Consider the following 111,244-nt stretch of genomic DNA (forward strand, 5'->3'; position numbering starts at 1 on the left):
GCAGGCCGGAGACGATGTCGGCAGCCCGGGCGGTGAGCCGGCCGGTCGACTCCCGGTACGCGGCCTGCTGCCGGTGCAGCGGGCGGATCAGCAACGCGACGAGCCCCATCAGCAGCGGCACCCCGAACACCACCACGAGGCCGAGCGGCTGGGAGGCGCCGAGCAGGATCACCGCGACGGTGACGATGCCGACCACCGAGCCGACGCCCCGGGCGGTGATGTCGATGGAGCTGCCGATGTGCTCGATGTCGGCGGTGCCGATGCTCACCACCTCGCCGGCCGCGACGCGCCGGGGCAGCGCGGCACCGAGCCGGTTGGTGGCGTCCACGGTGACCTGCACGGTGCGGTAGGCGGCGCCGAGCCAGTTGTGCACCGCGCAGCGGTGACGCAGGATCCCGGCGACGGCCTGCACCAGACCCAGCCCGAGCAGGGCCAGACTCCAGCGCACCAGCGCGTCCGGGTCGCGTTGCGCCAGGCCGGCTTCCACGGCGCGGCCGAGCACAGCCGGCACCAGCGCCTGGGCCAGCATCCAGATCACGCCGAGCGCGAGACCGGCGCCGAAGATGAAGGGGTGCCGCCCGGCGAGCCACACCAGGTACCGGGTGGCCGACCGCGCGTCGGGGGTGCCGGGGTCGCCGGCCGGTGAGAAGCGCATGACCCACCGACGCTAGGTGCCGGGACGACTTGGACGCCAGCCAATTCCGGCCGTCGTGACGGGCCTCGCGTCAGCGGTCGACCTGGGCGAAGTCCCAGCTGTGCGGCGGGCGGGCGATCAGGCGCGCCGGCGGCTCGGGCAGCTCCCGGGGGTTGTTCCGCCACTTGGAGATGACCACCAGCCGGTGGTCGGTGGAGGAGAACACCTCGCTGGAGACGTGCATCGGGTCGTGCTCGAACTCGGGCAGCGCGGTCTCGCAGACCCAGGTGATCAGGTCGGCGAAGCCGTAGGACTCGGCCTTGGCCTCCCACATCCGGACGATCATGTCGGTTCCCTCCCCGCTCACACACTGACCACTGTCAGCGGCATCGCCGAGTCGGCCGGCAGGTCCAGCCGGCTCGGCGCGACGCCCGCGGCGACCAGGTGCGAGCCGAGCGCGGCCACCATCGCGCCGTTGTCCGTGCAGAGCTTCGGCCGCGGCGTACGCACCCGGATGCCGTGCTTGCCGGCCCGCTGCTCGGCCATCGCCCGCAGCCGGGAGTTGGCGGCCACTCCGCCGCCGATCACCAGCGCGTCGATGCCGCTGGTGCGGCAGGCGTCGATCGCCTTGCCGACCAGCACGTCGCAGACCGCCTCCTGGAAGGACGCGGCCACGTCGGCGACCGGGACCGGCTCACCGGCCCGCTGCCGCGCCTCCACCCAACGGGCCACCGCCGTCTTCAGGCCCGAGAACGAGAAGTCGTAGCGGTGCCCGACCAGGTCCTTCGCGGCGGTCAGCCCGCGCGGGAAGGCGATCGCCGCCGGGTCACCGGCACGCGCCTCGCGGTCGATGTACGGTCCGCCGGGGAACGGCAGCCCGAGCAGCCGCGCCACCTTGTCGAACGCCTCCCCGGCCGCGTCGTCGATGGTGGCGCCGAGCGGTACGACGTCGCGGGCCAGGTCGTCGACGCGCAGCAGTGAGGAGTGGCCGCCGGAGACCAGCAGCGCGATAGCGGGCTCGGGCAGCGGGCCGTGTTCGAGCGTGTCCACGGCCACGTGCGCGGCGAGGTGGTTCACCCCGTACACCGGTTTCTCCGCCGCCACCGCGTACCCCTTGGCGGCGGCGACCCCGACGAGCAGCGCGCCCGCGAGCCCCGGCCCGGCGGTCACCGCGATCGCGTCGATGTCGGCGATGGTGACGCCCGCCTCGCGCAGCGCCCGGTCCATGGTCGGCACGATCGCCTCCAGGTGGGCGCGGCTGGCCACCTCGGGCACCACGCCGCCGAACCGGGCGTGCTCCTCGACGCTGGAGGCCAGCGCGTCGGCGAGCAGCGTGTGCCCGCGCACGATGCCCACACCGGTCTCGTCGCAGGAGGTCTCGATGCCGAGGACCAGGGGTTCGTCAGCCATGCTCGTCAGTCCTCGTTGCGCTGCATGACCAGCGCGTCGGTGTTGCTCGGTTGGTAGTAGCCGCGTCGTACGCCGATCGGCTCGAAGCCGTAGCCGGCGTAGAGCCGCTGCGCCGGGGCGTTGTCCGCGGCGACCTCCAGCAGCGTGCTGCGGACGCCGCGCCGGGCCGCCTCGGCGAGCAGCGCCTCCAGCAGCAGCCGGCCGACGCCCCGGCGCTGGGCGTCGCGGCGGACCGCGACGTTCTGCACCCACGCCTCGTCGGGCGGGTAGACGGCCAGTCCGGCGTAGCCGAGCACGGCGCCGTCGTCGTCGGTGGCGGCCAGGTAGAAGTGGCCGTTGGCGAGTTCGTTCCAGAACATCCCCGCCGACCACTGCTCGGCGCCGAACAGGTCCGCCTCGATGGGCAGCACCTCCTCGACGTGCCACCAGCGGAACCGGCCCAGCCTCATGGCAGGACCGGCTTGTGGCCGGTGGCCGCGACCGCGTCGGGGCGACGCAGGTAGAGCGGGGTGAGCGTCTCGCCGGGCGCGCCCGCGCGGATCCGGGGCGCGGCGAGACGCGCCAGCGCCAGCGGGTCCGGGTAGCGCGGCTCGTCCCGCACCGGCAGGCCGAGCACGTCGGCGTACCGGTGCGCGCCGTCGCCGACCGCGACGGTGACCGCCAGGTCGCGTGCCCGCTGCGCGACCACCGCCGGGGCGGCGACCTCCGGCCCGGCCAGACGCTGGCCGGCGCCGTCGTAGACGGCCCAGTAGATTTCCCGCCGCCGCGCGTCGCTCGCGGCCAGCACCGGCTCGCCGGTGGCCGCCGGGTGGCCGAGCCCGTCCAGCGAGCAGACACCGTACGTGGGGACGCCCAGCACCTGACCCATGGTGGCGGCGGTGACCAGCCCGACCCGCAGCCCGGTGAACGGGCCCGGGCCGAGGCCGGCGACGATCGCGGCCAGGTCGGCGGGCCGCGCGCCGACGTCCGCGAGCACGGCGTCGACCTGCGGCGCGAGCAGCTCGCCGTGGGCGCGGGCGTCGACTGTGCATCGGGACGCACGAATCGCGACGCCGTCCGCCGAGACCTCGGCCAGCGCCGCGGTCACCGCGGGCGTCGAGGAGTCCACCACGAGTACGAGCACGGTAAGCCAGCCTAGCCGTCCGCTCCGCCCATCCCTGGCACGCCCTCGCCGCTCGCACGGTCACGTTGGGTAGCGTCCCCGACGGAAGAGATGACCTGAGAGCGATATACCTCTCGGTCATAAATATGACTCACAGGTATATCGCTCGACGGCGGGTTGTCATCCTCCGGAGATGACGGAGAGTCGCCTGGTCCAGGAGATCGCCCGCACCCTGCGCCACGAACGGGAAATGGCCGGGCTCACCCAGCAGGCGCTGGCCGTCCGGGCCGGGCTCAGCCAGGCCGCCGTCGCCCGGATCGAGCGCGGCGACCGGCTGCCCAGCCTGACGACTGCGGAACGCCTGCTCGCCGCGCTCGGTCGGCAACTGCGGATCGAGGTCGAGCCGCTGGACAGTCACCTGGACGCAGGGCTTGACGAAATGGCCGGGACCGCGCTGGCCGAGCGGATCGATCATCTCCGGCTGGATCCGATCATGGACGCCCTCGGCGACCTGCCGTACGTGCTGGCGGGCGGCACGGCGGCCCTGTTGCAGGGCGCGCCGCTGCCGGTGGACGCGGTCGAGATCGCGGTGCGGTGGCGGGACTCCCCGCGGTTCACCGCGTTCCTGGAGCGGGGCCGCGCGCAGCGCTGGGATGCCCGATGGCAGGAGTGGGGCGGGGGCCACCCGGAGCCCGAGGAACCGGGCGAGCACCGCTGGCGGACCCGCTTCGGCGAGCTGCGGGCCCGGGTGTGCGATGAACTGCCCGAGCCGATCGAGATCAGACTCGGCGAGCGCACGTACCCGGTCGAGCCGCTGGTCGAGGTGGAGGTGACCGACCGGCGCACCGCCGAGCTGCTGCGCCGGCACCGTCGGCGCCTCGCCGCGGCGGGCGAGGCGCCGGACGGGTCAACCGGCTGAGCGCTCCCAGTCGACGGGGGGCAGCCCTGCGTCGGCCAGGGCCTTGTTCGCCGCGCTGAAAGGGCGGCTGCCGAGGAAGCCGCGCGGGTTCATCGGGCTCGGGTGGCCGGCCTCCAGCACCACGTGCTGCGGATTGGTCACGAGCGCCGCCTTCTTGCGCGCGTAGCCGCCCCAGAGCAGGAAGACCACACGCTGGTCGAGCGCGTCGAGCGCCCGGATGGTGGCGTCGGTGAACTCCTCCCAACCCCGGTTGGCGTGCGAGCCGGGGGTGGCCTGCCGGACGGTCAGCACCGAGTTGAGCAGCAGGACGCCCTGCGCGGCCCAGCCGTCGAGGTTGCCGCTGCGCGGCTTCGGCACGCCCAGGTCCTCGCTCATCTCCTTGAAGACGTTGCGCAGCGACGGCGGGACCGCCACCCCCTCGCGCACGCTGAAGCTCAGCCCGTGCGCCTGGCCCGCCTTGTGGTACGGGTCCTGCCCGAGGATGAGCACCCTCGTGTCGGCGGGACCGCACTGCCGGTAGGCGGAGAACAGGTCCTCCAGCGGCGGGAAGACAGTGGCGGTCGCGTACTCCCCGGTGACGAACTCGGCCAGCGCGGCGGTGCGGGCCGGGTCGAGGTGGGGGGTGAGGGCGGCACGCCAGGCTTCCGGCAGCAGCGCCGGCAGGTCCAGGGTGGGGGCGTCGGGCATCGGCAACCTCTCCTCGTCGGGTCGCCACCTTCATACCAGCCGCAACCGACACTCCCGTGCTGCGGCAGCGCTGAGCACTGGACGGGAAAAGTTACCGGAGCGTAACCTACTGGCAAGTTACTTACGCCACACCGCCGCTGCTAGCTTGCATCCACCACCATCGATGCTCGCTAGGAGTGCACGTGAGCAGGAGAAACACCCGTCCCCGCACGCCCTCCACCGCCCTCTTCCCCCGCCGCACGTCAGGCCTCCGGATGCTGGCCGTCGCCGCGGCGGCAGCCGTCTACCTGGCCGGATCCGGCACAGCCGCGTCCGCCGACGGCGCCGCGCCCGTGGTCTCCCGCGGCGTGACCATTCCCGCCTTCTACCACCCGCCCGCCGACCTGCCCGCCGCCAACGGCACGCTGATCCGCACCGAGCCCCTGCCGCTCGGCCTGAGCATTCCCGGGCTCGACGGCCGCCCGATGCCCGGCACCGCCACCCGGCTCATGTACCGGTCCACCGACTCCAACGGCGGGCCCGTCGCGGTGACCGGCGCCTACATCGAACCGTGGACGACGTGGCGGGGCGCCGGTCCGCGCCCCCTGGTGGCCGTCGCCTCGGGGACCATGGGGCAGGGCGACCAGTGCGCGCCGTCGTTCGCCCTGCAACATCCGCTGACGCTCACCGGCGACACGGTGTCGGTCGGCTACGAGGCCCTCGCCGTCTACCGCCTCCTCGCCACCGGCGCGGCGGTCGTCGTCACCGACTACGTCGGCCTGGGCGCGACCGACCGGCTGCACACCTACGTCAACCGCCTCGACGGGGGACGCGCCCTGCTGGACGCGGCCCGCGCCGCCCGCGCCGTACCCGGAGCGTCGGTCACGGCGGCGTCCCGCGTCGGCCTGTACGGATACAGCCAGGGTGGGGGCGCCAGCGCTGCTGCCGCCGAACTCCAGTCCACCTACGCGCCCGACGTGCCGGTCGCCGGAACCTACGTCGGCGCGCCGCCCGCCGACCTGACCGCGGTCATCGGCGGCATCGACGGCAGCGCGCTGGTGGGGGCGCTCGGGTGGTCGCTGAACGGCTTCGCCCAGTCCGACCCGGCCCTGCGGGACGTCATCGAGGCCGCCCTCAACGACACCGGCCGGGCCGCGCTGAAGGACACCTCGACCATGTGCGTCGGCGACGCGATCTTCCGGTACGGGTTCACGAAGAGCACCAGGTGGTTCACCGGCGGCCGGTCCCTCACCGCCGTCATCGCCGCCTCGCCCGAGGCCCGGGCCGTCCTCGACCGGCAGCGCATCGGCACGCTCAAGCCCACCGGCCCGGTACGTGTGGCGACCGGCATCCAGGACGACATCGTGCCCCACCGGCAGGCCCGCCAACTGGCTGTCGACTGGTGCCGCACGGGCGGCAACGTGACCTACCAGGCGATCAGCCTGCCCAACCTCGGGGACAAGATCCTCACCAACCATCTGGTGCCGCTCATCACCGACCAGGGCGACGCGGTGGCCTGGCTGACCGACCGGCTCGCCGGGCGGACGGCCTACTCCAACTGCTGGACGATGCCCCTTCAGCCCTGACTCAGGACAGTTCGGCGACCCGGGCGGCCCAGTCCCCGCCCACCGGCTCCAGCGTGACCGCCCGGGTGTCGTCGTCGCGGCGGTCGATGCGTACCCGCAGGTGCGCGTCGACCAGTTGCTCGACCATTCCCTCGCCCCACTCCACCACGGTGACCGCATCGTCCACCGAGGCGTCCAGGTCGAGGTCGTCGATCTCCGCCCGCGGGTCGGCGGCCTCACCCAGGCGGTACGCGTCGGCGTGCACGAGCGTCACCCGGCCGCCCCGATCCGGGTCGGGCCGGTGCACCCGGGCGATGACGAAGGTGGGTGAGGTGATGTCGCCGCGTACGCCCAGGCCGGCGCCGATGCCCTGGGTCAGCGCGGTCTTGCCGGCCCCGAGCGGGCCGCTGAGCAGCAGCAGGTCACCGGCGCGCAGCACCCCGGCCAGCCGCCGCCCGAACTCGTGGGTGTCGTCGACGGTCTTCAGCTCCACGATCACCGTCACAGCGACTCCAGGAACCTCTCCAGCGCCGCGTTCACGTCGTCGGCGTGCTCCAGCATCACCACGTGCCCGCTGTCGTGGATCTTCACGAACTCCGCGTGCGGCAGCCGCCGGACGATCTCCTCGGAGTGCGTCACCGGCGTGATCATGTCCTTGTCCCCCACGATCACCAGCACCGGCGAGCCGGCCAGCGCGGCCAGCGCCGGGAAGCGGGAGTGGGTGGCGATCGTGCGCAGGTAGCGGGTGACCGTGTCGGCCGAGGTGCGCGAGTTCATCATCTCGACGTACGACACCAGGGCCGGGCTCGGCGTCGAGGTGCCGAAGCCGTACCGCCGGGTGAGCAGCCAGGCCACGTTCGAGGTCGACCGGCGTGCCCTGTCGATCACGGTGCCGCCGTACCGGGTGGCGTTGCTCATCATGTAGAGCACCGGCGCGCCGACCCGGCCGAGCAGCGCGGGCGCCACCAGCTTCGTCTCCGCCGCGAGGCCCCCGGAGGTGGCCATCAGCACGGTGCCGACCACGCGGTCACCGAACATCTCCGGGTACAGCTCGGCCAGCGCCATGATCGTCATGCCGCCCATCGAGTGCCCGACCAGCACCAGCGGACCGTCCGGGGCCACCTCGTCCAGCACCCGGCGCAGCGTGTGGCCCAGCGCGGTCAGGTCGTACTCGCCGCTCTCCAGCCGGCCGGACCGGCCGTGCCCCGGCTGGTCGTACGCGACCACCCGGTAGTCGCCGCGCTCGACGAGCCGCTTGCGCTGGAAGTGGAACGTGCCCATGTCCAGGCAGAAGCCGTGCACAAGCACCACCGTCGGGTGCCCGGCGACCGGCCGCGTCGGCTCGACCACCTCCACGTGGATGTCGGTGCCGTCCGGCATCTCCAGCTGGTACGCCTGGTCGTAGCGCTGGTCGCCGAAGACCTCGTCGGCGTAGCGGTCGGTGGGGTCGTTCTTGAGCCGGCGGACCAGCACCCGCTCGCTGACCACGCCCGCCGCGAGCCCGGCGGCGGCCACCCCGACGGCCGCGCCGACCAGGCCGGCGACCTTTCCGGCGGCGGTACGCGGTCGCGGCAACCGGACGCTCATGCGCGCTCGCCGTCGTAGACGCGGGGCACCCGCACGCCGCCGAAACGGGTCACGATCTCGTAGTTGATGGTGCCGACCGCCTCGGCCCAGTCGTCGGCCGTGGGCCCGCCGTCCGCGCCGTCGCCGAACAGCGTCACCACGTCACCGGCGGCCACCTCGTCGTCGCCGCAGTCGACCACGAACTGGTCCATGCAGACCCGGCCGGAGATGTTCCGGCGCTTGCCGGCGAGATGCACCGGGCCGGTGTTGGAGGCGTGCCGGGGCACCCCGTCGGCGTAGCCGAGCGGCACCACCGCGAGGTTGGCCTCCTGCTCGGTGAGGTAGGTGTGCCCGTAGGAGACGCCCGTCCCGGCCGCGACCCGCTTGGTCAGCATCACCCGGGCGCGGGCGGTCATCGCCGGGCGCAGGCCGAACCGTTCGCCCGCGACCGGCGACAGACCGTAGACGGCGATGCCGGGCCGGACCAGATCGAAATGAGTGTCCGGCCGGGTGAGCGTGGCGGCGGAGTTGGCCAGGTGGCGGTAGCGGGGGCGCAGACCGGCGCGCGTCACCATCTCCAGCCCTTCGTGGAAGACGGCGAGCTGCCGATCTGTGGTGGGGTGGCCGGGCGAGTCCGCGTACACGAAGTGGCTCCACACGCCGACCACCTCGACCAGACCGTCGGCCTGGGCCTTCGCGGCGGCCTCCAGCAGCGCCGGCCAGTCGGCGACGGTGGCGCCACCCCGGGCCAGCCCGGTGTCGATCTTGAGGTGCAGCCGGGCCGGGCGGTCCGCCCGGCGGCTCGCCTCGATCATCTCGTCGAGCTGGGTGAGACCGGCGCAGCCGAGGTCGACCCCGACGGTGATCCCGTCGTGCAACGGCAGGCCAGGGCTGAGCAGCCAGGCCAGCACCGGCGCGGTGATGCCCTCCTCGCGCAGCCGCAGCGCCTCGTCCAGCGTGCAGACGCCGAGCTGGTCCGCACCGGCGTCGAGCGCCGCGCGGGCCGCCGGCACCATGCCGTGCCCGTACCCGTCGCCCTTGACCACCGCCATCAGCTCGGCGCTGGTGCCGGCCTTGAGCCGGGCCACGTTCTCCCGGATCGCGTCCAGGTCGACGCGCACCTCCGACTGCCACATGCTCCCCAGCCTACTTCCGTCAGTGATCATCAGCGCCGTGAGTCGTGCGGGCGGTGCCCGTCGCCACCGGTCGTCGCGGCCCGGATCAGCCCAGCCGGGCCAGCACCGGACGCAACGCCGTGGCCACGTCGGGCGCGGTCACCGGACCGCCGCGCGCCGCCTCCCGGCCGGCCAGCCCATGCAGGTACGCCGCGGCGCCGGCCGCCCGCTCCGGGGCCAGCCCGGCGGCGAGCAGCGAGCCGAGCAACCCGGCCAGCACGTCGCCGGTGCCGCCGGTGGCCAACGCCGGAGTGCCGGTCGGATTCGAGTACGCGCGGCCGTCGGGCGTGCCGATGACCGTCCGGGCGCCCTTGAGCAGCACCACCGCGTTCATCCAGGCGGCCAGCCGCAGCGCGGCGGCGACCCGGTCCTCCCCCGGCATCTCGCCGCAGAGCCGGGCGTACTCACGGTCGTGCGGCGTCACCACGATCGGGGCGTCCCGGCCACGCAGCCGGCCGGCCAGCTTGCCGTCCACGAGCAGCGTCAGCGCGTCCGCGTCGAGCACCACCGGCACCGGCGCGGCGAGCACCGCGCGCAGCTCGGCGGCGGAGTCCTCGCCGGTGCCGAGCCCGGAGCCGCAGACCCACGCCTGCACCCGGCCCGCGTCGGCGACCCGGCCGGTGGCGATCACCGACGGGTGCTGGTGCAGCACCTCGCCCTTGGCGCTCCCGGCGTAGCGGACCAGGCCGGTGGGGCCGGCGAGCGCCCCGGCGACAGAGAGCACCGCGGCGCCGGGGTAGGTGGCCGAGCCGGTGGCCACGCCGACCACACCCCGGCTGTACTTCTCCGACGACGCGCCCAGCACCGGCCACCAGTCGACCACGTCCGTCAGCTCGATCACCTGGAGCGCCGGCGTGCCGCGCAGCCACGGCGTCAGCCCGATGTCGACCAGCTCGACCTCTCCGGCCAGCTCGGCGGCCGGCCCGACGGCCAGCGCCGGCTTGAGCGCGCCGAAGGCCACTGTCACGTCGGCGCGGACCGCGCGGGGCCGCCCGGCGTCGGTCAGCGGGACGTGGCCGGTGTCGACCTCGACACCGCTGGGCACGTCGACAGCCACCACGGTGGCGCGCCTGCCGTCCCTGCCGAGGTGCCCGGTCAGGCTCGCGGCGAGCTGCTCGGCCGTGTCCCGCAACCCGCCCGTGCCGCCGATGCCCACGATGCCGTCGACCACCAGGTCGGCTCCGGCGGGTGGCCGGTCGACGACGCTCCCGCCGGCGGCACGCAGAGCGGCCAGACCCTCCGCGTGCGCCCGCCCGGGGCTCAACAGCAGCGCGGCCACCGCCACGCCCCGGCGGGCCAGGTGCGCGCCCGCGAAGAGCGCGTCGCCTCCGTTGTCGCCGGAGCCGACCAGCAGCAGCACCCGGGCGCCGTAGACCCCGCCCCGGTCACCGAGCAGCAGCGCGCAGCGGCGGGCCAGCCCTGCCGCGGCCCGGTGCATCAACGCCCCAGGCGGGAGGGTGGCCATCAGGCCCGCTTCCGCCGCGCGAACGTCCGCGACGCGCCATACCGGTCTCATGCCACCCCGTCCCGTTCGTCGCGCCGGCCCAGCCGGCTTCAGCTTCCGCCCGCGGCTGTCCCGATCACGGCCTCACCCTACCGACGGTACGAGCCCGGGACCGGCTGGCGGAAGCGCCCTGTGGAAAACCCCGGCCGTTGTCCACAGGGGTCCGCGGTGGGACCGCCGGGCGGCCTAGCGTCCCGGTGTCCGGGCCGGTGGGTGGCGTCGGGCGACCTGGGGAGGTCACGTGGTGGAGAAACCGTTCGACGTCGACCCGGAGCTGCTGCGCGCGGTCGCGCGGGAGTTGGCCGACGACGCGTACCGGCTGGCCCGGGGCCCGGGGGCGGCGGCGGAGTCGCTGCTGGTGGCGGCGGCGGCGGACGGCTGGCGGGCCGGGGCGGCGCTAGCCGACCTGGAGTCGGCGGTGCGGCGCTGGTCCGGCACGCTCGGCGCCCGGGTGGCCGACACCGCCGGAGCGTTGCGCCGCGGGGCGGACGGCTACGAGGCGGTGGACGAGCGCGCCGCGCGCCGCCTCACCGGGGTGCTCCGGTGAGCGGCGGCGCTCCCGGGCGGTCCGCGCCGGGCTCCGGAGGGCCCGCCGGGCGGTCCGGCGGCCTTGCAGACGTCCCGGTCGGTTACGCGCAGCTCTGGCGGGCCGATCCGGGCGCCTGGTCCGCCGCCGGGGTGGCCTGGCGAGGGCTCGCCGGGCCGGTGCGCCGTCGCGCCGACGCGCTGACCGCCCGGATCGGCGCGCTCCGGCCCGGCTGGTCGGGCGCGGCCTCGGCCGCGGCACAGCGGCGGATCGGCGACCTGCGCACCGACCTCACCGACGTGCTGCCCGCCCTGTTCGAGGCCGACCAGGTGCTGGCCGAGTTCGGCGCCCGGCTGGGCGCGGCAAAGGCCCGGCTCGGCGCCGAGGTGGCCCGCGCCGAGTCCGGCGGCCTGCTCGTGGACCGCTCCGGCGCGGTGCGGCCCGATCCGGCCCGGCCGGTGTCCCAGGCCGGTCCGGCGGTGGTCGACGCGCGGGCCGGGATCCGGGGCGCGCTGACGCTCGCCGGCGCCGCCGACCGGGAGGCGGTTCGCCGCCTGGCGGAGCTGACCACCGCCACGGTGACCGGCTGGGTCAGCGTCCCGCCCGCGTGGCGGCCGGGCCCCGGCGCCGGGCCGGCCGAGGTGAGCCGCTGGTGGGCCGGGCTGAGCGCGGCCGAGCGGCGCTGGCTGGTCGGGCGGGAACCGGATCGGATCGGCCGCCTCGACGGCGTGCCGGCCGCCGCCCGGGACCAGGCCAACCGGCTGCTGCTCGGCGACCGGCGGACGGAACTGCTCGCGCGCCGCAACGCGCTGCTGCACCCGCTGCCGGCCGGACCGCTGGAGGCGTCCCGGCGGATCCGGCTGGCCGGCGTCGAAGCGGCGCTGCGCGGGCTGGACCGGCTCAGCGAGCGGCTCGCCGCGCCGGGGCTGCCGCGGGCGTACCTGCTGGGGCTGGACCCGGGCGGCGACGGGCGCGCGGTGGTGGCGCTCGGCAACCCGGACCGGTCCGCCGCGGTGCTGACCTACGTCCCGGGCATGACCTCGGACCTTGCCGACGCGCCGGACGAGCTGGGCCGGGCCGCCCGGGTGCTGCGGCGGTGCGCGGCGCTGGGGCCGGGCGAGGAGGCGGCGGCGGTGCTCTGGCTGGACTACGACGCGCCCGACTTCCTCACCGAGGCGGCCGGCACCAGGCAGGCCGAGGACGCCGGGCCGGCCCTGCACCGCTTCCAGGAAGGGCTGCGCGCCGCGCACGAGGGTTCGCCGGCCCGGCAGACGGTGCTCGGGCACAGCTACGGCTCACTGGTGGTCGGCGCCGCCGCCCGGGACCACGGGCTGAGCGCGGACGCGCTGGTCTTCGTCGGCTCGCCCGGCGTCGGCGTCGACCACGCCACCGAGCTGCGGATGCCCGCCGGTGAGGTCTGGTCGTCGACCGCGCCGGACGACGTGATCCGGCTGGCGCGTCCGCCGGACGAACTGGCCCGCCGCGCACTGCTCGCCGGCACGCCCCTCGGCCCGGCGCTCGCCGTGCTCGACCCGCACGGCGAGCGGCTCTGGTTCGGCGCCGATCCGAGCGCGCCGGGTTTCGGCGGGCGGCGGTTCCCGAGCGCCCCGCACGGCCACACCGGCTACTGGGACCCGGACAACCCGGCGCTGGACGGCATGGCCCGGATCGTGCTGGGCCGATGACCCGCCCGAGGTCGTCCGGCGGCCGTCCGGGACGATCCGGCACGACCGTCCGAGGCCGTACCGCAGCCGCCCGCGAGGCGGGCCGGAGACGGCGCGGTCCCTCCGCCCGGGCTACGGGCGGAGGGACCGTGGACGGAAGCGGACTACTCGACAGTGACCGACTTGGCCAGGTTCCGGGGCTGGTCGACGTCGTGCCCCCGGGCGGCGGCGATCTCGGCGGCCAGCACCTGCAACGGCACGGTGGTCACCAGCGGCGCCAGCAGCGTCGGCGTACGCGGCACGTAGATCAGGTGATCGGCGTAGCGGACCACCGCCTGGTCGCCCTCCTCCGCGATCACGATGGTGCGGGCGCCCCGGGCGCGTACCTCCTGGATGTTGGAGACGACCTTGTCGTGCAGCATGCCCCGGCCGACCGGCGACGGCACGATGCAGATCACCGGGGTGCCCTGGTCGATCAGCGAGATCGGGCCGTGCTTCAGCTCACCGGCGGCGAAGCCCTCGGCGTGCATGTACGCCAGCTCCTTGAGCTTCAGCGCGCCCTCCAGCGCCACCGGGTAGCCCACGTGCCGGCCGATGAACAGCACCGTCGGCTCGGACTTCAACTCGCGGCCCAGCGCGCGGACCGGCTCGATCCGGTCCAGCAGCTCCCGCAGCTTGCCCGGCATCTCCTGGAGCTGGGCGACGACCGCGCCCACCTCGTCGGCGAACTTGATGCCGCGCACCTGGGCCAGGTGCAGGCCGATCAGGTAGCAGGCGACGACCTGGGTGAGGAACGCCTTGGTGGAGGCGACGGCGATCTCCGGGCCGCCGTGGGTGTAGAGCACGGCGTCGGACTCGCGCGGGATGGTGGAGCCGTTCGTGTTGCAGATCGCCAGCACGCGGGCCTTCTGCTCCTTGGCGTGCCGCAGCGCCATCAGCGTGTCCATCGTCTCGCCGGACTGCGAGATCACCACGATCAGCGTGGACCGGTCCAGCACCGGGTCGCGGTAGCGGAACTCGCTGGCCAGCTCCACCTCGCAGGGGATGCGGGTCCAGTGCTCGATGGCGTACTTGGCGACCAGGCCGGCGTGGTAGGAGGTGCCGCAGGCGACGATGAAGATCTTGTCGACGTCGCGCAGGTCCTGCTCGCTGAGGCGGACCTCGTCGAGGGCGATCTCGCCGGTCTCGGTGAGCCTGCCCAGCAGCGTGTCGGCGATGGCCTGCGGCTGCTCCTCGATCTCCTTGAGCATGAACCAGTCGTAGCCGCCCTTCTCGGCAGCCGACGAGTCCCAGTCGATGTGGAAGTCCGTGCCGCTGGCCGGCTGACCGTGGAAGTCGGTGATGTCGATGCTGTCCGGCGTGATCAGGACAATCTGGTCCTGCCCCAGCTCGACCGCGTCCCGGGTGTGCTCGATGAACGCGGCGACGTCGCTGGCCAGGTAGTTCTCGCCGTCGCCCCGGCCGACGACCAGCGGCGAGTTGCGCCGGGCGCCGACCACCGCGCCGGGGATGCCGGCGTCGACGGCGAGCAGCGTGAACGCGCCCTCCAGGCGACCGCAGACCACGCGCATGGCGGCGGCGAGGAGCTGCGGGCTGTCGGTCTCGCCGGCCGAGCGCAGGTCGGCCAGCGCGCGGGCGATCAGGTGCGCAGCGCACTCGGTGTCGGTGTCGCTGGCGAACTCGACGCCCTCGTCCTCCAGCTCGGCGCGGAGCTTCGCGAAGTTCTCGATGATGCCGTTGTGGATCACGGCCACCCGGCCGTCCGGGGAGAGGTGCGGATGGGCGTTGCGGTCGGTCGGGCCGCCGTGCGTGGCCCACCGGGTGTGGCCGATGCCGGTGGTGCCGTCGCCGATGCCGATCGGGCTGGCCGCGCAGTCCTCGGGGTTGTCCGCCGCCCGCTCGGAGAGGACCTTCTCCAGGTTCGCGAGCTTGCCGGCCTTCTTCTCGGTCAGCAGCTCGTCCTCGCAGACCACGGCGACACCGGCCGAGTCGTAGCCGCGGTATTCGAGCCGCCGCAGTCCGTCAAGCACGATGCCGAGCGCCGGACGCGCACCGGCGTAACCCACGATTCCACACATGGTCCGCAGCCTAACCGAGTTTCGCTCATCGCGCGTGCTCGGAAAGCCGGTTAACGATCATTGAATTTGAGCGAACCGAACGCCAGGGCTGCTATGTCGGACAACACACGAGCCGGGCTCATCTGCCGCGTGCGTACCGGTTCGGGACGCGGCGCGCCCGGACGGACCGGGTCCACGCGGCTGGCCGGCACGGCCTACATTGGGGCCGGGCTCCGCCCCCCGGGCCCATCGTTCCGCGGGCGTCCGCGCCGTACCCCCTGTGAGCTGAGCCGATGTCCGAGACGACCCCCGCCCCCGAGCCGGCCCCCGGACCGGTCGACCCGACCGCCGCGCCGGTGACCCCCCAGCCGTCCACCTGGACGCCGCCGGACCCGTTGGCCGCTCCGCAGCCGTGGACGCCACCCGAGCCCTGGTCGCCGTCGTCGTCGGCCCCCTTGAGCGCCCCCGGCGGCGAGGGCCGTCACCCCGATCCTGCGGGCGGCGCCGAGGGGCGACCCGCGGGTGACCCGGGCCGGGCCGCTCCGGCCGACACGCCGGGCGCCGGCAATCAGGGACAGCCCGGGGCGCCGGGCGGGTGGCCGTCCCAGCCCGCGGGTCCGGGGACACCGCAGTGGCCGGGCCAGCCGGGAGCACCGGGCTGGCCGGCGCAGCCGGGCAACCCCGGCTCGTCGCCACAGCCGGGTGCCTACCCGCCCGGCGCTTACCCGCCCGGGCCGTACCCGCCCGGCGCCTACCCGCCCGGCGCCTACCCGCCCGGGCCCTACCCGCCGCCGTACGCGTACCCGGGGATGCCGCCACGCCGCAGCGGCGGCGGCTGGGTGGTCGGTGTGGTGGTCGGCATCGTCACCGTCCTGGCGCTGATCGTCTGCGGTTGCGTCGGGCTGGCCTTCCTCGGCAGCACCATGGACGACGGGACGGCAGTCGGCGAACGGTACGAGGAGCCGATCTACGGCGAACCCGGCGACTGGACCGACGAGCCGACAGCGCCCCCGGTGAGGCCGGCGACCACCCCGTCCGGCGGGCCCGGCAAGTTCACCGTCCTGTACGAGGTGACCGCCTCCAACGGCGAGGCGGAGGTGCAGTTCTACGACGCGGACGCGAACTTCCACCAGCCCGGCGCCGTGGACGCGCCCTGGCGGCTGAGCTTCACCGCGAACGACCGCGAGCGGGTGCAGGTCATCGCCACCTCGGTCGCCGGCGGTGAGGTGACCTGCCGGATCACCGTCAACGGCAAGGTCGTCTCCCGGAACTCGGGGAGGTTCAACATCGCCTGCTTCGGCTGGTGAGTGCGCCGCGGCGGGCCGTAGGCTGGCCGCCGTGACGACGACCGATCCCCTGGTGGCCCGGATGCGGCCGTTCGGCACCACCGTCTTCGCCGAGATGTCCGCGCTCGCCGTGCGTACCGGCGCGGTCAACCTCGGGCAGGGCTTCCCGGACACCGACGGCCCGCCGGAGATGCTCGCCGCCGCCGCCGAGGCGCTGCGGACCGGCCACAACCAGTACCCGCCGGGGCCGGGGATCCCCGCGCTGCGCGCTGCCGTCGCCGAGCACCAGCGCCGGTTCTGGGGCCTGGAGTACGACCCGGACGGCGAGATCGTGGTGACCGCCGGAGCGACCGAGGCGATCGCGGCGAGCATCCTCGCGCTCTGCGAGCCGGGTGACGAGGTGATCTGTTTCGAGCCGTACTACGACTCGTACGCCGCCTCGATCGCGCTGGCCGGAGCGGTGCGCCGCCCGGTGACGCTGCGGCCCGGCCCGGACGGCAGGTACGGGTTCGACCCGGACGAGCTGCGCGCCGCGTTCGGGCCGCGTACCCGGCTGGTGCTGCTGAACTCGCCGCACAACCCGACCGGCAAGGTCTTCACCGCCGACGAGCTGACGACGGTCGCCGAGCTGTGCCGGGAACACGACGTGTACGCGGTCACCGACGAGGTGTACGAGCACCTGGTCTTCACCGACGCCGCCGCGCCGCACGTGCCGCTGGCCACGCTGCCGGGCATGCGGGAGCGGACGCTGCGCATCTCGTCAGCCGGCAAGACGTTCTCCTGCACCGGCTGGAAGGTCGGCTGGGTGAGCGGCCCCGCGCCGCTGGTGGCGGCGGTGCTGCGGGTGAAGCAGTTCCTGACGTTCGTCAACGCCGGGCCGCTGCAACCAGCGGTGGCGGTGGCTCTCGGGCTGCCGGACGCCTACTTCACCGGGTTCCGGGACGACATGCAACGCCGCCGGGACCAGCTCGTCGCCGGGCTCGCCGACGCCGGGTTCGGCGTGCTCGCGCCGGAGGGGACCTACTTCGTCACCGCCGACGTCACGCCGCTCGGCGGCCGGGACGGGGTGGAGTTCTGCCGGGCGCTGCCGGAGCGCTGCGGCGTGGTGGCGGTGCCCACGCAGGTCTTCTACGACGACGTGGAGGCCGGCCGCCGGCTGGTCCGGTTCGCGTTCTGCAAGCGACCGGAGGTGCTGGCCGAGGCGGTGACCCGGCTGCGCCGCCTGCGCGCGGACGTCTGAGAGGCGACGCGTCCCACGCGGGAGCGGCTGAGGGCGAGCCCGCTACCGCTCCGCGCCGCCGTGCGAACCGGCGGTGGACGCCGCCGGCCACTCAGCTCGCGGCCCGCGCCGCGCCGTCGTCCGGCCGGTCCGCGGCCGACCGCCCCGGTCTGCCCTCGCCCGCCGCGGCGGCGAGACCGGCGAGCGTGACGCCGCCGTCGGCGAGCAGTGCGGCCTCCGCGTCGTCCACGAAGGCCAGGTCGGCCTCGACGTGCCGGATGGCGGCCGAGAGCAGCAGCCGGACCACCGGATCGTCGGCGTGCCGGCGCGAGCCGTCGAGGTTGCGCAGCTCCCGCATGAGATGACCGCGTTGGTTGGCCAGCACGAGGCGGACGGTCTCCGGCGAGCCGGAGCGGGCGGCGGAGGTAACCTTGAGGAAGAAGTCGTCCCGGAAGCCGCCGCTGCGCGGGCTCGGCTCGGACAGCCAGCGGTCGAGTTCGGCCCGACCGCCCTCGGTGATCTCGTAGACCACCCGGTCGGGCTTGACCGGCTGGGGCTGCCGCTCGGCCAGCACGAGTCCGTCCCGGGAGAGACGGTCGAGGATCTGGTAGAGGTGCCCGATGTTGAGCGGCCCCCACTGCGGTCCGACCGCCGCCTCGAAGGCGCCCTTCAGCTCGTAACCGTGGCTGCGCCCCCGGGCGAGCAGGGCCAAGACGGCGTGCTGGATCGCCACAGTCGTCTCCGATCCGGTTCAGGTAGGCACCACGGGCGGGGCCTTGCATTGTCACAATGTATCGCGCACAGTGGGCTCAGCACACGGGAGGCGCGATGATCAGGTTCATCTGGGGTCAGCTTCGCGGCCGGGCCGGACGGTCGGTCGCGCTGTTGGTCGGCGTGCTGGTGGCCACCACCGGTTTCGTGGTCCTCACCGGCGCCACGACCACCTCCCGCCTCGCCGTCACCGGCGCGGTGGAACGCCAGACCCGCGCCGCCTACGACATCCTGGTCCGGCCGAAGGGCACCCGCACCCCGTTGGAGTCCGAACGCGGGCTGGTCCGGCCCAACTACCTGTCCGGCGCCTACGGCGGAATCACCACCGCACAGTACGACCAGGTCAGAGCCATCGAGGGAGTGGACGTCGCGGCCCCGATCGCCATGCTCGGCTACTCCACCACCTCCATCGCGATGCCACTGGACGTGACCGCGGCAGTGGATCCGTCACTCGACCGGCAACTCATCAGGATCGACCGCGAGTTCCTCGCCGAACGCGGCCTCAGCCACGCCGCCGCCGAACCGACCTACGTGTACGTCACCACCCACCCGCTGGCCTACCCGGTCATCGGCGACCAGTACTACCTGGACGCGGTCCGGTACACCGACGGGCGGACGTACGACACGAACGACTGCGGGCTGCTGCCCCGCGAGGTCCTGCCGGGTGGGCGTACCGCACCCGTCTGTGACCCGCGGGTCGAGCAGGGCGACCTGCTGCACGACCTCAGCGAGCGGCGGATCTGGCAGGTCGAGGCGTTCCGGATGCTGCCCGGCGGCCGTTTCGAACGGCCGGACGTGCGATCGCCCGCCACCGCCGGTGAGGCGCTCGCGCCGCTGTCCCGCCTGACCGTGACCGTGCGCCTCACCGTGCCATTCCTGCTCGCCGCCGTCGACCCCGCCGCCGAACAGGAACTGGTGGGCCTGGACGACGCGGTGGTCGACGGCCGGCCGCTCACCGCCGCCGAGACAACTGTGGTGGCCAGGTCGGGCGGTGGGCTGTCCAGCCGGACCGTGCCGGTGCTCGCCACCAGCCGGCCGTTCCTCGACGGCGCGGTCCGGGCCACGTTCACCCGCACCCGGCTCGACGCGAGCATCGCCGGCGTCCCCCCTCGGGAACTGGCACAACGGCTGCGCGGTCTGCCGTCCACCGCGGCCGGTGGCGCGGAACGCGACGCGGTGAGCGCGTACCGGTCGCAGCTCGCCGCCGGGCTCGGACCGGACGCCTGCTGCCACGGCCAACTCCAGGTCGTCGTGCAGCCGGGGCAGGCGACGTACGACCGGATGCCCGACGGCAGCCTGCGGGTCCGCCCGGTCGCCGCCGACCCCGCCGTGTACGGCACCTCAGGGGACCTGGTCACCATGCCCCGCCCCTGGCTCAGCGAGGACACCGGCCACCGCCCGTTGAACTCGTTGCGGCTCGGCAGTGGCAGACAGGACGCCCGGCAGTGGCAGGCCGTCGGGCTGTTCGACCCGGAAAAGCTCACCGGCTTCAGCGACGTGGGCCGGGTGCCGCTGGAGACGTACGAGCCGCCGCGTGCAAAGGGGGCGGACGCGCGCAGCCGGGCGGCGCTCGGCGGACGGCCACTGGAACCCAGCGGCAACCCGTCCGGTTACCTGTCCGCGCCCCCACTGCTGCTCACCAACCTGGCCAGCCTGCCCGGGCTGCTCGCGGCCGGCAACAGCCCGCAACGCGCCGCCCCGATCAGCGCGATCCGGGTCCGGGTGGACGACGTGGACGGCTACAGCGAGCGTGCCGCCGAACGGGTTCGGCTGACCGCCGAGCGGATCGCCGTGGCCACCGGTCTCGACGTGGACATCACCCTCGGCTCCTCACTCGCCCCGCAGACAGTCGACCTGCCCGCCGGCGACTTCGGCCGCCCCGGCCTGCGACTGGCCGAGAACTGGTCGGCCCTCGGCGTCGCCTCGGTCATCACCAGGGCGGTCGACCGCAAGAGCGCCGTGCTGTTCGCCCTGGTGCTGGTGGTCTGCGCGCTGTTCCTCGGCAACGCGGTCACCGCGGCGGTCCGGGACCGCCGTTCCGAGCTCGCCGTCCTCGCCTGTCTCGGCTGGTCGGCCCGTCGCATCGGGGCGCTCGTCCTCGGTGAGGTCGCCGCGCTCGGCCTGGTCGCCGGGCTGCTCGCCGTCGGTCTCGCGGCACCCCTCGGCCGCGCCCTCGGCATCGACGTCGACTGGCGGCACGCGCTGCTCGCCGTACCGGTGGCCCTGCTGCTGGCGCTGACGGCGGGCCTGCCGCCGGCGCTGCGGGCCGCGCGCACCCACCCCGTCGCGGCCCTGCGGCCACAGGTGGCCGGCGTCTTCCGAGCCCGGCGGACCCGGACCGTGGCCGGGATGGCCCTTGTCAACCTGGCCCGCACTCCGGGGCGCACCCTGCTGGGCGCCGCCGCGCTGGCAATCGGCGTGGCCGCCCTCACCGTGGTCGCAGCAGTCAACTACGCCTTCCGCGGCGCGGTCGTCGGCAGCCTGCTCGGCGACACCGTGTCGCTGAGCGTCCGCGGCGCCGACACGCTCGCCGCGTCGGCCACCGTCCTGCTCGGCGCCGCCGCCGTCACCGACGTCCTCTACCTGCACATCCGGGATCGCGCCGCCGAGCTGGCCACGCTGCGCGCCACCGGCTGGACCGACGGCGCCCTCGCCCGCCTCATCGGCTTCCAGGCCCTGTTCCTCGGTGGGCTCGGCGCGCTCACCGGGGCCGGCCTCGGGCTCGGCGGAGCGGCCTGGCTGGTGGGTGAGGTGCCCTCCGCCCTGGTCACCGTCGCGGTGGTGGTGGCCGGGGCCGGGGTGGCGGTCACCTGCCTCGCGGCGCTCGTTCCCGCCGCGCTGCTGCACCGCCTGCCCACCGCACGCCTACTGGCAGAGGAGTGACAATGGACCCGACCCCCGGAAGCACGGTGCGCACGGACCGGCTGGTCCGCGAGTTCCGCACCGGCGCCGAGCGACTCACCGCCGTCGACGAGGTGTCGCTGGAGATCGCCGGCGGCTCGGTGGTGGCGCTGACCGGGCCGAGCGGCTCGGGCAAGTCGACGCTTCTGCACCTGATCGGCGCGATCGAGCGGGCCGACCGGGGCAGCCTGACTGTCGACGACGTGGAGGTCACCGCGCTGCGCCGGGGCGCTCTGGCTCGCTACCGGCAGCGGGTCGGGTTCGTGTTCCAGCGATACCACCTGCTGCCGGCGCTGACCGTGCTCGACAACGTGATCGCACCGGTGCTGCCGCTGCCGGGCCGGGCCGACCACGCCGCCCGGGCCCGGGAGCTGCTCGCGGCCGTCGGCCTGGAGGGACGGGAACGGGCACTGCCGGCGCAGCTCTCCGGCGGTCAGCAGCAGCGGGTCGCCATCGCCCGGGCGCTGATGGGCAGACCACGGCTGCTGCTGGCCGACGAACCCACCGGCAATCTCGACTCCGCCACCGGTGCGCAGATCCTGGACCTCCTCCTCGACCTGCGCGAGCGGCACGGCATGACGATCCTGCTGGCCACGCACGAGCGGGCCATCGCCGCCCGGTGCGACCGCCTGATCCGGCTCGGCGACGGCCGACTGGTCGAGGACATCGACCTCACCGACGGTGAAGACCCGGCCGAGACGTTCGACCGGGCCTCCCGCCTGCGGCTCTGAAGCGGCGCCCCGCGCCCGGTCAGGCGACCGGGCTGGCGGTGCGTACCTGCTCGGCGATGCGCTCGGCGACCTCGCGCGCGGTGTCCTCGGTGGCCGCCTCGACCATGACCCGCACCAGCGGCTCGGTGCCGGAGGGTCGCAGCAGCACCCGGCCGGTCTCACCCAGCTCGACCTCGGCGCGCTCCACCTCGGCGCGGACGGCGGGCGCGGCGGCGCCGACGGTACGGTCGCCGACCGGCACGTTGATCAGCACCTGGGGCAGCTTGGTGACCACGGCGGCCAGCTCGGCCAGCGAGGTGCCGGTGGCGGCCATCCGCGCCATCAGGTGCAGGCCGGTCAGGACGCCGTCGCCGGTGGTGGCGTACGCGGGCAGCACGATGTGCCCGCTCTGCTCGCCGCCGAGCGCCAGGCCGGAGGCGCGCAGCTCCTCCAGCACGTACCGGTCGCCGACCTTGGTCTCGACCAGCCGGATGCCGTGCTCGGACATGGCCAGCCGGAGACCGAGGTTGCTCATCACGGTGGCGACCAGGGTGTCCTGGGTCAGCTCGCCGGCATCCCGCATGGCCAGCGCGAGGATCGCCATGACCTGGTCGCCGTCGACCTCGTCGCCGTCGGCGGTGACCGCGACGCAGCGGTCGGCGTCGCCGTCGTGGGCGATGCCGAGGTGGGCGCCGTGCTCGACCACTGCGGCGCGCAGCGCGTCGATGTGGTTGGAGCCGCACTCGTCGTTGATGTTGAGCCCGTCCGGCTCGGCGTGGATGGCGATCACCTCGGCGCCGGCCTCCCGGTAGGCGACCGGGGCGACGTCGGCCGCCGCGCCGTTGGCGCAGTCGACGACGACCTTGATCCCGTCGAGGCGGTGCGGCACGGTGCCGACCAGGTGCTGTACGTAGTGGTCGGCGCCGTCGAGCAGGTCGTTGACCCGGCCCACGCCGGCGCCGATCGGGCGCTTCCAGGCGGTGGTGGCGTTGGCCTTCACCGCCTCCTCGATCCGCATCTCGATCTCGTCGGGCAGCTTGTGCCCACCGGCGGCGAAGAGCTTGATGCCGTTGTCCGGCATCGGGTTGTGCGAGGCGGAGAGCATCACGCCCAGGTCGGCCTTGATCTCGGCGGTGAGGAACGCCACCGCCGGGGTGGGCAGCACGCCGACCCGGACCACGTTGGCGCCGGCGCTGGTGAGCCCGGCGACCACCGCCGCCTCCAGCATCTCGCCGCTGGCCCGGGTGTCCCGGCCGACCACCGCGAGCGGCGGATGGCTCTTGTCGGTCTCGGCCAGCGTGTGGGCCGCGGCCACCGCGACCGCCAACGCCAACTCCGGGGTGAGATCCACGTTCGCCCGCCCGCGTACGCCGTCCGTGCCGAACAACCGGCCCATACCCGCCAACCTCCGTGGAACTGCCGATGAGAGGAGAAACGCGAAACGGCCGGTCCGCCTCCCGGGAAGGGGAAGCGGACCGGCCGTCCGTCAGAAGTACAAGGCGCTTGTGGTGATCAGCGCTTCGAGTACTGAGGAGCCTTGCGGGCCTTCTTGAGGCCGTACTTCTTGCTCTCCTTGACCCGGGCGTCACGGGTCAGGAAGCCGGCCTTCTTCAGGGCCGGGCGGTCGTCGGGCTCGCTGACGATCAGCGCCCGGGCGATGGCGAGCCGCAGCGCGCCGGCCTGGCCGGTGGTGCCGCCGCCACGCAGGTTGGCGATCACGTCGAACGCCTCGGGCTTCTCGGCGGTGACCAGCGGGTCCTTGATGAGCTGCTGGTGCACCTTGCTCGGGAAGTAGGCCTCGAGGTCACGGCCGTTGCAGGTGATCTTGCCGGTGCCCGGGACGATCCGGACCCGGACGATGGCTTCCTTGCGCCGACCCACGGTCTGGATCGGGCGGTCACCACGGGGCGCGCGCGCGACGGGCGCCGGCGCCTCGGTGGCCTCGGGGGCGACCTCGGTGGCGGTGATGTCGGTCATGCTGCTTCCTTCGCCCGCGCTCACTGCGCGATCTGCTTGATCTCGAACGGCACCGGCTGCTGCGCGGTGTGCGGGTGCTCGGCACCGGCGTAGACCTTCAGCTTCTTGAGGAGCTGACGGCCCAGCTTGTTGTGCGGGAGCATGCCCTTCACGGCCAGCTCGATGGCCCGCTCGGGCCGCTTGGTGAGCAGCTCGTCGTAGCCGACCCGCTTCAGACCACCCGGGTAACCGGAGTGGCGGTAAGCAACCTTGGTCTGGCGCTTGTTGCCGGTCAGCGCGACCTTGCCCGCGTTCACGATGACGACGAAGTCGCCCGTGTCGACGTGCGGCGCGAAAGTCGGCTTGTGCTTGCCACGCAGGAGCGTGGCGGCGTGGGTCGCCAGGCGGCCCAGCACGACATCAGAGGCGTCGATGACGTGCCACTGACGCTCGATCTCACCCGGCTTCGGGCTGTACGTACGCACAGGTCTACCTTGTCTCGTCGTCGGTCTGGGGTCGCGCGCCGAGGTGACCAGGAGTACCCAGCCGGACCAGCGCGCACGAACGACCAAGCGTACCTGAGGCGGCACGCCTAAGAATGTCGTACAACAGCAGGCAACGATACCCGGCCGCCCTGCGGCAGGTCAAAACGGGGTCGTACCGAGCGTGGCCTGCGCGTTCGCCATGGCGCAGCTCACACGCCGACCAGCGTACGCGACCCGGGACGCAGGTAGACCACCCAGGTCACCAGGAAGCAGAGCGCGTACCAGGCGATGAATGCCAGGTAGGCGGCGTCCGCCGTGCCGGAGGCCAGGAACGACTGCCGGAACGCCACGTTCACCAGCACCCCGCCCGAGGCCCCGACCGCGCCGGCGATCCCGATCACCGCCCCGGCCAGGCGCCGGGCCCGCCGCTGCGCCGCCTCCGGGTCGCCGGTCAGCTCGCTCTCCGCGACGGCCCGGGCCCGGAAGATCGCCGGGATCATCTTGTACGTCGAGCCGTTGCCGATGCCGGAGAAGACGAACAGCGCCAGGAACCCGGCCAGGTAGAGCGGGAACGACCGGTCCCGGGCGGCGTACAGCACCAGCCCGGCCCCGGCGGCCATCGCCACGAAGTTCCAGAACGTCACGCGGGACCCGCCCAGCCGGTCGGCGAGCTGACCGCCCACCGGCCGGATCAGCGAGCCGATCAGCGGGCCGAGGAAGGTCAGCCAGGCGGCGTCGACGGGCGTCGGGAAGCGGTCGTGGAACTGGAGCTGGAGCACCTGGCCGAAAGCGAAGCCGAAGCCGATGAACGAGCCGAACGTGCCCACGTAGAGCAGCGACATCACCCAGGTGTGCGGGTCGCGGGCCGCCGCGCGCAGCGCGCCCGGCTCGTTGCGCGCCCCCGGGACGTTGTCCAGCCAGCGGGCCGCGGCCAGCGCGGCCAGCACGATCAGCGGCAGGTAGACCGCCGGCACCAGCCGGGGGTACGCGGCGCCGGCGGTCGCCAGCACCGCCAGGCCGACCAGTTGCACAGCCGGTACGCCGAGGTTGCCGCCACCGGCGTTGAGCCCCAGCGCCCGGCCCTTGAGCCGCTCGGGGAAGAACAGGTTGATGTTCGCCATCGAGGAGGCGAAGTTGCCGCCGCCGACGCCGGACAGGCAGGCCAGGACCATCAGCGTGGTGTACGACACCCCGGGTTCGATCAGCACTGCCATCGGCACCGCCGGCACCAGCAGCAGCAACGCGCTGACGATGGTCCAGTTCCGGCCGCCGAAGCGGGCCACCGCCAGCGTGTACGGCAGCCGCAGCACCGCGCCCAGCGCCGCCGGCACGGCGGTGAGCAGGAACTTCCCGGCCGGGTCGATGCCGTACTCGGGGCCCAGGAACAGCACTGTCACCGACCAGAGGCTCCACACCGAGAAGCCGACGTGCTCGGCGAAGATCGAGACGTACAGGTTGCGCCGGGCGACCCGGGCACCCCCGGCGGCCCAGAACGCAGGGTCCTCCGGCCGCCATTCGGTGAGCCGGCCGGCGGTGGTGGCCGGCGGCGTGGTCGGTGCGGAAACGAGCGTGCTCACGGGCGACTCCTCCTCGTCGATGACGAGGCGACGCTCTCAGCCGGCGGTTTCCCCGGCGTGCCCCGCGCGCGTCGGCGCGGCAACGGAGATCGCACGTCCGCCGGACGGCGCCGGTGAGGCGGTCACAGCTCCTGGAGAATCCGCAGGGCCCGGCCGACCCGCTGCATGGTCTCGGTGTCGGCCACGTCCACGCACTCGGCGAACCACTTCTTCATCGGCGAGGAGATCCGGTCGGGCATCACCACGTACGCGCCCATCGGCACGGCGAGCGGCGAGTCGCGCAGCAGCGACTCCTCGACCACCTCGGCCACGATCACGATCGGCACCGCCGTGGCGTTGTAGACGTCGGAGCTGATCACCAGACCGAACCGTTCCCGGGCGCCGGAGATGCGCCAGACCTCACCCCTACGCAGCACGCGGACGTCCGCCGAACAGGGCGTCGTCGACGAGCGCGGCCTCCTGGGCGTCGGCCAGGGCGGCGGCTTCCAGGTCGAGACCGGCACGGCCCACCGCGTCGGCGTGCGCGGTGAAGACCTCGCGCAGCGCCTTCTCCCGGGCGGCCTGGTCCATCCAGGCGGAGAGGGAGAGCCCTTCCCGCTTGGCGAACCGGCGCGCCTCCTCGATCGTCTCGTCGGAGAACGACAGTGTCACCTTGGCGGTCATGCCACGAAGACTACCCATCGGTATGACCACCAGTCATCCTCGTCCCCACCGATCGGGGATTAGGACATCACCAAGTGAAACAACCGAATCTAGTTGCGGATATTGCACCTGGAAGCGACGATGATGTGATTCCGAACGGTTAGGACGCGGCCACATCTGCCCACAGGGAGCCGTCATGAGCCTCAGCACCGGCATGGCCGCCTCGGTAATGCCCACCGAGGGAGCGGAGCGCCAGAAGGCAGCCGCCATGGAGGAGTTCCTCGCGCGGCACCCCCTCGCCGCAGGCGGGGGCGTGGCCCGCCTCGTCTCGGCGGACGGCGAGGAGGTCGAGGTTCCCGCCCAGATGTTCGACGTCCTCCATCAGATCTCGGCGATGCTCGCCCGCGGCGACGGCGTCGCGATCAGCGCCATCTCCCGCGAACTGACGACGACCGAGGCGGCGAAGCTGCTCGGCATGTCCCGCCCCACACTCGTCCGCCTTCTGGAGAACGGGTCGATCGCGTCCCACCGGGTCGGGAGCCACCGGCGCCTCTTTCTCCGCGACGTCCTCGCATTCCGGCAACGACAGATGGAAGAGCGACGGAAGTCGTACGAGGCCCTGATGTGGGAGTCCGACGCGCTGGGCTTCACCGACGACGTGTAGTTCCCGGACCGGCCAGGGGGCGCTGGGTAGGGTGTCCACTGTGATCCCCAGCGCCCCACTGGTGTTCCTGGACGCGAACGTTCTCTATTCCAGGACCCTTCGCGACTGGATCAGCCTTCTCGCACTCGAAGGCGACTGCGCCGTCTTCGATCTGCGGTACAGCGAGGACGTCCTGGCGGAATGGATGTATCGCCTGCGGCGCAAGCGGCCCGAGCATTCCGAGCAGGCGATCGGTGGGCAGCGGCGTCGTTTCGTCCAGGCATTTCCGTACGGCTTCGTCACCGGCTATTCGCCGAACGACGTGCCGTGCCCGCCGGACCCGGAGGACCGGCATGTCCTGGCCGCCGCCGTCCATGGCCGCGCCGACATCCTGGTGACCGACGACCGGCGCGGCTTTCCTCCGGAATGCGTGCGGGAATTGCTGTCGGTCCTCACCGGTGACGAGTTCCTCAACTGGGTGGCCGACCGTTCGATGCCCCTGGTTCTGCGGGCATTGGCGCGGCAGATCGACTACTACCGGCGCAGCCTCGTCTCAGAGGACAAGGACGCGGTCGAGTTGATCGCCCACCTACGGAAGGCCGGCGCACCCGTTTCGCCGAGCGGCTCGAGAATCACCTCGCCGGCCGCTGACCGCCGAAGACCGCGAAACGCCATTCCTTGAAGAAGCAGTCCACGTCCACCAGTCCCGCCTCGGCCAGCCACCGGCACTGCTCGGCCACCGTGGCCGGCCGGTCGTGCCGCATCCGCTCCCGGGCGCCGGCGATCTCCTCGGCGTCGGAGCCCAGCTCGGTGATCCGCGCCGTCCACACCTCGTCGTAGCGGCGGTCCAGCTCCGGGGTCGGCCCGGCCACCTGCTCGGCGTTGACGAACACGCCGCCCGGCGCCAGCGCGTCCGCCGCCCGCCGGTACAGCGCCCGCTTGCCGGAGTCGTCGAGGTGGTGGATGGCCAGCGCGGAGACCACCGCGTCGTACCGGCCGGCGGGCAGCGGGCAGCAGGTCGGTTACGTCCTAATATATGAGATTTTTGTCCCACATTTTAAACCCCACGGACGGCTCCGTCACGTGCGTGCGGTGTGAAGCGCTCGTGACAGGACCGAAACAGAGCAGACCCGGACCGGAAACCGCCCGACGGCACGCTTTTCCGACATGACAGACGGTGCACGCACGGCGACGCGAAGGGGTTCACGCCCCGAACAGGTCGCCACGCACTGCCCGTACTGCGCACTGCAGTGCGGCATGGTGCTGAGCGCCACCGGCGACGGCGTCGAGGTCGGCGCCCGGGACTTCCCCACCAACCGGGGCGGGCTGTGCCAGAAGGGGTGGACCGCCGCCGACCTGCTCGACCACCCGGACCGGCTCACCACCCCGCTGCTGCGCGACCGGCCCGGCGGCGAGCTGCGCCTGGCGACCTGGGACGAGGCGCTCGACCGCGTCGCCGCCGGCGTGCAGGACGTGCAGCACCGCCACGGGCCGGACGCCGTGGCCGTCTTCGGCGGCGGCGGGCTGACGAACGAGAAGGCGTACGCGCTGGGCCGCTTCGCCCGGGTGACGCTGCGGACCCGGCACATCGACTACAACGGGCGCTGGTGCATGTCCTCGGCCGCCGCGGCCGGCAACCGGGCGTTCGGGATCGACAGAGGGCTGCCCTTCCCGCTGGCCGACCTCGGCCGCGCGGACACGCTGCTGCTGGTCGGCGCGAACCCGGCCGAGACCATGCCGCCGCTGATGCGGCACGTCACCGACCTGCGGGAACGCGGTGGCCGGCTGATCGTCGTGGACCCCCGGGCCACAGCCACCGCCCGCCAGGCCGACCTGCACCTGCAGCCGCTGCCCGGCACCGATCTCGCGGTGGCGAACGCGCTGCTGCACATCGCGCTCACCGAGGGCTGGCTGGACCGGGCGTACGTCGCGGAGCGGACCACCGGCTTCGACGAGGTCCGGCGGACGGTCGCCGGCTACTGGCCGGCGGAGGTGGAACGGCTCTCCGGCGTGCCGGTGGCCGACCTGTACGCGACCGCACGCGCGCTCGCCACTGTGGACCGGGCGGTCATTCTCACCGCGCGGGGCGCCGAGCAGCACGCCAAGGGCGTGGACACGGTCACCGCCTTCATCAACCTGGCGCTCGCCCTGGGCCTGCCCGGTCGCCCCGGCTCCGGCTACGGGTGCCTGACCGGGCAGGGCAACGGGCAGGGCGGCCGGGAACACGGGCAGAAGGCCGACCAGCTGCCCGGCTACCGGCGTATCGACGACCCGGCGGCCCGCGAGCACGTGGCCGGAGTGTGGGGCGTCGACCCGGACGCGCTGCCCGGGCCGGGGGTGCCGGCGTACCAGCTCCTGGACGCGCTGGGCACGCCGTCGGGCGCCCGGGCGCTGCTGGTGTTCGGCTCCAACCCGGTCGTGTCCGCGCCCCGCGCGGCGCGGGTCGAGTCCCGGCTGCGCGCCCTGGACCTGCTCGTGGTCGCGGACTTCGTCCGCTCCGAGACCGCCGAGCTGGCCGACGTGGTGCTGCCGGTCGCCCAGTGGGCCGAGGAGGACGGCACGATGACCAACCTGGAGGGCCGCGTGCTGCGCCGCCGGGCGCTGCGTGAGCCACCGGCCGGGGTCCGTACCGAGCTGGAGATCCTCGCCGCGCTCGCCGGGCGGCTGACCGACGGCGCGCCACTGCCGACCGACCCGCGTGAGGTGTTCGCGGAGCTGGGCCGGGCCTCGGCCGGCGGGCCGGCCGACTACGCCGGGATCACCTGGGACCGGATCGACGCCGACACCGGCGTCTTCTGGCCCTGCCCGGACCGGGACGGCCCGGACACCCCCCGGCTGTTCGCCGACCGCTTCCCCACCCCGGACGGCCGGGCCCGGTTCCACGCCGTGACCCACCGGCCGGCCGCCGAGCCGGTGTGCGCCGACTACCCGCTGCACTTCACCACCGGCCGGGTGCTGGCTCAATACCAGTCCGGCGCGCAGACCCGGCGGGTGGCCGCGTTGCGCCGGGCCGCACCGGGCGGGTTCGTCGAGCTGCACCCGGACCTGGCGGCCCGTCTCGGCGTGACCGAGGGAGCGCCGGTACGTGTGGTCTCCCGCCGGGGTGAGCTGCGGGCGCCGGCCCGGCTCAGCACGGCGATCCGGCCGGACACCGTCTTCGCGCCGTTCCACTGGCCGGGCGCGCAACGCGCCAACTCGGTCACCAACGACGCCCTCGACCCGGTCTCCGGGATGCCCGAGTTCAAGATCTGCGCGGTCCGGGTGGAGCCGGCATGAACGAACGCATAGTCGTCGTCGGCTACGGCATGGCCGGCGCCCGGCTCGCCGCCGAGCTGCACGCACGCGGCGGGGACCGGCGGATCACCGTGCTCGGGGCGGAGCCGCACCGCGCGTACAACCGGATCATGCTCTCCACGCTGCTCGCCGGGCGCATCGGCGAGCCGGACGTGGAGCTGGTCGAAGCCGTCGGGCCGGGCGTCGAGGTGCACACCGGCGCGGCGGTCACCGCCGTGGACCGGGCCGCCCGGGAGGTGGTCACCGCCGACGGCGGCCGGCACGGGTACGACCACCTGGTGCTCGCCACCGGCAGCCTGGCCGTCGTGCCGCCGCTGCCGGGCCTCGCGCCGCTGCCCGAGCGGGTCGTCCCGTTCCGCACGCTCGGGGACTGCCGGCGGATCCTCGCCGCCGCCGAGGGCGCGCGACGCGTGACAGTGCTCGGCGGCGGGCTGCTGGGCCTGGAGGCGGCCCGAGGGCTCGCCGCGCGGGGTCTCGACGTGACTGTGGTCCACCCGGTCGGGCACCTGATGGAACGCCAGCTCGACCCGTCCGCCGGCGCGGTCCTCGCCGGCACGCTCGCCGGCCTGGGCGTCCGGTCCCGGCTCGGGGCGCCGGCCACCGCCGTGACCGCCGACGCCGACGGCGTCCGCCTGCACCTGGGCGACGCCGAACCGCTCGACGCCGACCTGCTGGTGCTCTGCTGCGGGGTACGCCCCGACACCGCGCTCGCCGCCTCCGCCGGTCTCGCCGTCGAGCGGGGCGTGGTGGTGGACGACCGGATGCGGACGAGCGACCGGCGGATCTCCGCCATCGGCGACTGCGCGCAGCACGACGGGGCGCTGACCGGGCTTGTCGCGCCGGCCTGGGCGCAGGCCCGGGTGGTGGCCGACGTGCTGACCGGAGCGGATCCGCTGGCCCGCTACCGCCCTCGGCCCGCGGTGACCCGGCTCAAGGCGGCCGGCATCGACCTGGCCGCGATGGGTGACGTGGCCGGGACCGGCGACCCGGGCGGCCCGGTCGAGGAGCTGACCTTCGCCGACCCGGCCCGGGGCACCTACGCCCGGCTGCGCATCCGGGACGAGCGGCTGACCGGCGCGATCCTGCTCGGCGACAACCCGGCGGTCGGCACGGTGGTGCAGCTGTTCGACAGGGGCGCGCCGGTGCCGACGGACCGGCGCTCGCTGCTGCTCGGCCGGGCGTTCGGCGAGACGCAGTCCGGGCCGGCCGCGTCCCCGGCGCTGATGCCGGACGCCGCGACCGTGTGCCGGTGCAACGACGTGACCAAGGGCGCGCTGGTGGCGTGCTGGCGGGCGGGCGCCCGGACGGCGGCGGCGCTGTCCGCGGGGACCCGGGCCGCCACCGGCTGCGGCGGCTGCCGGGACGCGGTCGCCGGCATCGCCGGCTGGCTCGCCGAGGCCGACCCGCAGGCAGCCGACGAGGTACGCGAGACGGTGGAGGTGGCGTCATGAGCGAGCGAATCAGCAGGCTCAGCGCGGAGGTGCCTCGTGGCGCCACGCAGCGAAGCGGAGTGGCGTCATGAGCGAGCGGCTGGTCGTGATCGGGAACGGCATGGTCGGGCAGCGCTTCGTCGAGGCGCTGCGGGCCCGGGACACCGGTGGGCGGTGGCGGGTCACGGTGCTGGCCGAGGAGCGGCGTCCGGCGTACGACCGGGTGCGCCTCTCGGCCGTCTTCGACGGGGTGGACGCCGACGAGCTGACGGTGCACACCCCCGACGACGGAGTGGACCTGCGGCTGGGCGAGCCGGCCACCGGGGTCGACCGGGCGCGTCGGGTGGTGACCACGGCGGCCGGGGAGTACCCGTACGACGCGCTGGTGCTGGCCACCGGCTCGTACGCGTTCGTGCCGCCGGTCGACGGCACGGAGCTGCCCGGCGTCTTCGTCTACCGGACGCTGGACGACCTGGCCGCGATCCGGGAGCACGCCCGGGGGCGGCGCACCGGCGCGGTCATCGGCGGCGGACTGCTCGGGCTGGAGGCGGCGAACGCGCTGCGGCTGCTCGGGCTCGACACCAGCGTGGTCGAGTTCGCGCCCCGGCTGATGCCGGTGCAGGTGGACGAGGCGGGCGGCGCGATGCTCCGCCGCTACGTCGAGGAGCTGGGCGTCACGCCGTACCTCGGGGTGGCCACCACAGCGCTGCGCCCCGGGCCGGACGGCACTGTCGCCGCGCTCGACCTGGCCGACGGCCGCACTGTCGACGCGGAGCTGGTGGTGGTGGCCGCCGGGATCCGGCCGCGCGACGAGCCGGCCCGGACGGCCGGGCTGCCGCTCGGCCCGCGCGGCGGCGTGCTGGTGGACGCTTCCTGCCGTACGACCGACGAGCGGATCTGGGCGGTCGGCGAGTGCGCTGCCGTGGACGGGGTCTGCCACGGGCTGGTCGCGCCCGGGTACGCCACCGCCGAGGTGGTCGCGGACCGGCTGCTCGGCGGCGCGGCCACGTTCCCCGGCGCGGACACCGCGACGAAGCTCAAGCTGCTCGGCGTCGACGTGGCCTCGTTCGGCGACGCGCACGGCGTCACCCCCGGCTGCCTGGACGTGACGTTCACCGACCCGGCCACCCGCGCGTACGCGAAGCTGGTCCTCTCCGACGACGCGCGGACGCTGCTCGGCGGCGTGCTGGTCGGGGACGCGAGCGCGTACCCGGCGTTGCGGGCCAGTGTCGGCGGGCCGCTGCCCGCTCCCCCGCTGGCGTTGCTGGCGCCGGCCGGCGGCCCGGGCGCCGGCGCGGGCGCGTTGCCGGCCGCCGCGCAGGTCTGCTCCTGCAACGCGGTGACCCGGGCCGACCTGGACGCGGCGATCGCCGGCGGGGCGACCGACGTGCCGGCGTTGAAAGCGTGCACCCGGGCCGGTACGAGCTGCGGCTCCTGCCTGCCGATGCTCAAGCAGCTGCTGGACGCCGCCGGGGTGCGCCAGTCGAAAGCGCTGTGCGAGCACTTCGACAGCAGCCGGCAGGAGCTGTTCGACCTGATCCGGGTGCGGGGCATCGGCACGTTCTCCCGGCTCGTCGCCGAGCACGGGCGCGGGAGCGGCTGCGACATCTGCAAGCCGGTGGTGGCCTCCATCCTGGCCTCGCTCGGCGCCGGGCACGTGCTCGACGGCGAACAGGCGTCGCTGCAGGACACGAACGACCACTTCCTGGCCAACCTGCAACGCGACGGCAGCTACTCGGTGGTGCCCCGGATTCCCGGCGGGGAGATCACCCCCGAGAAGCTGATCGCGATCGGCGAGGTGGCCCGCGACTTCCAGCTCTACACGAAGATCACCGGCGGGCAGCGGATCGACCTGTTCGGCGCGCGGGTCGACCAGTTGCCGCAGATCTGGCGCCGGCTCGTCGACGCGGGCTTCGAGTCGGGCCACGCCTACGGCAAGGCGCTGCGCACCGTGAAGTCCTGCGTCGGCGACACCTGGTGCCGCTACGGCGTCCAGGACTCGGTTGGGCTGGCGATCGCGCTGGAGCTGCGCTACCGAGGGCTGCGCGCGCCGCACAAGCTCAAGTCGGCGGTCTCCGGCTGCGCCCGGGAGTGCGCCGAGGCCCGGAGCAAGGACTTCGGCGTCATCGCCACCGAGGGCGGCTGGAACCTGTACGTCGGCGGCAACGGCGGCTTCCGGCCCCGGCACGCCGACCTGTTCGCCACCGATCTGAGCACCGCCGAGCTGGTCACGCTGATCGACAGGTTCCTCATGTACTACATCCGCACCGCCGACCGGTTGCAGCGCACCGCCGCCTGGATCGAGGCGATGGACGGCGGCCTGGACCACCTCCGGTCGGTGCTCGTGGACGACTCGCTCGGCCTCTGCGCCGACCTCGACGCGGCCATGGCCCGGCACGTCACGAGCTACTCCGACGAGTGGCGCGACGTGCTGGAGGACCCGGAGCGGCTGCGCCGCTTCGCCTCGTTCGTCAACGCGCCCGGCGTGCCCGACCCGTCCATCACGTTCACCCGGGAGCGGGGCCAGCCGGTGCCCGCCCGGGACGCCGGGCACCGCCGTCAACCCGTTGTGCTCGGACTGCCGGAGGTACGCCGATGAGCCCTGTCGTCACGCTGGACTGGATGCCGGTCTGCCCGCTGGACCGGCTCGACCTCGACCGGGGCGTGGCCGCGCTCGTCGACGGCGTGCAGGTAGCTGTCTTCCGCACCGCGAGCGGGCTGTACGCGGTGGACAACCTCGACCCGGTCGGCGGCGCGTACGTCATGTCCCGCGGTCTCGTGGGCAGCCGGGGCGGCGTGCCGACGCTCTCCTCGCCGCTGCACAAGCAGGTCTACGACCTCACCACCGGGCGGTGCCTGGACCTGCCCGGCGTGACGCTGACGCGGCACCGGGTGCGCTGCCGGGACGGCCAGGTCGAGGTGCGGTTACGGCAGGAGCAGTGATGCGGGACGAGCTGGCCGGTTTCACCATCGGGGTCACCGCGGACCGGCGGCGCGACGAACTGGCCGCCCTGCTCCAGCGGCGCGGTGCGCGGGTGGTGCTCGCCCCGGCGCTGCGGATCGTCCCGCTCGCCGACGACACCGACCTGCGTGAGGCCACCCGGGCCTGCCTGGAACATCCGCCGGACGTGCTGATGGCCAACACCGGCATCGGCATGCGGGGCTGGCTGGAGGCGGCCGAGGGCTGGGGGCTGGCCGAGCCGCTGCGCGCCACGCTCGCCCGCGCGTACGTGGTGTCCCGGGGCCCCAAGGCGACCGGGGCGATCCGCGCCGCCGGGCTGCGCGAGCACTGGTCGCCGGGGTCGGAGAGCTGCGACGAGGTGGTGGAGCACCTGGTCTCGCGCGGCGTGGCAGGCAAGGTGGTGGCGATGCAACTGCACGGCGAGCGGCAACCCGAGTGCACCGACGCCCTGGTGGCGGCCGGGGCCACGGTGATCGAGGTGCCGGTCTACCGGTGGGCGCCGCCGGCCGACCCGGCGCCGCTGCACCGGCTCATCGACCTGGTCGCCGGGCGGCTCGTCGACGCGGTCACGTTCACCTCGGCCCCGGCGGCCGAGGCCCTGCTGCGGGCGGCCGGGGACCGTACCGAGACGGTGCTGGAGGCGCTGCGCGGCGACGTGCTGGCCGGGTGCGTGGGCACCGTGACCGCCGAGCCGCTGGTCCGGCGCGGCGTGCCGGTGAGCGCGCCCAGCCGGGCGCGGCTGGGCGCGCTGGTCCGCACCATCGTCGAGGAGCTGCCCCGGCGCACGGTCTCGGTGAAGGCGGCCGGGCACGTGCTGACGCTGCGCGGCCACGCCGCGGTGGTGGACGGGGAGCTGCGCCAGCTCGCGCCGGCCCCGATGGCCGTGCTGCGCGCGCTCGCCGCGTCACCCGGCAAGGTGCTCTCCCGCACCGCGCTGCTGCGTACGCTGCCGCGCGGCGCGGACGAGCACGCGGTGGAGATGGCTGTCGCCCGGCTGCGGGTCGGGCTGAAGGCGCCCCGCGTGGTGCAGACAGTGGTCAAGCGGGGCTACCGCCTGCGGGTCGACTGACCCGCAGGCGGTCAGCCGACCGAGGCCGGGTAGCCGTGCTCGGCCTGGAGGCGGAGCATCGCGTGCTCGACCACGGTCACCAGCACCTGCTTGACCGAGTCCCGCCGGCGGGCGTCGCACAGGACCATCGGCACGTCCGGGGAGATGGCGAGCGCCTCCCGGACCTCCTCCAGCTCGTAGTGCGGCGCGTCTTCGAAGCGGTTCAACGCCACGACGTACGGCAGCTTGCGGTTCTCGAAGTAGTCCAGCGGCGCGAACGCGTCGGTGATCCGGCGGGTGTCCACCAGCACCGCCGCGCCCACCGCGCCCCGGATGATCTCGTCCCACATGAACCAGAAGCGGGTCTGGCCGGGCGTGCCGAACAGGTAGAGGATCAGGTCCTCCGCCATGGTGATACGGCCGAAGTCCATGGCGACCGTGGTGGTCTCCTTGCCCGGCACCTTCGACGCGTCGTCGATGCCCACGCCCGCCGCGGTCATCAGCGCCTCGGTGGTCAGCGGCTGGATCTCGGAGATCGCACCGACCAGGGTGGTCTTGCCCACGCCGAAGCCGCCCGCGATCACGATCTTCGCGGAGATGATCTCCCGGCCGCGGTTCACCCCGTCGGGGTCATAGTTCGCGAAGTCCACTTAGCACCCTTCCAAGCAGGTTCATGCGCGCCGCGAAACCCGTCGCGGGAGCGGCAGTGTGTAGCGTCAGCAGGCCCTCGGCCACCATGTCGGCGACCAGCACCCGGGTGACGCCCAGCGGCATCCGGGTGTAAGCGGCGATTTCCGCCAGCGACTGTGCCCGGCCTTCACAGACCGAGGAGATGCGGTACTTGTCGTGCCCGGCGAAACGCGCCTCGGCCGACTGCGTGGCCGTGCTCGACAGCACGGCTTCGAGCGCGATGTTCTGCAACGGCTCGGTGCGGCCCCGGGTGACCGCGTACGGTCGCACCAGCGCGCCACGCGGATCACGTCGCGGGTCCATCTCGCGATCACCTCCCCTCATACGGAGCGCAGCGGCTCCGGCTCATGTCGGCGGCCCGGTCAGGACCGGACGGCGTCCCTCGGCAGCGGGACCAGCGCCTGGCCGACCCGTTCCACGAGCAACGCCATCTCGTAGCCGACCTGGCCCACGTCGCAGCTGCGCGCCGCGAGCACGGCCATCGAGGAGCCGTCGCTGATGGACATCAGGAACAGGTAACCGCTGTCCATCTCGATCACGGTCTGCAGCACCCCGCCGGCGCTGAACATGCGCGCCGCGCCCTCGGTCAGGCTCACCACGCCGGAGGTGATCGCGGCGAGCTGGTCGGCCCGGTCCCCGGGCAGGTCCCGGGAGGAGGCGAGCAGCAGCCCGTCCGCGGAGACCGCCACCACGTGGGCGATGCCCGCCACGCTGTCGGCGAAGTTGGTGAGAAGCCAACCCATGTCCTGCATGGCCGCCGGCCTGTTCATCGGTTCGTCTCCTTGGTCGAGGTGCTGTTCGGGTCGGCGCCGGCCGTACGGCCCCGCTGGACGCCACGGTGGTAGGCGGAGAGCAGCCCCCGTACCTCGTCCGGCGTGCGCCGGCTGCGGTCCCGGCCGCTCTTCGGCTCGATCCCGCCGGGCACGAGCTGGGCCTGCGGCACCCGCTTGGGCAGGCCCGAACGGGTGGTGCCGCCGGTGGTGGGCTCCGCGGCCCGGCTGGCCCGCGTCCAGCCCTCGTCGGCCGCGGTACGCCAGGCGCTCGGGTCGATGCCGGGCGCGGGCTCGGCGGCGGGTGGTGGCGCCGGGGCGGCCGGTGGCGGCGACGCGGCCGCCGGGGCGGCCGCCGCGGGTGGCGCGGACGGCACGGCCGGTGCGTTGTACGCGGCCGGCGTGCTCAGCCCCGACGCCTGCGCGCCCGGGGTACGGGTGGGCAGCGGCGGACGCGCCGACGCCGCGGGCGGCGGCACGGCCGGCTGGGCCGGCGCGGGCGGCTCGTCGAAGGTGGGCCGGGTGAAGATGGTGGTCTCGTCCTCTCCGTGCGAGCGGAACCAGACCGCCTCCATCTCCCGGAATATCGGGGCCTCGGCCCGCTGCTCGGGACGAGCCACCACGGGCTTTGCCGGGGTGGTCTCCACCGTCGGCGCCGCGGCGAGCGGCTGGTAGGCCGGAGGCGCCGCCTCGGTGCTGGGCGACCGCTTGGGCAGCGGGTCGAGCGCGGGGTACGCCACCGTCGGCCCGCCGGCCGACCAGCCCGCCCCGGAGACCGGGGCCGGCGTGGCAGGGGCCGCCGGCAGCGTGCCGGGCGCCCCGCCGAGCTGCACGGCGGGAGTGGTGTCACGCACCTCGGCGGGCGTCTGCCACCTGGCGGGCGGGGCGGTGGTGGCCCCGCGCCATCCGTCGGCGAGCGTCGCGGTGGCGGCGCCCCGGCCGGCGCCGGCAAGCGCGTCGGCGACGCCGACCTGGCTCAGCGGCGACTGCTCGACGGCCAACGGCTGGCGCGGCCGGGTCAGCGGGGCCTGACCCCGGTTGGCCGGCAGCACCACAGTCGAGTTCGGCAGTGTGACCTGGGCGACAGTGCCGCCCTCGACGTTGCGGCGCAGCTCGACCCGGATGCCGTACCGGGAGGCGAGGCGGCTCACCACGGCCAGACCCATCAGCCGGAACGCGGCCACGTCGACGGTCGGCGGTGCGGCCAGGCGCCGGTTGAGCGAGTCGAGCTGCTCGTCGCTGAGGCCGAGGCCCCGGTCCTCGATCTGGATCAGCACGTAGTCGCGGATCCGGCGGCCGTCGGCCACCACCGAGGTGTTCGGCGGCGAGAAGCGGGTGGCGTTGTCGAGCAGTTCCGCGACCAGCCGGACGACGTCGTTGACGGCGTGGGCGGCCACCGAGATGTCGGTGTCGACGGTGCCGAACTCGACGCGGTTGTAGAGCTCCACCTCGGACTGCGCGGCGCGCAGCACGTCGACCAGGAGCGCGTCGTCGCGACGCGGCACCGCCGAGTCGGCGCCGGCGAGCACCAGCAGGTTCTCGTCGTTGCGGCGCATCCGGGTGGCCAGGTGGTCCAGCTCGAACAGCTGCGCCAGACGCTTCGGGTCCTCCTCGGACCGCTCGATCGCGTCCAGCTCGCCGATCATGCGGTCGACCAGGCTCTGCGAGCGGCGGGCCAGGTTGAGGAACATCGCCGAGACGCTCGTCCGCAGCGCGGCCTGCTCGGCCGCCACCCGTACCGCCTCCCGGTGGACCACGTTGAAGGCGACGGCCACCTGGCCGACCTCGTCGCGGTTGGTCAGCTTGATCGGGTCTCGGACCTGCTGGACGATCTCGTCCACGCCGCCGTCGCCGATGGCGTTGATGTTCTGCAGCCGGCTCACCGCGTCCGGCAGGTCGTGGTTCGCCACCGCGAGCGCGCCCTCACGCAGCCGGCGCAGCGAGTCGTTCAGCGACCGGGCGAGCACCACGGCGAGCGTCACCGCGATGGCCAGCGTGATCAGCACCAGCAGGCCCTCCACGACCGCCTGCCGGATCACGTCGGCGCGTAGCTCGTCGGCGTCGGCGAGCAGGTCGTCCAGGAGTTGGATCTCCGCCCACCGCATCAGCTCGTCGACCGCGCCGATCGCGTCGGCCGCCTCCTGCCGGGTGACGAGCCCAGGGCGCCCGACCGAGCGGGACAGGTCGGCGGCGACCCGGTCGGCGAGCTGGACGGCGTCACCGGAGACGGTGCGGTCCACCAGGGCCCGCTGGGCCGGCGTCGCGGACCGGGAGAAGGTGAGCAGCGCCTCCTGCTGACTGGTCAGGGTGGCCACGAAGGAGGAGAACTGCTCCTCGTCGATCCGGCCGGCGCCGAGCGCGGTGAAGGCGACCGCCTGTTCCTCGGCCACCGCGGCCTTGGCGTGGGCGAACGCGGCCACCGCGCGGCGGGCGTCGGCCAGGCTCTCCGCGCCCGGCTGCTGGGCCAGGGCGTCGCTGTACGCGACCAGGTCGTTCAGGACGATGCCGTAGCGCAGGCTGGCCTCGGCCACCGGCATCTGCGACCGGTCCAGCACCTCCTGGCGCACGCCGTTCAACGTGGACAGGTGGGCGTCGATGACCTTGAGCTGGTTGCTGACCGAGCCCGGCACGTCACCGAGCCGGCGCCGCTCCTCCTGGTACGCCGCGATGCGCTCGTCGGTCTGGCGCACCCGCAGGTTGTACGCGTCCGGCTTCTGGTCCGGCTGGGCCAGGAAGACCGCCGCCGCCATCCGCTCCTTGTGGAGGTCCTGGGTGAGCGCCGAGATGTCGACCGACACGGCCGTCAGCGACCGGACCCGGTCCGCCTCGAACGCGCCCTGGCCCACCGAGACGAGTCGGATAGTTGCCAGTGCGATGACAGCCGCTACCGGAACGACCAGGATGAGGGCGAGTTTCGAGCGGATACGCGCGTCGCGCAGCCTCGGCAGGCGCCGTCGCCGGTTCCGCTGATCGGCGTTGGGGCTCCCGGGCAGGGTCGTAGGTCCGGTGCTCACGACATCGCCTCCGTCGTTTCTTCCACGCGCGACCCGCTGACCCGTGCCTGGTGCAGCGGCGAGCGCCGCGCGCGGCACGGCCGCGATTTCATCAGACGAGATCGTGTTTGGGAAGCCGCAGGGAGGCAGGAAACGGTCGGGGTCGGCGCAACCCGTGATCCGATCACCTAATACCTTCTTTTCTCCAACCCCCTGATCAGGGGATGTCACTCCAGAGTGGTCACGCGCTTCTGTGCAGTAATTGTCAGTTAATGTTCCGTGTCCCCAGCATGTGGGATGGCTGTCCCGAAACAGCACTCGAGATCCCGGCTTGACCACAGGCCCCGGCATTGGCAAGGTTTTGCAGGCTTCGCGCACACCGTACGGCACACCAATCCCGTTCCTCCACTGAGGACGGACTAGCGGCGGTGATCGGGCGTCGGCCCGCGCCGCACCTGGAGGACTGAGTTGAGCCCCATCCGCTCCGCGAGCTTCGCGGCGCTCGCATCGGCCGTGCTGGCCACCACGCTCACCGGCTGCGGGATCGGCGGGGAACCGCAGGACACCAGCCCCATCGTCATCGCCGCCGACCTGGAACTCTCCGGCGCGTCGGCGCCGGTCGGCAAGGTGTACCAGCGGGCACTGGAACTGAAGGTCGAGCAGGTGAACTCGTCCGGCGCGCTGGGTGGCCGGAGGATCGACCTGAGGATCAAGGACAACCGCTCCGACGCTGCGGAATCCTTGCGGAACATCAATGATTTCAGCGGCGACTCACGGGTCAGCGCCGTCATCATGGGCGGCTGCAACGAATGCGCCGTCGGCGCGGCCCGCACCATCGGTGAGAAGCGCATTCCGACGATCGCACTGGCTTCGTCGAGCGCGGTCACCGAACCGGTGGACCAACGACGATATGTCTTCAAGCTCGCCCCGAACGCCGCCGACAGCGCCGCCGCGCTCGCCACCGAACTGGAGCGGCGCAACATCCGCAAGGTCGCGCTGCTGCACAGCGCCGACGGTTACGGCCAGGAAGGGCTCACCGCGCTGCAGCGGGAGCTGGAAAAGACCACGGTGCGGCTGGTGGGCAACGAATCGGTGCGGCTCACCGACACCGAGGTCGGCACGCAGGTCAACGATCTGATCGCCGCCAAGCCGCAGGCCCTGATCCTCTGGACCACGCCGGAGCAGGCGACGCTGGCCGCCACCACGGCCCGGCAGAGCAAGTTCCGCGGGTCGCTGTTCTTCGACGCCGCGGCCGCCGGCGACCTCTTCCTGGGCCCGTCGGCCCGCTCCACCGAAGAGGCCACGCTGATCTTCACCCAGACCATGGTGATCGACGATGTGATCGCCACCACCCCGGCCAAGGCCGCACGCCGGCAGTGGTTCCAGGACTACACCGCCCGGTTCGGCGGCTACAACGGCTTCTCCTCGTTCGCCGCGGACGCGGTCCAGCTGATCGTCGACGCCGAGCAGCGCGCCGGTGGCGAACCGGGCAAGATCGACCGGGACGCGCTGCGCGACGTGCTGGAGACCTCGCAGCTGGACGGGCTGTCCGGGCCGATCCGGATGACGCCGGACAACCACTCCGGGTTGATGCCGCAGGCGTTGACGACGCTCGTGGCTCGTGGTGGTCGTTGGCGGCTCGCGGGTTAGTCGCTGTGGGGGTGTCGCCCCCGGCACAACCGGCTCCGGGCGGTCAGGCTTGATCCCCTCCGCCGGTTGCGCCGGGGCGACACCTTTCGTGGTCGGCCGCAATCCGTGGGTTGAGGTTTCCCTCTGGGTTCTCGGTCGACGACGGGTCTTCGGGTCAGTGGTCAGCGGGCTGAGGTGGTGGCCCGGACCCAGGGCAGGGCCAGGCGCTCGATGAAACTCAGAGCGGCGTAGAGCACGATGCTCATCAGGGCCACCAGCACGATCGCGGCCCAGGCGGTGGCGGTGTCGCCGACGCCGTTGTACTGCAGGATCTGGTAGCCCAGGCCGGGACGATCCGAATAGAACTCACCGATCACCGCGCCGATCGCGGCCAGCGGCATGGCCACCTTGAGCCCGACGAAGATCTGCGGCAACGCGGACGGGAAGCGCACCTTGCGGAACGACTGCCACCACGAGGCGTTCAGCGACCGGCCCAGCTCCGCCAGGTCCGCCGGAGTGGTGGTCAGGCCGGTGGCGGTGGAGAGCACGATCGGGAAGAAGCAGAGCAGGAACACCATGGTCAGGATGGGTTTCTGACCCCAGCCGACGGCCACCACCAGCAGCGGCCCGAACGCGATCTTCGGGACCGCGTTCACGGCCACCAGCAGCGGCGCGAACATCCGCTCCACCCGGCGGGACGCGGCCAGCGCCATCCCGATCAGCACCCCGGCGGCCGACGAGAGCAGGAAGCCGAACAGGGTAGTCCAGGTGGTGATGCCCAACGCGGGCAGCAGCACGCCGGTGGTGTTCGCGAGGGACTTCCCCACCGCCTGCGGCGGCGGCAGCGCGGCCGGGTGCACCAGGTTCAGCCCCGAGGTGACCAGCCACCAGGCGGCCACCGTGATCAGCAGGCCGAGCGCCGGCAGCCCGACCGCGGCCGGACGTACGGCGAACCCGCGCCGGACCACCGGGCGCGGTTGCGGCGCCTCCGGCCGGGCCTCGGTCAACTGTGTCAACGTGTCCTCCTCTCTGCGCCGGTCGGTGCGACCGGCACGGGAAGGGGGTGCGCCCCACCGGGTGTCCGGCGGGTCGCACCCCCGTTGGCCCGAGCGGACCGGTCAGGCCTTCGGCGCGAGGTTGAAGTCGATGATCTGGTCCGGGGTGAGGTCCTGCTTGAGCGCGCCCGCGCCCTTCAGCAGCGCGATGCTCTTGGCCACCCGGCCGCTGTCCAGCGTGCCGATTGCGGTGCCGGAGTTGCTCGACCGGACGTACGCGGCCATCAGCTGAAGCTCGGCGGAGGCTGCGGCCGGGACGGCGGCCGGCACGTTCTTCTTCAGGATCTCGGCGGCCTCGTCCGGGTGGGCCAGCGAGTACTCCAGGCCCTTGAGCAGCGCGGCGGTGAACTTCTTCACCATCTCCGGCTTCTCCTTGGCGAGCTTCGTGGAGGTGATCAGCGCGTTGCCGTAGAGGTCCTGCATCACGTTGCTGTACGGCAGGACGACCGGCTTCTTCTTGGTCACCGTCTCCACCGTCGGCTGGCCGACGACGAACTGGCCGATGCCGTCCACCGAGCCGGAGCCCAGCATGGGCATCAGGCTCTGCGCCTCACCGTTGACCCAGGTCACCTTGCTGCCGTCGATTCCGGCGAGCCGTGCGTACGTGGGGAAGAGGTTACGCACGACGGAGCTGGGGGTGTCGGCGAGCTTCTTGCCCTCGAGGTCCTTCGGGGTGGCGATGTTCTTGCCCTCGACCGTGACGATCGCGGCCATGGTGCGCTGCTGGATCGCGGCCACCGCCACGAAGTCCTTCGCCTGGCCGTTGCCGAGCTGGAGGATGCCACCGGTCAGGTCGATCGGGCCGAACTGGGCCTGGCCGCCGGTGATGGTCTGGATGACGGAGCCAGTGCCCTGGCCGGGCTTGATGTCGACGTCGAAGCCGGCCTCCTTGAAGAAGCCCTTGTCCTTCGCCACCCAGGCGTAGGAGTCACGGCCGAAGTTGCCGAATGAGGTGAGGTACGTCACCTTTTCCAGCGCCGCGCCGTTGCCGCCGCCGCTCTCGGACTTGTCCGAGTCGCTGCTGCAGCCGCCCACGAGGGCGAGGGCGGTCGCCAGAGCCGCGGCGGCGACCGTACGGGTCAGCCTTCTCATCAGTGCACCATGTCCTTTCCGACCAGGGCTTCTTCGCCGGTCGGGTTGTGGGTCCGACGGGGTCGGCAGGAGGGGTTGGGCCGACTGGACCGTCGTGAGGGGACTCTTCGCGCGCAACAGCGTACGAGAAGGCGGATGGTGTGCCCCCTCCGTCCCGGTTGCGGAACGGAAACGAAGTTGCGTGACGGAAAGTGGACTGACGTCCACCCCAGACAGTGCTATAAGCACCGTCCGCTACGCTAGCCCGGCTCGCATTGGGGACGACGTGGAAGGGAGCCGGCGGGAGATGATCCGACTGTCCGGGGTGTCCCGCACCTTCGACGGCCGTTCCGGCCAGGTGGAGGCGCTGCGCGGCATCGACCTCGACGTCGCCGAAGGCGAGTTCGTCGCCGTTCTCGGCCGGTCCGGCTGCGGCAAGTCCACGCTTCTGCGCATGATCGCCGGCCTGCTCCCGGTCAGCGGCGGCGAGATCACGGTGGCCGGTACGCCGATCACGAAGCCCCGCCGGGACGTGGCCATGCTGTTCCAGCGGCCGGCCCTGCTGCCCTGGCGCACGGTGCTGGACAACGTGCTGCTGCCGGTGGAGATCTTCGGCTGGCGCCGGGCCGAGCACCGCGACCGCGCCCGCCAACTGCTGGAGATGGCCGGGCTGGGCGGCTTCGAGAAGCGGCTCCCGCACGAGCTGTCCGGCGGAATGCAGCAGCGCGTCTCGCTCTGCCGGTCGCTCATCGGCTCACCCCGGGTGATGCTCATGGACGAGCCGTTCTCCGCGCTCGACGCGCTCACCCGCGAGGAGCTCTCCGGCGAACTCCAGCGGGTGCACATGGAGACGAAGGCCACCATCGTCTTCGTCACCCACTCGATCGACGAGGCGGTGCTGCTCGCCGACCGGGTCGTCGTGCTCAGCCCGCGCCCCGGCCGCATCCGCGAGGTGGTCGAGGTGAACGTCCCCCGGCCCCGCACCCTCGGCCGGCACGCACACCTGGCCGACGTCGCGCGGATCAGCGCCGAACTGCACGAACTGCTGATGGAGCGGGACGTCCCGGGCGTACCCGCGCCGACCGGACCGGCGCAGCCGCCGGCCGCGTCGGCCGAGACGCCGCCGCGGGCCGCGGCGGCGGGAGGACGGTGACCATGCGGGTCTCGGTCTTCACCGAACCCCACCGCGGAGCGGACTACGACGACCAGCTCCGGTTCGCCCGGCTGGTCGAGGAGACCGGCTTCGAGGGCTTCTTCCGGGCCGACCACTACCGGGCGATGGGGGACGAACCGGCGCTGCCCGGCCCCACCGACGCCTGGCTGACGCTCGCCGCGCTGGCCCGGGAGACCTCCCGGATCCGGCTCGGCACGCTCGTCACGTCCGCCACGTTCCGGCTCCCCGGCCCGCTGGCGGTCATGGTCGCCCAGGTCGACCGGATGAGCGGCGGACGGGTCGAGCTGGGCATCGGCGCCGGCTGGTACGAGCGTGAGCACACCGCGTACGGCATCCCGTTCCCGCCCGTCGCCGAGCGCTTCGACCGGCTCGCCGAGCAGCTGGAGATCGTCACCGGCCTGTGGCGCACCCCGGCCGACGAGACGTACACCTTCACCGGCGAGCACTACCGGCTGCTGGACGCTCCGGCGCTGCCCAAGCCGGTGCAGCAGCCCGGCCCGCCGGTGATCGTCGGCGGCCGGGGACCGAAGCGCACGCCCGAGCTGGCCGCCCGCTACGCCGACGAGTTCAACATGCCGTTCAAGAGCGTGGCCGAGACCGCCACCGCGTACGACCGGGTCCGGGAGGCGTGCGACCGCACCGGCCGGGACGCCTCCGGCCGGGCCCCGCTGACGCTCTCCGCCGGCATCGTGGTGGCGATCGGACGCACCGACGCCGAGGCGCAGCGCCGGGCCGCCCCGCTGCACGTCACCAGCGCGCTGCCGCCGGAGGACCCGGTGGTCGGCTCCCCCGCCCAGCTCGTCGACCGGATCGGCGAGTTCGCCGCGATCGGGACCACCCGGGTCCACCTGCGCCTGATCGACTTCGACGACCTCGACCACGTGGAGCTCATCGCCGCCGAGGTGCTCCCCCAACTGGACGGACCGCGATGACCGAACTCTCCGCCGACCTCGAACTCGGCCCGGTGGGCCAGGAGATCGTGTACGAGAACGACCGGGTACGGGTCTGGCACATCCGGCTGGAGCCGGGTGAGCGGCAGCCGCTGCACCGCCACGACCACCCGTACCTGGTGGTGGCGATCCAGGGCGCGAAGAACGTGGTGCAGACGATCGACGGTGCCACCATCGACGCCGACGAGCCGACCGGCGGCGTCGTCTACCGGGATCCGGGCGCGGTGCACATGCTGACGAACGTCGGCGACACCACCTACCTCGCCCGCCTGGTCGAGCTGAAGTAGCCACGCCGACAGGTTCGCCGCGCCGCGCGGCGGCAAGGTGGCGATCGGGGGCACCGGGCCGTAACGTGCCGGACATGGCCTTTCGGACGTGGGGCAGGCTGCTGCTCACGGCGCTCGGAGTGAGCGTACTGGCCGGGGCCGGCCAGTTGGGCATCGCGTACGGCTTCGGAGTCGTCCGCCTCGACGGCGCGTTCGTCGACGCCTCGGTGAACAGGTGGCCCGCCCAGCTCGTCTGGGTGGGCTGGTTCGCCGTGGTCGCCACGGTCGCCGGAGCCGTCCTCACCGAGCGCTTCGCCCGCCGGGACGACCTCCCCGGCGGCACCACCGAACTGCTCTCCATCGCCGGCGTCAGCGCGCTGGGCGCGACAGTGGTCGCCCCGCTGTGCATGCAACCGGCCCGCGCGGCCGAGCTGGCCGGGTCCGTCGACCCGGTCTGGGCCGCCGGCGTCTGCGCCGCCCTCGGCGCGGTGGTCGGGGCGGGCGCGGCGATCGCCGTACTGCTGAAGCCGCCGTTCGGCTGGGGTGTGGCGATCACCGCCGGGATCGTCTGGCTGCTGGCGCTGCTGTCGGTCGCGCCCACGATCGTCTCGAACCGTCCGCTGGCCACCGTCCGGCTCGGTGTCCTCGAACCGTCCTGGCTGGATGCGGCGGCCGCGCAGCGCCTGTCCATGCTGCTACTGCCCACGCTGGCCCTGCTCGCCGGTGGCGCGGTCGGCGTGCTGACCCGCCGGGCCGGATGGCCGCCGCTGGTCGGTGGCGCGGCCGGGGCGGCCGGTCCGGTGCTCGTCGCGTTCGCCTACCTGACCGCCGGCCCGGGCGCGGCGACCGACCGGTACCAGATCGCGCCCTACTACGGCGCGCTGATCGCTGTCGTCGCCGGGGCGCTCGGCTCGACCGCCACCACGATGCTGCCCCGGCCGGTCACCGCCGGCGATCCCGACGCCGTCGAGGCCACCGACATTCTCGCGCCGCTGCCGCCGTCGTCCGCCGCGTCGGCGCCGGGCGCCGCGCTCACGCCTCCGGTGACCAGCGGGGCCGCCGCCCCGGCGCACTGGACCTGGCCGGAGGCCGGTGGTTCGGCCGCGACACCGGGCGTGCCGGGCAGCGCCGACCTTCCGGCCACTGTCGCACCGGGCAGCGCCGAGCTTCCGGCCGCCGGCCGGTCCGCCGCCGATCAGCCCGCCGTCACGAACCGGCCCGACACGGACCGGCGTGCCCTCGGCGAACCGGCGCCGGACCACCGGCCCGCCACCGACCGGACCCACGGCCAGCCCATGCCGGGCCTGCTGCCACCGGGGCGACGGACCTCGGCCATCGACGTCCTCGCCGCCGGCCGTCCCGATCCGTACCCGGGTACGGACCTCGCATCGCCCGGCGCGGGCACCGTCGACGGGCCTGCCGACCGGGCGACGGCGGGCCAGGCGGCGGGCACTGCCGGGCCCGAGTCCGCAGCCGGTCTGTCCGGGCCGGTGACCGGCACCACGGCCACCGGCCCGACCTCCACCGGCCCGACCTCCACCGGCCCGGCAGCGACCGGACCGGCAGCCGGCACGCCCAGCGTCCTCGCCGCCGGAGCCGCGTCGAGCGGGCCGGAGAAGGCGGACCCGTCCGCAGCCGCCGTCGGCGGTCCGGACGCCACCGGCACACCCGAGCCGGATCGCACCGCCACGGCCGGGACCGCCGACGCGGCGGCGACGGCCGAGACGGCATCCGAACCCGCTCCGGAACCGGCGGCGACCACGCCACGGGTGACCCGGCCGCGCCGGACCCGCGCCCGCGCTGCCGAGGCCGCACCGGCCGACGGCGCCACCGCATCCCGCACCGCCGGGGCCGCGTCCCCGGCCGCCGGCGACACCGGCGAGCAGAGCCACGTTCCCGGCCCGCGTACCGACAGCGGCCCCGCCGGACCTGCCACGTCCACCGGGCCGGTCACCTCCGACGGCGCGCGTACGCCCGCCGCGGCGGACACGCCCGACGGGCCGATGGCGTCCGACGGGCATGCTCCCGCCACGGCGGGCACGCCCGGGCCGGTCATCCCCGGAAACGCCCCGGGCAGCAAGCGCCCCGGCGAACCGGCCGGGGCCCCCGGCACCGCCGAGGCCGCCGACACCGGGACGGGCCGCACCACCCGGGCCCGGCGCACCCGCGCCCCGAAGGCCGGGCAGCGCGCCACCGGCACGGACTCGCCCGAGTCCGGCCCGGCCGACGCCCGCCCGACCGCGACGGGGAAGCAGACCGGTCCCGCCCCGGATGCCGCCGGGAATGCCGACTTCGGCGCTGCGAACGCCACCGCACGGACCGTCCACCCCGGATCCCCGTCCCCGGCCGGGGACGGCGCGAACCGGGACGGCGCGGACGCCGGCACGCCAGCCGGGCCCGGGAGCAGTTCGACGCGGCCCGGCTCCCCGACCGGCGGCGTCACACCGCCCGCAGAGCGCACCGCCCGCGGCTTCTTCTTCGACGACCCGGCGCCGGCCACGTCGCCCCGGCCACGGTTCCCGATGTTCGAGGACGCCGGCGGGCAGGCGGGCGACGCACGCCCGGCCTGGCCGATCACCCCGGCCACCCGCCCGCACCGCGCCACCGCCGGACCGGACGCGCCGGTCCGGGACGGCGACGAGACGACCACCCCGGCCGAGCCGACGCCGCGCCCCCGCTACCGGGGCCTGCCCGAGCCGGGTGCGAGTAGCGGATGGGACGCGCTCGCCACGAACGCCCGCCCGGCCGGCCCGGTCCAGCGGCCGGAGCCGGAGACCGCCGTACCGGCGGGCGCGGCGCTGCCCGAGGCGGCACCCGGGACCGGCGAGCCGGACCCCGGTACGCGGCGCGGGCGGCACGCCGGACCCGACGACGCCGATGCGCTCGCCGGGAAGCCGAAGGCCCGGCGCGGCCTGTTCCGGCGCAACCGGGCGAAGGAGGAACCGGAGCCGGCGGACCGTACGGCCGAGCCCGGCGACGCGGCCGACGACGAATACGTGGACTGGGTCGCCGGTCTCGCCTCGGACGACAACACCGACGACGCCCGCTCGCTGCGTACCGGGCGGCACCACCGCGACTGAGAGGCGACCCCGGGGCGGGCATGGACGGGCCCGCCCCGGCCCCGCTCACGCCAGTGGCAGGTAGACCCGTGATCCGCCGGCGACGAACTCCTCCGACTTTCCGCGCATGCCCCGCGCCGCGTACTCCTTCAACTCCTGCGTGATCTTCATGGAGCAGAACTTCGGGCCGCACATCGAGCAGAAGTGCGCGGTCTTCGCGGGCTCGGCGGGCAGCGTCGCGTCGTGGTACGACCGCGCGGTCTCCGGGTCGAGCGCCAGGTTGAACTGGTCCTCCCACCGGAACTCGAACCGGGCCTTGGAGAGCGCGTCGTCCCACGCCTGCGCGCCGGGGTGCCCCTTGGCCAGGTCGGCCGCGTGCGCCGCGATCTTGTACGCGATCACGCCCGCCTTCACGTCGTCCCGGTCCGGCAGCCCGAGGTGCTCCTTCGGGGTGACGTAGCAGAGCATGGCGGTGCCGAACATGCCGATCATCGCCGCGCCGATCGCCGAGGTGATGTGGTCGTACGCGGGCGCGATGTCGGTGGTCAGCGGCCCGAGCGTGTAGAACGGGGCCTCGTGGCACCACTCCTGCTGGAGGTCCACGTTCTCCTTGATCTTGTGCATCGGCACGTGCCCGGGGCCCTCGATCATCACCTGCACGTCGTGCTCCCAGGCGATCTTCGTCAGCTCCCCGAGCGTACGCAGCTCGGCGAACTGTGCCTCGTCGTTGGCGTCGGCGATGGAGCCGGGCCGCAGACCGTCACCGAGGGAGAACGTCACGTCGTACCGGGCGAGGATCTCGCACAGCTCGGCGAAGTTCGTGTAGAGGAAGTTCTCCTCGTGGTGCGCCAGGCACCAGGCCGCCATGATCGAACCGCCCCGGGACACGATGCCCGTCACCCGGTCCACCGCCAGCGGCACGTACGGCAGCAGCACCCCGGCGTGCACAGTCATGTAGTCGACGCCCTGTTCCGCCTGCTCGACGACGGTCTCGCGGAACACCTCCCAGCTCAGCTTCACCGGGTCGCCGCCGACCTTCTCCAGCGCCTGGTAGATCGGCACCGTGCCGATCGGCACCGGCGCGTTCCGCACGATCGCCTCGCGCGTGGAGTGGATGTGCTTGCCGGTGGACAGGTCCATCACGGTGTCCGCGCCCCACCGGGTCGCCCAGGTCAGCTTCTCCACCTCCTCGGCCACCGACGAGGTGACAGCCGAGGTGCCGATGTTCGCGTTGACCTTGACCAGGAACGCCTTGCCGATGATGGCCGGCTCGCACTCCGGGTGGTTGACGTTGAGCGGCAACACCGCCCGCCCGGCCGCGATCTCGTCCCGCACGAACTCCGGCGACACCGACTCCCGGATCGCCACGAACTCCATCTCCGGCGTGACGATCCCGGCCCGGGCGTACGCGAGCTGCGTCGGCCGCTTCCCGTCCACGCCCGCCAGCGGTGTGCCGGCGCCGCGGACCGGGGCGACGTCGCCGCGCTCGGCGATCCACGGCCCGCGCAGCGCGGGCAGCCCCACCTCCGGGTCCGAGCCGGGGCCGGAGGTGTCGTAGAGCCGTACCGGCGGGTTGTCCCCGGTCAGCGGCACCTCGGCGAACGGCACCCGGATGTCCGGCCGCGACCCTTCCACGTACACCTTGCGACGTGCCTGCATGACAGCCTCCCTGTCGCTCATGCGGACCAGCCGAAGTGGTCCAGCGGGCCGCGTCCCGCGCCCAGCTCCCAGCCCTGCGCGCCGGTCAGCGCGCGGGTGACGTACTCCTTGGCGGCCGCCACCGCGACCGGCACCGCGTCGCCGGCGGCGAGCCGGACCGCGACGGCGGCCGAGAACGAGCAGCCGGTGCCGTGGTTGTGCCGGGTGTCCACCCGGGGCGCGCGCAGCAGCCGCGTGGTCCCGCCGCCGGACAGCACGTCCACCGACTCGCCGTCGGCGTCCACGTCGCCGCCCGTCACCACCACGAACGCCGGGCCGCGCGCCGCCAGCGCCTCGGCCGCCGCCACCATCTCCTCGACCGTGCCCACCGGGCCTCCGGTGAGGGCGGCGGCCTCCGCGCAGTTCGGCGTCGCCACCTCCGCGTACGGCAGCAGCCGCTCGACCGCCTCGACCACGCCGAGCCGGTGCCCACTGGTGGCGACCAGTACCGGATCGACGACCAGGTGCGGCAGCCGCCCGGCCCGGGCCGCCTCGGCCACCGCGTCGGCGACCGCCGGGGTGCCGAGCATCCCGGTCTTCACGGCCCGGACGTCGAAGTCGCCGAGCACGCTGTCCATCTGGTCGCGGACGGTCTGCGGCGGCAGCGGCAGCACGGCGTCCACGCCCCGCGTGCTCTGCGCGGTGACGGCGGTGAGCACGCTCGTGCCGTACGCCCCGAGCGCGGCGAACGTCTTGAGGTCGGCCTGGATGCCTGCTCCTGCTCCGGAGTCGGACCCTGCCACGGTGAGAACTGTTTTCGGCGTCACGTGTCTTCTCCGGTGGTTGCGGTTGAGGGCTGCGGCCGACCGTGCCCACTCCGGGCGGTCAGGCTTGATCCCTCCGTGGTCACGGTCGGCCGCAGCCCTTCTCGTGCGGGCCTTCGTCGGATCGCGCGGGGTGGGTGCGCGCCAAGCGGGTGGCCGCCTCCTGGAAGGCTCTGCCCAGCGTGGTGGCGGTTTCGGTGGGGTCGTCGGCGCGCATGATCGCGCCCAGCACTGCTACTCCGGTGGCGCCCGCCTCGACGCATGCGGTGACCTGGGCCGGGGTTTCGATGCCGCCGAGTGCCAGCACCGGGACCGGGCTTGCCGCGATCAGCTCGCGTAGCCCGTCGGGGCGCAGGGGTGGGCCGTAGCCGGGCTTCGTTCTTGTCTCGTAGACCGGGGACAGCGTGGCGTAGTGCTCGGTGGTGAGCCGGGCCAGCTCGGCGATGTCGTGGCAGGAGCGGCCGACGAGCCCGACGGCGGGCGGCGGGTACGGGCCGGCGGCCGGCAGGTGCACCGCGTCCCCGTCGAGCGGGTCCGGCCCGGCGACGACGAGCGTGCCGCCCGCCTCGGCGAGGATCGCGCGCAGGTCGACGGCGAGCGCGAGGCGCTCGGCGCGCGGCAGGTCCTTCTCCCGCAGCACCACCCACCGCACTCCCCCGCCCACGGCACCCGCCACCACGTCGACGAGCGCCCCCCGAGCCACCAGACGATCGGTGAGCACCACGACGCCACCCGGGCAGCCCGGAATCTTGGTACGCGGCCGCCCCTCCAGGGACGCATCCGTACCAAGATCCGCAACGCATGAGGCGGTCACAGGTCGGGTCGTCCGTCGTCGGGAGTGGACGCCAGGGCGTGGAAGCGGCGGGTGATGCGACCCGCGCCGTACGCCAGGCGCCCGGCCTCGACCGCGTACCGCATCGCGGTGGCCATCGCCACCGGGTCGGCGGCCCGGGTCACGGCGCTCGCCAGCAGCACCGCGTCGCAGCCCAGCTCCATGGCGAGCGCCGCGTCGGAGGCGGTGCCGATGCCCGCGTCGAGCACCACCGGCACGTCGACGGCCTGCCGGATCAGCCGGATGTGGTGCGGGTTGCCGATGCCCAGCCCGGAGCCGATCGGCGACCCGGCCGGCATCACCGCCGCGCATCCCACGTCCGCCAGGCGCCGCGCCAGCACCGGATCGTCCGACGTGTACGGCAGCACTGTGAACCCGTCCGCCACCAGCTCCTCGGCGGCGCGCAGCAGCTCCACCCCGTCGGGCAGGAGCGTGCGTTCGTCGCCGATCACCTCCAGCTTCACCCAGTCGGTGTCGAACGCCTCCCGAGCCAGGTGCGCCGTCTTCACCGCCTCCACAGCGGTACGGCAGCCGGCAGTGTTCGGCAGCAGCCGTACGCCGCACCGCTCCACCAGGTCGAGCAGGCCGCCCGACCCGCCGGGCGTGGTGTCCACCCGGCGCAGCGCCAGCGTGACCAGCTCGGTGCCGGACGCCCGGATCGCCTGCTCCAGCACGTGCAGGTTCGCCGCCCCACCGGTGCCGAGGATGAGCCGGGAGCCGAACTCGACCCCGCCGATCTCCAACGTGGACATGTCGCTCACCCGCCCTGGGTGGCGCTGAGCACCTCGACCCGGTCGCCGTCGCGCAGCACGCTCGCCGACCAGCCGCCGCGCGGCACCACCTCGCCGTTCACCGCCACCGCGAGCCCGCGCTCCCGGTCGGTGACGGTACGGACCACCTCGGCGACTGTGACACCGTCGGGCAGCGTCCGGCCCGTGCCGTTGACGATCAGTTCCACGTGCGCTCCTTCCCGAAGCGGTCCGGGGTGAAGGGGGCGAGCGCGGGATCCGGCTCGCCGGTGACGATCAGTTCGGTGACCAGGTCGGCGGTGACCGGTGTGAGCACGATGCCGTGCCGGTGGTGCCCGGTCGCGGCGAGCACGCCCTGCCGCCCGGGCAGCGGCCCGATGATCGGCGCGTTGTCCGGCGTACCGGGGCGCAACCCGGCGACGGCTTCGGCCAGCTCGTACTCGACGAGTTCCGGCACCAGCTCCGCCGCGGCGCGCAGCAGCGTCAGCACGCCACCGGCGGTGACAGCGGTGTCCGCGCGCTCCTCGACTGTCGCCCCGACCACGACCTCACCGCTGTCCCGGGGCACCAGGTAGACCGACTCGCTGTCCGCGTACCCCCGGATCACGTGCCGGAAGCCCGGCGGACCGCCACCCGGCGCGCGCAGCCGCAACACCTGACCCTTCACCGGGCGGACCGGCAGGCCGGTCAGCTCCGCCGCGCCGCAGCCGGCCGCGACCACTGTGACGCGGGCGTCCACCTCGGACAGCGCGCCGACGCGGGCCGGGCGCAGCTCCGCACCGGCTCGTTCCGCGGCCGTGCGCAGCGCGGCGACCAGCCGGCGCGGGTCGACCTGGTGGTCGCCGGGGGCCACCGCGCCGCCGCGCACGCGCGGCGCCAGCGCCGGTTCGCGGTCGCGCAGCTCCGAGGGACGCAGCGGCGTGATCGGCAGTCCCAACCCCTGTTGGTACGACCACAGCCGCCCCGCCTCGGCCAGGTCGTCGGCGGTGAGCCCGACGACGAGCGTGCCCTCGGTGCGGTACCCGATGTCGACGCCGCTCGCCTCGGCCAGCTCGGCCGCGAAGCCGGGCCAGCGGGCGGCCGACTCGACGAGCAGCCCGGTCAGCTCGTGTTCCCCGAAGTACGCCTCGGCGACCGGCGACAGCATCCCGGCGGCCACCGACGACGCGCCCGACCCGGGCCGGTCGTCGTGCACCACCACGCGCAGTCCGCGCTGCGCACACCGCCACGCGATCGCCCACCCCACCGGGCCGCCCCCCACCACCGCCACGTCGGTAAGGAAGGGCCCCCTGTTAACGCCTCCGGTAGAGGAAGGGCCCCCTCTTAACACGTCAGCGCCCGCATCAGCTCGGCGGTGGCATGCGCGGGATCGGCTGCGCCGCTCAGCGCCCCCACCACGGCCACCCCGTACGCCCCGGCGGCCCGCAGCTCCGGCACGCTCGCGGCGGTCACCCCGCCGATCGCGATCACCGGCACGGTCACCGCCTCGGCGACCGCGCGTATCCCCTCAGGACCGATCGGTTCCGGCAGGCCGGACTTGGTGGTGGTGACGTGGCACGGGCCCACACCCAGGTAGCCGGCGCCGGCGTCCACAGCGGCGCGGGCGCCCACCGGTTCCCGGGCGGTCGCGCCCAGCACGGCGTCCGGGCCGAGTACCCGGCGCGCGGCGGCCACCGGCAGGTCGTCCGCGCCGACGTGGCCACCGGCGGCGTCCACCGCGAGCGCCACGTGCAGCCGATCGTTCACCAGGCACCGCGCCCCGTACGGCCGGCAGGCGTCGACCACCAGCCGGGCCAGCTCGTACGCCTCCCGGTCGGTCGCGTCGTCCTCGACGCGCACCTGCACGACGAGTTCGGCGCCGGCCACCGGCAGGGCGGCACGCAGCACCGCGAGCGGGTCACGCCCCGGCCGGGTGTCGGTGATGAGATGCAGTCGTCCCAGGGACAGCACGGCAACGCTCCTCCCTGCGCCGGCATTACCCGGATCAGGTTCGACGGTCGGGGGCTCCCAGCCCCCCTCTCAGCCCGGTCCGCACCGGGCTCCCGTGGGTCACTTGCGGCCTACCGTACGACGCCTCCCGCCCGTACGGAAGCCCGGGTGCGGTTTTTCCCAGGAAACCGTTCACCTCCCGGTCCGGGACAGCGGGTGACCGTCCCCTCACGACACGCTGCCCGGATGTCCGTTCCCGCCCGCGTTCCGCGCAACCTTGCGATCCTGCCGTTCCGGGGCGGCCGCGCCGTCTCCGAAGGGCTGCTCACCTGGACGATGCTGCGCGGGCCGACGTGGATCCGCCTGCCGCCGGACGTGTACGTGCACCGGGACGGATACCGCGCCGACGACCACCGGATGTGGTGCGAGGCGGTCGCGTTGCGCCTGCCTCCGGGTGGCGTGCTGGCGGGGCGCAGCGCCGCATGGCTGTTCGGCGGGGACGTGCTCACCCGCGACGCGCCGGTCACCGTACTGCTGCCGACTGCTGCTCGACTGCGACCGCACCCACGGTTGCGGTTGGTCCGGTCGCCGCTGCCGGAGCGGGACCGCACCCTCGTCGGCGGTCTGCCGGTCACCACCCCGCTGCGTACCGCGTTCGACCTGGGCCGACAGGGCTCACTCGCCGAGGCGTTGGTCGCCGTCGACGTGCTGCTGCGTCGCCGGGTAGTGAAGCTGCCCGTCCTGCGGGCCTACGCCGCCGACCGGCCGGGCTGGCCCGGCGCTCCGCTGTTGCGCGAGGTGCTGGCGCTGGCCGAGCCGTTGAGCGAGTCCCCGATGGAGACACGGCTACGGTTGCTCCTCCTCGACGCCGGTCTCGGCCCGCTCACCGCCCAGCACGAGGTACGCGCGGGCGGACGCTTCGTGGCCCGGGTGGACCTGGCCTGGCCGGCACTCCGCCTCGCGGTCGAGTACGACGGCGACCACCACCGGGAGCGGGCTCACTTCCGGCGGGACGTGGCGCGCCTGAACGCGCTGCGCGCGGCCGGGTGGCTCGTACTCCGGTTCACCGCCGACGACGTGCTACGCCGGCCCGACGCCACTGTCGCCCTGGTGCGCCAGGCCCTGGCAGAACGTCGTGCCACCGCAGCAAACCACTGACCCGTGCCCGCATCCACCGCCCGCCGCACCCCGCCGCGCCCCGCCGCGCCCTCCGGCTCGCCGCCCGCCGGGTCGCCCGAAACACCACGGGCGTCAGGCCCGCCCGCAGACACCTATGTCGTTCCACTCCTCGTCAAAATCAGCAGCAAGTGGAACGCCATGGGTGTCTCCAGGCTCTCTTGACACCCATGGCGTTCCACTCGTCGGGAGCGCTGCCCCTGGGTGGAACGCCATGGGTGCCCGACGCGCGGGCAACCCCCAACGCGCGGGCAACCGCACGAACGCCCTGCGCGCGTCGGTGGGGCAGGGGCAGTCAGAGGATGGCGTCCAGGGCGTCCAGGTCCTCGTCGGTGGGCTGCCACGTTCCGGCCTGGGCGTTGGACTTCACCTGGTCGGGGGTGGTCGCTCCGGCGATCACCGACGTCACGGCGGGACGCGCCGCCAGGCCGCCGATGGCCACCTGGAGCATGCTGATCCCGCGCTCGGCCGCGTACGCCTCGATCGCCTCGATGACGTCCCAGCGCGCGGCGGCCAGCCGCTCGGCGTACCGGCCGCCACCGGCCAGGCGGCTGCCGGACGGGGGTGCCTCGCCCCGCTTGTACTTGCCGGTGAGCAGCCCGTTGGCGAGCGGGAAGAACGGCAGCATGCCGAGGCCGAACCGCTCGCACGCCGGGATCACCTCGTTCTCCGCCCCGCGCTCAAGCAGCGAGTAGTGGTTCTGCGCGGAGATGAAGCGGGTACGCCCCTGCGACGACGCGGTCCAGTCGGCGTCGGCGATCTGCCAGCCGGCGAAGTTGGAGTTGCCCAGGTAGCGGACCTTGCCGGCGGTCACCAGGTCGTCGAGCGCGGCGAGCGTCTCGTCGATCGGGGTGCCCGGGTCGGGCTCGTGCATCTGGTAGAGGTCGATGTGGTCGGTGCCGAGTCGGCGCAGCGACGCCTCGACGGCGCGGGCGATGTAGCGGCGGGCGCCCCGGGCGTCGTGGTCGGGCCCGTTCGCGCCGTGCATGTCCATGCCGAACTTGGTGGCCACCACCACATCCTCGCGGCGGCCCTTGAGCGCCTGGCCGAGCAGTTCCTCGGAGGCGCCCTGCGGCTCGCCGTAGATGTCGGCGGTGTCGAAGAAGTTGATCCCGGCGTCGAGGGCGGCGTCCACCACCGCCCGGGTGCCGTCGATGTCGAGTTTGCGGCCGAAGTTGTTGCAGCCGATGCCGACCACGGACACCACGAGCCCGGAGTCGCCCAGCCGGCGATAGGTCATCTCACTCACGAGATCCACTCTATGCCCGCTCCCCGGGGCTCACCCGGGGAGCGGCTCAGCCCACGTCCCAGACCGGTTCCGGCGTCTCCACCACGTCGCCGTCGCCCCGGAACAGCACGAACCGGTCGAAGGTACGGGTGAACCACCTGTCGTGGGTGACCGCGACCACCGTTCCCTCGAACGCGGTCAGCCCGGCTTCCAGCGCCTCGGCCGAGGCCAGGTCGAGGTTGTCGGTGGGCTCGTCGAGCAGCAGCAGCGTCGCCCCGGACAGCTCCAGCAGCAGCACCAGGAAGCGGGCCTGCTGACCGCCGGAGAGCGTGCCGAACCGCTGGTCGCCCTGACCGGCCAGCTCGTACCGGGACAGCGCCGCCATGGCGGCGTGCCGGTCCATGCCGGCCCGGTGCTCGTCGCCGCGCCACAGCACCTCGACCAGCGTCTTCGCCATCAGCTCGGGCCGGTCGTGGGTCTGCGAGAAGTGTCCCGGTCGCACGCGCGCGCCGAGCCGGACCATGCCGCCGTGCGCGACAGGCGCGAGCGCGGCGGCGCCGTCGACCGGGGTGTTGCCCGGCTCCGGGTCGGTGCCGCCCCGGGCCAGCAGGCGCAGGAAGTGCGACTTGCCGGTGCCGTTCGCGCCGAGCACCGCGACCCGGTCGCCGTACCAGAGTTCCAGGTCGAACGGGTACGTCAGGCCGTCCAGCTCCAGCTGCTCGGCGATCACCGCGCGCTTGCCGGTCCGCCCGCCGGTCAGGCGCATCCGGATGTCCTGGTCCTTCGGGGGTACGGGCGGCGGCCCGGCCTCCTCGAACTTGCGCAACCGGGTCTGCGCCGCCTGGTAGCGGGAGGCCATCCCGTCGTTGTACGCGGCCTTCTGCTTGTACATCAGCATCAGCTCGCGCAGCTTCTGGTGCTCCTCGTCCCAGCGTTTGCGCAGCTCGTCGAGGCGGGCGTGGCGGGCCAGCCGGGCGTCGTGCCAGCTCGCGAAGCCGCCCGGGTGCACCCAGGCGCTGCCGCCCTCCACCGCGACGACCCGGTCGGCGGTCTGCGCCAGCAGTTCCCGGTCGTGCGAGACGTAGAGCACCGACTTGGCCGACTCTCGCAGCCGCGCCTCCAGCCAGCGTTTGCCGGGTACGTCGAGGAAGTTGTCCGGCTCGTCCAGCAGCAGCACCTCGTCCGGGCCGCGCAGCAGCAGCTCCAGCGCGAAGCGCTTCTGCTGGCCGCCCGACAGCGTGCGTACCGGCCGGTCGCGGGCGCTGTCCCAGGGCAGGCCCAGCACGATCGTGGCGACGGTGTCGAAGAGCACCTCCGCGTCGTACCCGCCGGTCTCGCCCCAGGCGGCGAGCGCTTCGGCGTACCCGAGCTGGGCCTTGGCGGCGGTGGAGCTGAACTTGCCGCGGACCTCGGCCGCCCGCATGGCCGCCTCGGTCTCGGCGAGCCGCCGACCGGCGTCGCGCAGCGCCGGCGGGGCGAGGGAGAGCGCCAGGTCGGCGAGCGTGGACTCGTCCCCGATCATGCCGATGAACTGCCGCATCACGCCGAGTCCGCCGGAGCGGGCGATCGCGCCGGTCTTCACCGGCAGGTCACCGGCGACCATGCGCAGCAGCGTGGTCTTGCCGGCGCCGTTCGGGCCGACGAGCGCCACCTTGGCACCTTCGCCGACGCGGAACGACACGTCGGCGAACAGCTCCCGTCCGTCCGGGAGGATGTGCCCGACCCCTGCCACGTCCACGTATCCCACGCGGGCATCCTGCCCGAGCGGGGCCGGTGGACGACACCGGATTACCGGGTGACCCGCAGCACCCGGTAGCCCTTCTGGCTGGCGTGCCGCTCGACTGACCAGCCCTGCTCGACGAGCCAGCGGTGCAGCGAGTCGCCGCCGAGGTGCCGGGCGACGACGAGCCAGGCCACGCCGTCCGGGGTGAGCCGCGGCAGCCAGCGCAGCAGCAGGCCGTGCAGCTCCGGCTTGCCGATGTGGATCGGCGGGTTGGACCAGATCTGGGTGAAGGTGACGTCGTCCGGCAGTTCGTCGGGCGCGACGGCGTGGACGCGGTCGGCGGCGTCGATCCGGGCCGCGTTGGCGGTGGTGAGGGCGCGGGCCCGCTCGTTGACGTCCACCGCCCAGACCGTGGCCTTCGGCGCGTTCGCGGCGAGGACGCAGGTGATCGGGCCGAAGCCGCAGCCGATGTCGAGCAGCGCGCCGGTGACGCCGGCGTCCGGCAGTTCGGCCTTGCGCAGCAGGACCGCGGTGCCGGGGTCGAGCCGGTCGGCGGAGAAGACGCCCGCGGCGGAGCCGAGCGTGTAGTCGCGCCCGCCGACTGTGAACTCGACCTCGCGCGGACGCGCCGGGGCCGTTGGCTCAGCGGTGAAGTAATGGTCGCCGGTCACGTCGGCATTGTCGCACCGGGCCGGAACGGTGCCGGCGACGGTGTCGTGGGCGGGGTGGGACGCCACTCCGCCAGAATTTCCCGATATTACCCCTGAAAGGGACAATCAGTCCTACTCTATGCCACATGGTGTACCGGTACGAGTCCGATGAGGACGCCTTCCTGGAGTACCCGAAGCCCGGGTCGGCCCCGACCGGGCCCGCAGCCGCGCCGCCGCCCGCGGGTCCGTCGCGCTCCCGCTTCCCCACGCCGTCGCTGCCGCCACCGGCCCGTCCCGCCGCCCAGCCGGCGCTGTCGCCGGCCGGACCGCCCGAGCAGCCGGCGCTGCCGCCGGCCGGACCCGACGAGCACCAGGTGGCCGACTACGCCCGCGCCCCTGCTCCGGCACCCCCGGCCCCGGCGCCGACACCGGGGCGGCCCGCGCCACCCCCGGCGCCCTCCCCGGTGCCGCAGCCCGCACCGCCCGCGCCCGTGCCGGCGGCCGGCACCCGGCAGACCGTGCCGATCCCCGCCAGCCCGAGCACCCGCGCCGGCGACGTCTCCGAGTTGCCCCGGACCCGGCGCGCCGACCGCCGTAACGGCGGCAGCCGGTTCTGGCAGGCGCTCGTCGGTGGCGCCGCCGTGCTGCTCCTGCTCTCACTCACCGGGCTCGCCGTCGCCGCGCTGCTCGACGAACGCACCGCCACGCCGCCGACAGGCCAGCCGACCCCGCAGCCGAGCGAGTCGAGCACCCCGTCCGGCGGGACCGACCTGGACTCCCGGGACACCGACCAGGCGGCGCTCACCGCCAAGGAGGTCTTCCCGGCCAAGGACCTGGTGGTCACCGACGGAAAGCCGGCCTACCGGGTGCTCAAGACCCAGGCCAGCACGAAGTGCCAGGTCGCGGCCACCGGCGAGATCGCCGACCTGCTGGGCCGGCTCGGCTGCAACCAGGTCGTGCGGGGGACGCTCCGCTCCCCCGACGGCGACCACCTGGTCACCGCCGGCCTGTTCAACCTCACCGACGTGGCCACCGCCCAGCGGGTACGCGACCGCATCCGGCCGCTGCTCGACCAGCGGCAGGGACGGTTCCGTGGCATGGCGGCGGGCGACGACACCGAAGCGGTGGAACGGGCCGCGGCCCGGGTCGCCTGGCAGGTACGCGGCCACTACGTCGCCTTCTGCCTGGTCACCCGCGCCGACGGGGAACGCATCCCCATCGACGACGCCACCGCCCGAGAGATCATGTACGACCTGATCGAGCTGCACCTGAACCGGGGCGTGCTCGACCGTCGCGCGGCGAGTGGAACGGCCGGACAGCCCGACGCGGACTCGGCCGAGGACAGCGCCGGTCAGCGGGGCACCGACTGACCTCCGGTCAGCCCTCGGCCACCGGCACCCGCAACCGGCGGGTCTCCTCGGCGCGGCGGGCGTACTCGGCCGGGTCGGCCGGGTAGCCCACCTCGACCAGGGCCAGGCCGTGCGCGGGCGCCACTGTCACCTCGCTGGACCGCTCCCGGCGGGTCAGCAGGCCGGCCGGCCACTGGACCGGCCGCCGCCCGTCCCCGGCGACAAGCATCGCCCCCACCAGGCTGCGCACCATGTTCTGGCAGAACGCGTCGGCCTGGACGGTGGCCACCAGGATCCCGTCCGGGTCGCGCCGCCAGTCCAGCCGGGTCACCTCGCGCAGCGTGGTCGCGTTCTCCTTGCGCCGGCAGTACGCGGCGAAGTCGTGCTCGCCCACCAGACCCGCGGCGGAGGCGTTGAGAGCCGCCAGGTCCAGCGGCTTGGGCCAGGCCAGCGTGTCCCCGCGGCGCAGCGGCTCGGCGCCCCACGGGGCGTCGGTGACCCGGTACTCGTAGCGCCGGAACGTGGCCGAGAACCGGGCGTCGAAGTCGGCCGGCACCTCGGTCATCGCGCGTACCCGCACGTCCGGCGGGAGGAGCCGGGCCAGCCGGCGCAGCAACCGCCCCTCGTGCTCCCGCCACACCGCAGCGGGCAGGTCGAGGTGGCAGACCTGCCCGGTGGCGTGCACCCCGGCGTCGGTACGCCCGGCCACTGTGAGACCGGTCGCCGTGCCCGCGCCGAGCACCAGGTCCAGCGTCTGCATGAGCACGCCGGCCACTGTGCGCCGGGTCGGCTGGGGCGCCCAGCCGGAGAAGTCCTTGCCGTCGTACGAGACGTCCAGCCGCAGCCGGATCCGCTCGTCCACCTCGTACCTCCTGTCGACGGCGACGGGCCCGGCACCCCCGAGGGGATGCCGGGCCCGGTCGAGCCTGATCTCAGGCCTTGTCGTTCTCGGTGGCCTCGTCGCTGTCCTCACGGGCGGCGGCGGTGTCACCCGACGCGGAGACCGGGGCCTCGGCGTCCTGGTCACCCTCGCTGGAGCGCGGCTTCTCCTCCGCCGGGGCCAGGGCCTCGACCTTGTCCTGCTGCGCGGCCTTGCGGGCGGCGGTCTTCTTGTTCGCCTTCGGCTCGGCGACCTGAAGCTCCTCCACCAGCTCGATGATCGCCATCGGAGCGGCGTCACCCTTGCGCGGACCGGTCTTCACGATCCGGGTGTAGCCACCGTTGCGGTTGGCGTACCGGGGCGCGATCTGGTCGAACAGGGCGTAGACCACGTCCTTGTCCTTGACGACGCCCAGCACCCGGCGGCGCGAGGCGAGGTCGCCACGCTTGGCCTTGGTGATGAGCTGCTCGGCCAGCGGACGGAGCCGCCGGGCCTTCGTCTCGGTGGTCTGGATCTTGCCGTGCTGGAACAGCGCGGTGGCCAGGTTGGCCAGCATCAGCCGCTCGTGCGCGGGGCTGCCGCCGAGGCGGGGGCCCTTGGTGGGCGTGGGCATGCTTGGTGCTCCTCAGGTGTGGCGGCAGCGCGGACTAGAGCTGCTCGGTCTCGCGGTAGTCGTCGGTGTCGTAGTCCGCCTCACCGAAGGCGTCCACGACGTGCGCCGGGTCGAAGTTCGGAGCCGAGTCCTTCAGCCCCAGGCCCATCCCGGCGAGCTTCATCTTGACCTCGTCGATCGACTTCTGGCCGAAGTTGCGGATGTCGAGAAGGTCGGCCTCGGTACGCCCGATGAGCTCACCAACGGAGTTGATGCCCTCGCGCTTGAGGCAGTTGTAGGAGCGGACGGTCAGGTCCAGCTCCTCGATCGGCAGGGCGAGGTCCGCCGCCAGCTGGGCGTCCTGCGGGGACGGCCCGATGTCGATGCCCTCGGCGGTCTCGTCCAGCTCACGGGCGAGCCCGAACAGCTCCACCAGCGTCGAGCCGGCCGAGGCCAGCGCGGTACGCGGGCCCATCGACGGCTTGGTCTCGACATCGATGATCAGCCGGTCGAAGTCGGTCCGCTGCTCGACACGCGTCGCCTCGACCCGGTACGTCACCTTGAGCACCGGCGAGTAGATCGAGTCGACCGGGATCCGGCCGATCTCGGCGCCCGCCTGCTTGTTCTGCGCCGCCGTGACGTAGCCGCGACCCCGCTCGACGGTCAGCTCCATGTCGAGCCGGCCCTTGCCGTTGAGGGTGGCGAGCTTCAGGTCCGGGTTGTGCACCGAGACACCGGCCGGCGGCTGGATGTCACCGGCGGTCACGTCGCCCGGGCCCTGCTTACGCAGGTACATGCTGACCGGCTCGTCGTGCTCGGAGCTGACGCACAGCTCCTTGATGTTCATGACGAGCTCGACCACGTCCTCCTTGACCCCGGGGATCGTGGTGAACTCGTGCAGCACACCGTCGATCTTGATCGAGGTGACCGCCGCACCCGGGATGGAGGACAGCAGCGTACGCCGCAGCGAGTTGCCCAGCGTGTAGCCGAAGCCGGGCTCCAGCGGCTCGATGGTGAACCGGGAGCGGGTCTCGTTGATCGACTCTTCGGAGAGAGACGGTCGCTGGCTGATGAGCATCTTTTCTCTTCTCTTCCGGGGCGCCCGCTATTTGACGCCCACGACACAACTGTTCCGGTGGCCCGCCCCGGAGGACGGGCCACCGCAACGAGCCCTTACTTGGAGTAGAGCTCGACGATCAGCTGCTCCTGGACCTGGGTGTCGATCACCTGGCGGGCCGGGAGCGAGTGCACGAGGATCTTCATCTGGCTCGGGATCGCCTCCAGCCACGCCGGAACGGTCCGCGAGCCGGCCTCACCCTGCGCCACGAGGAACGGGGTGAGCTCCTTGCTCTTCGCACGCACCTCGACGATGTCGTGCTCCTTGACGCGGTACGACGGGATGTCGACCTTCTTGCCGTTCACCGTGAAGTGGCCGTGCTTGACCAGCTGACGGGCCATGTCCCGGGACTTGGCGTAGCCGGCCCGGTAGACCACGTTGTCCAGCCGCGACTCAAGGATCTGCAGCAGGACCTCGCCGGTCTTGGCCTCCTTGCTCACGGCCTCTTCGTAGTAGCCGCGGAACTGCTTCTCCAGCACGCCGTAGACACGACGGGCCTTCTGCTTCTCACGAAGCTGGAGCAGGTACTCCGTCTCCTTCGTGCGGCCGCGGCCGTGCTGCCCGGGCGGGAACGGCCGGGACTCGAACGGGCACTTCGGGCCATCGCACTTGCTGCCCTTGAGGAACAGCTTCATCTTCTCCCGCCGGCAACGGCGGCAGTCAGCACCGGTGTAACGAGCCATCTCTCTCTAACCTCTCAGACCCGGCGACGCTTCGGCGGACGGCAGCCGTTGTGCGGCTGCGGCGTGACGTCGGAGATCTGCCCGACCTCGAGGCCCACTGCCTGCAGCGAACGGATGGCGGTCTCCCGGCCGGAGCCGGGACCCTTGACGAACACGTCGACCTTGCGCATGCCGTGCTCCATCGCGCGACGCGCGGCGGCCTCGGCGGCGAGCTGCGCGGCGAACGGAGTCGACTTGCGGGAGCCCTTGAAGCCCACCTGGCCGGAGGAGGCCCAGGAGATGACCGCACCGGTCGGGTCCGTGATGGACACGATGGTGTTGTTGAAGGTGCTCTTGATGTGCGCCTGCCCGTGGGCGACGTTCTTGCGTTCCTTGCGCCGGACCTTCTTGACGGCGGCTCCGGCACGAGCCTTCGGTGGCATAAGTCTGTGCGCTCCTAGTTACTTCTTGCCGGGCTTCTTCTTGCCGGCCACGGTCCGCTTCGGGCCCTTCCGGGTCCGCGCGTTGGTCTTGGTGCGCTGACCACGCACGGGCAGACCGCGGCGGTGCCGGATACCGGCGTAGCAGCCGATCTCGACCTTGCGGCGGATGTCAGCGGCGACCTCGCGGCGCAGGTCGCCTTCAACCTTGTAGTTGCCCTCGATGTGGTTCCGGAGCTCGACGAGCTCCTCGTCCGTGAGGTCCCGAACGCGCTTGTCCGGCGAGATGCCGGTCGCGGCGAGCGTCTCCAGGGCGCGGGTGCGACCGACCCCGAAGATGTAGGTGAGCGCGATTTCCATCCGCTTCTCGCGGGGGAGATCCACGCCGACTAGACGTGCCATGTGCGGGCGTACTCCTCGTGATGTGTGGCGGAGGTGTGGACCCGTCCCACCCCGCTACCCGACCGTCCCTGTCCTTCCGGCGACGAACGCCGGCGACCGGGATGGGTCGCTGCCCGAGCGGGCCCCGGCCTCCGACCGGGGGTCAACCACGAGGGGTACGCGCTGCGCACCGACCGCGGCTGGGACGAGTTGGTGATGTGTGGGGCGTCAGCCCTGGCGCTGCTTGTGGCGCGGGTCGGTGCAGATGACCATGACCCGGCCGTGCCGGCGGATCACCCGGCACTTGTTGCAGATCCTCTTGACGCTCGGCTTGACCTTCACGGTTGCCTTACTTCCCATCTGGCCCGGAGGCGCGACGCAGCGCGACCCGGACGTCGAAGACGGACACGGGAACGTCCCGGCCGCCGTCAGGCTTACTTGTAGCGGTAGACGATGCGCCCGCGGGTCAGGTCGTACGGCGAGAGTTCGACGACGACCCGGTCCTCCGGCAGGATGCGAATGTAGTGCTGCCGCATCTTGCCGCTGATGTGAGCCAGGACCTTGTGACCGTTCGCGAGCTCCACCCGGAACATGGCGTTCGGCAGGGGCTCGATGACCCGACCCTCGATCTCGATGGCTCCGTCTTTTTTCGGCATGTCCTCCGCTGTCCTGACGTCGGTTACTCCGGACGGCCCACAACGTCTTACACGGGAGAACTGACCAAGATCAGGAAACCCGCGCCAGCCGCGGCTCCGACTCCCACCGAAGCGCAGGGTGGGCATGGCGGAGTGGACGCTGTGCGCCGATCTGAAAGTGTACGCCGACCCGCACGCGCTCGCCAAACCGACCGGCGCAACTGTCACCCGCAGGACGCGGATATGACGCAGCTCACGTCTCCGGCAGCTCCCGCTTCGCCCGGCGACGCGCCTCCCGCTCGACCTGCTTGCGCCGCCGGCGCTCGGCGTCGTTCGCCGGCGCCCCGTGCGCCAGCCCCTGAATCGTCTGGTAGAGCACCACGGCGCCCCACGGGCCGAGCACCCAGATCGGCCAGTAGTCGTCGACCTCGAACTCGCCCTCACCCAACTGGGAGACGAACCAGATCGCGGTGAGGATCAGGGCCACCTTGAGCCAGGGCCCCCACACCCCCAGCAGCCAGGCGTTGCGCGCGCTCACGGCCGTCTGGTCCCGATCGGCCACCCGGCTCTTCCCCGCCGCAAGCGGAGCCGGCAGCGAGCTCCCCGCCGGCCGGGGACCGGGCAGGTCGGTCAGCAGCTCGTCCAGCTCGCCGTAGGTCTTCGCCCCGTACGCCTGACGCAGCCGATCGTCGTACTCACCCAGGTCGAGCCGGCCCTCGGCCAGCGCGGCCCGAAGCCGCTCCGCGGTGGCCTCCCGGTCCGCGTCGGCCGCCCGCATCCGGTTGCGCTCATCCATGGGAACCAGCATGGCACCCCATGGCCAAGGCGGCACGGCGTGTGCCGGTCATCCGGACGGGTCGAGACACCGGCTCAGACCGCCGGAGAGTCGACAGACGTCTGCCGGGCGGTCACCAGGTCGCCCAGGCGGCCCCGTCCGCCGTCCTCGGCGGTGAGCACCCACACGCCGTCGTCCAGCAGCGCCATCGAGTGCTCCACGTGCACCGCCATCGAGCCGTCCCGGGTCACCACGGTCCAGCCGTCGGCCATCTCGACGGTACGCGGCGAACCCATGGTGATCATCGGCTCGATGGCGAGCGCCAGGCCGGGAACCAGCCGCGGGCCCTTGCCGGGGCGACCGTGGTTGAGCACGTGCGGGTCCTGGTGCATCTCGGTGCCGATGCCGTGACCGCCGTAGCCGTCGACAATGCCGTACCGGCCGCCCTTGCGGACCGCGCTCTCGACCGCGTGCGAGATGTCGGTGAGCCGGCCCTTGCCCGATGCCGCCCCGCGCGCCGCCGCCGCGATCCCGGCCCACATCGCGTCCTCGGCCACCGCCGTCATCCTCAGCAGCGCCGGGTCGACCTCGCCGACCGGCACCGTGACGGCCGCGTCGCCGTGCCAGCCGTCCAGCACCGCGCCGCAGTCGATAGAGATCAGGTCGCCCTCGCGCAGCACCTGCTGAGGCGACGGGATGGCGTGCACCACCTGCTGGTTCACCGAGGAGCAGATCGACGCCGGGAACCCGTGGTAGCCCTTGAAGGACGGCACCGCGCCGGCCTCGCGGATCGTCGACTCGGCGATCGCGTCCAGGTCGGCCGTCGACACGCCCGGCGCCACCGCCTCGCGCATCCGGCGCAGGGCACTGGCGACGACCAGACCGGCGGCCCGCATCAGCTCGATCTGCTCGGGGGTCTTCAGCTGGATGTCCAGCTGGTGACGGCGCATGGTGGCGTTACCTTTCGTCGCGCGTACGCGGAGCAGCGGGGCACGTCGCACGTACCCCGCTGTTCGCACTCTATCCGCCAGGTGGCGGGTCGGACCTCAGCCGCCGTACGACCGCAGCGCGTCGATGGCGCGGACGGTGACGTCCTCCACCGGGCCGGTCGCGTCGATGCCGACCAGCTTGCCCTGGGCGCCGTAGTAGTCGACAAGCGGCGCGGTCTTCTCTGCGTACTCGCGCAGCCGGGCGGCGATGGTCTCCGGCTTGTCGTCGTCCCGCTGGAACAGCTCCGCGCCGCAGCGGTCGCAGATGCCCTCCCGGCTGGTCGCGTCGAACTCGACGTGCCAGATCTTGCCGCAGCCCCGGCACGTGCGCCGGCCGGACAGCCGCCGGATCACCTCGTCGTCGTCGACGACCAGCTCCAGGACCAGGTCCAGCGCGGTGCCGAGGTCGGCGAGGAGCTTGTCCAGCGCGGCGGCCTGCGGAGTGGTCCGCGGGAAGCCGTCGAGCAGGAAGCCCTCGCTCGCGTCCGGCTCGGCGAGCCGGTCGCGCACCATGTTGATGGTGACCTCGTCCGGGACCAGTTTGCCGGCGTCCATGTACCGCTTGGCCTCGACTCCCAGGGGCGTGCCCTGGGAGACGTTCGCCCGGAAGATGTCACCGGTCGAGATCTTCGGCACCGAGAGGTGCGCGGCGATGAACTCCGCCTGTGTGCCCTTGCCCGCGCCCGGCGGGCCAACCAGAACGAGTCGCATCTACCGCAGGAACCCTTCGTAGTTCCGCTGCATGAGTTGGCTTTCGATCTGCTTCACGGTCTCCAGACCGACGCCGACCATGATCAGCACAGCGGTGCCGCCGAACGGGAAGTTCTGGAACTGCTGGTTGTCCAGCCAGATGAAGAAGAAGTTCGGCAGGATCGCGACGATGCCCAGGTAGAGCGCGCCCGGCAGGGTGATCCGGCTGAGGATGAAGTCGAGGTACTCGGCGGTCGGCTTGCCGGGGCGGATGCCCGGCACGAAGCCGCCGTACTTCTTCATGTTGTCCGCGACCTCGGTCGGGTTGAACGTGATCGACACGTAGAAGTACGTGAAGAAGATGATCAGCAGGAAGTAGATCGCGATGTGCTCCGGCGCGCTCGCCTTCACGATGTGGTTCTGGATCCACGCCTGGGCCTTGCCCGGGTCGTTCTGATCGAAGAACTGGAGCGCGAGCTGCGGCAGGTAGAGCAGCGACGAGGCGAAGATGACCGGGATGACGCCGGCCTGGTTCACCTTGAGCGGGATGTAGGTCGAGGTGCCGCCGTACATCCGCCGGCCGATCATGCGCTTGGCGTACTGCACCGGGATGCGGCGCTGCGCCTGCTCGATGAACGTGACAGCGGTGATGACCACGAGCACCAGGGCGATGACGAGGAGGAACATCCCCCAGCCCTTGGTGGTCTTGATCTTCCAGCCCTCGCTGGGGAGGCGAGCCGCGATCGAGGTGAAGATCAGCACGGACATGCCGTTGCCGACGCCCCGGTCGGTGATCAGCTCACCGAGCCACATCACCACGCCGGTGCCGGCGGTCATGGTCATGACCAGGATGGTCAGCGTCAGCCAGTCCGGGATGCCGGTGCCCTGGGGCACGATCGGGAACTGGTCGCACTGGTTGTTGAACAGCTGGCCGGAGCGGGCCAGCGCCACGAAGGCCGAGGCCTGCAGGACGCCCAGGCCCAGCGTCAGGTAGCGGGTGTACTGCGTGATCTTGGCCTGACCGGCCTGGCCCTCCTTGCGGAGCTGCTCCAGGCGCGGGATCACCACCGTCAGCAGCTGCAGGATGATCGACGCGGTGATGTAGGGCATGATGCCCAGCGCGAAGACCGAGAGCTGGAGCAGCGCGCCACCGGAGAAGAGATCCAGCAGGTTGAGCACGCCGGTGCTGCCACCCTGGATGGTGTCGAGACACTTCTGCACGTTGCCGTACGAGACGCCCGGGCTGGGCAGCGTGGCGCCCAACCGGTAGACCGCGATGATGCCTACTGTGAACAGCAGCTTCTTGCGCAGGTCAGGCGTACGGAACGCACTGAGAAAGGCGGACAGCAACTTCTTCCTCCTGCGCGACGCGGGCCGCCGGTGACGAATCCTGGCGGGGCGGGGTGGTGTGCCGGGCGGCGTGCCCGATATCCATGGCTGGGAACGGACTCTAACAGTCCGACCCCGGTCCGGGCAGATGTGCCCGGCTACATAAAACGAATCCGATGTTACCCGGCGCACACGTGGCCGGTAGACCATGGCGCCCGCCCAGTTGCGAACAACTGAGCGGGCGCCATGAACATCGCCTTACAGCTCGGTGACCGAGCCACCGGCGGCGGTGATCTTCTCCTTGGCCGACGCGCTGAACGCGTGCGCCGTGACCTGGAGAGACACGCCACCGAGGTCGCCGGTGCCGAGCACCTTGACCGGGTGACCCTTGCGGACCGCGCCGGCCTCGACCAGCTCGACCGGGCCGATCTGGCCGCCGTTCGGGAACAGGTCGGCCAGCCGGTCCAGGTTGACCACCTGGAACACGACCTTGAACTTGTTCTTGAAGCCCTTCATCTTCGGCAGGCGCATGTGGATGGGCATCTGCCCACCCTCGAACGCCGGCGAGATGTTCTTCCGGGCCTTCGAACCCTTGGTACCGCGACCGGCGGTCTTGCCCTTCGAGCCCTCACCGCGACCCACGCGGGTCTTGTCGGTCTTGGCACCAGGAGCCGGACGCAGGTGGTGCACCTTGATCGTCATTACTCGACCTCCTCGACCTTCACGAGGTGGTTGACCGTGAAGATCATGCCGCGGATCTCCGGCCGGTCCTCCTTGACCACCACGTCGTTGATCCGCTTGAGACCGAGCGAACGCAGCGAATCACGCTGGTTCTTCTTGGTCCCGATCACGGACCGGAGCTGGGTGACCTTCAGGCGTGCCATCAGGACGCCACCCCCGCCCGCGACGCCAGCATGGCGGCCGGCGCGACGTCCTCGACCGGCAGACCACGACGGGCCGCGACCTGCTCCGGGGACTCGAGTCCCTTCAGGGCAGCCACCGTGGCGTGCACGATGTTGATCGGGTTGGACGAGCCGAGGCTCTTGGAGAGCACGTCGTGGATGCCCGCGCACTCCAGCACGGCACGCACCGGGCCACCGGCGATGACACCCGTACCGGCGGAGGCCGGCTTGAGCAGCACCACACCGGCGGCGTCCTCGCCCGTGACCGGGTGCGGAATCGACTGACCGATCCGCGGCACCTTGAAGAAGTGCTTCTTGGCCTCCTCGACACCCTTGGCGATCGCCGCGGGCACCTCCTTGGCCTTTCCGTAGCCCACACCGACGGTGCCGTCGCCGTCGCCCACGATCACGAGGGCGGTGAAGCTGAAGCGACGACCACCCTTCACGACCTTGGCGACGCGGTTGATCGCGACGACCCGCTCGAGGTGCGGGGTCTTCTCGACGGGCGCGTTTCCGCGGCCGCCCTCACGGCGGTTGTCGCGGCGACCACCCTCGTTGCCACCGGACCCGCCGCCACGGCGCTGTTGACCTGGCATCAGCAGCCTTCCTTCTCTCTCGTGACGGGGTTTCTAGAACTCGAGCCCGGCTTCGCGGGCGGCATCGGCAAGCGCGGCGACACGCCCCGCGTACCGGTTGCCACCGCGGTCGAAGACGACCTTCGAGACGCCGGCGGCCTTGGCGCGCTCGGCGAGCAGGGCGCCGACCTTGCCGGCCAGGGCGCTCTTGTCGCCCTCGGTGCCGCGCAGCGAGGCGTCCATGGTCGAGGCCGACGCCAGGGTGTGACCCTTGGTGTCGTCCACGACCTGGGCCACCATGTGCCGCAGGGAGCGGGTGACGACGAGGCGGGGACGCTCGCCGGTGCCGCTGACGTTCTTGCGGACCCGGAAGTGCCGACGCGCACGCCCGACGGCACGCTTGGCGGCGACGCCGCGGCGGCGCTTGAGCAGCGTGGCGCTCACTTCTTACCTGCCTTTCCAGCCTTGCGGCGGATGACCTCGCCCTGGTACTTCACGCCCTTGCCCTTGTAGGGCTCCGGCGGGCGGATCTTCCGGATGTTGGCGGCGACCTCACCGACCTGCTGCTTGTCGATGCCGGCCACGTGGAACAGCGTCGGCTTCTCCACCGTGAAGGTGATGCCGTCCGGCGCCGGCACCAGGACCGGGTGCGAGAACCCGAGCGCGAACTCCAGGTCCTTGCCCTTGGCGGTCACGCGGTAACCGGTGCCGGCGATCTCCAGGCTCTTGCGGTAGCCCTCGGTCACGCCGACGATCATGTTGGCCACCAGCGTCCGGCTCAGGCCGTGCAGCTCCTTGGCCTTGCGCTCGTCGTTGGGCCGGTTGACGTGCAGCTCGCCGTCCTCGCCCCGCTCCGCCGTGATCGGCTCGGCCAGTACGTGGCTCAGCTCGCCCTTGGGGCCCTTGACCTTGACGGTCCGGCCGTCGATCGTGATGTCGACGCCGGCAGGCACCGGGATCGACTTACGTCCAATACGCGACATTTCTACCTGTCTCCCGTTACCAGACGAAGGCGAGGACTTCCCCGCCAACGCTCCGCTTGCGGGCCTGCCGGTCGGTGAGCAGCCCCTGGGACGTCGAAATGATCGCCACGCCCAGCCCGCCGAGCACCCGCGGGAGCCCGTCCGACTTGGCGTACACCCGGAGACCGGGCTTGGACACGCGCTTGATGCCGGCCAGGCTCCGCTCGCGGTTCTGGCCGTACTTCAGCTCGACGACCAGTCGCTTGCCGACGGCGCCCTCCTCGGGCTCCTCGACCGACCAGGTGGCGATGTAGCCCTCGGCCTTGAGGACCTCGGCGATGTTCGCCTTGATCTTCGAGTACGGCATCGTCACCTGGTCGTGGTACGCCTGGTTGGCGTTACGCAGACGCGTGAGCATGTCTGCGATCGGGTCGGTCATCGTCATGAAAACTCGTCAACCTTTCTCGCCGGGGTTCCCCGGGCCAGGCCCGGGGCCTACGGCGAAGAGACAGTTCAGCTGACGCGCCGGAGCGCGCCGGGCTATTACCAGGAAGCCTTGGACACGCCGGGCAGCTCACCGCGGTGGGCCATCTCCCGGATGCACACCCGGCAGAGACCGAACTTGCGGTAGACCGCCTTCGGACGCCCGCACCGCTGGCAGCGGGTGTACGCGCGAACCGAGAACTTCGGCTTCGCGGCCGCCTTGATGATCAGCGCCTTCTTGGCCATCTCAGTTCTCCTTGAACGGGAAGCCCAGGTGCTTGAGCAGCGCCCGGCCCTCGTCGTCGGTCGTGGCGGTCGTGACCACCGTGATGTCCATGCCCCGCTGGCGATCGATCTTGTCCTGATCGATCTCGTGGAACACCGACTGCTCGGTCAGACCGAACGTGTAGTTGCCGTGCCCGTCGAGCTTGCGCCCGTCCAGGCCGCGGAAGTCGCGGATACGCGGCAGCGCGATCGAGAGCAGCCGGTCCAGGAACTCCCACATCCGGTCGCCGCGCAGGGTGACCTTCGCGCCGATCGGCATGCCCTCGCGGAGCTTGAACTGCGCGATGGACTTGGTGGCCCGCCGGACCTGCGGCTTCTGGCCGGTGATGGTGGCCAGGTCGCGAACGGCCCCGTCGATCAGCTTGGCGTCGCGAGCGGCCTCGCCGACACCCATGTTGACGACGATCTTGACCAGCCGCGGCACCTGCATCGGGTTGGCGAACTCGAACTGCTTCTGCAGCTCGGCAACCACCTCGTTGCGGTACCGCTCCTTGAGGCGCGGCAGAGTCTTGGTTTCGGTAGCCGTGGTCATCAGAGGTCCTTACCGGTGCTACGCGCGATGCGGACCTTCTGGCCGTTGTCGTCGATCCGGTAGCCGACGCGGGTCGGCTTGCCGTCGGAGTCCAGGACCATCACGTTCGAGACGTGGATCGGGGCCTCCTGGGTGACGATGCCACCGGTCTTGGCGCCACGCTGGGTGGTGCTGATACGGGTGTGCTTCTTGACCCGGTTCACGCCCTCGACCAGGACCTTGTCCTGCCGCGGGTAGGCCGCGATGACCTTGCCCTTGGCACCCTTGTCCTTGCCGGCGATGACGACGACCGTGTCGCCCTTCTTGACCTTCACGGTCACAACACCTCCGGCGCGAGAGAGATGATCTTCATGAACCGCTTGTCCCGCAGCTCCCGGCCCACCGGGCCGAAGATGCGGGTACCGCGCGGGTCCCCACCGTCCTTGATGATGACGGCGGCGTTCTCGTCGAAGCGGATGTACGACCCGTCCGGCCGCCGCCTCTCCTTGGCGGTCCGAACGACGACGGCCTTGACGACGTCGCCCTTCTTCACACCGGCACCGGGGATCGCGTCCTTGACGGTGGCCACGATGACGTCGCCGATGCTCGCGTAGCGCCGACCGGAGCCGCCGAGCACCCGGATGCACAGGATCTCCCGGGCACCCGTGTTGTCGGCGACGCGCAGTCGCGACTCCTGCTGAATCACGTCTATCTCCTATGTCTGCCGGTTCTCCGGCCGCTCGGGGCGGCCGGAGCCTGGCGGAACCTGCGCCCGACCGAGACCGGCCGAGCTCGAGCCTTCGCTACTTGGCCTTCTCGAGGATCTCCACGAGCCGCCAGCGCTTGGTGGCGGACAGCGGCCGGGTCTCCATGATCAGGACCCGGTCACCGATGCCGGCCGAGTTCTGCTCGTCGTGGACCTTCAGCTTGCGCGTACGGCGCATGATCTTGCCGTACAGCGCGTGCTTGACCCGGTCCTCGACCTCGACCACGACGGTCTTGTCCATCTTGTCGCTGACCACGAGGCCGTCGCGAACCTTGCGGCGGGCCCGCGCGGCGGCGGTGGTGGTGTTCTCACTCATGATGCAGTCACCTCAGTCGGCGCGGCCGAGAGACCCAGCTCACGCTCACGCATGATCGTGTAGATCCGGGCGATCTCCCGACGGATGACCTGCAGCCGCCGGTTGTTGTCCAGCTGCCCGGTTGCGGCCTGCACGCGGAGGTTGAACAGCTCCGCCTTCGCCTCGCGCAACTTCGTGACCAGCTCCTCCTCGGAGAGCTCACGCAGCTCGGAGGGCTTGACGCCAGCTGCCATCAGGATTCACCCACTTCGCGCGTAACAATGCGGCACTTCATCGGGAGCTTGTGGATCGCGCGACGCATCGCCTCTCGCGCGATCTGCTCGTTGGGGAAGGACATCTCGAAGAGGACCCGCCCCGGCTTGACGTTGGCGACCCACCACTCGGGCGAACCCTTACCGGAACCCATCCGGGTCTCGGCCGGCTTCTTGGTGAGGGCCTGGTCCGGGAAGATCGTGATCCAGACCTTGCCGCCACGCTTGATGTGACGGGTCATCGCGATACGCGCCGACTCGATCTGGCGGTTGGTCACGTACGCCGGCTCGAGAGCCTGGATCCCGAACTCGCCGAACACCACCCGGTTACCACCCTTGGACGCGCCACTGCGGTCCGGGTGGTGCGGCTTGCGGAAGCCCTTCGGGGGCTTGCGCGGCATCAGCATCTGTCAGCCCTCCTGCTGCGTTTCTGCCGGCTGGGTCGTGGCCGCTGCCACGGCGCCGGCGTCGACCGGCTCACCGGCCGGCGTCTCCGCCTGCTGCGCGATGGTGGTCGCGGCAGCCCGGCCGGCCTCGGTGCCACCGGCGGTCGTACCGGACGAGCCCGAGCGGCCACGGCGCGGCCGGTCTGGCCGGTCGCCACGGTCGCGGCGCGGGCCGCGCGACGGGGCGGCCTCGGCCGGGGCCTCGCGGCCCGGGACGGCGTCGCCCTTGTAGATCCAGACCTTCACGCCGATCCGGCCGAAGGTGGTACGGGCCTCGAAGAAGCCGTACTCGATGTTGGCCCGCAGCGTGTGCAGCGGAACCCGGCCCTCGCGGTAGAACTCGGTCCGGCTCATCTCGGCGCCGCCGAGACGGCCCGAGACCTGAACCCGGATGCCCTTGCAGGCGGGGTTCTTCATCGCGGACTGCATCGCCTTGCGCATGGCCCGACGGAAGCTGACCCGGCTGGACAGCTGCTCGGCAACGCCCTGGGCGACCAGCTGCGCGTCCGACTCGGGGTTCTTGACCTCGATGATGTTCAGCTGGACCTGCTTGCCGGTGAGCTTCTCCAGCTCGCCGCGGATCCGGTCGGCCTCCGCACCCTTACGGCCGATGACGATGCCCGGCCGAGCGGTGTGGATGTCGACGCGGACCCGGTCCCGGGTGCGCTCGATGTCGACCTTGGAGATGCCGGCGCGCTCGAGGCCCTTGGACATCATCCGGCGGATCTTGACGTCCTCGCCGATGTAGTCCTTGTAGAGCTTGTCCGCGAACCAGCGGGACTTCCAGTCGGTCGAGATGCCGAGCCGGAACCCGGTCGGGTGAACCTTCTGACCCATTACTCGGCACCCTCCGTCGTGCTCTGCTCGTCAGCCGCCGGCTTGGCCGGAGCGGCCTTCTTCGCCGACTTCTTCGGCGTGGCCGCCGCAACCGCCTCGACCGCCACGGTGATGTGGCAGGTGCGCTTGCGGATCCGGTACGCCCGGCCCTGCGCACGCGGCCGGAACCGCTTCATGGTCGGGCCCTCGTCGACGAACGCCTCGCTGACGAGCAGCGCGTCGGGGTCCAGCCGCTCGTTGTTCTCCGCGTTGGCGATCGCGCTCGCGAGCACCTTGTACACCTGCTCGCTCGCAGCCTGCGGCGCGAACTGCAGCACCGTGAGAGCCTCCTTCGCGGGCAGGCCGCGGACGAGGTTGACCACCCGGCGCGCCTTCATCGGCGAGATGCGCACGTGCCGCGCAACCGCCCGCGCGCCCGGAAGCACCGGAGCGTCGCCCTTTCCTGGCATCGCTGTAACCCCTTGTTCCTCTATCCGTATGCCCGCGGCGTCAGCGCCGGCGGCTCTTCCGGTCGTCCTTCTCGTGACCCTTGAACGTGCGGGTCAGCGCGAACTCGCCGAGCTTGTGCCCGACCATGGCCTCGGTCACGAAGACCGGGACGTGCTTACGTCCGTCGTGCACGGCGATCGTGTGACCCAGCATCTCCGGGATGATCGTCGAGCGGCGCGACCAGGTCTTGATGACGTTCTTCGAGCCCTTGTCGTTCTGCGTCTCCACCTTCTTGAGCAGGTGGTCGTCGACGAACGGGCCCTTCTTCAGGCTGCGAGGCATGTCTTATCTCCCTCAGCCGCGCTTACGCGTGGCGTAGCGGCGGCGGACGATCAGCCGGTCGCTCGGCTGGCCCTTACGACGGGTGCGGCCCTCGGGCTTACCCTGCGGGTTGACCGGGTGGCGACCACCGGAGGTCTTACCCTCACCACCACCGTGCGGGTGGTCGACCGGGTTCATCGCGACACCACGGACGGTCGGGCGCTTGCCCTTCCACCGCATACGGCCGGCCTTACCCCAGTTGATGTTCGACTGGTCGGCGTTGCCGATCTCGCCGATGCTGGCGCGGCAGCGCACGTCCACGCGCCGGATCTCACCGGACGGCATACGCAGGGTCGCGTACGCGCCCTCGCGGCCGAGCAGCTGGATGCCGACGCCGGCCGAACGGGCCAGCTTGGCGCCGCCGCCCGGACGCAGCTCCACGTTGTGGATGGTGGTACCGACCGGAATGTTGCGCAGCGGCAGGTTGTTGCCCGGCTTGATGTCGGCGCCCGGACCGGACTCGACGCGGTCGCCCTGCTTCATGTCCTTCGGCGCGAGAATGTAGCGCTTCTCGCCGTCGGCGTAGTGCAGCAGCGCGATGCGCGCGGTGCGGTTCGGGTCGTACTCGATGTGGGCGACCTTCGCCGGCACGCCGTCCTTGTCGACCCGCTTGAAGTCGATCAGACGGTACTGGCGCTTGTGACCGCCACCCTGGTGCCGCGTGGTGATCCGGCCGTGGGCGTTGCGTCCGCCCTTCTTCGGCAGCGGAGCCAGCAGCGACTTCTCGGGCGTCGACCGGGTGATCTCGGCGAAGTCGGCAACGCTCGAGCCACGCCGGCCCGGCGTCGTCGGCTTGTACTTACGGATAGCCATTGTCTACACCCCTCAGCTGACCGGGCCGCCGAAGGCCTCGATACGGTCACCGTCAGCCAGCTTCACCATCGCGCGCTTGGTGTCCTTGCGCTTGCCGAACCCGGTACGGGTCCGCTTGCGCTTGCCCTCGCGGTTGAGCGTGTTGACCGTCAGGACGCGGACGTTGAAGATCTGCTGGATAGCGATCTTGATCTCGGTCTTGTTTGCGTCCGGGTGCACCAGGAAGGTGTACCAGTTGCGGTTCAGCTCGCTGTAGCTCTTCTCCGAGACGACCGGCGCGACGATGACGTCACGCGGATCGGCGATCGTGCTCACTTGCCATCCTCCTCGGTGGTCTCGGCGGGAACGCCCAGGAACTCGTCCAGGGCCTCCTTGGTGAAGACCACGTCGTCGGCCACCAGCACGTCGTAGGTGTTGAGCTGGCCGGCCTCGATCAGGTGCACCCGGCCGTCCTGCGTGTTGCGCAGGTTCCGCAGCGACACCCAGTTCAGCTCGTCGGTGCTGCTCAGCACGACCAGGACCCGGCGGGCCTGGGTCAGCTTGGTCAGCGTGGCCAGGGCCGCCTTGGTGGACGGCTTCTCACCCGAGACGAACGCCTCGACGACGTGCACCTGGCCGGCGCGGGCCCGGTCCGAGAGGGCGCCACGCAGGGCGGCGGCCTTCATCTTCTTCGGGGTGCGCTGGCTGTAGTCGCGCGGCACCGGGCCGTGGACCACGCCACCGCCGGCGAACTGCGGCGCGCGGGTCGAGCCCTGGCGGGCACGACCGGTGCCCTTCTGCTTGTACGGCTTCTTGCCTCCACCGGAGACCTCGCCGCGGGTCTTCGTCTTGTGCGTACCCTGGCGGGCCGCCGCAAGCTGGGCCACCACGACCTGGTGCATCAGGGCGATGTTGGCCTGCGCGTCGAAGATGTCGGCCGGCAGCTCGACGGAGCCGCTCTTGGCGCCTTCGACGTTGATGACGTCAACGGTGGTCACTTGGCCGCACCGCCCTTCTTCACCTTCGCCTTGGCCGCGGTGCGGACCAGGACCAGCGCGCCCTTCGGGCCAGGGATGGCGCCGCGGACGAGCAGGAGGTTGTTCTCGGTGTCGACCGCCTGGACGGTCAGGTTCTGGACGGTGTAGCGCACGCCACCCATCCGGCCCGCCATCCGGGTGCCCTTGAAGACGCGACCCGGGGTCGCGCAGGCGCCGATCGAGCCGGGCGAGCGGTGCTTGCGCTCGACACCGTGGCTGGCACGCAGACCGTGGAAGCCGTGCCGCTTCATCGGGCCGGCGTAGCCCTTGCCCTTGGTCTTGCCGGTCACGTCGATCACGGCGCCGGCCGGGAACTCCTCGACCGTGACCTCCTGGCCGGGCGCGTAGTCCGCGGCGTCGGCGGTGCGAAGCTCGACGATGTGCCGGCGCGGCGCGACGTCCGCCTTGGCGTAGTGCCCGGCGACCGGCTTCTTGACCTTGCGCGGGTCGATGACCCCGTACGCCAGCTGGACCGCGGAGTAGCCGTCCTTGTCGGCGCTACGAACCTGGCTCACGACGCACGGCCCGGCCTGAACCACGGTCACGGGCACAACCTTGTTGTTGTCCCAGACCTGGGTCATGCCGAGCTTGGCGCCCAGGATCCCCTTGACTTGCCTGTCCATTTGTCCGGTCCCTACAGCTTGATCTCGATGTCGACGCCAGCCGGCAGGTCGAGGCGCATGAGCGAGTCGACCGTCTTCGGGGTCGGGTCGATGATGTCGATCAGACGCTTGTGCGTACGCATCTCGAAGTGCTCGCGCGAGTCCTTGTACTTGTGCGGCGAGCGGATGACGCAGAAACGGTTGATCTCCGTGGGCAGCGGCACCGGGCCAGCGACCTGCGCCCCGGTACGCGTCACCGTCTCGACGATCTTCCGAGCCGAGGAGTCGACGACCTCGTGGTCATAGGCCTTGAGCCGGATGCGGATCTTCTGTCCCGCCATGGTGGCTTCTGTTCCTTCTCTCGATGCCGCTGTGTTGCGGGCGCCTGTACCGGCTGGCACAGGCCCACTTCCGCCGACCCCCGCGGTCGGGCGTGTCGCGCCCGTGGGCCAGGCTCCGCCCCGGGACTCCGGAGCGATTCTCTGACTACGCGGTGGGTCATGGCGCCGATCGCGGAAACCACGACCTGGACGCCGCGCGAGGGTGGTTGACCGCCCGATGGCAGCCAACCACCCTACGCGAGACAGTCTGACTCCCGGAGGTCCAGCGTTAACCGGACGCAGGCGACCGACTGTCGTTACGCAACCTGACTAGTATGCCGCACGACCGGCGGCGACGCTAATCGGGGTTACCCAGCTCACTTCATGATCTTGGTGACGCGACCAGCGCCGACCGTACGACCACCCTCGCGGATCGCGAACTTCAGGTTCTCCTCCATGGCGATGGGCTGGATCAGCTTCACCGACATCGAGGTGTTGTCGCCCGGCATGACCATCTCGGTGCCCTCGGGCAGCGTGACGACGCCGGTGACGTCCGTGGTCCGGAAGTAGAACTGCGGGCGGTAGTTCTGGAAGAACGGGGTGTGCCGGCCGCCCTCCTCCTTGGAGAGGATGTAGACCGTCGCCTCGAACTCCGTGTGCGGGGTCGTGGTGCCCGGCTTGATGACCACCATGCCGCGCTCGACGTCCTCGCGCTTGGTGCCGCGCAGCAGCAGGCCGACGTTCTCGCCTGCGCGGGCGTCGTCCAGGGTCTTCCGGAACATCTCGATCGCGGTGACCTTGGTCTTGAAGCCCTTCTCGCGGATGCCGACGACCTCGACGTCCTCGTTCGGGAGCAGCACGCCACGCTCGACACGACCGGTGACGACGGTGCCACGACCGGTGATCGTGAACACGTCCTCGACGGGCATGAGGAACGGCTTCTCGGTCTCGCGCTCGGGCTGCGGGATCGCGGTGTCCACCGCGCTCATCAGCTCGAGCAGCTTCTCGGTCCACACCGGGTCGCCCTCGAGCGCCTTCAGCGCGGAGACCTGGACGACCGGCAGGTCGTCACCCGGGTACTCCTGCGAGGAGAGCAGCTCGCGCACCTCGAGCTCGACGAGCTCCAGGAGCTCCTCGTCGTCGACCATGTCGCTCTTGTTGAGCGCCACGACGATGTACGGCACACCGACCTGACGGGCCAGCAGCACGTGCTCGCGGGTCTGCGGCATCGGGCCGTCGGTCGCCGCCACCACCAGGATCGCGCCGTCCATCTGCGCGGCACCGGTGATCATGTTCTTGATGTAGTCGGCGTGACCGGGGCAGTCGACGTGCGCGTAGTGACGCGCCTCGGTCTGGTACTCGACGTGCGCGATGGAGATCGTGATGCCGCGGGCCTTCTCCTCCGGCGCCTTGTCGATCTCGTCGAACGGCGTGTACGGGTTCAGGTCCGGGTACTGGTCGTGCAGGACCTTGGTGATGGCCGCCGTCAGCGTCGTCTTACCGTGGTCGATGTGACCAATGGTGCCGATGTTGACGTGCGGCTTAGTCCGCTCGAACTTAGCCTTCGCCACTGGGTCCTCCTGTGGACTTTCTTGGTTCGTTCGCCCCGGCGCGCGGTTCGGCGCTTAGGACTCTGTCGACAGCCTTTCCGGCCGGAAGGCCGGAGAGCTTTTGTGGGTTCTGCGGCGATGAAGCCTACAGGCCCGGTCTCACGCAATCCGATCGAGGTGGCCGCGGGCGGGAGAACCCTCCCGCGACCGCCCTCGTGTCATCGAATCAGCCGAGGGTGAGTGTCACTCACCCGTCGCCTTGGCGATGATCTCCTTGGCCACCGAGTTCGGAACCTCGGCGTAGGAGTCGAACTGCATGCTGTAGCTAGCCCGGCCCTGGGTCTTCGACCGCAGGTCGCCGACGTAGCCGAACATCTCCGACAGCGGCACCAGGGCCCGGACGACGCGAGCGCCGCTGCGCTCCTCCATCGCCTGGATGATGCCACGCCGGGAGTTGAGGTCGCCGATGACGTCACCCATGTTCTCCTCAGGAGTGGTGACTTCAACGGCCATCATCGGCTCGAGGAGAGCGGGGTCGGCCTTGCGGGCCGCCTCCTTCATCGCCATCGAGCCGGCGATCTTGAACGCCATTTCCGACGAGTCGACCTCGTGGTACTGGCCGTCCACCAGGGTGAGCTTGACGCCCACCAGGGGGAAGCCGGCGAGGATGCCGTACTGCATGGCGTCCTGCGCGCCCGCGTCCACCGAGGGGATGAACTCCCGGGGGATGCGGCCACCGGTCACGGCGTTGGCGAACTCGTAGGTCGGCGCGTCGTTGCCGAGCGGCAGCGGCTCCACGCTGATGATCACGCGGGCGTACTGGCCGGAACCACCGGTCTGCTTCTTGTGGGTGTACTCGATCTTCTCCACCTTGCGGCGGATGGTCTCGCGGTACGCCACCTGCGGCTTGCCGATGTTCGCCTCGACGTTGAACTCGCGGCGCATCCGGTCGACCAGGATGTCCAGGTGCAGCTCGCCCATGCCGGAGATGACCGTCTGACCGGTCTGGTCGTCCAGCTTGACGCGGAAGGTCGGGTCCTCCTCGGCCAGCCGCTGGATGGCGGTGCTGAGCTTCTCCTGGTCGGCCTTGGTCTTCGGCTCGATGGCCACCTCGATGACCGGCTCCGGGAAGGTCATCGATTCCAGGATGACCGGGTTCGCCGGGTCGCACAGGGTGTCACCGGTGGTGGTCTGCTTCAGACCCTGCACCGCGATGATGTCGCCGGCCTGGGCGGAGCTGCGCTCCTCCCGCTTGTTGGCGTGCATCTGGTAGATCTTGCCGATCCGCTCCTTGCGGTCCTTGGTGGAGTTGATCACCTGAGAACCGGACTCGAGCGTGCCGGAGTAGATCCGGACGTACGTCAGCTTGCCGAGGTGCTTGTCGGTCTGGATCTTGAAGGCCAGGCCGGAGAACGGCTCGGAGACCGCGGGCTGCCGCTGCAGCGGGGTCTCACCGTCGGTGGCCGTACCCTCGATCGCCGGGATGTCCAGCGGCGAGGGCAGGTACGCGACGACCGCGTCCAGCATCGGCTGGATGCCCTTGTTCTTGAAGGCGGTACCGGTGAGGACCGGGTTGGCCTTGCCGGCGATGGTGGCCCGGCGGATGGCGGCCTTGATCTCGTCGGCCGAGATCTCCTCGCCCTCGAGGTACTTCTCCATCACCGAGTCGTCGACGTCGGCGAGGGTCTCCATCAGCTTCTCGCGCCACTCCGCGGCGGAGTCGGCGAGGTCGGCCGGGATGTCCTCGATCGCGTAGTCCTCACCCTTCTGGGTCTCGCCGCGCCACGTGAGCGCACGCATCTCGACCAGGTCGACCACGCCGATGAAGTCGGACTCGGCGCCGATCGGGATCTGGAGCACCAGCGGGGTGGCGTTGAGCCGGTCGATCATCATCTGCACGCAGCGGAAGAAGTCGGCGCCGGTCCGGTCGAGCTTGTTGACGAAGCACATCCGGGGGACGTTGTACTTGTCCGCCTGCCGCCAGACGTTCTCCGTCTGGGGCTCCACGCCGGCCACGCCGTCGTAGACCGCGACCGCACCGTCCAGCACCCGCAGCGACCGCTCGACCTCGACCGTGAAGTCGACGTGGCCGGGCGTGTCGATGATCTGGATCGTGTGACCCTTCCACTCGCACTTGGTGGCGGCGGAAGTGATGGTGATACCGCGCTCCTGCTCCTGCTCCATCCAGTCCATGACGGCGGCGCCCTCGTGGACCTCACCGATCTTGTACGTGATGCCGGTGTAGAACAGGATTCGCTCGGTGGTAGTGGTCTTACCGGCATCGATGTGGGCCATGATGCCGATGTTGCGTACGTTGGCGAGCGCGTCTGCGGCGGCCACTTCAATCCCTACTTATCGTCGTCTCGACACAACTGGTGGCGGTTCCGGCGCCGGGCGGGCGCCGGAACCTCAGGTGTTACCAGCGGTAGTGCGCGAAGGCCTTGTTGGACTCGGCCATCTTGTGCGTGTCCTCACGCCGCTTGACGGCGGCGCCCAGGCCGTTGCTCGCGTCCAGCAGCTCGTTCATCAGCCGCTCGACCATGGTCTTCTCGCGCCGGGCCCGGGAGTAGGTCACCAGCCAGCGCAGACCGAGGGTGGTCGCGCGGGACGGCCGGACCTCGACCGGAACCTGGTAGGTGGCGCCACCGACACGGCGGCTGCGCACCTCGAGGGTCGGCTTGACGTTGTCCATCGCGCGCTTGAGCGTGACGACCGGGTCGGTGCCGGACTTCTCGCGGCAGCCCTCCAGGGCGGCGTACACGATGCGCTCGGCGAGCTGACGCTTACCGCGCATCAGGATCTTGTTCACCAGCTGGGTGACCAGCGGGGAGTTGTACACCGGGTCAGCGACCAGCGGCTTCCGCGGAGCGGGTCCCTTACGCGGCATGTCAGCTCTTCTCCTTCTTCGCGCCGTAGCGGCTGCGAGCCTGCTTGCGGTTGCGGACACCCTGGGTGTCCAGCGAGCCGCGCACGATCTTGTACCGCACGCCCGGCAGGTCCTTCACACGGCCGCCACGCACGAGCACGATCGAGTGCTCCTGCAGGTTGTGGCCGACGCCCGGGATGTAGGCGGTCACCTCGATCTGGCTGCTGAGCTTGACACGAGCGACCTTGCGCAGCGCCGAGTTCGGCTTCTTCGGGGTGGTGGTGTACACGCGGGTGCACACGCCGCGCCGCTGGGGAGACCCCTTGAGCGCCGGGGTCTTCGTCTTGGTCGTCTTGGCCTGGCGGCCCTTTCGGACCAACTGCTGAATGGTGGGCACCGGGTTTCTCCGCTCCCTTCGGCCGCTGCGAGGCGACCGCGCCGTCTGCTCCAGCCGGCCCGGATGGGCGGCTCTCTTACATTCCAACCAGGGCCGCCTGACGGCTCCCCAGCACCCGCGGTCGGGCGTGTCGCCCAAGTCACGGTTCCGGTGCCGGCCGCTTACGCGTCGTACCGGATCTTTGGTCTTGATGGTGCGACCGCGCGATCGCCGGTTGACCGGCTCCAGCGCACGCACGCATTGCCCGGGCAGGCCCGGGCACAAGAGGAAAGAGTACCTACCACAGCCGCGCCGGTCAAAACGGATGGGTCGGAAGGACCGCTCTCCGCGATCCGCCGGCCGATCTCAGGTTGCCGACGCACCCATGACGGGCACCTACAGTGACAAGTGTACCGGCTCGTCCGCCGGGCGACCCGGCGGCCCCGACACCGCCCACCGTCCGGGCACCTGGACATACCGGTCGCGGCAGGTCACCGGCCGCACCGGCCCCACCGAGGGCCTCACGTGATCTGCACCACCAGGGCCAGCCCGAGCCCGATCAGGCTGAACAGCAGCCCCACCCCGCCGCAGGAGAGCCCGGCCACTGCCAGGCCGGCACCGGTGAACCGGACCGCCGGCGGGGGCGCCGGCCGGCGGATCTGCCGTCGGGCGAGCAGCCCGGCCACCACCGCGCCGACCCCGATCAGCGCGCCGAGCACTGTGAACGCGCCGGCCGCCCAGGCGCCACCGTAGTCCGGCCCGGCGATCCCGAAGCAGAAGACCAGAAGAGAAACCAGGATCGCGGCGATCCCGGCGATCAACGACCCGATGGCGAGCCCGGAGGTGACCGGCGGCACGTCGAGGTGGACCACGCCGAACGGCGTACCCGGCACCGCGTCGACCCGCTTCGGCGGCCGCGGCGCCTCGGCCGGCGGCGGCGGGAACGCCGGTCCCCAGCCCCCGTGGCCCGGCGCGCTTGCCGGAGCCGGCCACCCGCCGCCGTGGCCCGGCGGATTCCCCGGGTACGCCCCGTGCGGGAGGTGCACCGGCGCGGACGCGGAACCCGGCGGGTACGGCCCGGGGCGGTTCGGGTCGCCTCCCGGCGCGGCCGGTTCCGTCACGGTTCCTCCTGTCCACACTCGCCCGCCACCCGACGGACACCGGCCAGGCTACCGTCGCCGGTCACGGCCGGGTGGACGGGCGCGGTCCGCTCCCCCGCCCGGTCAGTCGAAGTTCGGCGCGAAGTCGTGGCCGAACGAGCCGTCGGCGTACCGGACCACGCCGATCACCACTGCCGCGACGACCGCGGCCGCGGTCAGCACCAGCCCGGCCCGCGCCATCTGCTCGCCGCGCCGCAGCCAGTCGCCGCCGGTGAGATAACCACCCGACGCGTACGCCTCGCGGCGCGCCTGCCGGGCCAGCGTGAGCGCGATCGTCGCCGGCACCGCACCGCCGACGAACAGGCCGGTGAGCGCGCCGATCAGGCCGAGCGCGAAGACCGCCCGGGCCTTGGTGGAGCGGACCGGCTCCGGGTCGTACGGATGGCGGTGCCCCTGCGGCACGACGGGCGCCGGCCCGGGCACTGTCGTCATGCCTCCATCATGCCCCGAACCGGTTCCCCGGTCCCGGCAAGCCGGCCCGGACGCGACGAGGCCCCCGGCTGCTGCCGGGGGCCTCGTCGTTTCCTACTGCTTAGCGGTACGACCCGAAGTCGAAGTCGTCCAGCGGAACCGCCTGGCCGCTGGCCGGCCCGAAGCCGTAGTCGGTATCCGGGTAGCCGGTCATCGAGTAGACCTTGGCCTTCGCCTCCTCGGTCGGCTCGACCCGGACGTTGCGGTACTTGCTGATGCCCGTACCGGCCGGGATGAGCTTACCGATGATCACGTTCTCCTTGAGGCCGATCAGCGAGTCGCTGCGGGCGTGGATCGCCGCGTCCGTCAGCACCCGGGTGGTCTCCTGGAAGGAGGCCGCCGACAGCCAGGAGTCAGTGGCCAGCGAGGCCTTGGTGATACCCATCAGCACCGGGCGACCGGCGGCGGGCTCGCCACCCTCGCCGACGAGCCGGCGGTTCTCCGACTCGAACAGCGCCCGGTCGACCAGCACGCCCGGCAGGAACTCGGTCGAGCCGGAGTCGATGACCGTCACCCGCTTGAGCATCTGGCGGATGATGATCTCGATGTGCTTGTCGTGGATGAGCACACCCTGCGAGCGGTAGACCTCCTGGACCTCCTGGGTCAGGTGGACCTGGACCGCGCGCGGGCCGAGGATGCGCAGCAGCTCGTGCGGGTCGATGGTGCCCTCGGTGAGCTTCTCGCCGACCTCGACGTGGTCGCCGTCGTGCGCCCGGAGCCGGACCCGCTTCGAGATCTTGTCGTAGACGATCTCTTCGCTGCCGTCGTCCGGGATGACCACGATCTTGCGGGACCGCTCGCCGTCCTCGATCCGGATGCGACCCGGGGTGTCGGCGATGGGCGCCTTGCCCTTCGGCACCCGGGCCTCGAAGATCTCCTGGACACGGGGCAGACCCTGGGTGATGTCCTCACCCGCGACACCACCGGTGTGGAAGGTACGCATCGTCAGCTGCGTACCCGGCTCACCGATCGACTGGGCGGCGATGATGCCGACCGCCTCGCCGACGTCCACGGTCTTGCCGGTCGGCAGCGAGCGGCCGTAGCACGCACCGCAGACGCCCAGCTTCGACTCGCAGGTGAGCACGCTGCGCACCCGCACCGTCTCCGTCCCGGCCGCGACGATCGCGTCCACCAGGATCGAGTTGATGTCCTGGCCGCGGTGGGCCACCACGGTGCCGTCCGGCCCCTTGATGTCGTCGGCCAGCGTCCGGGCGTGCACGCTGGTCTCGGCGTGCTCGTGCACGACCAGCTTGCCGTCGATCCGCTCACCGATCTGCATCGGGATGGCACGGTCGGTGCCGCAGTCCTCCTCGCGGATGATGACGTCCTGCGAGACGTCCACCAGACGCCGGGTCAGGTAACCCGAGTCGGCGGTACGCAGGGCGGTGTCCGCGAGACCCTTCCGGGCGCCGTGCGTGGAGATGAAGTACTCCAGTACGGACAGACCCTCCCGGTAGCTGGCCTTGATCGGCCGCGGGATGATCTCACCCTTCGGGTTGGCCACCAGACCACGGATGGCCGCGATCTGCCGGAGCTGGAGCAGGTTACCGCGGGCACCCGAGTGGATCATCTTCCACAGCGGGTTCTCCTGCGGCAGCGCGGTGTCCATCTCCTTGGCGACCTCGTTCGTCGCCTTGGTCCAGATCTCGATGAGCTCGCCGCGGCGCTCCTCGGCGGTCATCAGACCACGCTGGTACTGCTTGTCGATCCGGTCGGCTTCCTTCTCGTACCGCTCCAGGATCTCCCGCTTGCGCGGCGGAGCGATGACGTCCTCCATGCCGATGGTGACGCCGGACCAGGTGGCCCAGTGGAAGCCGGCCTCCTTGAGCCCGTCCAGGGTGGCCGCCAGGGCCACCTTCGGGAAGCGCTCGGCGAGGTCGTTGACGATCGCGGAGAGCTGGCCCTTGCGGATCTCGTAGTTCACGAAGCGGTAGCCCGGGGGCAGCGTCTCGTTGAACAGGACCCGGCCCAGCGTGGTCTCCACGGTCACCGGCTCGCCCTCGGTCCAGCCCTCGGGGGCGGTCCAGGGCTCGGCGCCGGCGCCGTTGTCCACACCGACGACGTCGCGCAGCCGGATCCGGACCGGCGTCTGCAGGTGCAGCTCGCCGTTGTCGTACGCCATCCGCGCCTCGGCGTCCGAGCTGAACGCCCGGCCCTCGCCCTTGCCCCCCGCAGTGAGGTGGGTGAGGTGGTAGAGACCGATGACCATGTCCTGGGTGGGCATGGTGACCGGCTTGCCGTCGGCCGGCTTGAGGATGTTGTTCGACGACAGCATCAGGATCCGCGCCTCGGCCTGGGCCTCGGCGGACAGCGGCACGTGGACCGCCATCTGGTCACCGTCGAAGTCGGCGTTGAACGCGGTGCAGACCAGCGGGTGGATCTGGATGGCCTTGCCCTCGACCAGCTGCGGCTCGAAGGCCTGGATGCCCAGACGGTGCAGGGTCGGCGCGCGGTTCAGCAGCACCGGGTGCTCGCCGATGACCTCTTCCAGCACGTCCCACACGACCGGCCGCTGCCGCTCGACCATCCGCTTGGCGGACTTGATGTTCTGCGCGTGGTTGAGGTCCACCAGCCGCTTCATCACGAACGGCTTGAACAGCTCCAGCGCCATCTGCTTGGGCAGGCCGCACTGGTGCAGCTTGAGCTTCGGGCCGACCACGATGACCGAACGGCCGGAGTAGTCGACGCGCTTGCCCAGCAGGTTCTGGCGGAACCGGCCCTGCTTGCCCTTGAGCATGTCGGACAGCGACTTGAGCGGCCGGTTACCCGGGCCGGTGACCGGACGACCGCGACGGCCGTTGTCGAACAGCGCGTCGACGGCCTCCTGGAGCATCCGCTTCTCGTTGTTGACGATGATCTCGGGCGCGCCGAGGTCGATCAGCCGCTTGAGGCGGTTGTTCCGGTTGATCACACGCCGGTACAGGTCGTTCAGGTCGGAGGTCGCGAAGCGGCCACCGTCGAGCTGCACCATCGGGCGCAGGTCCGGCGGGATGACCGGGACGCAGTCCAGCACCATGCCGAGCGGCGAGTTCCGGGTGTTCTGGAACGCCGCGACGACCTTGAGCCGCTTGAGCGCGCGGATCTTCCGCTGGCCCTTGCCGGAGCGGATGGTCTCGCGCAGGTTCTCCGCCTCGGCCCCAAGGTCCATGTTCTGGACCAGGGCCTTGATCGCCTCGGCGCCCATGCTGCCGGTGAAGTACTCACCGAAGCGGTCGCGCAGCTCGCGGTAGAGCAGCTCGTCGGTGACCAGCTGCTTCGGCTCCAGCTTGCGGAAGGTGTCGAGAACCTCGTCGAGGCGGTCGATCTCGCGCTGGGCCCGGTCGCGGATCTGGCGCATCTCGCGCTCTCCGCCCTCCTTGACCTTGCGCCGGACGTCCGCCTTCGCGCCCTCGGCCTCCAGCTCGGCCAGGTCGGCCTCCAGCTTGGCGGCCCGCTTCTCGATCTCCGAGTCGCGGCTGTTCTCCGCCTGCCGCTTCTCGGCCAGGATCTCGTTCTCGATGGTCGAGAGGTCGCGGTGACGCGCTTCGGCGTCCACGCTCGTCACGACGTACGAGGCGAAGTAGATGATCTTTTCGAGGTCCTTCGGGGCGAGGTCCAGCAGGTAGCCCAGCCGGCTCGGCACGCCCTTGAAGTACCAGATGTGGGTCACCGGAGCGGCAAGCTCGATGTGCCCCATCCGCTCCCGGCGAACCTTGGAGCGGGTCACCTCGACGCCGCAGCGCTCGCAGATGATGCCCTTGAAGCGGACCCGCTTGTACTTACCGCAGTAGCACTCCCAGTCCCGCTGAGGGCCGAAGATCTTCTCGCAGAAGAGCCCGTCCTTCTCCGGCTTGAGGGTGCGGTAGTTGATGGTCTCGGGCTTCTTGACCTCGCCGTGGGACCACTGACGGATGTCGTCAGCGGTGGCGAGGCCGATGCGCAGCTCGTCGAAGAAGTTGACGTCGAGCACTATGTCCCCTATGTCGTCGTCTGTACTGCTAGCTAACGGGCGGAACCGGGGGCCGGCGAACCGGCCCCCGGATCACGCCTCAGACCTCTTCGACCGAGCTCGGCTCGCGCCGGGACAGGTCGATGCCCAGCTCCTCCGCGGCCCGGAACACCTCGTCGTCGGTCTCGCGCATCTCCAGGGCCACGCCGTCGCTGGAGAGCACCTCGACGTTGAGGCACAGCGACTGCAGCTCCTTGAGAAGCACCTTGAACGACTCCGGGATGCCCGGCTCGGGGATGTTCTCGCCCTTGACGATCGCCTCGTAGACCTTGACCCGGCCCAGGACGTCGTCGGACTTGATGGTCAGCAGCTCCTGCAGGGCGTAGGCGGCGCCGTACGCCTGCATGGCCCAGCACTCCATCTCACCGAAGCGCTGGCCACCGAACTGCGCCTTACCACCCAGCGGCTGCTGCGTGATCATCGAGTACGGACCGGTCGAGCGGGCGTGGATCTTGTCGTCGACCAGGTGGTTGAGCTTCAGGATGTAGACGTAGCCGACCGCGATCGGGTCGGGCAGCGGCTCGCCGGAGCGACCGTCGAACAGCTGCGCCTTGCCGGTACGCCCGATCAGCTGCTTGCCGTCCCGGTTGGGCAGGGTCGACTCGAGCAGACCGGAGATCTCCTCCTCGCGGGCACCGTCGAAGACCGGGGTGGCCACGTTGGTGTCCGGCTCGGACTCGTGCGCCTCGATCGAGCGGAGCTGGCGCTTCCACTCGGCGTCGTCGCCGTCCACGCTCCAGCCGGTCTTGGCCACCCACCCGAGGTGGGTCTCCAGGACCTGGCCGATGTTCATCCGGGACGGCACACCGAGCGGGTTCAGCACGATGTCGACCGGGGTGCCGTCCTCCAGGAACGGCATGTCCTCGATCGGCAGGATCTTGGAGATGACGCCCTTGTTGCCGTGGCGGCCCGCGAGCTTGTCACCGTCCTGGATCTTGCGCTTCTGGGCCACGTAGACCCGGACCAGCTCGTTCACGCCCGGGGGCAGCTCGTCGCCGTCCTCGCGGGAGAAGGTACGCACACCGATGACCGTGCCGGTCTCGCCGTGCGGCACCTTCAGCGAGGTGTCACGGACCTCGCGCGCCTTCTCACCGAAGATCGCGCGGAGCAGCCGCTCCTCGGGGGTCAGCTCGGTCTCGCCCTTCGGCGTGACCTTGCCGACCAGGATGTCGCCGGGGACGACCTCGGCGCCGATCCGGATGATGCCGCGCTCGTCGAGGTCGGCGAGCATCTCCTCGCTGACGTTCGGGATGTCGCGGGTGATCTCCTCCGGGCCGAGCTTGGTGTCCCGGGCGTCGACCTCGTGCTCCTCGATGTGGATCGAGGTGAGCACGTCCTGCTGCACGAGGCGCTGCGACAGGATGATCGCGTCCTCGTAGTTGTGGCCCTCCCAGCACATGAACGCCACCAGCAGGTTGCGTCCGAGCGCCATCTCGCCCTCGTCGGTGCACGGACCGTCGGCGACGACCTGGCCGGCCTCGACGCGGTCGCCCTCGAAGACGACCGGCTTCTGGTTGACGCAGGAGCCGGCGTTGGAGCGGCGGAACTTGTGCAGCAGGTACGTCCGGCGGTGGCCGTCGTCCTGGTGGACCGTGATGTAGTCCGCGCAGAGGTCCTCGACCACGCCGCCGACCTCGGCGACGACCACGTCACCGGCGTCCACTGCCGCGCGGTACTCCATGCCCGTACCCACGAGCGGGGCCTCGGCCTTGACCAGCGGCACCGCCTGACGCTGCATGTTCGCGCCCATGAGCGCGCGGTTGGCGTCGTCGTGCTCCAGGAACGGGATCATCGCGGTGGCGACCGAGGTCATCTGCCGCGGCGACACGTCCATGTAGTCCACGGCGCCCGGCGCGACGTCCTCGGTCTCGCCGCCCTTACGGCGGACCAGGACGCGGTCCTCGGCGAAGGTGCCGTCCGACTTCAGCGGGGCGTTGGCCTGCGCCTTGACGAACCGGTCCTCCTCGTCCGCGGTCAGGTAGTCGATCTGGTCGGTGACCCGGCCGTCGATGACCTTCCGGTACGGCGTCTCGATGAAGCCGAACGGGTTGACCCGGGCGAACGTGGAGAGCGCGCCGATCAGGCCGATGTTCGGGCCTTCCGGCGTCTCGATCGGGCACATCCGGCCGTAGTGGGACGGGTGCACGTCCCGGACCTCGAAGCCGGCCCGCTCACGGGACAGACCACCCGGGCCGAGCGCGCTCAGCCGGCGCCGGTGGGTCAGGCCCGCCAGCGGGTTGGTCTGGTCCATGAACTGGGACAGCTGCGACGTGCCGAAGAACTCCTTGATCGCCGCCACCACCGGGCGGATGTTGATCAGGGTCTGCGGCGTGATCGCCTCGACGTCCTGGGTGGTCATCCGCTCGCGGACGACCCGCTCCATCCGGGAGAGACCCACCCGGACCTGGTTCTGGATCAGCTCGCCCACGGTACGCAGGCGACGGTTGCCGAAGTGGTCGATGTCGTCGGCCTCGTAGCCCTCCTCACCGGCGTGCAGCCGGCAGAGGTATTCCACGGTGGCGACGATGTCGTCCTCGGTGAGCGTGCCGGTGGTGATCGGCACTCCCACCTCGAGCTTCTTGTTGAACTTGTAGCGCCCGACCTTGGCGACGTCGTACCGCTTCGGGTTGAAGAAGAGGTTGTCGAGCAGGGTCTGGGCGTTCTCACGGGTCGGCGGCTCGCCAGGGCGGAGCTTCCGGTAGATGTCGAGCAGCGCCTCGTCCTGCCCGGCGATGTGGTCCTTCTCGAGCGTGGTCATCATCAGCTCGGACCAGCCGAACTTCTCGCGGATGCGCTCCGCGGACCACCCGATGGCCTTGAGCAGGACGGTGACGGCCTGGCGGCGCTTGCGGTCGATACGAACGCCGACCGTGTCGCGCTTGTCGATGTCGAACTCCAGCCAGGCACCCCGGCTCGGGATGACCTTGACGCTGGAGAGGTCGCGGTCGGACGTCTTGTCCGGCTGCTTGTCGAAGTAGACGCCAGGCGAGCGGACGAGCTGGCTGACGACGACGCGCTCGGTGCCGTTGATGATGAAGGTGCCCTTCGGCGTCATCATCGGGAAGTCACCCATGAACACGGTCTGGCTCTTGATCTCGCCAGTGGTGTTGTTGGTGAACTCCGCGGTCACGAACAGCGGCGCGCAGTAGGTGAGGTCCTTCTCCTTGCACTCCTCGATCGAGGCCTTGACCTCGTCGAAGCGCGGAGCCGAGAAGGAGAGCGACATGGTGCCGGAGAAGTCCTCAATGGGACTGATCTCGTCGAGGATCTCCGCGAGACCCGAGCGTGCGTGCGGGTCGTCCGCCGACCGGCCCTGCCAAGCCTCGTTGCCGACGAGCCAGTCGAAGGACTCGTTCTGGATGGCGAGGAGGTTGGGGACCTCGAGGTGTTCGGTGATCCGACCGAAAGAAACTCGGCGGGGCGCGAAAGCGCTCGACGTACGACTGGTCTTCGCAGGGCGGGAAGCTGCCAAGATGCGTCCTTCCGAGGACCGGTGCTGCAGAACGGCTGGTACGCGTGCACTCCAATGACCCCACCAGAAATATCCGTAAACGGACATTTCCGAGCAGGGGTCAAGTCGGAAGGCAGCGCAAACTAGCAGTGTAGCCGAGAGGCTAACCGCTGTCCAGCCCACCCCGCAGGTCGTCGCGGAACAAGCCCTGGGACCTCGGAAAACCGGGTCGTCCGGGCCGCTCGGAACGCGACGCTCCTGCCGGTCCGCTCGGGTGTTGCGGCGGCTGTGCTGCCGTTGCCATTACCCGAGAGGCGGCCGTTGCAAGCGCGGAAAGTCTTGCTGATGCCAGCGTGCCTGGCAGGCCGGTGCCGCGTCAAGGGCCGGTTACCGGTCGGGGTGTCTTTCCCACCGACGGGCTACCGACAGACGTCACTGACCGGCCGGCACACGGGCCGTCGTACGCCCTGCTCACACCGCTGCCGTCCGGGACCACCAACACGGCGGGCGGTGATCCGATTCCGGATCACCGCCCGCCGCGACGCGGTGTGCCCCGGCTCACGTGAGCCGGACGCGCGTCAGGTGGAGCAAGGTCACTTCATGGTGACCTTGGCGCCCTCGCCCTCGAGCTTGGCCTTGGCCTTCTCGGCGGTCTCCTTGTTGACCTTCTCCAGGACGGCCTTCGGCGCGGCCTCGACCAGGTCCTTGGCCTCCTTGAGGCCCAGGCCGGTCAGCTCACGCACGACCTTGATGACCTGGATCTTCTTGCCACCGTCGGCGTCGAGGACGACGTCGAACTCGTCCTTCTCCTCCTCGGCCGGGGCGGCGGCGCCGCCGGCGGCCGGGGCACCCGCGGCCACGGCGACCGGAGCGGCCGCGGTGACCTCGAAGGTCTCCTCGAACTGCTTCACGAACTCGGAGAGCTCGATCAGCGTCATCTCCTTGAACGCGTCGAGCAGCTCGTCAGTGCTGAGCTTCGCCATGTCTGGCGTCCTTTCTAAACGTGAAAACTAAGAATGTGGTGCGCCGGGTGGCCTCAGGCCGCCTCGGCGCCCTCCTGCTCGCGCTTCTTGTCCGCCAGGGCGGCCGCCGCGCGGGCGGCCTTGGAGAGCGGCGCCTGGAACAGGGCCGCGGCCTTGCTCAGGTTGCCCTTCATCGCGCCGGCCAGCTTGGCCAGCAGCACCTCGCGGGACTCCAGGTCGGCGAGCTTCGTGACCTCGGCCGCGGAAATGGCCTTGCCCTCGAAGACACCGCCCTTGATGACGAGCTTCGGGTTGGCCTTCGCGAAGTCGCGAAGGCCCTTCGCCGCCTCGACGACGTCGCCCGAAACGAAAGTCAGCGCGGTAGGACCGGAGAACAGCTCGTCGAGGCCGGAGATGCCCGCATCGGCCGCGGCACGCTTGGCAAGCGTGTTCTTCGCGACCATGTAGCTGGTCTCCTTGCCGAGCGAGCGCCGCAGCTGGGTGAGCTGCGAAACCGTGAGCCCGCGGTACTCGGTGAGCACCGTCGCTCCCGCGTTGCGGAAGCTCTCGGTCAGCTCGGCGACGGCCGTGGCCTTGTCGGCCCGGATCGGCTTGTCCGCCATGTCCCTCCTCTCTCGTTACTCGGAGCTGGTACGCCGGCGACGAGCCAGGGCTCGGCGACGGCGGCGGAGGCGTCACGACAACGAAAAAGCCCCGGCGCAGGGCGCGCGGGGCGAGGGCCGGCGGCACTGGCACAGTCGGCGGACCGTGCATGACACCGAATTACGCTTACCGCCCTGCGCGGGTCGCCCGTCGTCGCGGAACCTTCGACCGTGCCGGAGCACGGTGACCAGCGGTCTCTGGGTGGAACTACCGCCCCAGGTTACGCGACCGGGACCGGAGCGCCAAATCGCCCCCGGGTGCGCCCGGTCACCGCGGCTCAGGCCCGGGTGCGGCGGGCCCAGGCGTAGCCGGTGAGCCCCACCGCCGCCCAGAGCGCCGCCCAGCCGGTGAGCAGCAGACCGGCGCCGGTGGCGACCGGCCCGGTGACCGCCCGCGCGGTCGCCATGACCGGCGGGGCCAGCCACGGCGCGACCGAGCCGGAGAGCCCCAGCACCACCACCCCGACCGCACCGGTGACCAGCACCGCCACCCCGTAGCCGGCGCTGCGGGTCACGGCCCGGCTGGCCAGCGCACCGAGCGCCACCGCCGCGGGCAGGGCGAGCAGGTGCGCCCAGAGCCCGAGCGCCACCCCCACCAGGGCCGGCCGCTCCCCCGGCCCGGCGGCCGCTGTCACCCCGCCGAGCGGCCACGGCAGCGCCAGCGCGACCACCACCACGGCGAGCCCGGCCACCAGCGCGGCGAGCAGCCCGGCCGCCCGCTCCCGGGCCGGGCCGGCCACCACCCGGGCCAGCCGACGCTGCACGTCGGGCTCGACGTCCAGCAGGATCTTGGTCTGCCAGGCCAGCACCGGGAACAGGACGACGGCGGAGACGCCGTAGGCCTCCGCCGGCCGGGCCCGGCCGGCGCCGTAGAGGACGCCCAGGACGAGCAGGCCGGCCAGCACCGGCGCCAGCGCCCGTCCGGTACGCAGGAACCCGGCCAGCCGCAGCCGGACCAGCGCGATCACCGGGCCACCTCCGGCGCCGGCCCGGGGCGGCCGGAGTCCTCGGCCTCGGCGCCGACCGGGTGCGTGGCCGGGGGCGGGACGGCGTGCTCGCGTACCCGGAGGATCTGGTGGCCGTCGGCGCGCAGGCGGGCGACGGCGGCGGCCAGCCCGGCGGCCGGCACCGCCAGCTCGACCACGGCGACGGCCGCTCCGGCGGACGGCGCCTGCTCGGTCACCGTGCCGTCGGTGACCGACCAGTGCCGGGCGCCGGGCAGCCGGACGGTCTCGCCCCGGTGGTCGCTGACGAGTACGGCGCCGCCGGCGGCCAGCACCTCGCCGATGATCTCGGGGACCGACTCACGGGCGGTGGCGTCCAGCCCTTCCCAGGGTTCGTCGAGCACCAGCAGGCCGGGCGGGCGCAGCAGCGCCTGCGCCAGGCCGACCTTCTGCGCGGTGCCCTTGGACAGCCGGGGCAGGCGGACGTCGTGGAACCGGGCCAGGCCGAGGCGCTCGACCCAGTGGCGCACCGCCCGGTCGGCGGCCGGAGCACGGAGACCGGCGACGCGGCCCATCGCGGTCAGGTAGGCCTCGACGGTGAACGGCTGGTCGGCGGGGAAGCGCTCCGGCACCCAGCCGACGACCGGCGGCCGGTCGGCGACCCGGCCCCGGGTCGGGCGCAGCACCCCGGCGGCGAGCTGGAGCAACGTGGACTTGCCGGCCCCGTTGCGGCCGAGCACGACAGCGACCTCGCCCGGATCCATGGCGACGTCGACCTGCCGCAGCACCCACGGGCCGTGCCGGTGATAGCGGAACCACGCGCCGTCGAGCCGCATGCGCCGAGACTGCCACAACGGACAGACGAACGGGGCCCCGCCACGACCTGGTGGCGGAGCCCCGTTCGGGACGTGCTGGTGCTCAGGCCTCGGTCGAGGCCTCCTGCACGTTCTTCACGACCTTCGGGTCGACCGGGACGCCCGGGCCCATGGTGGTGGTGAGGGTGACCTTCTTGAGGTACGTGCCCTTGGCCGCGGACGGCTTGGCGCGCAGCACCTCGTCCAGCACCGCGGCGTAGTTGTCGACCAGCTGGGCCTCGGAGAACGAGGCCTTGCCGATGATCAGGTGCAGGTTGGAGTGCTTGTCCACCCGGAAGGTGATCTTGCCGCCCTTGATGTCCGAGACGGCCTTGGTGACGTCCATGGTCACGGTGCCGGTCTTCGGGTTCGGCATCAGACCGCGCGGGCCCAGGATCCGCGCGATCCGGCCGATCTTGGCCATCTGGTCGGGCGTGGCGATCGCCGCGTCGAAGTCCAGCCAACCGCCCTGGATTCGGGCGACGAGTTCGTCGGTGCCCACCTCGTCCGCACCCGCGGCGACGGCCTCCTCGGCCTTCGCGCCGGCGGCGAAGACGATCACGCGGGCGGTCTTACCGGTGCCGTGCGGCAGGTTGACCGTGCCGCGGACCATCTGGTCCGCCTTGCGGGGGTCGACGCCGAGGCGCATCGCGACCTCGACCGTGGCGTCGAACTTGACGTTCGTGGTCTCCTTGGCCAGCTTGACGGCCTCGACCGGGGTGTAGAGCTTCGACCGGTCGATGACGTCCGCGGCCTTGCGGTAGCTCTTGCTGCGCTGCATTTCTGGTGACTCCTGTGGTCTCTGGCGGGCGCGCGTCACTCGCGGCCCTCCCACGAACAGATCGGGTGGAGCGGGTGGCCGAGGTCAGTCGGCGACGGTCAGGCCCATCGACCGGGCGGTGCCGGCGATGATCTTCTCGGCCTGGTCGATGTCGTTGGCGTTGAGGTCAGCCATCTTCTTCTCGGCGATCTCACGCAGCTGGGCGCGGGTGACCGAGCCGACCTTCTCCTTGTGCGGGACGCCCGAGCCCTTCTGCACGCCGGCGGCCTTGATCAGCAGCCGGGCGGCGGGCGGGGTCTTCAGCACGAAGGTGAACGTGCGGTCCTCGTAGACGCTGATCTCGGCGGGGACGACGTCGCCCCGCTGGGACTCGGTCTGCGCGTTGTAGGACTTGCAGAATTCCATGATGTTCACGCCGTGCTGGCCGAGCGCGGGGCCGACCGGCGGCGCCGGGGTGGCCTGGCCCGCCGGCAGCTGAAGCGTGAACGTCTTGACGAGCTTCTTCTTCGGAGGCATGTCTCTTCCTGGGGCTTGGAACTGGGATTCTCGCCGGTCCGCGGGCGCGCACGGTCAGCACGGTGCGGACAGCCGACGTTCTAGGGTAGCGCAGCCGTCGGCCACCCTCCGCGCCGAGGTCGGCTGGCGGCGAAACGGCGCACCGGCGGCCACCCCGGAGAGGGCGGGCCGCCGGTGCCGACGTACGTCAGATCTTGGCGACCTGGTTGAAGTTCAGCTCGACCGGCGTCTCCCGGCCGAAGATCGACACCAGCACCTTGAGCTTCTGCTGATCGGCGTTGATCTCGCTGATCGTCGCCGGCAGCGACGCGAACGCGCCGTCGGTGACGGTGACCGAGTCGCCGACCTCGAAGTCGAGGACCTTGACCTCGGGCTTGGCCTTCTTCTGCTCGGTCTCGACCGCCGGGGCCAGCCACTTGAGCACCTCGTCGAGGCTCAGCGGCGCCGGCCGGTCGGCCCGGTCGGTCGCGCCGACGAAGCCGGTGACCCCCGGGGTGTTCCGGACGCAGGAGTAGGACTCGGCGGTCAACTCCATCCGGACCAGGATGTAGCCCGGAAAGACCTTCGCCTGGACCTGCGACCGCTTGCCGTTCTTGACCTCGACCTCTTCCCGGGTCGGCACCTCGACCTGGTAGATGAAGTCCTCCATGTCGAGGGAGGTGATCCGGGTCTCGAGGTTGGTCTTGACCTTGTTCTCGTAGCCGGCGTACGAGTGCACCACGTACCAGTCGCCGGGCGCGTAGCGCAGCTTCTGGCGCAGCTCGGCGACCGGGTCGAAGTCCTCCTCCGGGGCCGGCTCGGTGGTCGGGAACTCCGGCTCGCTGGCGGCCTCGACCGACTCGTTGTTGGCCGCCGTCGCCACCGCGGACTGCTCGTCCGGGGTTCCGGCGGTCTCGTCGTACTCAGGCACGCTCGCTCACTTCCGTCAGTATCGCTGTCCGCAGGTCAGCTGGACTCGCCGAAGACCCACAGCACCGCCTTGGCGAAGCCGTAGTCCAGGCCGGCCACGATCGCCAGCATCACCGCGACGAAGGTGACCACCACGGCGGTGTAGGTCAGCAGCTCCTTGCGGGTCGGCCAGATGACCTTACGCAGCTCTGCCACGACCTCGCGGAAGAACCGCGCGATGCGGGCGAACAGCCCGATCCGCTCGGTGTCCTTACGGGTCTTCCGGCCCTCGGCCGGCTCGGCCTGCGCCCGCTTACGGGTCGCGGTGCCGCCCCGGGAGACCGGCTCATCCGCGTCGGTGGCGTCGTCGTCGTCGGCCACGTCGTCGTCGGCCACGCCGTCGACGGTCGCGTCGTCGTTCAGACGCTCGTCGCCGTCGTCCTCGCCGCGGCGCTTGCTCTTGGCCACTTCGCCCTCCGTGCGGGGTATGGGGTCGCACGCCGGGCGGCGTGCGCAGCGTGTTGGTCACGCCGGCCGGACCAACCGTCCCGCGACGGGCCGCGGCCGGCGGACCGGCCGGGAGGGCCCGAGCGCCTCGGAACCACCCCACCGGTGCCACCACCACGGGCCGGACGCCGCCGGTGAGGGCGGCGCGACCCACGGAACGGTCAGGCCTGAGGCGCAGGGGTGACAGGACTTGAACCTGCAGCCTGCGGTTTTGGAGACCGCTGCTCTGCCAATTGAGCTACACCCCTGTGCGGCAACTCACCTCCACCCGGACACACAGTGCCGAGCGGGGGTCACTTGCCCCACGGCGGACCAGTGTACGGGTAGTCGTGCGACTTTCCCAACCGGTCTGCCCCTCGCGCGTCGGGCGGGCCCTCAGCGCGCCGTGCGGATCAGTGCCCGGGCCTGCGACAGCACCTTCTCACCCTGGCAGGTGGCGGTGATGTCGAGCCTGGTCAGGCCCTCTGCGGTGATCTCCTTGACCACTGCGGACACCTCGATCTCGGTGCCCTCGTCGGTGTCCGGGACGACCACCGGGCGGGTGAACCGGACGCCGAAGTCGACCACCGCGTCCGGCGCGCCGGCCCAGCCGGTCACCGCCCGGCCGACCAGGGCCATGGTGAACATGCCGTGGGCGATGACGCCCGGCAGCCCCACGGCGGTGGCGACGCGGTCGCTCCAGTGGATCCGGTTGAAGTCGCCCGAGGCGCCCGCGTAGCGGACCAGGTCCGCGCGGGTCACCCGGTACGTCTGGGTGGGCAGCTCCATGTCCTCAGGCCTCCCCGCGTACGACGATCTTGGACCAGACGGCGACCACCGGCTCGCCGTCCACCGTGCTCACATCGGTGCGGGTGGTCAGGAAACCGTGCCCGCCCCGGCTGGTGACCTCTTCGATGGTGCTCACGCACACCAGCTCGTCCCCGGCCACCACCGGCCGGGTGTACGCGAACCGCTGGTCGCCGTGCACCACACGGCTGTAGTCGACGCCGAGCGCCGGGTCCTCGACGATCTGCCGGCTCGCGGCCATCGTGACGACCACCGGGAACGTCGGCGGGGCCACCACGTCGGGGTGGCCGAGCGACCGGGCCGCCTCCGGGTCGTGGTGGGCCGGGTCGGTCGCGCCGATGGCGGTGGCGAACTCGCGGATCTTTTCTCGGCCCACCTGGTAGGGGGCGGTCGGCGGGTACGTCCGGCCGACGAAGGACGGGTCCAGGGACATGTCGCCGAACCTACACGCAAAACACGAACGCCGATCCGCCCGGTCGGGCGGCCCGGAGGTCACCCGTCAGGTGGATCGGCGTTCGAGAAAAGCTGGTGCGGACCGGCAGCGCCGGTCGCGGGTCAGCGGGTCTCGCGGTGGACGGTGTGCTTGCCGTCCCGGGGGCAGAACTTCTTCAGCTCGATGCGGTCCGGGTCGTTACGGCGGTTCTTGCGCGTGATGTAGTTGCGCTCCTTGCACTCCACACACGCCAAAGTGATCTTCGGCCGAACATCGGTCGCCTTCGCCACGGCGGAGTGCCTTCCTCGCTCAGGAACAACTACGGCGTGCCAGCCTACGCGCTGACGACGCGGACATGCAAAGTGGGCGCCCTGTGGCGCCCGTCCCACCGACCACCGGGGCGTACCCGGAGGACGAGAGTAGCGGTGGCCGGACTTGAACCGGCGACACAGCGATTATGAGCCGCTTGCTCTACCATCTGAGCTACACCGCCGTGGCGGGTCCAGCCGGACCCTCTGAGCCCCCTTACGGAATCGAACCGTAGACCTTCTCCTTACCATGGAGACGCTCTGCCGACTGAGCTAAGGGGGCCTGCCCGATCACCCTGGGGGTGTCGCGCAGAGGAAACAGTACACGACCGCGTCGCCGAGGTGAAATCGGATCCCCCAGGCAGGCGTCGCCCCTGCTCAGGGCACCACTCGCAGCCGCGGCAGCTCCCCCGCGACCACCGTTTCCGGGTCGACCTGGGCGCCGAACCACGCCTCCAGCCGCTCGTACGGCAGAGGGCGGCTGAACAGGAAGCCCTGGCCGATCTCGCAGCCGATGTCCTGCAGGAGTTCCAGCATCAGCTCGCTCTCCACACCCTCGGCCACCACCGCCAGGCCGAACTGCTGGGACAGCGTCACCACCGCGTTCACGATCGCCAGATCACCCGGATCGGTCGCCATGCCCTGCACGAACGACCGGTCCACCTTGACCTCGTGCACCGGCAGCCGGCGCAGCTGGGCCAGGGACGAGTTGCCGGTGCCGAAGTCGTCCACCGAGAGACGGACACCGAGGTCACGGAGGCTGCGCAAGGTCGAGATGGGACGTTCGGCGCCGTCCAGCACGCCGGCCTCGGTGACCTCGAGCGTCAGCCGCTGAGGCGGCACGCCGTACTCGGCCAGCAGATCGCGTACCAGCGCAGGGAAGTGCTGGTCGGTGAGCGTACGCGCGGCGAGGTTGACCGCCACGGAGAGCGGCTGCTCGCCGTGGCTCCAGTCGCGGCTGCGCCGCAGGCTCTCCCGGAGCACGAACTCGGTGAGCCGGCCGAGCTGGCCGGTGTGCTCGGCCACCGCCACGAAGTCGTCCGGCGCGACAGTGCCGTGCGCCGGGTGCTCCCACCGGGCCAGGCACTCCACGCCCACCAGGCGGCGGTCCCGCAGCGTGACCTTGGGCTGGAAGTAGACCTCCAGCTCGCCCTCCTCCAGCGCCCGCTGCAGGTCGCCGGCGAGCCCGAGCCGGCGCAGCGACCTCGACTCCAGCCCCGGGCTGTAGAGCTGCACGCTGCCCGGGACCGACTTGGCGGCGCTGGCCGCCAGGTCGACGCGCTGCAACAGTGCCACCGCGTCGCTGCCGTGGTCAGGGTGGACCGCCACGCCGACCACCGTGTCCACGTCCACGGTGAGCGCGTCGAAGACCATCTCGTCGCGGATCTGCTCCCGGAGCTGGGCCGCCAGCTCCAGGGCCGCCTCGGTGCTCTCCAACCGGAGCGTCACCAGGAACTCGTCGCCACCGGCCCGGCCGACCAGCGCCGAGGACGGCGAGCAGGCGCGCAGGCGCTCGGCCACCTCGACGAGCACCTTGTCCCCGGCGGCGTGGCCGAGCGACTCGTTCACCTGGCGGAGCCGATCGACGTCGAAGAGGAGCAACGCGACCACCTCGCCCGGCGCGCCGATCTTCACCGCCTCGGCCACCGCGGCGGTCAGCCGCCGCCGGTTGGGCAGCTTGGTGAGCGTGTCGTGGTCGGCGTCGTGCCGCAGCCGGTCGACCAGGCGCGAGTTCTCCAGGGCGACAGCGGCGTGCGCCGCCACCGTCTCCAGGACCGCGACGTCGCGCGAGGTGAAGTGCGAGGGGTCGACCAGCCGGTTGGTCACCTCGAGCGTCCCGATCACCACCCGGCCCGAGCGCAACGGGACGATGATCGTGTCCTTGACGCCCTGCTCGGCCAGGCTCGCCCGGAACTCCGGATCGCTGCACACGCCACGGCCGACAGTGACCGGGCGGGCCTTCTGCATCGCCCGCTGGCGCAGCTCGACGCCGGTCGGGGCGGTGTCCAGCAGGCCAGGGTCGTCGACTCGCGCGGTGAGCAGGGTCTCCGGGTGCCGGCCCTGGGCGGGCAGCCACAACGTCGCGTACTCCGCCTGCATCAGCCCACGGACACGGCCCAGCAGGGCGTCCGCGAGTGTGCCGTCCTGGCCGCTGGCCGAGATCGCCCGGCTCAGCTCGTACATGCCGCTGAGCGTGCGGTGCTGCTGGAAGAACTCGGTGTACGACCGGTAGACCGCCACCAGCCCCGCGGCCAGCGCGGCCAGCGGCACCAGGGACCACCAGGACTGCTCCAGCAGCATCAGCACGATCAGGCCGGCCGACACGTTGATGCCGTTGGTCAGCACGCCCGAACGCAGCGCGCGGAACGTCTCCCGGCCGGCGTGCCACCCGATGAGCAGGGTCTGGACCGCGGCGATCGAGGTGAGGCTCACCAGGATCACCATCGCCACCGCGAGGCAGAGGCCCAGCCAGGTGGCGGGGCCCACGCCTTCGGTCGGCGGCAGGATGGTCAGCACCAGGGCACCGACCGACGTGCCCGCCGCGGCACGCGCGACGTTGAACCAGAGCTTCGGCGCCGACAACCGGTGACGCAGGTGCGTCACGAGCGAGGACAGCGTGTAGATCAGGACGACGGTGAGCGGCGGCAGGAAGTAGAAGGCGAGCACCAACGGCAGCTCGGTGAGCGTCATCCCGAGCGACTGCCTCCGGATGACCACCCCGACGACCGGCCCGCTGGCGACGATCATCAGCGCCAGGAGCAGCACTGCCGGAAGCCACCCGCCGATGGGCGGCTTCGCGATCAGTCCGGTGACTGTCGAACAAGCCACCGCCACCAGGGCGAGCGGTGCGGTGATTATCCAGGCGTCCTCGGAGGGTCTACGCCTCGGGTTGTCTCGCCCGCTCATCCCACTCCCTGTCCGGCGGGCAGGGCCCACCAGCTTCCGTCTCCGTGGACGTCAGCCCGGGTCGGTGTTCAGACCCAGACGTAGTCGAGGAGGCGGAGGTCACCCAGGCCGGACTTCGCACTGACTACCGAAACGCCCAGGGCGGCGGAGACGAGGAGGAGCGAGCCAAACAGCCGGCCCAGCCTACGACCAGACATGATTGCTCCTGTCGGGAGAGTTACAGCCATCGTGAAGGTTCCACGATCGTGCCACACCCCGCTCACGCGCAAAAGCTGCGCAAGCCCTCGTGCAGGGCCAGTGGCAGGGAAATCATCCGTTCGACAGGCGTGGCTCACCCTCCGGCCCAGCATACCGTCACGATCAGCCCCGCAGCCGCTACGGAAGGCGCGCACAACGACTTCGCGCGTAAACCACGCTTAGCGCCTGATTCACCCGTCAGCCAGTCGACACCCGGCCACGGCCACAGTAGATAGCGTCGGCGCTCCCCTCGGCCGTCCCCGGACAGCCTCCACCATCATCGATGGCTGAGGCAAGGTTTCACGCCAGGAGAACCGAGTGAATCATCAGCCGGCCGGATATCCGCGCCGGACGCCCACCCCGATCGCGGACGGCATTCACCTTCGACGCCTCGAAGACCTCTCGTCGACCAGCCGCCCACCATGGTCAGACACCCCGGCTGTCGCGCGACTGTGGCCACGGGTGGGCACGGTGCTGACTATTGGGCCGGCGGCGGCGACATGTCCGCTGGGCAGTCCTTGACGTGGTGCGAGTACTGGGCGCCGTCACGGTCAGACCAGGACACCTCGAAGCGGATGCAGGTGGTCACCGTGGCACCCTTGGAGAACACGCTGTCAGACGACGTACGGGTAAGTGCAACGTCCACCCAGCCGACCACCGGACCCGACTTGGCCATGCCGGACCTGCTCCAGGAGTCCAACACCTGTTCGTTTGACCGTGCCAGATGCCCGCGCAAGTAGCGCACGGATCCGTCGCCCAGTTCGGTGCGACTGATCGCGGCGACCTCGGCGTCGCGGGTATAGACCTCCGCGGCCCGCAGCGCCATGTCCTTGGCTTCCTGTCGACCTTGCTCGGTTGAGTCAGCGCAGCCAGCGAGGGCAAGTGCGACGGCAGCCAGCGCTAGACCTCGGCGACAGAGTCGGACGGCCGTTCTGGTCAGCGCCTTGCCATGCTCGGTGCTCAACGGCTCATCCTCCACAGCTTCCCGGTCAACCGAGTACATCCCCGATCAGTCGTCCTTCGGCATCGGCCACACGTCCCGGGAGTCGTTGAAGGCCCCTCCCGGCGACGGCTCGATCGTCAGAGACTTCAAAGCACGCGGCAAGGAGGTGACCCCACGCCCCACCAACCGCCAGAGCGATACCACCAGGTACACCAGGGCGAAACCCGCAACCGAGCCCAGCGCGACCAGCAGCACGAGGCCGAGCATTCCTGTCATCACTCGCACATCCTGCCCAGTCGAGCGCGCGGACGGGTGCCGTGGATCATCCGAGGGCGTCGCTGATCTTGTCGTTCATGGTGTCGTCGCCGCCGTCGATGCAGTTGGCGTAGACGCGGAGCAGGACGGCGACGCCGTGGCCCGGGCGCCGGGCGGCCTCGGTTGGCGGGACGCCAGCGTTCAGCCAGAGCGAGGCGGCTGCATGACGCTAATCCGGCCGGCGGCACGATCACGGCCAGGCGGTAGGGAAGCCGACCGGTCGGCCTCGTCGACGGTCAGGCTTCCGGCCGCCGCGCCAGTCCAATCCCGGGACTGGATTGCCCCCGGCCCCTCTCCCACAGCCGGCGACACCTCACCGCGGACCCCTCATCCGATCGCTACACGCACGGCCTCCGCCAGACTGGGCCCAGGCCACCAACCCCAGCGGTCGCAGCCCCGGAAGAGCCCTCCGCGGGTCAAGATCGACCTGCTCGCCGTCTGCCCCACAACCAGTCGTCAACGGCTGGACTCAGCCGGACTCGGCCAGACGAACGACAACGGCCCCCGATCAGCATCTCTGCTGTTCAGGGGCCGCATCTGCACCTGGTGGCGGGTAGAGGATTCGAACCTCTGAAGCTTTCGCGACGGATTTACAGTCCGCTCCCATTGGCCGCTCGGGCAACCCGCCAGGGCACACCACCGCGTCGCAACGCGGCGGCGGAAGCAAGGATAGCGGTTGTCCCCTGCCCCACCGCAACCGGGTACCGTCAGGAGGTCCCACGCTGGTCAGCGCGGGACGGACCAGGACAGACCGCCGGACAGCAGGAGCATGAGCATGGCAGCGAACCCGTCGTTCGACATCGTGAGCAAGGTCGACCGGCAGGAGGTCGACAACGCCCTCCGGCAGTCGGAGAAGGAGCTCTCGACGCGGTTCGACTTCCGCGGCACCGGCGCGGAGATCACCTGGTCGGGCGAGGAGGCGATCAGCCTCCAAGCGGAGACCGAGGAGCGGGTGCGGGCGGCGCTTGAGGTCTTCAAGGAGAAGCTCATCAAGCGGAACATCTCGCTGAAGTCGCTCGACGCCGGCGAGCCCCGCCCGTCGGGCAAGATCTTCAAGATCGACGCCAAGGTGGTGCAGGGCATCGACTCCGACAAGGCCAAGGCGATCAGCAAGAAGATCCGCGACGAGGGCCCGAAGGGCGTGCAGGCGCAGATCCAGGGCGACCAGCTCCGCGTCACCGGGAAGAAGAAGGACGACCTCCAGGCCGTCATCACGCTGCTCAAGGGCGAGGACTTCGGGCTGGCGCTCCAGTTCACCAACTACAGGTAAGGGACTCTGGCCGGCCTGATCATCGGGCCGGCCAGGCCTTGCCACCTGAGTGGACGTCGTCGCCAGTGGTCGTCGTCGGTCGCCCACGATCGGCCTCCGACGACCTGGACACGGCTTGAGCCTGGTCCTCGTCGACCTGCCCGCGACCGCAGCACGCTCTGACCCCTCGGATGCAAGGACCGCCGATGGTCGCCGTCTCGGACACGGCGACCACTCCGGTCCGAAGGGCTTGCCTATCGACTCCAGCGCTCGGCCGACAGGCAGTCAGTGCCAGGCTTGCCGTAGACGACCTTGCCGGATGAGTCGGTGTAGCAGTGATCGAACTCGTCGGACGGCCGAAACAACAGGCGCCGGTCAATCTCGGTGCCACTGGCGTCGTAGCTGACCAGCTCAGCATCCTGCCTGACAGTGCCGCCCTCGGTGACCAGGCCGAACACGCCGGAACTCAGTCGTGCCGTGGTCGTGTGCCCGTCGCCGTGTTCGAGTACCAGCCGATGTACCCGAGGGCTGACCCGGCCAGTCACGGTGACGTCACCGCCATCTGCTTCGGTCGACGTGAGTAGGAGTCGTTGGACCGGGCCGGGCAACCAGCTCTGTTGTGGCCAGTCGCGTTCCCCGCCGACACCCCCACTGGCCTCTTCGCCTGAGGGCGTTGAGACATCACAGGTAAGATACCCGGTCTCCGTCATGAACAGTGCCACGGCGCGGTGGTCCTGTTCAGCGGCCACGGCCAGCTGACCCATCGACACCGGAATTCGCTCAGCCTGCGCGTTCCACGACAGGCACTGCTCAATCGCCTGGCGCAGCGCCGGTGACAGCTCGTGCGGGCCCATCGCCAGATGCTGCACGTCGTCGTTGGTCGGCGCCACCGCCACGCCGACCACCACCGCTGCGGTGGCCGCCATGGTGGCGATCCCCAGTCGCACCGCTGTGCGGGATCGCGGCCGGTGGATCGACCTCATAAGATCCGCCCGCATTCGCGCTGCCTTGGCGGGCGGCAGGTCCCGCTCAGTAGGCGCGTCGAGAACGTCTCTCATCGTTCCTCCTCCTGCTTGTTGTCGTCAGCGACCAGCCGGGCCAGCCGGGCTCGTGCGCGACTCACGCGCGAACGGACCGCGCCTTCGCTGATTCCGAGGGCTTTCGCCGCCTCGCCGTACGGCACGCCGGACCAGAGGCACAGGGCAACCGCTTCGCGTTCTGCGCGCGGGAGTCGGCGGACCACCGCCAGAATCTTGGCCATCTGTCGTTCGTCATCGAGCCGCCCGGCTACGTCGCCGGCCAGGTCTGCGTCGACCTCCCGCTCCGGCGGCAACCTACGCAGGGCTGCCAACCACCGCCGAGCGGAACGCCATTCGGTACGGGTCGCATTGGTAGCGACCACAAGCAGCCAGGGCAGTACCAACCCGTCGACCGGGCCCGCTTCGCCCCGCCTCCGCCACGCGACCAGGAAGGTCGATTGCGTAACGTCTTCCGCGAGCGTCCAGGAGCCAGTGAGCCGGAACACGTGGTTGTACACCGCCCGTGCGTACCGGTCGAAAAGCCGGCCGAAAGCGATCTCGTCACTGGCTGCGATAGCCGACCACAGATCTTGATCAGACGGTTGTATCTGGCTCGTCACACCTCACTATCGCCGGCTGGGCGGAACCTGTTGCAGGCGATCATGGAGGTACTCCGGCTGCTGATGGTCGCGGAGCGCGGTTCGTACGTTGATCCGGCCCACCCGGACGCCGCCGGTCAGGCGGCCAGTGACTGCTCGGTGCGTACCGCTGTGGCCTCCGCCCGGGTGATCGGCCCGGCGGGCAGCGCGGCGACCGCGGCCCCGACGGCGACCGCCACCCCGGCGAAGATGAACGCCCAGGACACGCCGCCGGCGTGGTCGATGATCAGTCCGGCGATCGAGCCGCCGGCGGCGCTCGCCGCGACCGACATGGTCACCACCCAGGTGTACGCCTCGTTGAGCATGCCGGCCGGGGTGATCCGCCCGACCAGCGTGTTCTCCAGGGTGAGCGCGGGGGCGATGGCCGCGCCGCCGAGCACCAGCGCGACGCCGAGCGCGGCCGGGCCGGGCATCACCGCGAAGACGGCGAAGCTGGCCGCCACGGCGCCGAGCAGCCAGGCGAACTGGCGGGTCATGTTGGCGGCGGGCTTGCGTACGCCGAACCAGACACCACCGATGGCGCTGCCGATGCCCCAGACGGCGAGCAGCACGCCGGCCAGGCTCTCCGGGTCGTCGGCGCCGGAGTTCCCGGCGAAGGCCGGGACGATGACGCCGGAGGCGCCGAACGCGATGCCGAGGCTGGCCACGCAGAGCAGCAGCGCGGGGAAGCCGCCGATCCGCAGCGGGCCGAGGCCCCGGGCGTGATGCTCGCGCGAGTGCGGGCGCCAGCCCTGCATGACCCGGCCGAACGCGACGGCGCCGGTGCCGACCAGGGTGACCACGGCGGCGCCGACGAGCGCGGCGGAGGCGTCGGCGAACAGCACGAAGCCGGCCACCAGCAGCGGGCCGATCACGAAGACGACCTCGAAGAGGGTGGTCTCGGCGGCGAGCGCGGTGTTGCGCAGGTGGGCCCGGCCGGTGGCGGGGGCGGTGAGGTCGTTCCAGGCGCCCCGGATCGCGGCGGTGAGCGGCGGGTACGTGGCACCGGCCAGGCCCGCCCCCAGGTAGATCAGCCCGAGGTTACCGGTGTCGGAGCGGGTGGCGACGAGCAGCCCGATCAGGGCGAGCGGGTGGGCCAGCGCGGTGGCCAGCAGCACGGGGGTGGGGCCGACCCGGTCGGCGATCCGGCCGGCGACCGGGCTGAGCGCGGCGCCGGAGAGCGCGTAGATGCCGCCGGCGACGGCGGCCAGGGAGTACCGGCCGGTGACCTGCTCGACGACGAGCAGCAGCGCCAGCGGGGTCATGCCGATCCCGAGCCGGCCGATGATGCCGAGGACCAGCAGCATCGGCGCGCCAGGGATCCGCCAGACGCCCTGGTACTGGCGCAGTGCGGCCACTGTCAGACCTCCATGGGAGTAATGAGTGGGAGACGTTTCGACCCTAACGGCGTGTGATGACCGGGGGAAACGCATTGTGCCCGGACACACCACCGCGCCCGCGTCATGGGACGCGGGCGCGGCGGGGAGTACTTGCGGGTCAGCGCTGGAACTGCACCGGCCCGGAGTTGCGGGCCATCTGCTCCAGTCGGGCCACCCGCTGCTCCATCGGCGGGTGGGTGGCGAACATCGCGGCGATGCCGCCGCCCCGCTTGAACGGGTTGTCGATCATCAGGTGCGCGGTGCTGGCGAGCTGGCCCTGCGGCGCCAGCGGGCGCGCCTGCGTACCCATGTGGATCTTGCGGAGGGCACTGGCCAGTGCCAGCGGGTCGCGGCTCAGCTCGGCGCCGGACTTGTCGGCCTGGAACTCCCGGCTCCGGCTGATCGCGAGCTGGATCACAGTGGCCGCGATCGGGCCGAGGATCAGCGTGAGCAGCAGCACGGCCGGGTTCGGGCCGTCCTCGTCGTCGGACGAACCCAGCGGGATGAACCAGGCCAGGTTGGCCAGCATGGTGATGATGCCGGCCAGGCCGGCCGCCACGCTGGAGATCAGGATGTCCCGGTTGTAGACGTGCGACAGCTCGTGGCCGATAACGCCACGCAGCTCCCGGTAGTCCAGGACCTCCACGATGCCCTGGGTGACGCAGACCGCCGCGTTCTCCGGGTTCCGGCCGGTGGCGAACGCGTTGGGCTGCGAGGTCGGGCTCACGTAGAGCCGGGGCATCGGCTTGCCGGCGAGCGTGGAGAGCTCCCGCACCATCTGGTACAGCTCGGGGAACTGTGCCTCGCTGACCGGCTGCGCCTTCATCGAGCGCAGTGCGAGCTTGTCGGAGTAGAAGTAGGTGACGCCGTTCATCAGCAACGACACGACGACGGCGATGACGAGACCGCCGCTACCGCCGAACCAGTAGCCGACCGCGAGGATCAGCGAGGTCAACAGGCCGAGCAGCGCTGCGGTCTTGAGACGGTTGGAATGCACGATCTCTCCTTCGGTGCACGGGCCCTTGCGGGAGGCCCGCTGACCGGTTCAACACACCGGTACCCGTCAACCATCCGGCTCATGGCTGAAAGTTGGCTGGATGTTGCTGTGCACACGCTGAAGCGGTCGCCCACCAGGGCACGAACCGGTCAGCGCGCCGCCACGTCCAGCGCCAGCTGCGGTGCGAAACCGATCACCACCGCCG

At 71.8% G+C, this 111,244-nt stretch carries 118 protein-coding genes, 4 tRNA genes and 1 riboswitch (2 of these 123 only partly in view); of the genes, 23 read left to right on the forward strand and 99 right to left on the reverse strand.

What is annotated here, in order from left to right:
• From FHU28_RS30545 to tsaB, 5 genes are all read right to left on the reverse strand, one after another.
• On the reverse strand, positions 1-655 hold the beginning of the coding sequence (locus FHU28_RS30545; protein ID WP_184688526.1) for an ABC transporter ATP-binding protein. It extends 1,052 nt beyond the left edge of the window; 655 of the gene's 1,707 nt are visible here — the first part of the coding sequence; the start codon lies at positions 653-655; its stop codon lies beyond the left edge, outside the window.
• Positions 656-725: 70 nt separating this feature from the next.
• The gene (locus FHU28_RS30550) at positions 726-980 is read right to left on the reverse strand and encodes a hypothetical protein (protein WP_030501549.1); all 255 of its coding nucleotides are present in this window, start codon (positions 978-980) and stop codon (positions 726-728) included.
• A gap of 17 nt (positions 981-997) precedes the next feature.
• On the reverse strand, positions 998-2,044 hold the full coding sequence (gene tsaD / locus FHU28_RS30555) for a tRNA (adenosine(37)-N6)-threonylcarbamoyltransferase complex transferase subunit TsaD (RefSeq protein WP_184688528.1): 1,047 nt from the start codon (positions 2,042-2,044) through the stop codon (positions 998-1,000).
• Between the two features lie 5 nt (positions 2,045-2,049).
• Complete coding sequence (gene rimI / locus FHU28_RS30560; RefSeq protein ID WP_073828896.1) at positions 2,050-2,493, reverse strand: ribosomal protein S18-alanine N-acetyltransferase; 444 nt, start codon at positions 2,491-2,493, stop codon at positions 2,050-2,052.
• Positions 2,490-3,167, reverse strand: coding sequence for a tRNA (adenosine(37)-N6)-threonylcarbamoyltransferase complex dimerization subunit type 1 TsaB (gene tsaB, locus FHU28_RS30565; protein ID WP_184688530.1), 678 nt, complete (start codon positions 3,165-3,167; stop codon positions 2,490-2,492). Before tsaB ends, rimI begins: the two co-directional genes overlap by 4 nt.
• A 172-nt stretch (positions 3,168-3,339) precedes the next feature.
• Between tsaB and FHU28_RS30570 the strand changes: the two genes are divergently transcribed.
• Positions 3,340-4,065 carry a helix-turn-helix domain-containing protein gene (locus tag FHU28_RS30570; protein ID WP_184688532.1) on the forward strand — a complete coding sequence of 242 codons (726 nt, stop codon included), beginning with the start codon at positions 3,340-3,342 and terminating at the stop codon, positions 4,063-4,065.
• On the opposite strand, the gene ung is transcribed toward FHU28_RS30570, so the two are convergent.
• The gene (ung, locus tag FHU28_RS30575) at positions 4,054-4,752 is read right to left on the reverse strand and encodes a uracil-DNA glycosylase (protein ID WP_184688534.1); all 699 of its coding nucleotides are present in this window, start codon (positions 4,750-4,752) and stop codon (positions 4,054-4,056) included. The genes FHU28_RS30570 and ung overlap by 12 nt on opposite strands.
• Positions 4,753-4,934: 182 nt before the next feature.
• Between ung and FHU28_RS30580 the strand changes: the two genes are divergently transcribed.
• Positions 4,935-6,317, forward strand: a complete 1,383-nt coding sequence (locus FHU28_RS30580; protein ID WP_184688536.1) for a lipase family protein — start codon at positions 4,935-4,937, stop codon at positions 6,315-6,317.
• 1 nt (position 6,318) lies between these two features.
• Here FHU28_RS30580 and tsaE read toward each other — a convergent pair whose 3' ends face one another.
• From tsaE to FHU28_RS30600, 4 genes are all read right to left on the reverse strand, one after another.
• Complete coding sequence (gene tsaE, locus FHU28_RS30585; RefSeq protein ID WP_184688538.1) at positions 6,319-6,801, reverse strand: tRNA (adenosine(37)-N6)-threonylcarbamoyltransferase complex ATPase subunit type 1 TsaE; 483 nt, start codon at positions 6,799-6,801, stop codon at positions 6,319-6,321.
• Positions 6,798-7,883: an alpha/beta fold hydrolase gene (locus FHU28_RS30590; protein ID WP_184688540.1), complete on the reverse strand. Its 1,086-nt coding sequence runs from the start codon at positions 7,881-7,883 to the stop codon at positions 6,798-6,800. Before FHU28_RS30590 ends, tsaE begins: the two co-directional genes overlap by 4 nt.
• Complete coding sequence (gene alr / locus FHU28_RS30595) at positions 7,880-8,998, reverse strand: alanine racemase (RefSeq protein ID WP_184688542.1); 1,119 nt, start codon at positions 8,996-8,998, stop codon at positions 7,880-7,882. The genes FHU28_RS30590 and alr overlap by 4 nt, the downstream gene beginning before the upstream one ends.
• A gap of 85 nt (positions 8,999-9,083) precedes the next feature.
• Positions 9,084-10,553: an NAD(P)H-hydrate dehydratase gene (locus FHU28_RS30600; RefSeq protein WP_184688544.1), complete on the reverse strand. Its 1,470-nt coding sequence runs from the start codon at positions 10,551-10,553 to the stop codon at positions 9,084-9,086.
• 232 nt (positions 10,554-10,785) lie between these two features.
• Here FHU28_RS30600 and FHU28_RS30605 point away from each other — a divergent pair, with 232 nt between their 5' ends.
• Complete coding sequence (locus FHU28_RS30605; protein ID WP_311773678.1) at positions 10,786-11,088, forward strand: type VII secretion target; 303 nt, start codon at positions 10,786-10,788, stop codon at positions 11,086-11,088.
• On the forward strand, positions 11,085-12,752 hold the full coding sequence (locus FHU28_RS33165) for an alpha/beta hydrolase (protein WP_311773679.1): 1,668 nt from the start codon (positions 11,085-11,087) through the stop codon (positions 12,750-12,752). The genes FHU28_RS30605 and FHU28_RS33165 overlap by 4 nt, the downstream gene beginning before the upstream one ends.
• 143 nt (positions 12,753-12,895) lie before the next feature.
• Here the strand turns inward: FHU28_RS33165 and glmS are convergent, their stop codons facing one another.
• Positions 12,896-14,809 carry a glutamine--fructose-6-phosphate transaminase (isomerizing) gene (gene glmS / locus FHU28_RS30615; protein WP_184688548.1) on the reverse strand — a complete coding sequence of 638 codons (1,914 nt, stop codon included), beginning with the start codon at positions 14,807-14,809 and terminating at the stop codon, positions 12,896-12,898.
• A gap of 272 nt (positions 14,810-15,081) precedes the next feature.
• Between glmS and FHU28_RS30620 the strand changes: the two genes are divergently transcribed.
• Both FHU28_RS30620 and FHU28_RS30625 read left to right on the forward strand, forming a co-directional pair.
• A complete protein-coding gene (locus tag FHU28_RS30620; protein WP_184688551.1) occupies positions 15,082-16,095 on the forward strand; it encodes an MmpS family transport accessory protein in 1,014 nt (337 codons plus the stop codon).
• A gap of 31 nt (positions 16,096-16,126) precedes the next feature.
• Complete coding sequence (locus FHU28_RS30625) at positions 16,127-17,314, forward strand: pyridoxal phosphate-dependent aminotransferase (RefSeq protein WP_184688552.1); 1,188 nt, start codon at positions 16,127-16,129, stop codon at positions 17,312-17,314.
• Between the two features lie 91 nt (positions 17,315-17,405).
• On the opposite strand, the gene FHU28_RS30630 is transcribed toward FHU28_RS30625, so the two are convergent.
• Complete coding sequence (locus FHU28_RS30630) at positions 17,406-18,026, reverse strand: PadR family transcriptional regulator (RefSeq protein ID WP_184688554.1); 621 nt, start codon at positions 18,024-18,026, stop codon at positions 17,406-17,408.
• 95 nt (positions 18,027-18,121) lie between these two features.
• On the opposite strand from FHU28_RS30630, the gene FHU28_RS30635 reads away from it, so the two are divergent.
• Positions 18,122-20,947 carry an ABC transporter permease gene (locus tag FHU28_RS30635; RefSeq protein WP_184688556.1) on the forward strand — a complete coding sequence of 942 codons (2,826 nt, stop codon included), beginning with the start codon at positions 18,122-18,124 and terminating at the stop codon, positions 20,945-20,947.
• 2 nt (positions 20,948-20,949) lie between these two features.
• On the forward strand, positions 20,950-21,696 hold the full coding sequence (locus tag FHU28_RS30640) for an ABC transporter ATP-binding protein (RefSeq protein WP_184688558.1): 747 nt from the start codon (positions 20,950-20,952) through the stop codon (positions 21,694-21,696).
• 19 nt (positions 21,697-21,715) lie between these two features.
• Here FHU28_RS30640 and glmM read toward each other — a convergent pair whose 3' ends face one another.
• The 6 genes from glmM to FHU28_RS30670 all read right to left on the reverse strand — a co-directional run bounded on the left by glmM (position 21,716) and on the right by FHU28_RS30670 (position 26,356).
• On the reverse strand, positions 21,716-23,071 hold the full coding sequence (gene glmM / locus FHU28_RS30645; RefSeq protein WP_184688562.1) for a phosphoglucosamine mutase: 1,356 nt from the start codon (positions 23,069-23,071) through the stop codon (positions 21,716-21,718).
• Positions 23,072-23,187: 116 nt separating this feature from the next.
• Positions 23,188-23,652 carry a 30S ribosomal protein S9 gene (rpsI, locus tag FHU28_RS30650; protein ID WP_018784602.1) on the reverse strand — a complete coding sequence of 155 codons (465 nt, stop codon included), beginning with the start codon at positions 23,650-23,652 and terminating at the stop codon, positions 23,188-23,190.
• Positions 23,653-23,672: 20 nt separating this feature from the next.
• A complete protein-coding gene (rplM, locus tag FHU28_RS30655; RefSeq protein ID WP_013288574.1) occupies positions 23,673-24,116 on the reverse strand; it encodes a 50S ribosomal protein L13 in 444 nt (147 codons plus the stop codon).
• A gap of 209 nt (positions 24,117-24,325) precedes the next feature.
• On the reverse strand, positions 24,326-25,693 hold the full coding sequence (locus FHU28_RS30660; protein ID WP_184688564.1) for an MFS transporter: 1,368 nt from the start codon (positions 25,691-25,693) through the stop codon (positions 24,326-24,328).
• A 122-nt stretch (positions 25,694-25,815) separates the two neighbouring features.
• On the reverse strand, positions 25,816-26,109 hold the full coding sequence (locus FHU28_RS30665) for a type II toxin-antitoxin system PemK/MazF family toxin (RefSeq protein WP_030501569.1): 294 nt from the start codon (positions 26,107-26,109) through the stop codon (positions 25,816-25,818).
• The gene (locus tag FHU28_RS30670) at positions 26,099-26,356 is read right to left on the reverse strand and encodes a DUF6364 family protein (RefSeq protein ID WP_030501570.1); all 258 of its coding nucleotides are present in this window, start codon (positions 26,354-26,356) and stop codon (positions 26,099-26,101) included. The genes FHU28_RS30665 and FHU28_RS30670 overlap by 11 nt, the downstream gene beginning before the upstream one ends.
• Positions 26,357-26,531: 175 nt before the next feature.
• Between FHU28_RS30670 and FHU28_RS30675 the strand changes: the two genes are divergently transcribed.
• Complete coding sequence (locus FHU28_RS30675) at positions 26,532-26,999, forward strand: helix-turn-helix domain-containing protein (RefSeq protein WP_184688567.1); 468 nt, start codon at positions 26,532-26,534, stop codon at positions 26,997-26,999.
• A 40-nt stretch (positions 27,000-27,039) separates the two neighbouring features.
• On the forward strand, positions 27,040-27,660 hold the full coding sequence (locus FHU28_RS30680; RefSeq protein WP_311773680.1) for a PIN domain-containing protein: 621 nt from the start codon (positions 27,040-27,042) through the stop codon (positions 27,658-27,660).
• On the opposite strand, the gene FHU28_RS30685 is transcribed toward FHU28_RS30680, so the two are convergent.
• On the reverse strand, positions 27,611-27,961 hold the full coding sequence (locus tag FHU28_RS30685) for a class I SAM-dependent methyltransferase (RefSeq protein ID WP_260413214.1): 351 nt from the start codon (positions 27,959-27,961) through the stop codon (positions 27,611-27,613). The genes FHU28_RS30680 and FHU28_RS30685 overlap by 50 nt on opposite strands.
• Before the next feature lie 184 nt (positions 27,962-28,145).
• Here FHU28_RS30685 and FHU28_RS30690 point away from each other — a divergent pair, with 184 nt between their 5' ends.
• The 5 genes from FHU28_RS30690 to FHU28_RS30710 all read left to right on the forward strand — a co-directional run bounded on the left by FHU28_RS30690 (position 28,146) and on the right by FHU28_RS30710 (position 35,733).
• Positions 28,146-30,254, forward strand: a complete 2,109-nt coding sequence (locus FHU28_RS30690) for a molybdopterin oxidoreductase family protein (RefSeq protein ID WP_184688570.1) — start codon at positions 28,146-28,148, stop codon at positions 30,252-30,254.
• Positions 30,251-31,723, forward strand: coding sequence for an FAD-dependent oxidoreductase (locus FHU28_RS30695; RefSeq protein ID WP_184688573.1), 1,473 nt, complete (start codon positions 30,251-30,253; stop codon positions 31,721-31,723). Before FHU28_RS30690 ends, FHU28_RS30695 begins: the two co-directional genes overlap by 4 nt.
• 67 nt (positions 31,724-31,790) lie before the next feature.
• Positions 31,791-34,301: a nitrite reductase large subunit NirB gene (gene nirB, locus FHU28_RS30700; protein ID WP_184688575.1), complete on the forward strand. Its 2,511-nt coding sequence runs from the start codon at positions 31,791-31,793 to the stop codon at positions 34,299-34,301.
• Complete coding sequence (gene nirD, locus FHU28_RS30705; protein WP_184688577.1) at positions 34,298-34,645, forward strand: nitrite reductase small subunit NirD; 348 nt, start codon at positions 34,298-34,300, stop codon at positions 34,643-34,645. Before nirB ends, nirD begins: the two co-directional genes overlap by 4 nt.
• Entirely contained in the window at positions 34,645-35,733 is a 1,089-nt protein-coding gene (locus tag FHU28_RS30710; RefSeq protein ID WP_184688579.1) for a uroporphyrinogen-III synthase, read from the forward strand. Before nirD ends, FHU28_RS30710 begins: the two co-directional genes overlap by 1 nt.
• A gap of 11 nt (positions 35,734-35,744) precedes the next feature.
• Here the strand turns inward: FHU28_RS30710 and FHU28_RS30715 are convergent, their stop codons facing one another.
• Genes FHU28_RS30715 through FHU28_RS30730 form a run of 4 tightly spaced genes read right to left on the reverse strand, consistent with a single transcriptional unit; the run spans position 35,745 to position 40,186 of the window.
• Positions 35,745-36,362, reverse strand: coding sequence for a GTP-binding protein (locus tag FHU28_RS30715; protein WP_116508677.1), 618 nt, complete (start codon positions 36,360-36,362; stop codon positions 35,745-35,747).
• The gene (locus tag FHU28_RS30720; protein ID WP_184688581.1) at positions 36,343-36,705 is read right to left on the reverse strand and encodes a DUF742 domain-containing protein; all 363 of its coding nucleotides are present in this window, start codon (positions 36,703-36,705) and stop codon (positions 36,343-36,345) included. The genes FHU28_RS30715 and FHU28_RS30720 overlap by 20 nt, the downstream gene beginning before the upstream one ends.
• 59 nt (positions 36,706-36,764) lie before the next feature.
• Entirely contained in the window at positions 36,765-37,172 is a 408-nt protein-coding gene (locus FHU28_RS30725) for a roadblock/LC7 domain-containing protein (RefSeq protein ID WP_013288588.1), read from the reverse strand.
• Complete coding sequence (locus FHU28_RS30730) at positions 37,169-40,186, reverse strand: sensor histidine kinase (protein ID WP_184688583.1); 3,018 nt, start codon at positions 40,184-40,186, stop codon at positions 37,169-37,171. The genes FHU28_RS30725 and FHU28_RS30730 overlap by 4 nt, the downstream gene beginning before the upstream one ends.
• A gap of 447 nt (positions 40,187-40,633) precedes the next feature.
• Here FHU28_RS30730 and FHU28_RS30735 point away from each other — a divergent pair, with 447 nt between their 5' ends.
• Positions 40,634-41,815 (forward strand): ABC transporter substrate-binding protein, encoded by a 1,182-nt coding sequence (locus FHU28_RS30735; protein WP_184688586.1) that lies wholly within the window; start codon positions 40,634-40,636, stop codon positions 41,813-41,815.
• 161 nt (positions 41,816-41,976) lie between these two features.
• Here the strand turns inward: FHU28_RS30735 and FHU28_RS30740 are convergent, their stop codons facing one another.
• On the reverse strand, positions 41,977-42,762 hold the full coding sequence (locus FHU28_RS30740) for an ABC transporter permease (RefSeq protein WP_311773715.1): 786 nt from the start codon (positions 42,760-42,762) through the stop codon (positions 41,977-41,979).
• Positions 42,763-42,912: 150 nt separating this feature from the next.
• Positions 42,913-43,941 carry an ABC transporter substrate-binding protein gene (locus tag FHU28_RS30745; protein WP_184688590.1) on the reverse strand — a complete coding sequence of 343 codons (1,029 nt, stop codon included), beginning with the start codon at positions 43,939-43,941 and terminating at the stop codon, positions 42,913-42,915.
• Positions 43,942-44,227: 286 nt separating this feature from the next.
• Between FHU28_RS30745 and FHU28_RS30750 the strand changes: the two genes are divergently transcribed.
• From FHU28_RS30750 to FHU28_RS30765, 4 genes are all read left to right on the forward strand, one after another.
• Positions 44,228-45,073, forward strand: coding sequence for an ABC transporter ATP-binding protein (locus tag FHU28_RS30750; protein WP_260413215.1), 846 nt, complete (start codon positions 44,228-44,230; stop codon positions 45,071-45,073).
• A 2-nt stretch (positions 45,074-45,075) separates the two neighbouring features.
• Positions 45,076-46,026 carry an LLM class F420-dependent oxidoreductase gene (locus tag FHU28_RS30755; protein WP_184688592.1) on the forward strand — a complete coding sequence of 317 codons (951 nt, stop codon included), beginning with the start codon at positions 45,076-45,078 and terminating at the stop codon, positions 46,024-46,026.
• Positions 46,023-46,331 (forward strand): cupin domain-containing protein, encoded by a 309-nt coding sequence (locus FHU28_RS30760; RefSeq protein WP_073828925.1) that lies wholly within the window; start codon positions 46,023-46,025, stop codon positions 46,329-46,331. Before FHU28_RS30755 ends, FHU28_RS30760 begins: the two co-directional genes overlap by 4 nt.
• A gap of 74 nt (positions 46,332-46,405) precedes the next feature.
• Positions 46,406-49,390: a hypothetical protein gene (locus FHU28_RS30765; RefSeq protein WP_184688594.1), complete on the forward strand. Its 2,985-nt coding sequence runs from the start codon at positions 46,406-46,408 to the stop codon at positions 49,388-49,390.
• Positions 49,391-49,435: 45 nt separating this feature from the next.
• On the opposite strand, the gene thiC is transcribed toward FHU28_RS30765, so the two are convergent.
• The 7 genes from thiC to thiE all read right to left on the reverse strand — a co-directional run bounded on the left by thiC (position 49,436) and on the right by thiE (position 55,362).
• Entirely contained in the window at positions 49,436-51,028 is a 1,593-nt protein-coding gene (gene thiC / locus FHU28_RS30770) for a phosphomethylpyrimidine synthase ThiC (protein ID WP_184688596.1), read from the reverse strand.
• Between the two features lie 17 nt (positions 51,029-51,045).
• The gene (gene thiD, locus FHU28_RS30775) at positions 51,046-51,834 is read right to left on the reverse strand and encodes a bifunctional hydroxymethylpyrimidine kinase/phosphomethylpyrimidine kinase (RefSeq protein ID WP_184688598.1); all 789 of its coding nucleotides are present in this window, start codon (positions 51,832-51,834) and stop codon (positions 51,046-51,048) included.
• 79 nt (positions 51,835-51,913) lie between these two features.
• Complete coding sequence (locus FHU28_RS30780) at positions 51,914-52,579, reverse strand: thiamine phosphate synthase (protein WP_184690060.1); 666 nt, start codon at positions 52,577-52,579, stop codon at positions 51,914-51,916.
• A 62-nt stretch (positions 52,580-52,641) separates the two neighbouring features.
• Positions 52,642-53,415, reverse strand: a complete 774-nt coding sequence (locus tag FHU28_RS30785; RefSeq protein ID WP_184688600.1) for a thiazole synthase — start codon at positions 53,413-53,415, stop codon at positions 52,642-52,644.
• Between the two features lie 5 nt (positions 53,416-53,420).
• On the reverse strand, positions 53,421-53,621 hold the full coding sequence (gene thiS, locus FHU28_RS30790; RefSeq protein ID WP_073828929.1) for a sulfur carrier protein ThiS: 201 nt from the start codon (positions 53,619-53,621) through the stop codon (positions 53,421-53,423).
• A complete protein-coding gene (thiO, locus tag FHU28_RS30795; RefSeq protein ID WP_184688601.1) occupies positions 53,612-54,742 on the reverse strand; it encodes a glycine oxidase ThiO in 1,131 nt (376 codons plus the stop codon). The genes thiS and thiO overlap by 10 nt, the downstream gene beginning before the upstream one ends.
• On the reverse strand, positions 54,736-55,362 hold the full coding sequence (thiE, locus tag FHU28_RS30800; protein ID WP_184688603.1) for a thiamine phosphate synthase: 627 nt from the start codon (positions 55,360-55,362) through the stop codon (positions 54,736-54,738). The genes thiO and thiE overlap by 7 nt, the downstream gene beginning before the upstream one ends.
• Positions 55,357-55,468, reverse strand: a riboswitch (TPP riboswitch). It overlaps the preceding gene by 6 nt.
• 119 nt (positions 55,469-55,587) lie before the next feature.
• Between thiE and FHU28_RS30805 the strand changes: the two genes are divergently transcribed.
• Entirely contained in the window at positions 55,588-56,499 is a 912-nt protein-coding gene (locus tag FHU28_RS30805) for a DUF559 domain-containing protein (protein ID WP_184688605.1), read from the forward strand.
• A 313-nt stretch (positions 56,500-56,812) separates the two neighbouring features.
• Here FHU28_RS30805 and FHU28_RS30810 read toward each other — a convergent pair whose 3' ends face one another.
• The 3 genes from FHU28_RS30810 to FHU28_RS30820 are packed head-to-tail and all read right to left on the reverse strand — an operon-like array spanning position 56,813 to position 60,139.
• On the reverse strand, positions 56,813-57,775 hold the full coding sequence (locus FHU28_RS30810) for an aldo/keto reductase (RefSeq protein ID WP_184688607.1): 963 nt from the start codon (positions 57,773-57,775) through the stop codon (positions 56,813-56,815).
• A 37-nt stretch (positions 57,776-57,812) separates the two neighbouring features.
• The gene (locus FHU28_RS30815) at positions 57,813-59,492 is read right to left on the reverse strand and encodes an ABC-F family ATP-binding cassette domain-containing protein (RefSeq protein WP_184688609.1); all 1,680 of its coding nucleotides are present in this window, start codon (positions 59,490-59,492) and stop codon (positions 57,813-57,815) included.
• Between the two features lie 41 nt (positions 59,493-59,533).
• Positions 59,534-60,139 (reverse strand): class I SAM-dependent methyltransferase, encoded by a 606-nt coding sequence (locus FHU28_RS30820; protein WP_184688610.1) that lies wholly within the window; start codon positions 60,137-60,139, stop codon positions 59,534-59,536.
• Between the two features lie 125 nt (positions 60,140-60,264).
• Here FHU28_RS30820 and FHU28_RS30825 point away from each other — a divergent pair, with 125 nt between their 5' ends.
• Positions 60,265-61,488, forward strand: coding sequence for a hypothetical protein (locus FHU28_RS30825; RefSeq protein ID WP_221453341.1), 1,224 nt, complete (start codon positions 60,265-60,267; stop codon positions 61,486-61,488).
• 7 nt (positions 61,489-61,495) lie between these two features.
• Here FHU28_RS30825 and truA read toward each other — a convergent pair whose 3' ends face one another.
• The 59 genes from truA to FHU28_RS31120 all read right to left on the reverse strand — a co-directional run bounded on the left by truA (position 61,496) and on the right by FHU28_RS31120 (position 106,385).
• Positions 61,496-62,329 (reverse strand): tRNA pseudouridine(38-40) synthase TruA, encoded by an 834-nt coding sequence (gene truA, locus FHU28_RS30830; RefSeq protein WP_184688612.1) that lies wholly within the window; start codon positions 62,327-62,329, stop codon positions 61,496-61,498.
• Positions 62,330-62,399: 70 nt separating this feature from the next.
• Positions 62,400-62,960 carry a 50S ribosomal protein L17 gene (gene rplQ / locus FHU28_RS30835; protein ID WP_030501600.1) on the reverse strand — a complete coding sequence of 187 codons (561 nt, stop codon included), beginning with the start codon at positions 62,958-62,960 and terminating at the stop codon, positions 62,400-62,402.
• A gap of 34 nt (positions 62,961-62,994) precedes the next feature.
• On the reverse strand, positions 62,995-64,017 hold the full coding sequence (locus tag FHU28_RS30840; RefSeq protein ID WP_007073009.1) for a DNA-directed RNA polymerase subunit alpha: 1,023 nt from the start codon (positions 64,015-64,017) through the stop codon (positions 62,995-62,997).
• 95 nt (positions 64,018-64,112) lie between these two features.
• Positions 64,113-64,739, reverse strand: a complete 627-nt coding sequence (gene rpsD / locus FHU28_RS30845; RefSeq protein ID WP_073828936.1) for a 30S ribosomal protein S4 — start codon at positions 64,737-64,739, stop codon at positions 64,113-64,115.
• Between the two features lie 14 nt (positions 64,740-64,753).
• On the reverse strand, positions 64,754-65,161 hold the full coding sequence (gene rpsK / locus FHU28_RS30850) for a 30S ribosomal protein S11 (protein ID WP_013288613.1): 408 nt from the start codon (positions 65,159-65,161) through the stop codon (positions 64,754-64,756).
• A gap of 18 nt (positions 65,162-65,179) precedes the next feature.
• Positions 65,180-65,560, reverse strand: coding sequence for a 30S ribosomal protein S13 (rpsM, locus tag FHU28_RS30855; RefSeq protein WP_013288614.1), 381 nt, complete (start codon positions 65,558-65,560; stop codon positions 65,180-65,182).
• A gap of 207 nt (positions 65,561-65,767) precedes the next feature.
• Positions 65,768-65,881 (reverse strand): 50S ribosomal protein L36, encoded by a 114-nt coding sequence (rpmJ, locus tag FHU28_RS30860; RefSeq protein ID WP_012184307.1) that lies wholly within the window; start codon positions 65,879-65,881, stop codon positions 65,768-65,770.
• 92 nt (positions 65,882-65,973) lie between these two features.
• Complete coding sequence (infA, locus tag FHU28_RS30865; RefSeq protein ID WP_007073013.1) at positions 65,974-66,195, reverse strand: translation initiation factor IF-1; 222 nt, start codon at positions 66,193-66,195, stop codon at positions 65,974-65,976.
• A 232-nt stretch (positions 66,196-66,427) separates the two neighbouring features.
• The gene (locus FHU28_RS30870; protein WP_184690064.1) at positions 66,428-66,952 is read right to left on the reverse strand and encodes a DUF1707 SHOCT-like domain-containing protein; all 525 of its coding nucleotides are present in this window, start codon (positions 66,950-66,952) and stop codon (positions 66,428-66,430) included.
• A gap of 92 nt (positions 66,953-67,044) precedes the next feature.
• Positions 67,045-67,899: a type I methionyl aminopeptidase gene (map, locus tag FHU28_RS30875; protein ID WP_184688614.1), complete on the reverse strand. Its 855-nt coding sequence runs from the start codon at positions 67,897-67,899 to the stop codon at positions 67,045-67,047.
• 96 nt (positions 67,900-67,995) lie between these two features.
• Positions 67,996-68,649, reverse strand: a complete 654-nt coding sequence (locus FHU28_RS30880; RefSeq protein ID WP_030501603.1) for an adenylate kinase — start codon at positions 68,647-68,649, stop codon at positions 67,996-67,998.
• On the reverse strand, positions 68,650-69,978 hold the full coding sequence (gene secY, locus FHU28_RS30885; RefSeq protein WP_184688616.1) for a preprotein translocase subunit SecY: 1,329 nt from the start codon (positions 69,976-69,978) through the stop codon (positions 68,650-68,652).
• A gap of 237 nt (positions 69,979-70,215) precedes the next feature.
• A complete protein-coding gene (gene rplO / locus FHU28_RS30890) occupies positions 70,216-70,659 on the reverse strand; it encodes a 50S ribosomal protein L15 (RefSeq protein ID WP_184688618.1) in 444 nt (147 codons plus the stop codon).
• The gene (gene rpmD, locus FHU28_RS30895; RefSeq protein ID WP_073828940.1) at positions 70,659-70,841 is read right to left on the reverse strand and encodes a 50S ribosomal protein L30; all 183 of its coding nucleotides are present in this window, start codon (positions 70,839-70,841) and stop codon (positions 70,659-70,661) included. The genes rplO and rpmD overlap by 1 nt, the downstream gene beginning before the upstream one ends.
• Entirely contained in the window at positions 70,841-71,455 is a 615-nt protein-coding gene (gene rpsE, locus FHU28_RS30900) for a 30S ribosomal protein S5 (protein ID WP_013288621.1), read from the reverse strand. Before rpsE ends, rpmD begins: the two co-directional genes overlap by 1 nt.
• 33 nt (positions 71,456-71,488) lie before the next feature.
• On the reverse strand, positions 71,489-71,878 hold the full coding sequence (gene rplR / locus FHU28_RS30905; RefSeq protein ID WP_184688620.1) for a 50S ribosomal protein L18: 390 nt from the start codon (positions 71,876-71,878) through the stop codon (positions 71,489-71,491).
• Positions 71,875-72,417, reverse strand: a complete 543-nt coding sequence (gene rplF / locus FHU28_RS30910) for a 50S ribosomal protein L6 (protein ID WP_018784558.1) — start codon at positions 72,415-72,417, stop codon at positions 71,875-71,877. The genes rplR and rplF overlap by 4 nt, the downstream gene beginning before the upstream one ends.
• A 16-nt stretch (positions 72,418-72,433) precedes the next feature.
• Positions 72,434-72,841: a 30S ribosomal protein S8 gene (rpsH, locus tag FHU28_RS30915; protein WP_073828943.1), complete on the reverse strand. Its 408-nt coding sequence runs from the start codon at positions 72,839-72,841 to the stop codon at positions 72,434-72,436.
• Between the two features lie 98 nt (positions 72,842-72,939).
• Complete coding sequence (locus FHU28_RS30920) at positions 72,940-73,125, reverse strand: type Z 30S ribosomal protein S14 (protein ID WP_007465272.1); 186 nt, start codon at positions 73,123-73,125, stop codon at positions 72,940-72,942.
• Between the two features lies 1 nt (position 73,126).
• Positions 73,127-73,696 (reverse strand): 50S ribosomal protein L5, encoded by a 570-nt coding sequence (gene rplE, locus FHU28_RS30925; RefSeq protein ID WP_184688622.1) that lies wholly within the window; start codon positions 73,694-73,696, stop codon positions 73,127-73,129.
• On the reverse strand, positions 73,696-74,016 hold the full coding sequence (gene rplX, locus FHU28_RS30930; protein ID WP_013288626.1) for a 50S ribosomal protein L24: 321 nt from the start codon (positions 74,014-74,016) through the stop codon (positions 73,696-73,698). Before rplX ends, rplE begins: the two co-directional genes overlap by 1 nt.
• Positions 74,013-74,381: a 50S ribosomal protein L14 gene (gene rplN / locus FHU28_RS30935; RefSeq protein ID WP_007465279.1), complete on the reverse strand. Its 369-nt coding sequence runs from the start codon at positions 74,379-74,381 to the stop codon at positions 74,013-74,015. Before rplN ends, rplX begins: the two co-directional genes overlap by 4 nt.
• 97 nt (positions 74,382-74,478) lie before the next feature.
• Positions 74,479-74,757 carry a 30S ribosomal protein S17 gene (rpsQ, locus tag FHU28_RS30940; protein WP_073828944.1) on the reverse strand — a complete coding sequence of 93 codons (279 nt, stop codon included), beginning with the start codon at positions 74,755-74,757 and terminating at the stop codon, positions 74,479-74,481.
• Positions 74,754-74,990, reverse strand: a complete 237-nt coding sequence (rpmC, locus tag FHU28_RS30945; RefSeq protein ID WP_013288628.1) for a 50S ribosomal protein L29 — start codon at positions 74,988-74,990, stop codon at positions 74,754-74,756. The genes rpsQ and rpmC overlap by 4 nt, the downstream gene beginning before the upstream one ends.
• On the reverse strand, positions 74,990-75,415 hold the full coding sequence (gene rplP, locus FHU28_RS30950) for a 50S ribosomal protein L16 (protein WP_007465292.1): 426 nt from the start codon (positions 75,413-75,415) through the stop codon (positions 74,990-74,992). Before rplP ends, rpmC begins: the two co-directional genes overlap by 1 nt.
• Before the next feature lie 3 nt (positions 75,416-75,418).
• Positions 75,419-76,291: a 30S ribosomal protein S3 gene (rpsC, locus tag FHU28_RS30955; protein WP_073828945.1), complete on the reverse strand. Its 873-nt coding sequence runs from the start codon at positions 76,289-76,291 to the stop codon at positions 75,419-75,421.
• Positions 76,291-76,740: a 50S ribosomal protein L22 gene (gene rplV / locus FHU28_RS30960; RefSeq protein WP_184688625.1), complete on the reverse strand. Its 450-nt coding sequence runs from the start codon at positions 76,738-76,740 to the stop codon at positions 76,291-76,293. Before rplV ends, rpsC begins: the two co-directional genes overlap by 1 nt.
• A gap of 40 nt (positions 76,741-76,780) precedes the next feature.
• Entirely contained in the window at positions 76,781-77,062 is a 282-nt protein-coding gene (gene rpsS, locus FHU28_RS30965; protein ID WP_007073032.1) for a 30S ribosomal protein S19, read from the reverse strand.
• Positions 77,063-77,074: 12 nt separating this feature from the next.
• The gene (rplB, locus tag FHU28_RS30970) at positions 77,075-77,914 is read right to left on the reverse strand and encodes a 50S ribosomal protein L2 (RefSeq protein WP_116508708.1); all 840 of its coding nucleotides are present in this window, start codon (positions 77,912-77,914) and stop codon (positions 77,075-77,077) included.
• Between the two features lie 12 nt (positions 77,915-77,926).
• Positions 77,927-78,229 (reverse strand): 50S ribosomal protein L23, encoded by a 303-nt coding sequence (rplW, locus tag FHU28_RS30975; RefSeq protein ID WP_013288632.1) that lies wholly within the window; start codon positions 78,227-78,229, stop codon positions 77,927-77,929.
• Positions 78,226-78,891, reverse strand: coding sequence for a 50S ribosomal protein L4 (gene rplD / locus FHU28_RS30980; protein WP_073828946.1), 666 nt, complete (start codon positions 78,889-78,891; stop codon positions 78,226-78,228). Before rplD ends, rplW begins: the two co-directional genes overlap by 4 nt.
• Positions 78,888-79,553 carry a 50S ribosomal protein L3 gene (rplC, locus tag FHU28_RS30985; RefSeq protein WP_184688628.1) on the reverse strand — a complete coding sequence of 222 codons (666 nt, stop codon included), beginning with the start codon at positions 79,551-79,553 and terminating at the stop codon, positions 78,888-78,890. The genes rplD and rplC overlap by 4 nt, the downstream gene beginning before the upstream one ends.
• Before the next feature lie 11 nt (positions 79,554-79,564).
• A complete protein-coding gene (gene rpsJ / locus FHU28_RS30990) occupies positions 79,565-79,873 on the reverse strand; it encodes a 30S ribosomal protein S10 (RefSeq protein ID WP_007073037.1) in 309 nt (102 codons plus the stop codon).
• A 356-nt stretch (positions 79,874-80,229) separates the two neighbouring features.
• Positions 80,230-81,423 carry an elongation factor Tu gene (tuf, locus tag FHU28_RS30995; RefSeq protein WP_184688631.1) on the reverse strand — a complete coding sequence of 398 codons (1,194 nt, stop codon included), beginning with the start codon at positions 81,421-81,423 and terminating at the stop codon, positions 80,230-80,232.
• Positions 81,424-81,645: 222 nt separating this feature from the next.
• Positions 81,646-83,742 carry an elongation factor G gene (gene fusA / locus FHU28_RS31000; RefSeq protein WP_184688633.1) on the reverse strand — a complete coding sequence of 699 codons (2,097 nt, stop codon included), beginning with the start codon at positions 83,740-83,742 and terminating at the stop codon, positions 81,646-81,648.
• 76 nt (positions 83,743-83,818) lie between these two features.
• Positions 83,819-84,289, reverse strand: coding sequence for a 30S ribosomal protein S7 (rpsG, locus tag FHU28_RS31005; protein WP_073828950.1), 471 nt, complete (start codon positions 84,287-84,289; stop codon positions 83,819-83,821).
• Between the two features lies 1 nt (position 84,290).
• Positions 84,291-84,665 carry a 30S ribosomal protein S12 gene (rpsL, locus tag FHU28_RS31010; protein ID WP_007465318.1) on the reverse strand — a complete coding sequence of 125 codons (375 nt, stop codon included), beginning with the start codon at positions 84,663-84,665 and terminating at the stop codon, positions 84,291-84,293.
• Positions 84,666-85,165: 500 nt separating this feature from the next.
• Positions 85,166-85,537 carry a hypothetical protein gene (locus tag FHU28_RS31015; protein WP_184690066.1) on the reverse strand — a complete coding sequence of 124 codons (372 nt, stop codon included), beginning with the start codon at positions 85,535-85,537 and terminating at the stop codon, positions 85,166-85,168.
• Positions 85,538-85,867: 330 nt separating this feature from the next.
• Positions 85,868-86,236, reverse strand: coding sequence for a hypothetical protein (locus FHU28_RS31020; RefSeq protein WP_184688636.1), 369 nt, complete (start codon positions 86,234-86,236; stop codon positions 85,868-85,870).
• Between the two features lie 100 nt (positions 86,237-86,336).
• Positions 86,337-90,224 carry a DNA-directed RNA polymerase subunit beta' gene (locus tag FHU28_RS31025; protein ID WP_184688638.1) on the reverse strand — a complete coding sequence of 1,296 codons (3,888 nt, stop codon included), beginning with the start codon at positions 90,222-90,224 and terminating at the stop codon, positions 86,337-86,339.
• A gap of 79 nt (positions 90,225-90,303) precedes the next feature.
• A complete protein-coding gene (gene rpoB, locus FHU28_RS31030) occupies positions 90,304-93,735 on the reverse strand; it encodes a DNA-directed RNA polymerase subunit beta (protein WP_184688641.1) in 3,432 nt (1,143 codons plus the stop codon).
• Between the two features lie 572 nt (positions 93,736-94,307).
• Positions 94,308-94,697 (reverse strand): 50S ribosomal protein L7/L12, encoded by a 390-nt coding sequence (rplL, locus tag FHU28_RS31035; protein ID WP_184688643.1) that lies wholly within the window; start codon positions 94,695-94,697, stop codon positions 94,308-94,310.
• A gap of 53 nt (positions 94,698-94,750) precedes the next feature.
• Positions 94,751-95,299, reverse strand: a complete 549-nt coding sequence (rplJ, locus tag FHU28_RS31040; protein ID WP_073828956.1) for a 50S ribosomal protein L10 — start codon at positions 95,297-95,299, stop codon at positions 94,751-94,753.
• Between the two features lie 317 nt (positions 95,300-95,616).
• A complete protein-coding gene (locus FHU28_RS31045; protein ID WP_184688645.1) occupies positions 95,617-96,306 on the reverse strand; it encodes a hypothetical protein in 690 nt (229 codons plus the stop codon).
• Complete coding sequence (locus tag FHU28_RS31050; protein ID WP_184688649.1) at positions 96,303-97,118, reverse strand: ATP-binding cassette domain-containing protein; 816 nt, start codon at positions 97,116-97,118, stop codon at positions 96,303-96,305. The genes FHU28_RS31045 and FHU28_RS31050 overlap by 4 nt, the downstream gene beginning before the upstream one ends.
• A gap of 82 nt (positions 97,119-97,200) precedes the next feature.
• Positions 97,201-97,917 carry a 50S ribosomal protein L1 gene (gene rplA / locus FHU28_RS31055; RefSeq protein ID WP_073828959.1) on the reverse strand — a complete coding sequence of 239 codons (717 nt, stop codon included), beginning with the start codon at positions 97,915-97,917 and terminating at the stop codon, positions 97,201-97,203.
• An 84-nt stretch (positions 97,918-98,001) separates the two neighbouring features.
• Complete coding sequence (gene rplK, locus FHU28_RS31060; protein WP_091065740.1) at positions 98,002-98,433, reverse strand: 50S ribosomal protein L11; 432 nt, start codon at positions 98,431-98,433, stop codon at positions 98,002-98,004.
• Between the two features lie 187 nt (positions 98,434-98,620).
• Positions 98,621-99,343 carry a transcription termination/antitermination protein NusG gene (gene nusG / locus FHU28_RS31065; RefSeq protein WP_184688651.1) on the reverse strand — a complete coding sequence of 241 codons (723 nt, stop codon included), beginning with the start codon at positions 99,341-99,343 and terminating at the stop codon, positions 98,621-98,623.
• A gap of 35 nt (positions 99,344-99,378) precedes the next feature.
• On the reverse strand, positions 99,379-99,789 hold the full coding sequence (gene secE, locus FHU28_RS31070; protein WP_184688653.1) for a preprotein translocase subunit SecE: 411 nt from the start codon (positions 99,787-99,789) through the stop codon (positions 99,379-99,381).
• A gap of 214 nt (positions 99,790-100,003) precedes the next feature.
• Positions 100,004-100,076: transfer RNA gene (locus tag FHU28_RS31075), tRNA-Trp, on the reverse strand.
• A gap of 127 nt (positions 100,077-100,203) precedes the next feature.
• On the reverse strand, positions 100,204-100,596 hold the full coding sequence (locus FHU28_RS31080) for a MaoC/PaaZ C-terminal domain-containing protein (protein WP_184688655.1): 393 nt from the start codon (positions 100,594-100,596) through the stop codon (positions 100,204-100,206).
• 4 nt (positions 100,597-100,600) lie between these two features.
• Positions 100,601-101,047, reverse strand: a complete 447-nt coding sequence (locus FHU28_RS31085) for a MaoC family dehydratase N-terminal domain-containing protein (protein ID WP_073828964.1) — start codon at positions 101,045-101,047, stop codon at positions 100,601-100,603.
• Positions 101,048-101,169: 122 nt separating this feature from the next.
• The gene (rpmG, locus tag FHU28_RS31090; RefSeq protein ID WP_013288652.1) at positions 101,170-101,337 is read right to left on the reverse strand and encodes a 50S ribosomal protein L33; all 168 of its coding nucleotides are present in this window, start codon (positions 101,335-101,337) and stop codon (positions 101,170-101,172) included.
• 130 nt (positions 101,338-101,467) lie between these two features.
• Positions 101,468-101,540, reverse strand: a tRNA-Met gene (locus tag FHU28_RS31095).
• 25 nt (positions 101,541-101,565) lie between these two features.
• A tRNA-Thr gene (locus tag FHU28_RS31100) sits at positions 101,566-101,638 on the reverse strand.
• A gap of 95 nt (positions 101,639-101,733) precedes the next feature.
• A complete protein-coding gene (locus FHU28_RS31105) occupies positions 101,734-104,262 on the reverse strand; it encodes a putative bifunctional diguanylate cyclase/phosphodiesterase (protein WP_184688657.1) in 2,529 nt (842 codons plus the stop codon).
• A gap of 715 nt (positions 104,263-104,977) precedes the next feature.
• Positions 104,978-105,463, reverse strand: a complete 486-nt coding sequence (locus tag FHU28_RS31110; protein WP_184688659.1) for a hypothetical protein — start codon at positions 105,461-105,463, stop codon at positions 104,978-104,980.
• 45 nt (positions 105,464-105,508) lie between these two features.
• Positions 105,509-105,718, reverse strand: a complete 210-nt coding sequence (locus FHU28_RS31115; RefSeq protein ID WP_184688661.1) for a hypothetical protein — start codon at positions 105,716-105,718, stop codon at positions 105,509-105,511.
• A 583-nt stretch (positions 105,719-106,301) separates the two neighbouring features.
• Positions 106,302-106,385, reverse strand: a tRNA-Tyr gene (locus FHU28_RS31120).
• A 147-nt stretch (positions 106,386-106,532) separates the two neighbouring features.
• On the opposite strand from FHU28_RS31120, the gene FHU28_RS31125 reads away from it, so the two are divergent.
• Entirely contained in the window at positions 106,533-107,027 is a 495-nt protein-coding gene (locus FHU28_RS31125; RefSeq protein WP_073828968.1) for a YajQ family cyclic di-GMP-binding protein, read from the forward strand.
• Positions 107,028-107,260: 233 nt separating this feature from the next.
• On the opposite strand, the gene FHU28_RS31130 is transcribed toward FHU28_RS31125, so the two are convergent.
• The 5 genes from FHU28_RS31130 to FHU28_RS31150 form a co-directional block, all read right to left on the reverse strand.
• Positions 107,261-108,064 carry a hypothetical protein gene (locus FHU28_RS31130; RefSeq protein ID WP_184688663.1) on the reverse strand — a complete coding sequence of 268 codons (804 nt, stop codon included), beginning with the start codon at positions 108,062-108,064 and terminating at the stop codon, positions 107,261-107,263.
• Positions 108,061-108,645 (reverse strand): RNA polymerase sigma factor, encoded by a 585-nt coding sequence (locus tag FHU28_RS31135; protein WP_184688665.1) that lies wholly within the window; start codon positions 108,643-108,645, stop codon positions 108,061-108,063. The genes FHU28_RS31130 and FHU28_RS31135 overlap by 4 nt, the downstream gene beginning before the upstream one ends.
• Before the next feature lie 116 nt (positions 108,646-108,761).
• Positions 108,762-110,021, reverse strand: coding sequence for an MFS transporter (locus FHU28_RS31140; protein WP_184688666.1), 1,260 nt, complete (start codon positions 110,019-110,021; stop codon positions 108,762-108,764).
• Positions 110,022-110,160: 139 nt separating this feature from the next.
• Positions 110,161-111,039 carry a zinc metalloprotease HtpX gene (gene htpX / locus FHU28_RS31145; protein ID WP_184688667.1) on the reverse strand — a complete coding sequence of 293 codons (879 nt, stop codon included), beginning with the start codon at positions 111,037-111,039 and terminating at the stop codon, positions 110,161-110,163.
• Positions 111,040-111,188: 149 nt separating this feature from the next.
• A protein-coding gene (locus tag FHU28_RS31150; RefSeq protein WP_184688670.1) for an NADH-quinone oxidoreductase subunit N crosses the window boundary here: on the reverse strand, positions 111,189-111,244 show its 3' portion. Its footprint extends 1,411 nt past the window's final position; 56 of the gene's 1,467 nt are visible here — the last part of the coding sequence; its start codon lies off the right edge, out of view; its stop codon occupies positions 111,189-111,191.

Origin of the sequence: Micromonospora echinospora (assembly GCF_014203425.1) — a bacterium.
Lineage (GTDB): Bacteria > Actinomycetota > Actinomycetes > Mycobacteriales > Micromonosporaceae > Micromonospora > Micromonospora echinospora_A.

What these genes read in the sequence shown, in the direction of transcription:
- rpsQ (WP_073828944.1), bottom strand. Translation starts at nt 74,757, where the DNA reads ATGAGTGAGAACACCACCACCGCCGCCGCGCGGGCCCGCCGCAAGGTT.
- rpsM (WP_013288614.1), bottom strand. Translation starts at nt 65,560, where the DNA reads ATGGCACGTCTAGTCGGCGTGGATCTCCCCCGCGAGAAGCGGATGGAA.
- FHU28_RS30695 (WP_184688573.1), top strand. Translation starts at nt 30,251, where the DNA reads ATGAACGAACGCATAGTCGTCGTCGGCTACGGCATGGCCGGCGCCCGG.
- rplF (WP_018784558.1), bottom strand. Translation starts at nt 72,417, where the DNA reads ATGTCGCGTATTGGACGTAAGTCGATCCCGGTGCCTGCCGGCGTCGAC.
- FHU28_RS30805 (WP_184688605.1), top strand. Translation starts at nt 55,588, where the DNA reads ATGTCCGTTCCCGCCCGCGTTCCGCGCAACCTTGCGATCCTGCCGTTC.
- rpsI (WP_018784602.1), bottom strand. Translation starts at nt 23,652, where the DNA reads ATGACCGACATCACCGCCACCGAGGTCGCCCCCGAGGCCACCGAGGCG.
- FHU28_RS30600 (WP_184688544.1), bottom strand. Translation starts at nt 10,553, where the DNA reads ATGAGACCGGTATGGCGCGTCGCGGACGTTCGCGCGGCGGAAGCGGGC.
- FHU28_RS31050 (WP_184688649.1), bottom strand. Translation starts at nt 97,118, where the DNA reads ATGCGGCTCGACGGCGCGTGGTTCCGCTATCACCGGCACGGCCCGTGG.
- rplL (WP_184688643.1), bottom strand. Translation starts at nt 94,697, where the DNA reads ATGGCGAAGCTCAGCACTGACGAGCTGCTCGACGCGTTCAAGGAGATG.
- FHU28_RS30760 (WP_073828925.1), top strand. Translation starts at nt 46,023, where the DNA reads ATGACCGAACTCTCCGCCGACCTCGAACTCGGCCCGGTGGGCCAGGAG.
- rplP (WP_007465292.1), bottom strand. Translation starts at nt 75,415, where the DNA reads ATGCTGATGCCGCGCAAGCCCCCGAAGGGCTTCCGCAAGCCGCACCAC.
- rpsG (WP_073828950.1), bottom strand. Translation starts at nt 84,289, where the DNA reads ATGCCGCGTAAGGGACCCGCTCCGCGGAAGCCGCTGGTCGCTGACCCG.
- rpsH (WP_073828943.1), bottom strand. Translation starts at nt 72,841, where the DNA reads ATGACGATGACCGACCCGATCGCAGACATGCTCACGCGTCTGCGTAAC.
- FHU28_RS30870 (WP_184690064.1), bottom strand. Translation starts at nt 66,952, where the DNA reads ATGCGGGCGGCCGACGCGGACCGGGAGGCCACCGCGGAGCGGCTTCGG.
- FHU28_RS31125 (WP_073828968.1), top strand. Translation starts at nt 106,533, where the DNA reads ATGGCAGCGAACCCGTCGTTCGACATCGTGAGCAAGGTCGACCGGCAG.
- FHU28_RS30785 (WP_184688600.1), bottom strand. Translation starts at nt 53,415, where the DNA reads ATGTCCACGTTGGAGATCGGCGGGGTCGAGTTCGGCTCCCGGCTCATC.
- rplV (WP_184688625.1), bottom strand. Translation starts at nt 76,740, where the DNA reads ATGCCAGGAAAGGGCGACGCTCCGGTGCTTCCGGGCGCGCGGGCGGTT.
- FHU28_RS30720 (WP_184688581.1), bottom strand. Translation starts at nt 36,705, where the DNA reads ATGGACCCGCGACGTGATCCGCGTGGCGCGCTGGTGCGACCGTACGCG.
- rpmD (WP_073828940.1), bottom strand. Translation starts at nt 70,841, where the DNA reads ATGGCACGCCTGAAGGTCACCCAGCTCCGGTCCGTGATCGGGACCAAG.
- rplE (WP_184688622.1), bottom strand. Translation starts at nt 73,696, where the DNA reads ATGACCACGGCTACCGAAACCAAGACTCTGCCGCGCCTCAAGGAGCGG.
- FHU28_RS30550 (WP_030501549.1), bottom strand. Translation starts at nt 980, where the DNA reads ATGATCGTCCGGATGTGGGAGGCCAAGGCCGAGTCCTACGGCTTCGCC.
- map (WP_184688614.1), bottom strand. Translation starts at nt 67,899, where the DNA reads ATGCGCCGTCACCAGCTGGACATCCAGCTGAAGACCCCCGAGCAGATC.
- FHU28_RS30755 (WP_184688592.1), top strand. Translation starts at nt 45,076, where the DNA reads ATGCGGGTCTCGGTCTTCACCGAACCCCACCGCGGAGCGGACTACGAC.
- FHU28_RS30590 (WP_184688540.1), bottom strand. Translation starts at nt 7,883, where the DNA reads ATGAGCGTCCGGTTGCCGCGACCGCGTACCGCCGCCGGAAAGGTCGCC.
- FHU28_RS30840 (WP_007073009.1), bottom strand. Translation starts at nt 64,017, where the DNA reads ATGCTCATCAGCCAGCGACCGTCTCTCTCCGAAGAGTCGATCAACGAG.
- FHU28_RS31020 (WP_184688636.1), bottom strand. Translation starts at nt 86,236, where the DNA reads ATGACGACAGTGCCCGGGCCGGCGCCCGTCGTGCCGCAGGGGCACCGC.
- rpsK (WP_013288613.1), bottom strand. Translation starts at nt 65,161, where the DNA reads ATGCCACCGAAGGCTCGTGCCGGAGCCGCCGTCAAGAAGGTCCGGCGC.
- FHU28_RS30670 (WP_030501570.1), bottom strand. Translation starts at nt 26,356, where the DNA reads ATGACCGCCAAGGTGACACTGTCGTTCTCCGACGAGACGATCGAGGAG.
- thiC (WP_184688596.1), bottom strand. Translation starts at nt 51,028, where the DNA reads ATGCAGGCACGTCGCAAGGTGTACGTGGAAGGGTCGCGGCCGGACATC.
- FHU28_RS30825 (WP_221453341.1), top strand. Translation starts at nt 60,265, where the DNA reads ATGGTGTACCGGTACGAGTCCGATGAGGACGCCTTCCTGGAGTACCCG.
- tsaD (WP_184688528.1), bottom strand. Translation starts at nt 2,044, where the DNA reads ATGGCTGACGAACCCCTGGTCCTCGGCATCGAGACCTCCTGCGACGAG.
- rplA (WP_073828959.1), bottom strand. Translation starts at nt 97,917, where the DNA reads ATGCAGCGCAGCAAGAGCTACCGCAAGGCCGCGGACGTCATCGACCGG.
- infA (WP_007073013.1), bottom strand. Translation starts at nt 66,195, where the DNA reads ATGCCGAAAAAAGACGGAGCCATCGAGATCGAGGGTCGGGTCATCGAG.
- rpsS (WP_007073032.1), bottom strand. Translation starts at nt 77,062, where the DNA reads ATGCCTCGCAGCCTGAAGAAGGGCCCGTTCGTCGACGACCACCTGCTC.
- FHU28_RS31085 (WP_073828964.1), bottom strand. Translation starts at nt 101,047, where the DNA reads ATGTCCCTGGACCCGTCCTTCGTCGGCCGGACGTACCCGCCGACCGCC.
- FHU28_RS31105 (WP_184688657.1), bottom strand. Translation starts at nt 104,262, where the DNA reads ATGAGCGGGCGAGACAACCCGAGGCGTAGACCCTCCGAGGACGCCTGG.
- rpsC (WP_073828945.1), bottom strand. Translation starts at nt 76,291, where the DNA reads ATGGGTCAGAAGGTTCACCCGACCGGGTTCCGGCTCGGCATCTCGACC.
- FHU28_RS31115 (WP_184688661.1), bottom strand. Translation starts at nt 105,718, where the DNA reads ATGACAGGAATGCTCGGCCTCGTGCTGCTGGTCGCGCTGGGCTCGGTT.
- rplB (WP_116508708.1), bottom strand. Translation starts at nt 77,914, where the DNA reads ATGGCTATCCGTAAGTACAAGCCGACGACGCCGGGCCGGCGTGGCTCG.
- ung (WP_184688534.1), bottom strand. Translation starts at nt 4,752, where the DNA reads ATGCCCGACGCCCCCACCCTGGACCTGCCGGCGCTGCTGCCGGAAGCC.
- FHU28_RS30675 (WP_184688567.1), top strand. Translation starts at nt 26,532, where the DNA reads ATGAGCCTCAGCACCGGCATGGCCGCCTCGGTAATGCCCACCGAGGGA.
- rplJ (WP_073828956.1), bottom strand. Translation starts at nt 95,299, where the DNA reads ATGGCGGACAAGCCGATCCGGGCCGACAAGGCCACGGCCGTCGCCGAG.
- FHU28_RS30690 (WP_184688570.1), top strand. Translation starts at nt 28,146, where the DNA reads ATGACAGACGGTGCACGCACGGCGACGCGAAGGGGTTCACGCCCCGAA.
- FHU28_RS30640 (WP_184688558.1), top strand. Translation starts at nt 20,950, where the DNA reads ATGGACCCGACCCCCGGAAGCACGGTGCGCACGGACCGGCTGGTCCGC.
- FHU28_RS30635 (WP_184688556.1), top strand. Translation starts at nt 18,122, where the DNA reads ATGATCAGGTTCATCTGGGGTCAGCTTCGCGGCCGGGCCGGACGGTCG.
- FHU28_RS30750 (WP_260413215.1), top strand. Translation starts at nt 44,228, where the DNA reads ATGATCCGACTGTCCGGGGTGTCCCGCACCTTCGACGGCCGTTCCGGC.
- FHU28_RS31130 (WP_184688663.1), bottom strand. Translation starts at nt 108,064, where the DNA reads ATGAGAGACGTTCTCGACGCGCCTACTGAGCGGGACCTGCCGCCCGCC.
- FHU28_RS31080 (WP_184688655.1), bottom strand. Translation starts at nt 100,596, where the DNA reads ATGGAGCTGCCCACCCAGACGTACCGGGTGACCCGCGCGGACCTGGTC.
- rplK (WP_091065740.1), bottom strand. Translation starts at nt 98,433, where the DNA reads ATGCCTCCGAAGAAGAAGCTCGTCAAGACGTTCACGCTTCAGCTGCCG.
- rpsD (WP_073828936.1), bottom strand. Translation starts at nt 64,739, where the DNA reads ATGGCTCGTTACACCGGTGCTGACTGCCGCCGTTGCCGGCGGGAGAAG.
- nirD (WP_184688577.1), top strand. Translation starts at nt 34,298, where the DNA reads ATGAGCCCTGTCGTCACGCTGGACTGGATGCCGGTCTGCCCGCTGGAC.
- FHU28_RS30745 (WP_184688590.1), bottom strand. Translation starts at nt 43,941, where the DNA reads ATGAGAAGGCTGACCCGTACGGTCGCCGCCGCGGCTCTGGCGACCGCC.
- rimI (WP_073828896.1), bottom strand. Translation starts at nt 2,493, where the DNA reads ATGAGGCTGGGCCGGTTCCGCTGGTGGCACGTCGAGGAGGTGCTGCCC.
- alr (WP_184688542.1), bottom strand. Translation starts at nt 8,998, where the DNA reads ATGTGGCAGTCGGAGGTGCGCGTCGACCTGGACGCGATCCGGGAGAAC.
- nirB (WP_184688575.1), top strand. Translation starts at nt 31,791, where the DNA reads ATGAGCGAGCGGCTGGTCGTGATCGGGAACGGCATGGTCGGGCAGCGC.
- rplC (WP_184688628.1), bottom strand. Translation starts at nt 79,553, where the DNA reads ATGGACAGGCAAGTCAAGGGGATCCTGGGCGCCAAGCTCGGCATGACC.
- FHU28_RS30570 (WP_184688532.1), top strand. Translation starts at nt 3,340, where the DNA reads ATGACGGAGAGTCGCCTGGTCCAGGAGATCGCCCGCACCCTGCGCCAC.
- FHU28_RS30620 (WP_184688551.1), top strand. Translation starts at nt 15,082, where the DNA reads ATGTCCGAGACGACCCCCGCCCCCGAGCCGGCCCCCGGACCGGTCGAC.
- rplQ (WP_030501600.1), bottom strand. Translation starts at nt 62,960, where the DNA reads ATGCCCACGCCCACCAAGGGCCCCCGCCTCGGCGGCAGCCCCGCGCAC.
- rpsE (WP_013288621.1), bottom strand. Translation starts at nt 71,455, where the DNA reads ATGCCAGGTCAACAGCGCCGTGGCGGCGGGTCCGGTGGCAACGAGGGT.
- rplO (WP_184688618.1), bottom strand. Translation starts at nt 70,659, where the DNA reads ATGACGATCAAGGTGCACCACCTGCGTCCGGCTCCTGGTGCCAAGACC.
- FHU28_RS30880 (WP_030501603.1), bottom strand. Translation starts at nt 68,649, where the DNA reads ATGCGACTCGTTCTGGTTGGCCCGCCGGGCGCGGGCAAGGGCACACAG.
- FHU28_RS30765 (WP_184688594.1), top strand. Translation starts at nt 46,406, where the DNA reads ATGGCCTTTCGGACGTGGGGCAGGCTGCTGCTCACGGCGCTCGGAGTG.
- FHU28_RS30725 (WP_013288588.1), bottom strand. Translation starts at nt 37,172, where the DNA reads ATGAACAGGCCGGCGGCCATGCAGGACATGGGTTGGCTTCTCACCAAC.
- FHU28_RS30710 (WP_184688579.1), top strand. Translation starts at nt 34,645, where the DNA reads ATGCGGGACGAGCTGGCCGGTTTCACCATCGGGGTCACCGCGGACCGG.
- rpsJ (WP_007073037.1), bottom strand. Translation starts at nt 79,873, where the DNA reads ATGGCGGGACAGAAGATCCGCATCCGGCTCAAGGCCTATGACCACGAG.
- glmS (WP_184688548.1), bottom strand. Translation starts at nt 14,809, where the DNA reads ATGTGTGGAATCGTGGGTTACGCCGGTGCGCGTCCGGCGCTCGGCATC.
- FHU28_RS30920 (WP_007465272.1), bottom strand. Translation starts at nt 73,125, where the DNA reads ATGGCCAAGAAGGCGCTGATCATCAAGGCGGCCGCGAAGCCGAAGTTC.
- glmM (WP_184688562.1), bottom strand. Translation starts at nt 23,071, where the DNA reads ATGGGCCGGTTGTTCGGCACGGACGGCGTACGCGGGCGGGCGAACGTG.
- rpmC (WP_013288628.1), bottom strand. Translation starts at nt 74,990, where the DNA reads ATGGCAGCTGGCGTCAAGCCCTCCGAGCTGCGTGAGCTCTCCGAGGAG.